At 42.6% G+C, this 115,343-nt stretch carries 99 protein-coding genes and 4 tRNA genes (2 of these 103 only partly in view); 49 read left to right on the top strand and 54 right to left on the bottom strand.

Annotated features, from left to right (window positions below; translation table 11 throughout):
- From FQ082_RS06285 to thiS, 4 genes are all read left to right on the top strand, one after another.
- Positions 1-103 carry the 3' portion of a sulfurtransferase TusA family protein gene (locus tag FQ082_RS06285; protein ID WP_133103863.1) on the top strand. Its footprint begins 365 nt before the window's first position, so the window shows 103 of its 468 coding nt (coding positions 366-468); its start codon lies off the left edge, out of view; it ends in the stop codon at positions 101-103.
- 241 nt (positions 104-344) lie between these two features.
- The gene (gene rpoH, locus FQ082_RS06280) at positions 345-1,208 is read left to right on the top strand and encodes an RNA polymerase sigma factor RpoH (protein ID WP_011512600.1); all 864 of its coding nucleotides are present in this window, start codon (positions 345-347) and stop codon (positions 1,206-1,208) included.
- Between the two features lie 65 nt (positions 1,209-1,273).
- Positions 1,274-1,642, top strand: coding sequence for a DUF423 domain-containing protein (locus FQ082_RS06275; RefSeq protein WP_149492454.1), 369 nt, complete (start codon positions 1,274-1,276; stop codon positions 1,640-1,642).
- 111 nt (positions 1,643-1,753) lie between these two features.
- Entirely contained in the window at positions 1,754-1,954 is a 201-nt protein-coding gene (gene thiS, locus FQ082_RS06270; RefSeq protein ID WP_011512598.1) for a sulfur carrier protein ThiS, read from the top strand.
- 297 nt (positions 1,955-2,251) lie between these two features.
- On the opposite strand, the gene hpf is transcribed toward thiS, so the two are convergent.
- Both hpf and rpoN read right to left on the bottom strand, forming a co-directional pair.
- Positions 2,252-2,620, bottom strand: a complete 369-nt coding sequence (hpf, locus tag FQ082_RS06265; RefSeq protein WP_149408943.1) for a ribosome hibernation-promoting factor, HPF/YfiA family — start codon at positions 2,618-2,620, stop codon at positions 2,252-2,254.
- A 402-nt stretch (positions 2,621-3,022) separates the two neighbouring features.
- On the bottom strand, positions 3,023-4,720 hold the full coding sequence (rpoN, locus tag FQ082_RS06260; protein WP_149492453.1) for an RNA polymerase factor sigma-54: 1,698 nt from the start codon (positions 4,718-4,720) through the stop codon (positions 3,023-3,025).
- 331 nt (positions 4,721-5,051) lie between these two features.
- Here rpoN and FQ082_RS06255 point away from each other — a divergent pair, with 331 nt between their 5' ends.
- Positions 5,052-5,948 carry a carbon-nitrogen hydrolase family protein gene (locus FQ082_RS06255; RefSeq protein ID WP_149492452.1) on the top strand — a complete coding sequence of 299 codons (897 nt, stop codon included), beginning with the start codon at positions 5,052-5,054 and terminating at the stop codon, positions 5,946-5,948.
- A gap of 75 nt (positions 5,949-6,023) precedes the next feature.
- On the opposite strand, the gene FQ082_RS06250 is transcribed toward FQ082_RS06255, so the two are convergent.
- From FQ082_RS06250 to lptM, 4 genes are all read right to left on the bottom strand, one after another.
- On the bottom strand, positions 6,024-7,073 hold the full coding sequence (locus tag FQ082_RS06250; protein ID WP_149492451.1) for a tyrosine recombinase XerC: 1,050 nt from the start codon (positions 7,071-7,073) through the stop codon (positions 6,024-6,026).
- A 57-nt stretch (positions 7,074-7,130) separates the two neighbouring features.
- Positions 7,131-8,018, bottom strand: a complete 888-nt coding sequence (gene dapF / locus FQ082_RS06245; protein ID WP_149492450.1) for a diaminopimelate epimerase — start codon at positions 8,016-8,018, stop codon at positions 7,131-7,133.
- A gap of 200 nt (positions 8,019-8,218) precedes the next feature.
- Positions 8,219-9,550, bottom strand: a complete 1,332-nt coding sequence (gene lysA / locus FQ082_RS06240; protein WP_149492449.1) for a diaminopimelate decarboxylase — start codon at positions 9,548-9,550, stop codon at positions 8,219-8,221.
- 95 nt (positions 9,551-9,645) lie between these two features.
- The gene (gene lptM, locus FQ082_RS06235; protein WP_149492448.1) at positions 9,646-9,957 is read right to left on the bottom strand and encodes an LPS translocon maturation chaperone LptM; all 312 of its coding nucleotides are present in this window, start codon (positions 9,955-9,957) and stop codon (positions 9,646-9,648) included.
- A gap of 601 nt (positions 9,958-10,558) precedes the next feature.
- Between lptM and FQ082_RS06230 the strand changes: the two genes are divergently transcribed.
- The 7 genes from FQ082_RS06230 (at position 10,559) to FQ082_RS06200 (ending at position 17,860) form a co-directional block, all read left to right on the top strand.
- Positions 10,559-11,791, top strand: a complete 1,233-nt coding sequence (locus FQ082_RS06230; RefSeq protein ID WP_011512590.1) for an acetate/propionate family kinase — start codon at positions 10,559-10,561, stop codon at positions 11,789-11,791.
- Positions 11,792-11,901: 110 nt separating this feature from the next.
- On the top strand, positions 11,902-14,058 hold the full coding sequence (pta, locus tag FQ082_RS06225) for a phosphate acetyltransferase (RefSeq protein WP_149492447.1): 2,157 nt from the start codon (positions 11,902-11,904) through the stop codon (positions 14,056-14,058).
- 196 nt (positions 14,059-14,254) lie between these two features.
- The gene (locus tag FQ082_RS06220) at positions 14,255-15,163 is read left to right on the top strand and encodes a nicotinate-nicotinamide nucleotide adenylyltransferase (RefSeq protein ID WP_149492446.1); all 909 of its coding nucleotides are present in this window, start codon (positions 14,255-14,257) and stop codon (positions 15,161-15,163) included.
- Positions 15,164-15,303: 140 nt separating this feature from the next.
- Positions 15,304-15,717 carry a ribosome silencing factor gene (gene rsfS, locus FQ082_RS06215; RefSeq protein ID WP_011512587.1) on the top strand — a complete coding sequence of 138 codons (414 nt, stop codon included), beginning with the start codon at positions 15,304-15,306 and terminating at the stop codon, positions 15,715-15,717.
- Between the two features lie 221 nt (positions 15,718-15,938).
- Complete coding sequence (locus FQ082_RS06210) at positions 15,939-16,739, top strand: MOSC domain-containing protein (protein ID WP_149492445.1); 801 nt, start codon at positions 15,939-15,941, stop codon at positions 16,737-16,739.
- A gap of 6 nt (positions 16,740-16,745) precedes the next feature.
- Positions 16,746-17,630 (top strand): N-acetylmuramoyl-L-alanine amidase, encoded by an 885-nt coding sequence (locus FQ082_RS06205; protein ID WP_149492444.1) that lies wholly within the window; start codon positions 16,746-16,748, stop codon positions 17,628-17,630.
- Positions 17,631-17,659: 29 nt separating this feature from the next.
- On the top strand, positions 17,660-17,860 hold the full coding sequence (locus FQ082_RS06200; protein WP_149492443.1) for a hypothetical protein: 201 nt from the start codon (positions 17,660-17,662) through the stop codon (positions 17,858-17,860).
- A 376-nt stretch (positions 17,861-18,236) separates the two neighbouring features.
- Here the strand turns inward: FQ082_RS06200 and FQ082_RS06195 are convergent, their stop codons facing one another.
- The 3 genes from FQ082_RS06195 to purL all read right to left on the bottom strand — a co-directional run bounded on the left by FQ082_RS06195 (position 18,237) and on the right by purL (position 25,563).
- Positions 18,237-19,997, bottom strand: a complete 1,761-nt coding sequence (locus FQ082_RS06195) for a hypothetical protein (RefSeq protein WP_149492442.1) — start codon at positions 19,995-19,997, stop codon at positions 18,237-18,239.
- On the bottom strand, positions 19,994-21,112 hold the full coding sequence (locus tag FQ082_RS06190; protein WP_149492441.1) for a dsDNA nuclease domain-containing protein: 1,119 nt from the start codon (positions 21,110-21,112) through the stop codon (positions 19,994-19,996). The genes FQ082_RS06195 and FQ082_RS06190 overlap by 4 nt, the downstream gene beginning before the upstream one ends.
- Before the next feature lie 428 nt (positions 21,113-21,540).
- On the bottom strand, positions 21,541-25,563 hold the full coding sequence (purL, locus tag FQ082_RS06185) for a phosphoribosylformylglycinamidine synthase (RefSeq protein ID WP_149492440.1): 4,023 nt from the start codon (positions 25,561-25,563) through the stop codon (positions 21,541-21,543).
- Positions 25,564-25,999: 436 nt separating this feature from the next.
- Here purL and FQ082_RS06180 point away from each other — a divergent pair, with 436 nt between their 5' ends.
- Positions 26,000-26,494: a pyridoxamine 5'-phosphate oxidase family protein gene (locus FQ082_RS06180; protein WP_011512580.1), complete on the top strand. Its 495-nt coding sequence runs from the start codon at positions 26,000-26,002 to the stop codon at positions 26,492-26,494.
- Positions 26,495-26,636: 142 nt separating this feature from the next.
- Here the strand turns inward: FQ082_RS06180 and pgsA are convergent, their stop codons facing one another.
- The 5 genes from pgsA to FQ082_RS13010 form a co-directional block, all read right to left on the bottom strand.
- The gene (pgsA, locus tag FQ082_RS06175; RefSeq protein ID WP_011512579.1) at positions 26,637-27,317 is read right to left on the bottom strand and encodes a CDP-diacylglycerol--glycerol-3-phosphate 3-phosphatidyltransferase; all 681 of its coding nucleotides are present in this window, start codon (positions 27,315-27,317) and stop codon (positions 26,637-26,639) included.
- A gap of 592 nt (positions 27,318-27,909) precedes the next feature.
- A complete protein-coding gene (locus FQ082_RS06170) occupies positions 27,910-28,341 on the bottom strand; it encodes an MgtC/SapB family protein (RefSeq protein ID WP_149492439.1) in 432 nt (143 codons plus the stop codon).
- Between the two features lie 107 nt (positions 28,342-28,448).
- Positions 28,449-29,609 (bottom strand): NAD(P)/FAD-dependent oxidoreductase, encoded by a 1,161-nt coding sequence (locus FQ082_RS06165; RefSeq protein ID WP_149492438.1) that lies wholly within the window; start codon positions 29,607-29,609, stop codon positions 28,449-28,451.
- Positions 29,610-29,965: 356 nt separating this feature from the next.
- Positions 29,966-31,933 (bottom strand): acetate--CoA ligase, encoded by a 1,968-nt coding sequence (gene acs / locus FQ082_RS06160; RefSeq protein WP_149492437.1) that lies wholly within the window; start codon positions 31,931-31,933, stop codon positions 29,966-29,968.
- 15 nt (positions 31,934-31,948) lie between these two features.
- The gene (locus FQ082_RS13010) at positions 31,949-32,098 is read right to left on the bottom strand and encodes a hypothetical protein (protein ID WP_181209436.1); all 150 of its coding nucleotides are present in this window, start codon (positions 32,096-32,098) and stop codon (positions 31,949-31,951) included.
- Between the two features lie 221 nt (positions 32,099-32,319).
- Between FQ082_RS13010 and FQ082_RS06155 the strand changes: the two genes are divergently transcribed.
- Positions 32,320-33,621 (top strand): NAD(P)/FAD-dependent oxidoreductase, encoded by a 1,302-nt coding sequence (locus FQ082_RS06155; RefSeq protein ID WP_149492436.1) that lies wholly within the window; start codon positions 32,320-32,322, stop codon positions 33,619-33,621.
- Positions 33,622-33,695: 74 nt separating this feature from the next.
- On the opposite strand, the gene FQ082_RS06150 is transcribed toward FQ082_RS06155, so the two are convergent.
- Entirely contained in the window at positions 33,696-34,799 is a 1,104-nt protein-coding gene (locus FQ082_RS06150; protein ID WP_149492435.1) for an alkene reductase, read from the bottom strand.
- Positions 34,800-35,117: 318 nt separating this feature from the next.
- Between FQ082_RS06150 and FQ082_RS06145 the strand changes: the two genes are divergently transcribed.
- Positions 35,118-35,285 (top strand): hypothetical protein, encoded by a 168-nt coding sequence (locus FQ082_RS06145; protein WP_223145347.1) that lies wholly within the window; start codon positions 35,118-35,120, stop codon positions 35,283-35,285.
- Positions 35,286-35,370: 85 nt separating this feature from the next.
- Here the strand turns inward: FQ082_RS06145 and FQ082_RS06140 are convergent, their stop codons facing one another.
- Together FQ082_RS06140 and trpB are read right to left on the bottom strand one after the other, a co-directional pair.
- On the bottom strand, positions 35,371-36,267 hold the full coding sequence (locus tag FQ082_RS06140; protein WP_149492433.1) for a DMT family transporter: 897 nt from the start codon (positions 36,265-36,267) through the stop codon (positions 35,371-35,373).
- Between the two features lie 97 nt (positions 36,268-36,364).
- Positions 36,365-37,591 carry a tryptophan synthase subunit beta gene (trpB, locus tag FQ082_RS06135; RefSeq protein WP_149492432.1) on the bottom strand — a complete coding sequence of 409 codons (1,227 nt, stop codon included), beginning with the start codon at positions 37,589-37,591 and terminating at the stop codon, positions 36,365-36,367.
- Positions 37,592-37,879: 288 nt separating this feature from the next.
- On the opposite strand from trpB, the gene FQ082_RS06130 reads away from it, so the two are divergent.
- Positions 37,880-38,899 (top strand): lipoate--protein ligase, encoded by a 1,020-nt coding sequence (locus FQ082_RS06130; protein WP_149492431.1) that lies wholly within the window; start codon positions 37,880-37,882, stop codon positions 38,897-38,899.
- A 129-nt stretch (positions 38,900-39,028) separates the two neighbouring features.
- On the opposite strand, the gene FQ082_RS06125 is transcribed toward FQ082_RS06130, so the two are convergent.
- Positions 39,029-41,164, bottom strand: a complete 2,136-nt coding sequence (locus FQ082_RS06125; protein WP_149492430.1) for an NADPH-dependent 2,4-dienoyl-CoA reductase — start codon at positions 41,162-41,164, stop codon at positions 39,029-39,031.
- A gap of 156 nt (positions 41,165-41,320) precedes the next feature.
- The gene (locus FQ082_RS13070; RefSeq protein WP_223145346.1) at positions 41,321-41,527 is read right to left on the bottom strand and encodes a hypothetical protein; all 207 of its coding nucleotides are present in this window, start codon (positions 41,525-41,527) and stop codon (positions 41,321-41,323) included.
- Here FQ082_RS13070 and FQ082_RS06120 point away from each other — a divergent pair.
- Positions 41,513-43,177: an AMP-binding protein gene (locus FQ082_RS06120; protein ID WP_149492429.1), complete on the top strand. Its 1,665-nt coding sequence runs from the start codon at positions 41,513-41,515 to the stop codon at positions 43,175-43,177. The two genes, FQ082_RS13070 and FQ082_RS06120, sit on opposite strands and share 15 nt — an antisense overlap.
- 119 nt (positions 43,178-43,296) lie before the next feature.
- Here FQ082_RS06120 and FQ082_RS06115 read toward each other — a convergent pair whose 3' ends face one another.
- From FQ082_RS06115 to hemA, 4 genes are all read right to left on the bottom strand, one after another.
- Entirely contained in the window at positions 43,297-43,719 is a 423-nt protein-coding gene (locus FQ082_RS06115; RefSeq protein WP_149492428.1) for a DUF6691 family protein, read from the bottom strand.
- 72 nt (positions 43,720-43,791) lie between these two features.
- Positions 43,792-44,229: a YeeE/YedE family protein gene (locus FQ082_RS06110; protein WP_011512564.1), complete on the bottom strand. Its 438-nt coding sequence runs from the start codon at positions 44,227-44,229 to the stop codon at positions 43,792-43,794.
- 265 nt (positions 44,230-44,494) lie between these two features.
- Entirely contained in the window at positions 44,495-45,631 is a 1,137-nt protein-coding gene (locus FQ082_RS06105) for an aminotransferase class V-fold PLP-dependent enzyme (RefSeq protein ID WP_149492427.1), read from the bottom strand.
- A gap of 571 nt (positions 45,632-46,202) precedes the next feature.
- Positions 46,203-47,597: a glutamyl-tRNA reductase gene (gene hemA / locus FQ082_RS06100; protein WP_149492426.1), complete on the bottom strand. Its 1,395-nt coding sequence runs from the start codon at positions 47,595-47,597 to the stop codon at positions 46,203-46,205.
- Positions 47,598-48,319: 722 nt separating this feature from the next.
- Between hemA and FQ082_RS06095 the strand changes: the two genes are divergently transcribed.
- The 10 genes from FQ082_RS06095 (at position 48,320) to FQ082_RS06050 (ending at position 57,252) form a co-directional block, all read left to right on the top strand.
- Positions 48,320-50,269: a tetratricopeptide repeat protein gene (locus FQ082_RS06095; protein WP_262498163.1), complete on the top strand. Its 1,950-nt coding sequence runs from the start codon at positions 48,320-48,322 to the stop codon at positions 50,267-50,269.
- 141 nt (positions 50,270-50,410) lie between these two features.
- On the top strand, positions 50,411-51,049 hold the full coding sequence (gene lolB / locus FQ082_RS06090) for a lipoprotein insertase outer membrane protein LolB (RefSeq protein WP_149492424.1): 639 nt from the start codon (positions 50,411-50,413) through the stop codon (positions 51,047-51,049).
- A 96-nt stretch (positions 51,050-51,145) separates the two neighbouring features.
- Positions 51,146-52,114 carry a 4-(cytidine 5'-diphospho)-2-C-methyl-D-erythritol kinase gene (gene ispE, locus FQ082_RS06085; RefSeq protein ID WP_149492423.1) on the top strand — a complete coding sequence of 323 codons (969 nt, stop codon included), beginning with the start codon at positions 51,146-51,148 and terminating at the stop codon, positions 52,112-52,114.
- Positions 52,115-52,280: 166 nt separating this feature from the next.
- Positions 52,281-52,356: transfer RNA gene (locus tag FQ082_RS06080), tRNA-Gln, on the top strand.
- A gap of 244 nt (positions 52,357-52,600) precedes the next feature.
- Positions 52,601-52,676: transfer RNA gene (locus FQ082_RS06075), tRNA-Gln, on the top strand.
- 110 nt (positions 52,677-52,786) lie between these two features.
- Complete coding sequence (locus FQ082_RS06070; RefSeq protein ID WP_011512558.1) at positions 52,787-53,734, top strand: ribose-phosphate pyrophosphokinase; 948 nt, start codon at positions 52,787-52,789, stop codon at positions 53,732-53,734.
- A gap of 432 nt (positions 53,735-54,166) precedes the next feature.
- On the top strand, positions 54,167-54,841 hold the full coding sequence (locus tag FQ082_RS06065) for a 50S ribosomal protein L25/general stress protein Ctc (RefSeq protein ID WP_011512557.1): 675 nt from the start codon (positions 54,167-54,169) through the stop codon (positions 54,839-54,841).
- A 158-nt stretch (positions 54,842-54,999) separates the two neighbouring features.
- Entirely contained in the window at positions 55,000-55,581 is a 582-nt protein-coding gene (gene pth / locus FQ082_RS06060) for an aminoacyl-tRNA hydrolase (protein WP_011512556.1), read from the top strand.
- A gap of 99 nt (positions 55,582-55,680) precedes the next feature.
- Positions 55,681-56,061, top strand: a complete 381-nt coding sequence (gene panD, locus FQ082_RS06055; protein ID WP_011279481.1) for an aspartate 1-decarboxylase — start codon at positions 55,681-55,683, stop codon at positions 56,059-56,061.
- Positions 56,062-56,271: 210 nt separating this feature from the next.
- Positions 56,272-57,252 (top strand): calcium/sodium antiporter, encoded by a 981-nt coding sequence (locus tag FQ082_RS06050; RefSeq protein WP_149492422.1) that lies wholly within the window; start codon positions 56,272-56,274, stop codon positions 57,250-57,252.
- A 42-nt stretch (positions 57,253-57,294) separates the two neighbouring features.
- Here the strand turns inward: FQ082_RS06050 and FQ082_RS06045 are convergent, their stop codons facing one another.
- The 3 genes from FQ082_RS06045 to FQ082_RS06035 all read right to left on the bottom strand — a co-directional run bounded on the left by FQ082_RS06045 (position 57,295) and on the right by FQ082_RS06035 (position 58,472).
- Positions 57,295-57,948, bottom strand: a complete 654-nt coding sequence (locus tag FQ082_RS06045; protein WP_011512554.1) for an RDD family protein — start codon at positions 57,946-57,948, stop codon at positions 57,295-57,297.
- A gap of 174 nt (positions 57,949-58,122) precedes the next feature.
- A tRNA-Arg gene (locus FQ082_RS06040) sits at positions 58,123-58,199 on the bottom strand.
- Positions 58,200-58,382: 183 nt separating this feature from the next.
- Positions 58,383-58,472: transfer RNA gene (locus tag FQ082_RS06035), tRNA-Ser, on the bottom strand.
- A gap of 247 nt (positions 58,473-58,719) precedes the next feature.
- On the opposite strand from FQ082_RS06035, the gene FQ082_RS06030 reads away from it, so the two are divergent.
- Positions 58,720-59,514 (top strand): hydroxymethylpyrimidine/phosphomethylpyrimidine kinase, encoded by a 795-nt coding sequence (locus tag FQ082_RS06030; protein WP_149492421.1) that lies wholly within the window; start codon positions 58,720-58,722, stop codon positions 59,512-59,514.
- 125 nt (positions 59,515-59,639) lie between these two features.
- Here FQ082_RS06030 and FQ082_RS06025 read toward each other — a convergent pair whose 3' ends face one another.
- On the bottom strand, positions 59,640-60,209 hold the full coding sequence (locus FQ082_RS06025) for a YggT family protein (RefSeq protein WP_011512552.1): 570 nt from the start codon (positions 60,207-60,209) through the stop codon (positions 59,640-59,642).
- 121 nt (positions 60,210-60,330) lie between these two features.
- Positions 60,331-61,164, bottom strand: a complete 834-nt coding sequence (proC, locus tag FQ082_RS06020; protein ID WP_149492420.1) for a pyrroline-5-carboxylate reductase — start codon at positions 61,162-61,164, stop codon at positions 60,331-60,333.
- Between the two features lie 227 nt (positions 61,165-61,391).
- On the opposite strand from proC, the gene FQ082_RS06015 reads away from it, so the two are divergent.
- The gene (locus FQ082_RS06015; protein ID WP_149492419.1) at positions 61,392-61,916 is read left to right on the top strand and encodes a GNAT family N-acetyltransferase; all 525 of its coding nucleotides are present in this window, start codon (positions 61,392-61,394) and stop codon (positions 61,914-61,916) included.
- Between the two features lie 6 nt (positions 61,917-61,922).
- On the opposite strand, the gene tilS is transcribed toward FQ082_RS06015, so the two are convergent.
- The 3 genes from tilS to ppx form a co-directional block, all read right to left on the bottom strand.
- Positions 61,923-63,524, bottom strand: a complete 1,602-nt coding sequence (gene tilS, locus FQ082_RS06010) for a tRNA lysidine(34) synthetase TilS (protein WP_149492418.1) — start codon at positions 63,522-63,524, stop codon at positions 61,923-61,925.
- 140 nt (positions 63,525-63,664) lie between these two features.
- Complete coding sequence (locus tag FQ082_RS06005; protein WP_149492417.1) at positions 63,665-64,468, bottom strand: acetyl-CoA carboxylase carboxyltransferase subunit alpha; 804 nt, start codon at positions 64,466-64,468, stop codon at positions 63,665-63,667.
- A gap of 228 nt (positions 64,469-64,696) precedes the next feature.
- Positions 64,697-66,223: an exopolyphosphatase gene (gene ppx, locus FQ082_RS06000; RefSeq protein ID WP_149492416.1), complete on the bottom strand. Its 1,527-nt coding sequence runs from the start codon at positions 66,221-66,223 to the stop codon at positions 64,697-64,699.
- Positions 66,224-66,628: 405 nt separating this feature from the next.
- Between ppx and FQ082_RS05995 the strand changes: the two genes are divergently transcribed.
- Positions 66,629-67,033, top strand: coding sequence for a DUF962 domain-containing protein (locus FQ082_RS05995; RefSeq protein WP_149492415.1), 405 nt, complete (start codon positions 66,629-66,631; stop codon positions 67,031-67,033).
- A gap of 86 nt (positions 67,034-67,119) precedes the next feature.
- Here FQ082_RS05995 and hemL read toward each other — a convergent pair whose 3' ends face one another.
- Both hemL and FQ082_RS05985 read right to left on the bottom strand, forming a co-directional pair.
- Complete coding sequence (hemL, locus tag FQ082_RS05990; RefSeq protein ID WP_133103902.1) at positions 67,120-68,421, bottom strand: glutamate-1-semialdehyde 2,1-aminomutase; 1,302 nt, start codon at positions 68,419-68,421, stop codon at positions 67,120-67,122.
- A gap of 98 nt (positions 68,422-68,519) precedes the next feature.
- Positions 68,520-68,873, bottom strand: coding sequence for a zinc ribbon domain-containing protein YjdM (locus FQ082_RS05985; RefSeq protein WP_149492414.1), 354 nt, complete (start codon positions 68,871-68,873; stop codon positions 68,520-68,522).
- A gap of 295 nt (positions 68,874-69,168) precedes the next feature.
- Here FQ082_RS05985 and FQ082_RS05980 point away from each other — a divergent pair, with 295 nt between their 5' ends.
- The gene (locus FQ082_RS05980) at positions 69,169-69,936 is read left to right on the top strand and encodes a YgfZ/GcvT domain-containing protein (RefSeq protein ID WP_149492413.1); all 768 of its coding nucleotides are present in this window, start codon (positions 69,169-69,171) and stop codon (positions 69,934-69,936) included.
- Positions 69,937-69,988: 52 nt separating this feature from the next.
- Entirely contained in the window at positions 69,989-71,308 is a 1,320-nt protein-coding gene (locus FQ082_RS05975; RefSeq protein ID WP_149492412.1) for a D-amino acid dehydrogenase, read from the top strand.
- Positions 71,309-71,404: 96 nt separating this feature from the next.
- Here the strand turns inward: FQ082_RS05975 and FQ082_RS05970 are convergent, their stop codons facing one another.
- Positions 71,405-73,615, bottom strand: coding sequence for a molybdopterin oxidoreductase family protein (locus FQ082_RS05970; RefSeq protein WP_149492411.1), 2,211 nt, complete (start codon positions 73,613-73,615; stop codon positions 71,405-71,407).
- Positions 73,616-74,111: 496 nt separating this feature from the next.
- On the opposite strand from FQ082_RS05970, the gene FQ082_RS05965 reads away from it, so the two are divergent.
- The 3 genes from FQ082_RS05965 to FQ082_RS05955 all read left to right on the top strand — a co-directional run bounded on the left by FQ082_RS05965 (position 74,112) and on the right by FQ082_RS05955 (position 76,424).
- Positions 74,112-74,315: a CsbD family protein gene (locus FQ082_RS05965; protein ID WP_011512540.1), complete on the top strand. Its 204-nt coding sequence runs from the start codon at positions 74,112-74,114 to the stop codon at positions 74,313-74,315.
- 910 nt (positions 74,316-75,225) lie between these two features.
- Entirely contained in the window at positions 75,226-75,849 is a 624-nt protein-coding gene (locus FQ082_RS05960; protein WP_149492410.1) for a hypothetical protein, read from the top strand.
- A 203-nt stretch (positions 75,850-76,052) separates the two neighbouring features.
- Positions 76,053-76,424: a hypothetical protein gene (locus tag FQ082_RS05955; RefSeq protein ID WP_011512538.1), complete on the top strand. Its 372-nt coding sequence runs from the start codon at positions 76,053-76,055 to the stop codon at positions 76,422-76,424.
- A gap of 32 nt (positions 76,425-76,456) precedes the next feature.
- Here FQ082_RS05955 and FQ082_RS05950 read toward each other — a convergent pair whose 3' ends face one another.
- Both FQ082_RS05950 and FQ082_RS05945 read right to left on the bottom strand, forming a co-directional pair.
- Positions 76,457-76,768 carry an NGG1p interacting factor NIF3 gene (locus FQ082_RS05950; protein ID WP_149492409.1) on the bottom strand — a complete coding sequence of 104 codons (312 nt, stop codon included), beginning with the start codon at positions 76,766-76,768 and terminating at the stop codon, positions 76,457-76,459.
- A gap of 85 nt (positions 76,769-76,853) precedes the next feature.
- Positions 76,854-77,492 (bottom strand): DNA-3-methyladenine glycosylase, encoded by a 639-nt coding sequence (locus FQ082_RS05945; RefSeq protein ID WP_149492408.1) that lies wholly within the window; start codon positions 77,490-77,492, stop codon positions 76,854-76,856.
- A gap of 209 nt (positions 77,493-77,701) precedes the next feature.
- Here FQ082_RS05945 and FQ082_RS13005 point away from each other — a divergent pair, with 209 nt between their 5' ends.
- Entirely contained in the window at positions 77,702-78,169 is a 468-nt protein-coding gene (locus FQ082_RS13005) for a hypothetical protein (RefSeq protein ID WP_188018916.1), read from the top strand.
- Positions 78,170-78,242: 73 nt separating this feature from the next.
- Here the strand turns inward: FQ082_RS13005 and purC are convergent, their stop codons facing one another.
- From purC to FQ082_RS05920, 4 genes are all read right to left on the bottom strand, one after another.
- On the bottom strand, positions 78,243-78,956 hold the full coding sequence (gene purC / locus FQ082_RS05935; protein WP_011512534.1) for a phosphoribosylaminoimidazolesuccinocarboxamide synthase: 714 nt from the start codon (positions 78,954-78,956) through the stop codon (positions 78,243-78,245).
- Positions 78,957-79,085: 129 nt separating this feature from the next.
- Entirely contained in the window at positions 79,086-79,421 is a 336-nt protein-coding gene (locus FQ082_RS05930; RefSeq protein ID WP_020442535.1) for a hypothetical protein, read from the bottom strand.
- Positions 79,422-79,435: 14 nt separating this feature from the next.
- On the bottom strand, positions 79,436-80,341 hold the full coding sequence (dapA, locus tag FQ082_RS05925; RefSeq protein ID WP_149492407.1) for a 4-hydroxy-tetrahydrodipicolinate synthase: 906 nt from the start codon (positions 80,339-80,341) through the stop codon (positions 79,436-79,438).
- Positions 80,342-80,877: 536 nt separating this feature from the next.
- Positions 80,878-82,335 carry a Do family serine endopeptidase gene (locus FQ082_RS05920; RefSeq protein WP_149492406.1) on the bottom strand — a complete coding sequence of 486 codons (1,458 nt, stop codon included), beginning with the start codon at positions 82,333-82,335 and terminating at the stop codon, positions 80,878-80,880.
- A gap of 814 nt (positions 82,336-83,149) precedes the next feature.
- Between FQ082_RS05920 and FQ082_RS05915 the strand changes: the two genes are divergently transcribed.
- Complete coding sequence (locus tag FQ082_RS05915) at positions 83,150-85,444, top strand: cation:proton antiporter (RefSeq protein ID WP_149492405.1); 2,295 nt, start codon at positions 83,150-83,152, stop codon at positions 85,442-85,444.
- 137 nt (positions 85,445-85,581) lie between these two features.
- Here FQ082_RS05915 and tmk read toward each other — a convergent pair whose 3' ends face one another.
- Both tmk and mltG read right to left on the bottom strand, forming a co-directional pair.
- A complete protein-coding gene (tmk, locus tag FQ082_RS05910) occupies positions 85,582-86,259 on the bottom strand; it encodes a dTMP kinase (protein WP_149408993.1) in 678 nt (225 codons plus the stop codon).
- A 111-nt stretch (positions 86,260-86,370) separates the two neighbouring features.
- A complete protein-coding gene (gene mltG / locus FQ082_RS05905; protein ID WP_149492404.1) occupies positions 86,371-87,654 on the bottom strand; it encodes an endolytic transglycosylase MltG in 1,284 nt (427 codons plus the stop codon).
- Positions 87,655-87,823: 169 nt separating this feature from the next.
- Between mltG and FQ082_RS05900 the strand changes: the two genes are divergently transcribed.
- Complete coding sequence (locus tag FQ082_RS05900; protein WP_149492403.1) at positions 87,824-88,588, top strand: DpnI domain-containing protein; 765 nt, start codon at positions 87,824-87,826, stop codon at positions 88,586-88,588.
- Positions 88,589-88,627: 39 nt separating this feature from the next.
- Here the strand turns inward: FQ082_RS05900 and FQ082_RS05895 are convergent, their stop codons facing one another.
- On the bottom strand, positions 88,628-89,641 hold the full coding sequence (locus FQ082_RS05895) for an aminotransferase class IV (protein WP_149492402.1): 1,014 nt from the start codon (positions 89,639-89,641) through the stop codon (positions 88,628-88,630).
- Between the two features lie 3 nt (positions 89,642-89,644).
- Positions 89,645-90,310: a hypothetical protein gene (locus FQ082_RS05890; RefSeq protein ID WP_149492401.1), complete on the bottom strand. Its 666-nt coding sequence runs from the start codon at positions 90,308-90,310 to the stop codon at positions 89,645-89,647.
- A gap of 429 nt (positions 90,311-90,739) precedes the next feature.
- Here FQ082_RS05890 and aroE point away from each other — a divergent pair, with 429 nt between their 5' ends.
- Positions 90,740-91,606, top strand: a complete 867-nt coding sequence (gene aroE / locus FQ082_RS05885) for a shikimate dehydrogenase (RefSeq protein WP_149492400.1) — start codon at positions 90,740-90,742, stop codon at positions 91,604-91,606.
- Positions 91,607-91,662: 56 nt separating this feature from the next.
- On the opposite strand, the gene FQ082_RS05880 is transcribed toward aroE, so the two are convergent.
- Positions 91,663-92,790: an FUSC family protein gene (locus tag FQ082_RS05880; protein WP_149492399.1), complete on the bottom strand. Its 1,128-nt coding sequence runs from the start codon at positions 92,788-92,790 to the stop codon at positions 91,663-91,665.
- 406 nt (positions 92,791-93,196) lie between these two features.
- Between FQ082_RS05880 and FQ082_RS05875 the strand changes: the two genes are divergently transcribed.
- On the top strand, positions 93,197-95,017 hold the full coding sequence (locus FQ082_RS05875; RefSeq protein ID WP_149492398.1) for an acyl-CoA dehydrogenase C-terminal domain-containing protein: 1,821 nt from the start codon (positions 93,197-93,199) through the stop codon (positions 95,015-95,017).
- 104 nt (positions 95,018-95,121) lie between these two features.
- Here the strand turns inward: FQ082_RS05875 and FQ082_RS05870 are convergent, their stop codons facing one another.
- The gene (locus tag FQ082_RS05870; RefSeq protein WP_149492397.1) at positions 95,122-95,496 is read right to left on the bottom strand and encodes a 5-carboxymethyl-2-hydroxymuconate Delta-isomerase; all 375 of its coding nucleotides are present in this window, start codon (positions 95,494-95,496) and stop codon (positions 95,122-95,124) included.
- Positions 95,497-95,577: 81 nt separating this feature from the next.
- Positions 95,578-96,066, bottom strand: a complete 489-nt coding sequence (ybaK, locus tag FQ082_RS05865; protein ID WP_149492396.1) for a Cys-tRNA(Pro) deacylase — start codon at positions 96,064-96,066, stop codon at positions 95,578-95,580.
- A 247-nt stretch (positions 96,067-96,313) separates the two neighbouring features.
- Here ybaK and plsB point away from each other — a divergent pair, with 247 nt between their 5' ends.
- Positions 96,314-99,106 carry a glycerol-3-phosphate 1-O-acyltransferase PlsB gene (plsB, locus tag FQ082_RS05860; RefSeq protein WP_149492395.1) on the top strand — a complete coding sequence of 931 codons (2,793 nt, stop codon included), beginning with the start codon at positions 96,314-96,316 and terminating at the stop codon, positions 99,104-99,106.
- A 117-nt stretch (positions 99,107-99,223) separates the two neighbouring features.
- Here the strand turns inward: plsB and ettA are convergent, their stop codons facing one another.
- Positions 99,224-100,885, bottom strand: a complete 1,662-nt coding sequence (ettA, locus tag FQ082_RS05855) for an energy-dependent translational throttle protein EttA (protein ID WP_149492394.1) — start codon at positions 100,883-100,885, stop codon at positions 99,224-99,226.
- 370 nt (positions 100,886-101,255) lie between these two features.
- Here ettA and FQ082_RS05850 point away from each other — a divergent pair, with 370 nt between their 5' ends.
- From FQ082_RS05850 to FQ082_RS05835, 4 genes are all read left to right on the top strand, one after another.
- Entirely contained in the window at positions 101,256-102,536 is a 1,281-nt protein-coding gene (locus FQ082_RS05850; protein WP_149492393.1) for a ferredoxin reductase, read from the top strand.
- 129 nt (positions 102,537-102,665) lie between these two features.
- Positions 102,666-104,012, top strand: coding sequence for a fatty acid desaturase family protein (locus FQ082_RS05845; RefSeq protein ID WP_149492392.1), 1,347 nt, complete (start codon positions 102,666-102,668; stop codon positions 104,010-104,012).
- A 182-nt stretch (positions 104,013-104,194) separates the two neighbouring features.
- Positions 104,195-104,488 (top strand): GNAT family N-acetyltransferase, encoded by a 294-nt coding sequence (locus FQ082_RS05840; RefSeq protein WP_020442517.1) that lies wholly within the window; start codon positions 104,195-104,197, stop codon positions 104,486-104,488.
- Between the two features lie 304 nt (positions 104,489-104,792).
- Complete coding sequence (locus FQ082_RS05835; RefSeq protein WP_133103928.1) at positions 104,793-105,086, top strand: 4a-hydroxytetrahydrobiopterin dehydratase; 294 nt, start codon at positions 104,793-104,795, stop codon at positions 105,084-105,086.
- A gap of 148 nt (positions 105,087-105,234) precedes the next feature.
- Here FQ082_RS05835 and FQ082_RS05830 read toward each other — a convergent pair whose 3' ends face one another.
- On the bottom strand, positions 105,235-105,390 hold the full coding sequence (locus FQ082_RS05830) for a DUF1328 domain-containing protein (RefSeq protein WP_011512513.1): 156 nt from the start codon (positions 105,388-105,390) through the stop codon (positions 105,235-105,237).
- Positions 105,391-105,818: 428 nt separating this feature from the next.
- Here FQ082_RS05830 and FQ082_RS05825 point away from each other — a divergent pair, with 428 nt between their 5' ends.
- Together FQ082_RS05825 and FQ082_RS05820 are read left to right on the top strand one after the other, a co-directional pair.
- The gene (locus tag FQ082_RS05825; protein WP_149492391.1) at positions 105,819-107,117 is read left to right on the top strand and encodes a saccharopine dehydrogenase family protein; all 1,299 of its coding nucleotides are present in this window, start codon (positions 105,819-105,821) and stop codon (positions 107,115-107,117) included.
- 447 nt (positions 107,118-107,564) lie between these two features.
- Positions 107,565-107,996, top strand: coding sequence for a hypothetical protein (locus FQ082_RS05820; protein WP_149492390.1), 432 nt, complete (start codon positions 107,565-107,567; stop codon positions 107,994-107,996).
- A 136-nt stretch (positions 107,997-108,132) separates the two neighbouring features.
- On the opposite strand, the gene FQ082_RS05815 is transcribed toward FQ082_RS05820, so the two are convergent.
- Positions 108,133-110,655, bottom strand: coding sequence for a Tex family protein (locus FQ082_RS05815; RefSeq protein ID WP_149492389.1), 2,523 nt, complete (start codon positions 110,653-110,655; stop codon positions 108,133-108,135).
- 419 nt (positions 110,656-111,074) lie between these two features.
- On the opposite strand from FQ082_RS05815, the gene ompR reads away from it, so the two are divergent.
- Positions 111,075-111,839, top strand: a complete 765-nt coding sequence (gene ompR / locus FQ082_RS05810) for a two-component system response regulator OmpR (RefSeq protein ID WP_011279439.1) — start codon at positions 111,075-111,077, stop codon at positions 111,837-111,839.
- A 43-nt stretch (positions 111,840-111,882) separates the two neighbouring features.
- Positions 111,883-113,076, top strand: a complete 1,194-nt coding sequence (locus FQ082_RS05805) for a CobW family GTP-binding protein (protein ID WP_149492388.1) — start codon at positions 111,883-111,885, stop codon at positions 113,074-113,076.
- A 67-nt stretch (positions 113,077-113,143) separates the two neighbouring features.
- Here the strand turns inward: FQ082_RS05805 and FQ082_RS05800 are convergent, their stop codons facing one another.
- From FQ082_RS05800 to ubiG, 4 genes are all read right to left on the bottom strand, one after another.
- Positions 113,144-113,410: a DksA/TraR family C4-type zinc finger protein gene (locus FQ082_RS05800; RefSeq protein ID WP_011512508.1), complete on the bottom strand. Its 267-nt coding sequence runs from the start codon at positions 113,408-113,410 to the stop codon at positions 113,144-113,146.
- Between the two features lie 123 nt (positions 113,411-113,533).
- Positions 113,534-114,418 (bottom strand): YciK family oxidoreductase, encoded by an 885-nt coding sequence (locus FQ082_RS05795; protein ID WP_149492387.1) that lies wholly within the window; start codon positions 114,416-114,418, stop codon positions 113,534-113,536.
- A 105-nt stretch (positions 114,419-114,523) separates the two neighbouring features.
- Positions 114,524-115,234: an HAD family hydrolase gene (locus FQ082_RS05790; RefSeq protein WP_149492386.1), complete on the bottom strand. Its 711-nt coding sequence runs from the start codon at positions 115,232-115,234 to the stop codon at positions 114,524-114,526.
- 34 nt (positions 115,235-115,268) lie between these two features.
- A protein-coding gene (gene ubiG, locus FQ082_RS05785; RefSeq protein WP_011512505.1) for a bifunctional 2-polyprenyl-6-hydroxyphenol methylase/3-demethylubiquinol 3-O-methyltransferase UbiG crosses the window boundary here: on the bottom strand, positions 115,269-115,343 show its 3' portion. 756 nt of this gene lie beyond the right edge of the window; 75 of the gene's 831 nt are visible here — the last part of the coding sequence; the start codon falls outside the window, past its right edge — the gene reads right to left on this strand; its stop codon occupies positions 115,269-115,271.

The raw sequence follows: 115,343 nt of genomic DNA, 5'->3' as shown, positions 1-115,343 counted from the left end.
TCAAGCCACCGTATCAGACAGTGAAGAGTTGAGCGCCAGCCAATCTAAATATTCTGTTGATACAATATATCACTTTATCATTACCAAAACTGATAGCAACTAAGCGTCGCTATCCTTTACAATTACAACTATAAAGATTTTTATCTGACTGTTTGCTTATCTATTTAACCAAGGTCAAGAATATGGCTAATACCACTACTAACGCTGCAAATAACCGTCAAAAAGACAGCGCTGTTCCTGAAATAAACGAAGCGCGCGATGCAGCACTGAAAGCGGCAGCTGAGCGTCCGCCTTATGATGCCAGCGCGCTTGGCGATACCAGTACCCGTGATTTGGTACCTGCCATGCCGACGCATTTGTCCGCACCTGGGGTAAATTTGGGTGCTTATATTAATACCGTGCACCAAATCCCTATCTTGACTCCGACGCAAGAGCAAGAGCTTGCCCATCGCTATTATGATGAAGGCGATGTGGAAGCGGCGCGTTTACTGGTCATGTCGCATTTGCGTTTTGTCATTCATATTGCCCGCAGCTATTCAGGCTATGGGTTACCGCAAGCAGATTTGATCCAAGAAGGTAATTTGGGACTTATGAAGGCGGTAAAACGTTTTGATCCTAACAAAGGCGTACGTCTAGTATCATTTGCAGTGCATTGGATTAAAGCAGAGATTCATGAATTTGTCATCCGTAACTGGCGTATTGTAAAAGTTGCTACAACCAAGGCGCATCGTAAACTGTTCTTTAACTTACGCAGTTTAAAAAAGACCAACAATCAGTTGACCCTTGAAGAAGCCGATGCGATTGCCAATGACTTAAACGTTACTCGTAAGCAAGTGCTTGAGATGGAGTCGCGCCTGACCTCTTATGATGCGTCATTTGAGGCGCAATCAAGTGACGATGACGATGGACGTTATGCACCGCAGTTATTTTTGGAAGATGGCATTGACCCTGCCGAAATCGTCGAAGAATCTGACTGGGAAGAAAATAATTCATCAGCTCTGATTGCTGCAATGGAAACCTTGGATGATCGCTCGCGTGATATTGTCGAGCAGCGCTGGTTATCTGAGCAAAAATCAACCTTGCATGAGTTGGCAGCGGTCTACTCTATCTCTGCTGAGCGCGTACGCCAAATTGAGAAAAATGCCATGGATAAAATCCGTGAAGCGATGACCATCGACAGTGTGATTTTACCTGATGATATTCAATAAGTTGCCTATAGATAAGACCACTATCTTTGCCTAGTAAGCATTTATTCAACAATACGAGTACAACCATGTTCAATTGGATAAGTATCGCGGCGATCAATATGGCCATCGCCGTTGCTTTAGGCGCGTTTGGCGCGCATGGTCTCAAAGCTATGGTCAGCACTCAACAGCTAGAATGGTGGCAGACGGCAACCCTATATTGGTTCGTCCATTCACTTGGATTATTACTTGTTGGTATCCTTATTCGCTTAAACTATGCAACCCAAACCGTCGCATGGTTATTACAAATTGGTGTCATTATTTTTGCGGGTAGTTTATACGCCATGACACTTGGTGCGCCACGTTGGTTCGGTGCCATTACGCCTATTGGCGGTGTGCTGATGATTGCAGGTTGGTTATGGCTTGCGCTATCTTCAGCACGCTTAACAAATAGCTGATTGATTGATTTTAGTAAGAAATAATCTTATTTTATTCAGCTACGTTAGTGTTGGTAGTAGTGAAAATAGTAAGGCTAAATAGGAATTTTGGATTATTAGGGAGTACGATTTATGAGCAATATTAGTGTCAATGGTAAGAAGTTACAGACGACTCATCAAACGGTACAATTGGTTGTCAATGAGCTTGGGCTTAGTAACGGTCGTTATGCGGTAGAAGTCGATGGTGAACTGATTCCTAAAAGTGAGCTTGATAAGCTACATATTGTTGAAGGCATGACTATTGAAGTAGTACAGGCTGTAGGCGGTGGCTAAGGTTTTTAACCATTGAAAAAGATAGTCGTTTTTGATACATAGAATTTTAGAAAATCACAGTGTAAAACCTAACGTTTACAACCCTTTCCTTTTAAAATTTATTATAAAAAAGACCTCAACGGTTATTCGTTTGAGGTCTTTTTTTACTTAGCGTCTTAGGCTTGCTGAATTGCTCATTTTTGAGCATGTCACGTATTCAAATTACTCAGGAATACTGGTCAATTTAATAATATTGCTATTTGTGCATTTATTTATTGGCTAATAATTATTAAAATTTTATGACACAGCAAGCTATCACTAAACTGCAGGCTCAGCTTCAGCCGTCATCAAATCTTCATAGCGAGCATCACGCCCTGCACCCTGTGTTTTTTTACTCTCCATTTTTGTTTTATACTTGCGTACTTGTCTATCAAGTTTGTCTGCCATCTCATTTATGGCTTTATACATATCATCATCAAGAGCTTGGACAAACATCTCTTTACCCGAGACTCGCATGATAGCTTCAGCCTTATGGCTCTTTTTAGCACCGCTGTTATCTAGCGATAGAATCACTTGAATACTTTGAATCTGATCAAAGTGACGCTCGACTTTTTCAAGTTTTTCGCGAACTGCGGTGTCCATGGCATCGGTAATACTGATATGGTGACCACTGATAGAAACATTCATATTATTGTCCTCTTATTAGTACTTACAATCAACAGATGAGGTCGCATCGCTGCTCTTATCATCCTGCCTTACCACAAAATAACCTTGTATCTTTATCCTCAACGCCTTTAATAGCAGTGCTTTTAATAAAATATCGACGTATCCTTTTATCGTCTTTTTTATCTCATCCCTAATGACTGACTACATAAATTTGCTAAATCGACACTTTGATTTTGTTGTTGGTATGGCTCTAATTTGTCATGAAAACCTGCTAGTAGCAAGGCTTTATATTGTAAGTAAATGTAATAAAATCGGTTGTTTCTTTAATGTTTCTATATAATCAAAAAATTTTATTTTTTATATTATCTACAAAATATTTTGATTGTTGATCGACTCTTTAGATAACTTATTGAATTCAGACCATTAATATTTTTGTTTGCGCTGTGTAGATGAGCCAATATTCATTGCTTCACGATATTTGGCGACTGTTCTTCTGGCAATATCGATACCTTCTGCTAACAAATAATCTTTTATTTTACTGTCAGACAATGGCTTTTTGGGCTCTTCATCAGCGATAAGCTGCTTAATCATCGCGCTGATAGCAGTTGATGAGATATCACCATCGCTGCTGCTAACATGTGATGAAAAGAAATGCTTGAGCGAAAACAGTCCTTGCGGTGTCAAAATGGTCTTGCTAGTGGTCAGGCGCGAGACCGTTGATTCATGTAAATCGACTTCGTCTGCAATCACCTTTAAAATAAGCGGTTGCATAGCAGTGGCGCCATACTGCAAAAAAGATTGCTGGTAGCGCACGATGCTAGTGGCTACCTTTAAAAGGTTCTGATTACGCTCTTCGATACTGCGAATAAACAAGCGCGCATCGATGAGATTTTCACGCAGATATTGATTATCAGGGCTATTATCGCCGCGCTTAACAAGGTTGGCATATTCTTGGTTGACTCGTAGTTTTGGCAAGGTTTCAGGGTTTAGACGTACCTGCCAGCCATCTTCTTGAGTAGATATGGTGGTGTTTTGATGAGCATCATGGCGACGGATAGGCGTCACCAATACATCAGGGATATCATAGCTGTCGGGCGACTGAGTATAATCCGGTTGGCGGCTTTGAAATAGCAATCCTGGTGAAGGATTTAAAGTACGCAACAGCGTAAGCGCAGGGGTAATCTCATGAGCCGCAAGTCTTGTACGCTCAGTTAAAGCTTTAATATTATTACTGACCAGATGCTCACTGGCAGATAAGAGCGCTTGGGCTTGTTTTAGATAAGGCGTATCAGTGTCGAGCTTAGATAGCTGAATCGCTAAGCATTCACTTAGATTTCGTGCGCCGACCCCCAGTGGATCACAGGATTGAATCATGCGCAGTACTGCCATTACTTCATCCTGCTCAACGCGCTCATCCCACTGATAAAAGCTCGCAATGGTATCAAAGCTCTGTAGCAACTCCTCGATATCGAGCCTTACAAAACCCATGTCGTCCATAGAATCCATCAAATACTCAGCGATAAGAGTATCTGTCTCTGAGAGACGTTTAAAATTCAGCTGCCAACGCACATGGTCTTGAATCGTCGCATTGGTACTGCCCTCATAGCGATCAAAGTCCTCAGAATCTGGACGCGCTGATATGCCGCCTGAACCAGTACTGGCGGTGCTAAAACCGTCATAATTTGCATTAGGGCTATCATAGTTTGAGCCTTCAAAGTCTTCAAGCGTATAACTGTCGATGGCATCCGTATCAAAACCGTCTTGCTGCAATTTATCTAGACTATCATTACTAAAGCTATCGCTAGTACTGTCATCATAGTCAAATCCATCTTCATTATTTGATGAAGGAGATATAGAAAACGTATCAGAAGCAGTACTCTGATTCCAACTGTCTAACGTTAGTGGCTCGCCAAACTCATCTAATGCGTCTTTATCCATACTTTCGTACTCATCTTCATCGTTTTCGATGCGTTCTAGTAATGGATTACTGTCCAGCTTCGCTTGAACCTCTTGCGCCAGCTCAAGACTAGAGAGCTGCAGCAATTTAATAGCTTGCTGCATTTGCGGGGTCAGTTTTTGTGAGGTGCTTAGCGTGGTCGCCAATCCGAACGACATACTCATGGGCAGTTTATTACACTCCAGTCTTGGTAATATTGTCTTTGTAATGCTGATTAGTGAGCGGTTTACCCTTAACAGGACATGACGATAGCATTTTTTGCGACAATTTTGCTATGATAATTTATGCCCTTACCAGATAAGTGAATGACAAACCTCTGTCCGTAGCTTTCTGGTAGCTTCTAAAGAATACTTTAATAAAAATTTATACCTGTGCATAGTTGCATAGTTGCATAGAATGATTTGCGGAGTAAGGTTCAAATAAACCATTAATAATGACAAACCTGAAAACGTTTTATAAGAGATATATAATATTAACAATATTGAGAAGCCTGCTATGAATGAACATATAAATAACATACAGCTGACCGTTGCTGCCATCCAAATGAATAGTCAGCAAAGCATTGAAGACAATCTGTCAGATATAAAATCCGCTATTATGGATGCTCGTGCACAAGGCGCGCAGCTTGTCGTACTACCAGAAAACTGCTGTAGCATGGGTAGACAGTTTGCGACAGCAGAGCGCTTTGATGCGCTGTCAGCGACGATAGCAGAGTATGCACGTACATATGGTATATATGTGCTAGCGGGCTCTCTGCCCTGCCCGTATCGCCCTGACGGTATGATTGTGCCTGATGGTAGATTACGCCAAGTAAGCCTATTGTTTGCGCCGGATGGTACACAAGTGGCGCGCTATGACAAGATTCACTTATTCACTGCGACCGTCGCCGATAAGCAAGGCAGTTATAACGAAGCGGCGACGTTTGAGCCAGGTACGCAGACGGTCGTGGCAGCGCTTGAAGTAAATGATGATGTTTATCAGCTCGGTATGATGGTTTGCTTTGATCTACGCTTTCCTGCATTGGCGCAGCGTCTGCGGCAAGCAGGCGCAGAACTATTAAGTGCGCCATCTGCTTTTACGTATCTAACAGGACAAGCCCATTGGTCGCTCTTACTGCAAGCGCGAGCTTTAGACAGTCAATGTATGGTCATTGGAGCAGCACAAGGCGGTGAGCATGCGTATAAAGAAGGTCATACACGTCAGACGTGGGGACATACGACGATTAGCGCTTATGATGGAACTGTAATGAGCAGCTATAATGATAGCGAATTGAACCCATCTTTGAATAAAGACCATAAAAATTATGCTTTGGTCTTAGCGACGTTAGATAGACAAGCGCAAAATCAGGGACGACAAAAGATGCCTATCTTTGATTGTCATCGTTTGGCATAAAATAATTTTTATAAAAGCGTCTTGATAAAAGGTTTTTTTAATCAAAACAATTTGTGATGAAAGACACTTTTAGAATTAAAGGGTTGAATCGCTGTCTTTAGATGCGTGAGTAGCTCGGGGATGGGCGCGGTCATAGACTTGGGTCAATTTAGCAAAATCGACATGGGTATAAATTTGCGTGGTACTGATATCGCTATGCCCAAGCATCTCTTGGACAGCGCGCAAGTCGCCACTTCCTGACAACATATGTGATGCAAAGCAATGGCGCAATAGATGCGGATACATGTTTTGAGCAATACCAGCACGAGTAGCAGCAACTTTGAGACGCTGCTGCACAGCCCGTGTTGATAAACGCGTACCCAGTTTTTCACTAATAAATAATGCACTGTCCATCTGCTCTACCCACAGATTACGGTGCGGTAAATAACGACGAATGGCGTCAGCCGCTTTTATTCCTAAAGGTACTAGGCGTGTCTTATTACCTTTGCCGGTCACGCGTACCCGCAAATCAGCCAGGTCTACATCTGCTATATCTAGCGCGACTAGCTCACCGACACGTAGACCACTGCTATAAAGCAATTCAAACATCGCCTTATCACGTAGCCACAAGCGTGCTTGTTCAGGTGTATCAGGGATTTCTTGGTCGAGCAATTGCGTCAATAAATCCACATCAGCGATAGAGGGTAATGGTCTAGGGCTGCGCTTGAGCTGATACCCTGTGGTTGGATTGATACGTGCCAAATCCTCTTCTATCAGCCAGCCATAAAAATGACGAATAGCTGATAACTCTTGCTGAACGCTGGCAAGGGCTAGCTTGTCTTCATCAAGGCGTTGGCTGATATGCTGGGCTAATTGGCGCTTATCACAACGTGTCCATGTCAGGCGTTTACCTCGCAGGAATAACGCCAACTGGTTTAAGCCAGCAAAATAAGCCATCAATGTATGCGGCGAGTGATTACGCACAGATAAGACATTTAGCCAACGATGCACAGGGGCTAATAATTCACTTAACGCGGCATCCGCTTCTATGGTAATTGCCAATTCTGCTGATAGCCATGACGGTGAAACGGATTGTTTATCAGATCGTGCGTCTGTCATTTGAGATTTTTTATAAGACATCACCATATTGAAAACAACCTCATTACTTATCCAGTAAAAACACCTGTTATTTATATTTTACTATTAACTTTCTGAATTGGGCTTGATACCGGCTTGTGCCATCAAGCCATCTGGACTAAAGACACCTTCATACACAAATGCGGTTGGTCCGGTCATCATGACCGAATAGCCCGGCTGCCATTTAATTACCATGCTGCCGCCATAGAGCTGAGCACGCACATCTTCGCCTTCGTCAAGCCAGCCTTCGCGTATACCGATGGCAACGGCTGCACAAGCGCCCGTACCACAGGCTTGCGTCTCACCGACACCGCGCTCATACACTCGCAGACGAATATGACGCTGATTCATTATTTGCATAAAACCGACATTGACACGTTCTGGAAACGCTGGATGCGATTCGATGGCTTTACCCAAGGTTTCAACGTCAGCATCAAGCACATCGTCAACTTTTATCACCGCATGCGGATTGCCCATATTGGCAACATAAAGCTGCACCGGCGTACCATTCACGTCCAGATGATAAGCATTTTGGATTTTGGTGATGGCTCTTGGAGTAAATGGAATCTCACTTGGCTCAAACTTGGGCTTGCCCATATCAACCTCTACCCAGCCATAACGATCGGTCGTCAGCGAAATAATGCCGCTTGCCGTCTCAACACGGAGACGCTGTTTAAAGGATAACTTGCGCGCTTGCACAAAACGGGCAAAACAGCGGGCGCCATTACCGCATTGCTCAACCTCTGACCCATCAGTATTAAAAATACGGTAACTAAAATCGACGTCGGGGCGCATTGGCGGCTCAACGACGAGCAACTGATCAAAACCAATACCTAAATGACGATCACCCAGTAACTGCACCAAATCCTTGGTCAAGTCCAAACGCTGAGTCACCAAATCGATGACCATAAAGTCATTGCCCAACCCATGCATCTTAGTAAATTCTATTAGCATATCCCTGATATCCTATCCTATTTTTATGTATGTCTTATATTAGCACGCTGTCAGTTACAATCATAACTATCACCGTTATCAAATGCCAAGTTATATTCCACACTTATTATTCAGGTGTTCGATCAAAATTTGCCATAAAAAAACCCACTATCATCATGATAATGGGTTAGATTTTTGAGATACTTTATGCTGCTTAGCAATTAACCTTGCCACAATACTTCGTCTGCATATAGCGCTTCAACGGTTTCGCGTTTGCGAATCAGCTGGTGGCGATCATCAGCTACCATGACTTCACTGGCTCGCGGGCGTGAATTATAGTTGCTACTCATAGTAAAGCCATAAGCACCAGCACCCGTGATTGCGAGAATATCGCCTGTCGAAAGCGACAACAAACGATCTTTTGCTAAGAAATCACCCGTTTCACAGATAGCACCAACGATATCCCACGGCTGTGTACCTTCCGTGTCAATACCATTATTAGGCAAGACACTGGGAATTACTGCCATTTCAGCTTGATATAAAGCAGGACGAATCAAATCGTTCATCGCCGCATCGACAATGGCAAAGTTCTTATGCTCGGTCGGTTTTAGTACGTCAACTTGCGTCAATAAAATACCTGCATTTGCCACGATACTACGACCCGGCTCAAAGAATACCGTCAAGCCAAGCTCACTAAGTTTTGCTAATAAAGCATTGGCAAATTCATCAATAGACACTGGTGTCTCATCAATATAACGCACACCCAGACCACCACCCAAATCGATATGACGCAGCTCAATACCTGCTTTACGTAAGCTATGCACCAGCTCAATCACTTTGTCCAATGCCGCAACGAATGGCTCAACTTCAGTCAACTGCGAGCCGATATGACAGTCAATACCAACGATATCGATATGAGACAATTTGGCGGCTTGTTGATAAACGACCAGCGCATCCTCGTGAGCAATACCGAATTTATTGTCTTTGAGACCTGTTGAAATATACGGATGGGTTTTGGCATCTACATCAGGATTGACACGTAGTGATATCGGCGCTGATTTATCAAGCTGCGCGGCAACTTCATTAATTAGAGTCAGCTCGCTAATCGACTCAACATTAAAGCAACCAATACCTTGGTTAAGCGCATATTCAATATCGCTATAGGTTTTGCCGACGCCTGAGAATACCACACGTGCAGCTTCGCCCCCTGCCGCCAATACCCGCATCAGCTCGCCACGTGAAACGATATCAAACCCTGCGCCTGCTTGCGCCAATACGCCAAGTACCGCAAGGTTTGAGTTTGCTTTTACCGCATAGCAAATCTGGTGAGTTAAGCTGGCAAAGCTATCGGTATAAGCTTGATAGACATCCAAAATGGCTTGCTTTGAGTACACATAACAAGGCGTACCATAGTGTTTAACCACTTCGGTAATGCTGACTTGCTCCATATGCAGCGTATTATTTTGATAATGTAGTTCAGGCAAATGGGCGGTTAAGGCTTCAGGATTGATGTACAGGCCTTGCTCAGTTTGGGTCGTGACTGACTGACTCATATAAATATCTCTAATATAATCAAGGTAACAATAAAGTATTGGGCTTGCTCAAAAATCGTTTGAACATTTACATTTTAATAATTCATGATTACTTATTAGTAATCGTTAGGATCGTTACTCGGTTCAGGCAGCTGAAAATTCTCTGTATTTTGTTGGTCGCTGTCAATCTTAGCAAAGGCGGTATCTTGTGGATTACTGCCACTATCTAATATTGCCGTGCTATCTCGCACTGCTTTACTACCAGCGTCTACAAGGTATAAATCGCCTTTTTGTCCGCAGCCAACCAACAATGCCGCTGAAGCTATCGTGATCGACGTACCAAGCATGATGTTATACGTACTATGGCGAATAGCGCTGCCCACTGTCTGAGAGTGCTTGGGTTTTGAGGTATATCGTGTTGTAAACATAGGATAGATAACCTGTAATCTTGCAACGGTGTACGCGATAAAAATCACTATCAGCGAAAAAAACCAAGGCTGCAATAAGGAAAATAGGAAGATTTTTTAATCATAGCATTATTCTATAAAGCTGTGCGCCTATAGAATATGTTTGCGTAGTAAATTTGCTGAAATATAGTGATAGTGAATCCAATATAAATATAAAACAATGTTATTGATCTAAAGCTAGACAAACTTACTTACAATTTTTATAAAGGTAAATTTTTACTTATTTTATCTAATAAGCCCTCACTGCCTTCGGTGCACACCTGTAACCATCAATCAAGGACTGGCTGATCAAAGCCTTAGAGTTATCGTGGTGTCACTGCCAAAATATGATACATTATAGTCAACCCTTGTAGCTATAAGGCAACGCTAGCAGGCGTTTGCTTTACATTGAACCTCTGTTAGACATAGTGATGGCTCAAGTATAACGAAGATCAGCGCGATGATGGTTTATGTTTCCAAACCGTGCAACCTATACCAGCACCAATATCGCTGGTTTTCGTTTATTCAACAGGTGATCGTCAAGATGCGGCACCTTTTATAAAAGACAATCTAAGGATAGAGTATGAGCGCTGGCGTAAGCACCACTTTTGATGACAAACATTCTGAAGCATCGACCCTGACCAATCCTACTTTAGTATTGAACTGCGGCTCCTCTTCAATCAAATACGCCTTAATTAGTGAGGATGAAGGTACTCGTATCACAGGTCTTGCCGAAAACTTAGGTCTCGATACTGCCCGTATTAAACACACCACATTAAATGGTGAAAAGTTAGAAATTGCAATCGCTGGTGGTCGTCATGAACTTGCCTTACAGAAAATCCTTGAGCTACTTGAGCAGTATCACTTTATTGCTGTTGGGCATCGAGTGGTACATGGCGGTCGTGAGTACTCAGAAGCGGTGCGTGTCGATGCGCATGTGTTAGCAGAAGTCAAACGTCTAAAAGTCCTCGCCCCATTACACAATCCGGCAAACGCACTAGGTATCGAAGCTGTACAAGCAATCTATCCTGATATTCCGCAAGTGGTGGTATTTGATACTGCCTTCCACCAGACCATGCCACCCGTTGCTTTCCGCTATCCGCTACCAAAGGCACTCTATTCAGAACACAAAATTCGTCGTTATGGCTTCCATGGTACCTCGCATGCTTATGTATCAGAACGCGCCAGCCACATTACCAGCGCAACAGGACCACATGGTTGGTTAACTGCGCATTTGGGCAACGGCTGTTCAGCAACTGCTGTCTACGACGGCAAAAGCCTTGATACCAGTATGGGTCTGACCCCGCTTGAAGGTCTTATGATGGGTACGCGTAGTGGTGATGTTGACCCAAGCTTACATATTCATCTCAAGCGCCAACTTGGTATGAGCTTAGAAGAAATCGATAAAATGCTCAATAGCGAAAGTGGTTTACTTGGTATTTCAGGCTTATCGAATGACTTGCGTACTATTGAGCAAGCGGCTAATGAAGGTCATGAAGACGCGAAGCTGGCTATCGAGATGTTCTGCTATCGTGTTGGTAAATACCTTGCCAGCTTAAGCTGCGCGCTCCCTGACTTTACTGGTATTGTCTTTACTGGTGGTATCGGCGAAAACTCTGTGACCACGCGGACGCGTATTTTAGAAGTCATGCGTCATTTTGGCATCAAAGTAGATGCTGATAAGAACGCTGGCTTGGTCGGTGGCAATGAAGGCAGTTTCCATGCTGACGATAGCAGTATTGAGCTGTGGGTTGTCCCAACTGATGAAGAATGCCGTATCGCTCAAGAAACTCGTGCAGCCTTAGGTCTAAAATAAAACTAGGTCTACGATAAGACTCATATGCCTGCGATAAGAATCACAAGTTGATTCTTATACGCTCAAGGATGACAATCTCTCTAAAAATATAATAAACAGTAGGATACATTATGCAAACTATTTTACTTGTACCTATCAGCCGCGGTATCGGTGTGACGTCAGCGGCGTTGGGCTTGATTCGTGCTTTCGATTATAACGGTATCAAAGCGGGTTTTATGAAGCCGTTTTTACAAGACGATACGCTGGATAAGCAAAACAGTTTAGACAGCTCAAGCGCATTAGCCATGCATGCCTTTGGCCTAAAGCCACCTAAATCGATCAGCCGTCAACATGTTGAGCGTATGATTGGTGATGACAATCTTGATGACTTAATGGAAGAAGTGGTTGTTAACTACCATACTCTTGGTGATGATTACGATGTGGTGATTTGCGAAGGCTTAGTACCGACGACTGAAACTTCTTATGCCTCACAGATCAACCGTGCGATTGCTCATGCACTCGATGCCCGAATCATCTTTGTTAGCACCGCTGATACCAGTAAACCTGCCTATTTGGCCGATAAGCTTGATGTCCATGCGCGTGAATTTGGTGGTATGGCAAGTGATCGTACGCTTGGCTGTATCTTGATGCGGATGCATGACTTGCCGAATACGCAAAGCACCTTAGAAAATCAAATCGTTGCCCCTGGTGAAGCGATTGTGAGCTTGGATAGCGGCTTTATACAAGAAGTACAACGCTTATCGCCGCACTTTAATACCGAACAATTCCGCTTAATTGGTGTCGTACCATTTAGTGACTCATTATCCGTGCCGCGTACGTGGGATATCGCTGCTGAACTTGATGGTACTTGGCTCAACGTTGGTGAGGCAAAATCGCGCCGTATCAATCGCATTAGCTTGACTGCACGCTCAGTTGCACGTGTTGATGAAGTGTTCAAACGTGGTACGCTTATCGTGGTGCCGGGCGACCGTGACGATTTATTATTGGCGGCGGGTCTTGCCTGTATCAATGGTATTCCGCTAGCAGGATTGGTATTGACTGGCGGCGTTGTCCCTAGTCCAACCGTTGCTGAGCTTTGGCAATCTGCACTCAAAACTGGTATTCCTGTGATGAGTGTCGAAGATGACAGCTTTGAGACGGTACAAAGCCTATTACACATGAGTGCTGAGATTCCAAGTGATGACACCGAACGTGCTGAAGAAGTGGCTCGTTATGTCGCGGCGCATCTAGATCTTAGCTGGATTAAAGCATATTTTAGCCAAAATCATGAGCCACGCTTGTCACCTTCTGCTTTCCGTCATCAAGTGGTCAAAAAAGCGCAAATCGCCAAAAAACGTATCGTGCTGCCAGAAGGCTCTGAACCGCGTACGGTCGAAGCCGCCTGTATTTGTCAAAGCCGCGGTATTGCCAACTGTGTGCTACTCGCTAAGCGTGCTGATGTTGAACAAGTCGCCAAAAACCGCGATTTGGTATTACCTGAAGGGCTTGAAATCATCGACCCTGACAGCTTAGATATGAGCAAATATATCGCCGCTGTAGTCGAGCGTCGCAAAGGTAAAACTAGCGCAGAAGTGGCTGCTGAATATCTGCAAGATACCGTTTATCTAGGTACGACCATGCTACAGATGGACGAAGTTGATGGTCTGGTCTCTGGGGCGATTCATACCACGGCGAATACTGTCCGCCCAGCGTTTCAGTTGATTAAAACGGCTCCTGAGTATTCACTTGTATCGTCAGTCTTCTTTATGCTGTTGCCTGAGCAAGTGGTTGTCTACGGTGACTGCGCCATTAATCCTGATCCAAATGCAGAAGAATTGGCTGAGATTGCCATTCAGTCTGCGCAGTCTGCTGCTGCCTTTGGCATCGATCCAAAAGTGGCAATGATTAGCTACTCTACGGGCTCGTCAGGCACTGGCGCTGATGTCGAAAAAGTTACCCGTGCGACCCAAATCGTCCGTGAACGTGCGCCGAATCTAAAAGTCGACGGACCGCTACAGTATGACGCGGCTTCTGTCATGAGCGTCGGTAAGCAAAAAGCGCCGGATTCGCCTGTTGCTGGGCAAGCAAACGTCTTTATTTTCCCAGACCTGAACACCGGTAACACCACTTATAAAGCAGTACAACGTAGCGCCAATGTGGTCAGTGTTGGACCGATGTTGCAAGGCTTAAATAAACCAGTCAATGACTTGTCACGTGGTGCCTTGGTCGATGATATTATCTATACCATCGCCCTCACTGCCATCCAAGCACATAGCGACGTTATTTAAGCATCTAAATCTTCATTCAAAACACGTATTATTGAGCCGATTATCATAATGATGGTCGGCTTTTTTATGGCTTTTAAACGGTATAATTAAACATAATAAAATCGATAATCGGGATAAGTAAATAATCACATGCTATAGTCGATTTAAAATAAATCAACTACAACGCTCATCTGCATGAGTTTTTACTCACTCATTTATGTCAAATACTTCTAATAGTTATCAAAGCCAAAATACTAAGTCTGCCATCCGTGCTTATTTGGGCGGCTCATTTGATCCTGTGCATCAGGGTCATTTACAAATGGCGATGACCGTTTATCAAAGTTTGCTACCAATAGGACAGCAGCAACAGCGCGAACTGTATGTATCGTTGCTGCCCAATGCGCGCTCGCCTTTTAAAGAAGATAGCACCGATCCTAAGCATCGTCTGGCGATGCTAAAGCTGGCAACGCAAGAGTCGCCCTTATACATTAACGAGCTTGAGCTGTGGCAAGCACCGCCTGTCTACACTATCGATAGTGTGCAGACACTGCGCGCACGCTACCCGCATGACAGTCTGATATTTGTCATGGGGATGGACAGCGCGCGTAGTTTAGAACACTGGAAAAATGGGCTGCAACTAACTGATTATGTCAGTCTATGGGTATTTGACCGTGAAGAAAATTTTGATAGCGATATAGATATTAATATCAAAATTGATAAAAACGTCTCTAAGACTGAGTTGCACCACTCTCTAACATCCCAACTTCCAAAACTGCTACAACCTTTAACCATCGATTCTATAACTGAATTATTAGCCGCTAACCCTCAATCTTTAACAAACAGCTTTTGCGTAAAAAATAGCCATCAAGGTCATATTTATATCGACCCGCGCCCTGTGACAGCAATATCAAGCACACACATACGTCAGCAACTTAATCAGCAGCTGCCGCAAGCACCTAAATCATTAAATATAACGCACAGCACTGACATGCAAATTGCATCTTTACAACCAATAAATGATATCATAGGCAATACTGCACCCAATTCATTAGCTAAATGGCTAAATCCTGCTGTTTATCAATATATTATCGCCCATCAGCTATATTCTGCTGCTCAATTCCGTTAAAATCGCCTTATACTTTTAATTTTGCCCACTTTGATCATTTTTTCTCAAAAAACGTCTGCCCCTATCTGGCTCGTTAGAGAATGCATTGTGACGATTTACCATTTTATTTTTAATATTTACGATTCAAGAGATTAAAATTTATGACCAACACCATGACTGACGAACGTTTACAAGAATGTTTGACCCTTGTTCAAACCGCGCTAGACGATATGAAAGCTAAGAACATCACCGTAATGGATGTAGCAGCATTGACAGACGTAATGGAGCGTATCATCATCGCTGACGGTACCTCAAAGCGCCATGTACGTGCAATGGCTGATAGTGTCGGCGCTGAAGCCAAACTGGGTGGCTTTATGCCACTGGGTCGTGAAGGCGGTATCGATTCTGACTGGACATTGATTGATTTGGGCGCTGTTGTCGTGCATATGATGACGCCACAAGCCCGCGAGTTCTATGACCTAGAAGGTCTATGGTCATCACCTGAACAATTGGCTGAGCTGGTTGCTGTGCCGCGTGAGAAGAAAACAGCCGGTCGTCGTAATAAAAATAAATAATCTTATTTATTGCCAAAGCTGTTTAAGAAAAAGACCAGATATCTATTCTGGTCTTTTTTTGTCTAAAATTTATTGTGCTAATAAAATTCAAAATACGGTTAAATTTTAAACGGCTGAATTCTTACTATTAGATGAATGATTAAGCTAAGATAATACGCATTATTAATACCAATATCGATATAACCTCTTCCCTAATAAATCCCTACAGATTAGGAAAACCTATGAGCTTAGAACCTATAAACATACAACCTATAAACTCAAAAACGATAGCATCTTCTAGCCAAAAAAATACTGCTGACTTTAACCAAACCTTGCCGCTCCATATCGCCACTCTAACCTGCGTCCGTGCTGGCAGAGCCATGCCATTTACCCGTGAAGAAATGAGCGCCATCGATAAAGCACCAATTAACGCGCCCGTCGCTGTCAACTTTATGGGTCTCACAACTGATGAGCAAGCCGATAGACGTCATCATGGTGGTCCACTAAAAGCGGTACATCAACTAGCGACGGCAACTTATGACAAGATTAATGCAGAGTTTGGCTTAAAAGTACATGTCGGTACATTGGGTGAAAACCTCACTACGGAAGCAGTAAATAGTTTGCTAGAAATGACGGAAGCGACGGTTTGTATTGGTAACGTTTTTCAGTATGGTCAAGATGAAATCATTGATGGGAATGGGGGCGACAGCGTGCAATTACGCATTGTCCAGCCGCGCCGACCGTGCTACAAAATCAATGACCAAATCGGACAATTTACCAAAGTGCCAAATATCGCGTCTTGGGTCAGCAAACAAGGCATCGCTGGTTGGTATTTTCAAGTCGTTCGTGATGGCATGATCAGCGCTGATTTACCGGTATATTTAATCGAACGCCCCTATCCTTTTGCGACACTTGAGAAACTGTGGCAGTTATCAAACTCAAAAGAGACATTTGCAGCAGAAGTTATTGAACCTTGGCTTGCGATTGAGTGTTTGGAAGAGAGCTGGAAGAAGGTTTTGGATAAGAAGATTAAAAAGGGTTAGCATTTCATGGCAAAAAATATCTTTTTAGCATTAGCATGTGCCTTAACGCTGCCTTTAATTGGCTGCATGACCACTAATAACATTCAAATAGCGAATACTGAACCCTTCGTTATTGATAGCCAGACTCACCAAGCCACTGGTAAAAGTCAGCGTATTAAAACCATTGTCCTGCATTATACCGTCTCAGATAATGCCAGATCTATAAAAACATTGACCACTGGAAATGTGAGCGCCCACTATCTAATTTTAGATCGTGACGATAATAAAATTTATAACTTAGTGCCTGAAAGCGAACGTGCTTGGCATGCTGGCGCGGGCGGCTTTGCAGGTAGAACGATACTCAACGATACCTCTATCGGCATCGAGATTGTCAATAGCGGGATTAAACCTGAATATCGAGATGCCCTAAAAAACGGCGCGCTCGACTATCATCCTTATGAGCACTATGTCGAATTTAATGAATTACAGATTGAGAAAGTGGCGCAGCTGGTGCAAGACTTGGCAAAAAGATATAATATCTCAGCAAAGAATATAATCGGTCATGCGGATATGGCACCCTCGCGTAAAATCGATCCCGGTGCAAAATTTCCTTGGCAGCGACTCTATAAAGAGTACGGCATCGGCGCTTGGTATGATGACTTTGATAAGCAATTCTTTATGAATAAAGACGCATTTGCAGCGGCAACGATACCTGAGATTAAGCAAGCGTTTCGCAATTACGGTTATCAAATCAATAACAGCGATGAATGGGATAAAGCCAGTCGCAATGTCGTCTATGCGTTTCAATTGCATTTCAGACCGCAGCAGCCAACGGGTGAGCTGGATTTAGAAACTTATGCTATTTTAAAGGCACTCAATAAGAAGTATGCTGGTCGTGATGACTTTTATTAATGGATAAAAAATATTAGGAGACATAAGCCATGAGTAACTCACAATACAACGAGCAAAATGAGCAAGACGAGCTTCAGAAATATCTAGAAGAAAAAGCTAAGCAAGAGCAAGCAAAAGATCAAGAATCCGAGCCGCTTTCTGCTTATGAGGCTTGTGTGTTAAAAGAAAGCGCTAGAATTCATGAGTTGATTGCTGAAGCTCGAAGTAAAGCTCAAGATAACAAAGAGTAGTTAAAATCTTATAGCCCGAAACCTTTACTCAATGCTTTAGTTATTGGTAATAGAATTAAACATCCTTGGAGGAAACTAAACATAATTAAAAGCAGCTGAAATAAATAAGCCTTATTATCGGTGAGTTTTAAAAGAAACTGAAAGCCATTAACTCAAAGCAATACTTCGTTAGCTTCACAAAAAAACCCCTTAAAGAATATTTTCTAAAGTGTAAAAAGTCTATCGTGTAGAGTGATCTAATTTGCTTCAATAAGCGAAATGAGTGATATAAGCCAACTGATATTATATAATACTGCTTTTAAAACCCGGGGTTAAGTTCTAAGTACGGCTTAGTACTTAACTATCTACATTCATAGACAACCCTTTTCTATTTTTTCTAAACACTAATTATATTTAAGGTATCTAAGTATATTTCTGAATTTTTATTCAAAGGCTGAGACAGAAAAGCTCTCTTCTCTTCATTTTCAGATACGTAAATAACATCCGCATCCTCACCAAAATAGTCCTTCTTAATATCTTCTACTGAAAACCTTTTAACCAAGTTCCCCTCTTCTTCATCCAGTTCATATTTACCTACTCTATAGTCCGAGATTGTAATAAATGATTGTGTATCTTGCGGTAAGTTCGCACTTAGGAATTTAAAAATTTTAACTAGACTTTTAGGGTCAATATCTTCTTTCAAAATCCCATCTAGTAACAATGGTAACCTATGAATATTTGGGTTCTTTGAAATGATTTGATTGAAGCTTAGATGATAAGCTAACATAGTAGAGTGAAGCTCGACGCCTTGATAAGGAAAGGAGTTAATACTATAAATATCCAAGTGTCTTGCTTCCTGCAGTGGCTTAACATCTAACTCTGATAACTTTATCTTAAATATTTTCCGGAAAGTATTTTCTTTATTTTTTCTCAAAATAGATATTGTTTCATCATCAAAAATTTTAAGTTGCCCTTCTAAGTCTTTAAGCTCTAAATTATTTTGAGTCAGCTTTTCTTGTAGATAACTATAGAGACGTGTTTCCGCCTTGAAGTCTATCCAAGTACTATAATCTATGTCCATACGTTCGATAGTTTTCAAAATTTCATAGCGACTATTTATTTTTGCTTCTATTTCTTCGATATTAGTCCTATGACTATTAATACTTGACTGCATTTTTTTTAGTATTTCTTTCAAATAACTTTCAACATGTAAATTATCGTTTTTTTTCTGATGATATTCGTATATTCTTTCTAATGAATAATTTAATGTCTGTAGACAGGCTGGGCAAGAATCAACACCATCAAAATTTTGACTTTTAATATTACTTTTAGTTCTTCTGACTATTTTTAGATGGTTTTCATATATAGCTAGTTGATTGCAATCTTTAATTAACTCACGTTTATATTTCTGCAAGTTGCCATATAACTCAATATAACCATTAACATAACTTTGTGCTTCCGCTCCAAAAGCTTCATCTACATTTTTTGCTAACTCCAGACTAGGAGTTGATTTTTGTTTTTCTAAAAACTTACTTTCAACGAGTATTTCTGCCCTTTTTTTCTGTAACTCTATCAGCTCTCTTCTATCCCATTTTGTTGATATACCTAGGTAATAATCCAAATAATCCTGTCTGAAGTTTTTATAGAAGTTAAAATTTGAGAAAGATGATTGTAAGTATACCCAACCAACTGATTGAGAGACATAGTAAGGTAAGTAAAGTGCTTCAAGAGGAGCGTCACTATAGGAGCCTTTTTGCTCAACATACATATTAAAATCAAATATATTGCCTATGTATTCTTTAAATTTCGCCCGCTCTCGCCCAGTATTAGAGCTAACACCGTAAAATACCTCAGTTTTATTGGTATTTTTCTTTAAGTAAACTGCACTATCGTCTCGTACTATAATATAATTATCAGATTCACCTTTATTAGTTAATGTGAAATCTAATCTAAAGACTGATTGCAGGTCTAAAATTTCCTGAAGTTTACTCTTAACATCATTGATTCCTAAAGTATACAGAAAACTTTGTATAATAGTACTTTTACCTGAGGTGTTACGACCACTAATAATATTAATCCTTTTTGTAAAGTGCTTATAAAAACTTAAGTTATATTCCTCAGAATAAACAAACAAGCTATTAAATTTGATAGTTATCACAAATTACCCTTATCATAAAATTCTACATAAACACATAAACAGGTGAAAAATATATCTATATCATTCAGATTAATACGTTCGCTTTCTCTAATTTCTGAAACATAACCTTTAAATATTTCAACTAAGCTATAATATTTTGCTCTATAATCATTGTCATAGATGAATTTTTGAATTTTTTTGTGGTCAAGGTTATTTAAATCTTTAAGGTATTCAAACGTTTCTCTGATCTTATCTTTAGCACTTTCCTGAACCAATAGTGGAATTTTAAAGGTAGGAGCAAAAGTCTCAGCATGATTACGCCATTTTTCGTAAGTTCTCTGCTCCTTTTCAATAATATCTAACGTTGCCTTCAAGTCTTCTGCATATAGTCTTTTACTTTCATCTAATAAGCTAGCTATATCTCCTTGATTATAAGTCTGCTCTACGTTCCTAAATAGCTCAATAAAAAGCTCGATTGATGCCTTAGGGTCAACCACATGAGGGAACTTAGAATGCATTAAACCTATTAACGCCTCCCTCTGCTTGTTGGCTGTTTTAGGAAAGTCAACCCATTGTAAAGTTAGATTGTTAAACTCATCTTCATCAAATTTTTTAGTATTTTTTTTGCAATAATCTTTAACGCTACTATTTATTTTATTTCTAATATCTGAATGTAAACTTTTAAAGCTTTGTATTTCATTCATCTCATTGACTTTAATTGATACTGGCTCTTTACCTTCTCCTTTCTCTTCGTCATTAGGGTTATATTTGAGACTCATATCTGTATTAGAAACAAAAGTTAACTTGTGCTTGTAATCATTAGTTTTGGACATATTATCTTGTATAAGATTAGTACCAGTACCTAAAATTTTTGTGATTATTTCTCCAAAATCCGCATTTATCGTCCATATCGAACCAGATTTATTTTTTGACTGATAGGTATAAACCTCTTGAAGAGTCTTATGGTCATTTGTAGTGAAAGCAAATAAAAAGTCATCTTGATGCTCTATGCAAACAAAAAAACTTTTATCTTTATAGGATGTATAATCATCTAAGATGAGTAAGAGAGCACAATTTCTTTGTAACTCAAAACCTGTTTGAGCTGTAACACCTGCATTTACAGCTTTATCTTTCATCTAATTATCCTACATAAATCGATATAATTTCATATAATGTAATGTTTTAAAACATTGATAGCAAGCAAGATAGTTAGTTTTAATAGCTAAGTTTACCCTAAAAATATATATTGCATTTTTACGTCAATATATACTTATTTATAAAATAGTCGCCTTGAAGCGCGGTTTAGCCCCGACTGTAGCGGTATCCTGCTGGTTTGGGCAAGTTGCGGTGGCTAGAGTTTGAGGTGGTGTCGAGGCAACAGCAACATCTCAACTTGTGTCACCGCCTCGCTCAGACTGGCAGATGCAAGCGTAAGGCGGGATTAGCTCCCCTACTTCTAAGAACACTCAAACTCCAAACACAAAAAAGGTGAGCTTTGCGCCCACCTTCTCATTTTAAAAAACAGCTGTCTAAAATAATACCCTAAAACAGCTTAACCTATATCTTAACGCAACCAAGCACGGGCGTTACGGAACATACGCATCCACGCGCCGTCTTCATCCCACTCTTCTGGTTTCCAGCTGTGATTGTAGGCACGTAGCGTACGTTCAGGGTGCGGCATCATGATAGTGACGCGACCATCAGTGCTACACAGACCCGTGACACCACCGAGCGAACCGTTTGGATTGAGCGGATAAGTCTCGGTTGGATGACCTTGGCTATCGACGAAGCGCATGGCGAGCTGACCATGTTTTGCCATACCGTCGATCTCTGTATCGTTAAGGGTGGCATAGCCTTCACCGTGCGCGATAGCGATTGGTAAGATACTGTCTTGCATACCTTTGAACAGGATAGACTTGGTACGCTCGACTTTTACGTTGACCGTACGCGCTTCAAAGCGAGCTGATTTATTGGCGATAAAGCGTGGGAAGTTTTCCGCACCTGGGATAAGGTCTTTTAACTGTGCCATCATCTGACAACCGTTACAGACACCAAGTGAGAAGGTATCTGGACGGGCAAAGAAGCGCACAAACTGCATGCGCAACTCGTCATGGAACAAGATAGAGTTTGCCCAGCCAGAGCCTGCGCCGAGTACGTCACCGTAGCTAAAGCCACCACAAGCGACCAGACCGTCGAAGTCACGTAGATTGATGCGACCTTCAAGTAAATCGCTCATGTGGACGTCGACTGCTTCAAACCCGGCTTGGGTAAAGCCTGCTGCCATTTCTGTCTGACCATTGACGCCTTGCTCACGCAGGATAGCGACTCTTGGTTTAGTTTCACGGCTGTTTAAGTATGGCTCTTCAACCTTTTGATTGAGGTCAAAGTTTGGTGCAGCGATAAGACCTTTATGGTTAGTATCAGCAATCAAGTCATACTCTTGCTGGACGCAAGCTGGGTTGTCACGGCGACGGGCGATCTGATAGCTGACCTGACTCCACTCGCACTGCAGCTCAGAACGCCTAAAGCGTAGGGTATCATCACCCATGTGCAAAGGCGTTTGAATGATTAAGCTGTCTTCTTCTGAGCTTTGACCGACGAGGCTCATCATTTCGCTGACGTTAAATTCTTCTGCCATTTGCATTAACGCAGCGACATTTTCTGGTAATACTTGGATGACTGCACCCAACTCTTCACTGAACAATTGACCCAATAAGTTATCATCAGTCAATGACAGCTTGATGCCTTGACGGCTAGTGAACTGCATCTCAGCGATAGTTGCTAGCAGACCGCCATCACCGATATCGTGATAAGCGCTGATGACGCCTTGCGCGTTACCCGCTTGGATAAAGTTAAAGAAGTCGACCAAGTCACTTGGCTGCGCTAAATCTGGGCAGTCGTTACCTAATTGGCTAAGCGTTTGCGCCAGGATTGAACCGCCTAGACGCAATTTACCTTTTGATAAATCAATACGATAAAAGGCGCTATCACCATTGATTAGCTCTGGCGTTAGGGTTTTTGCCACGTCAATAACAGGTGCAAAAGCAGTAATCACCAAGCTCATTGGCGACACGACTGATTTATCCGTGCTGCCGTCTTCGTTGCTATCCGTCCAATTAGCACGCATCGATAGCGAGTCTTTACCAACTGGAATAGCTATACCCAATGCTGGGCATAGCTCTTCACCGACTGTATATACAGCGTCAAACAATGCTGCATCTTCTGCATCATCGCCGCACGCTGCCATCCAGTTTGCCGACATCGTGATATCAGATAACTGAGCGATACGCGCGCCAGCGATGTTAGTAATCGCTTCACCAACGGCAAGGCGTGCTGAGGCTTTTGGATTAATCAGAGCTACTGGCGTACGTTCACCAACGCTCATCGCTTCACCGCTCATTGGCTGACCATCGAGAGCAATCAAGCCTGAAGCGGTAACGGCGCAATCTGAAACTGGCACTTGATAACGACCAACATACTGATCACGGACGACCATACCCGTGATAGAGCGGTCACCAATGCTAATGAGGAATGATTTGCTAGCGACGGTCGGATGACGTAGCACATCTTTGATTGATTCAGCTAAATTGACTTCGCCTAACTCTAAAGCTGGTAAGGCCGTCTCTTGACGCTCAAAACTACGCTTCATCTGTGGTGTACCGCCAAGCAATACTTGCATCGGCATATCGACTGGTTGCTCAGGCAATAATTCGTCGTTAACAACTAGCTGACGTACTTCAGTGGCTTCGCCTAAGATGGCATACGGGCAGCGCTCACGGGCGCAAATCGCATCGAACTGCGCTTCGCTTTCTGGACGAATCGCAAGGACATAACGCTCTTGCGCTTCATTAGACCAGATTGCCATTGGCGACATACCCGCTTCTAGCGACGGAATTTTACGTAGATTTAGTACCGCGCCCATTTCATGGTCATTGACCAGCTCAGGCATCGCATTCGATAAACCACCGGCACCAACGTCATGTAGCGACACGATTGGATTCCCGTCTTTGCCATTGTTGCTTGCATCAACGTCATTACCCGCCAGCGCCCAGCAACGATCCATCACTTCTTGACAGCGACGCTCCATCTCAGCGTTATCACGCTGCACTGAAGCAAAGTCTAAGCCTTCATCTAGTGAACCGCTATCGACCGAAGATGCCGCACCGCCACCAAGACCAATTTGCATGGCAGGACCACCAAGGGCGATTAATAAATCGCCTTGCTGAATGGCATTTTTTTCAATCAAGTTACGTTTGATATTACCGTAACCACCTGCCAACATGATTGGCTTATGATAGCCGCGCATTTCACTACCATCTTTTGCCGCTGAAGTATCTAATTGGAAACTACGGAAATAACCGCATAGGTTTGGACGACCAAATTCGTTAGAGAAGTTGGCACTGCCTAATGGTGCTTCAGTCATAATTTCAAGACTGGTTGCCATACGATCCGGCGTACCATAATCCTGCGTATTTAACTGACCTGACTGCTCCCATTTTTCAGCAAGCTCTGGGATATGCAAATGTGAAACGTGAAAGCCTGTCAAACCCGCTTTTGGCTTACCGCCACGACCAGTTGCACCTTCATCACGAATTTCACCACCCGCACCCGTCGCTGCACCGGCATAAGGGGCAATCGCTGTTGGATGGTTATGAGTTTCGACTTTCATTAAGATATCGATTTCTTCTTGATGGAAATCGTACGGATGGATTGAGTTGGCGTCAGCGGCATCATCAGTATTAGAAACAGGAATCGGGTAAAAACGCATCCCTTTAGAGCCTGCCATCACTGCGGCATTGTCTTTATAAGCCGACAAGATGCCTTGAGGATTGGCTTTATAAGTATTCTTAATCATTTGGAACAGTGACTTTGGCTGTACCGCGCCGTCAACCGTCCATTCAGCATTAAAGATTTTATGACGGCAATGCTCAGAATTTGCTTGGGCAAACATCATCAGCTCAACGTCCGTTGGATTACGCTTGAGTTCATTGACGTAAGCATTCATCAGATAGTCGATATCTTCGCTCGATAACGCAAAACCAAATTCTTTATTTGCCGACTCAAGCGCCGACTGACCTTGTCCAATCACATCAATATGATTGAGTGATGCTGGCTTTTCATCGTCAAACAGTTTATTTACGTCATTTAAATCATAGACCAAGCTTTGCGTCATACGGTCAAATAATAGTTGCTCAGCGGCTTTAGGTAGCGTTGCATTCACTTCGCCGTCTGCTTTTCCATCGACGGTTAGCGTATAAACAATGACACGCTCAACACGATTAATGGCAATTTCACAGTTATTAAAAATATCGGTCGCTTTACTTGCCCATGGCGATATCGTACCAAAACGTGGACCAACGATAACTTGTAGTTGATTGCTATTTGGGGCTTCAAGGACAGTGCCACTGTCGACAGCAAGTAAGTCTAGCGCTTTTTTATGCTCATCACCTTCGAGTTCTCGTGATAACACATACACTTGCTGAGTATGAATTTGGCTGACATTTAGCTCGGTTTTTTGCTGAAACTGACTGATGAGTTGCTGCGTCTGAAAATCGGTAAGAAACGGTTGTCCGGCGATGGTCATCATAAAGGCATATTCCATAGGATATAGGCAATAACAGGCATCTCTGCCATGCTAAGTAAATGGTTCGCGTATTATAACAAGAAGCCCTGTAATAAGCAGAACAAAACCAAGATAAATTGCCGATTGCTTCGGTAATATTATACTAAAGCATTGAGCAAATATTGACGATTTGCTATCAAAACAGCAAGGCTGAGGGCACAGCGTCACAATTTTTACCTAAAGCTTATAATCCTTACAAACCCTCACATCGCCTTACGGGCAACCTATATAAATAGCCCAGCAGAAATCGCTATTCTAGATAGCAGTTCTTGACGAGCTAGTTTTTATAAAGCCAGTTTTTATAAAATAAACGCTTTGTCTACACTAGCCTCTTAATAATTATTTCTCTAACAACTATAAATTCATAATTTATTTACAATAATGAAAAAGGATATCCACCATGAGTAACCAAGAGCATCTCGATAAAATCCAAGCCGTCATCAAAGACGTGAAATTTGCCATGATGAGTACCAGCAATAAAAAAGGCGATATTCATGCGTGGCCAATGACCACAAGTGAAGTCAACCTTGATAATAAAGAGATCTGGTTTATCGGCGATAAAAAATCAGATGTCGTCAAAGATATTCAGGATGATGCAAGAATCGGGCTGACTTATGCCACTCAAGATGAAAAGAACTTTGTTTCTATCAGTGCTAACGCTGAATTACCGACAGACAAAGCCAAATTGGACGAGCTATGGTCGCCAGTTTATAATGCCTTTTTTGAGCATGGTAAAGAAGATGAAAACGTACAATTGATCAAAGTAGTTCCTCATGGTGCAGAATGCTGGCTTAGTGGTAGTACAGTGGTGAACATGTTTAAGATGGCAGCGGCAGCCGTACAAGACGGCAAAACTGCTGAAGATATGGGCGAGACCTTTTCCGTTTCTTTATAATTTATCATTAAACTATTAAATAGATAAAAAAAATTTATCATAAAAAACGCCAGTAGCTGATGCAACTGGCATTTTTTATTGACTGGGCTTTATAGTTTTAGAATAAAGTATAAGATTTAACCGCTATCTACTTAGCCACCTTTTACCCACTTTGCTTTAAATACGGCCACGCAGCTTTAAGATAAATCATCATCGACCATAACGTTAGAATCACTGCCGCTACCATCAATACATAGCCGATGGTTTCAAGCGATTCCCAATTTAACAAAAGCACCGTAATCGCTATCATCTGAAAGGTGGTTTTGAGCTTACCTACATAAGACACCGCTACACTGGTACTTTTACCCAGTTCTGCCATCCATTCACGCAATGCCGATACGGCGATTTCACGCGAGATAATCACAATTGCTGCTATCGCCATGATGATATTGGGATGCCATTGCACTAAGATAATCAGCGCGGCTGCTACCATTAGCTTATCAGCGACGGGGTCTAAAAATCGACCAAAGGCTGATACCACATTGAGCTTACGGGCAAAATAGCCATCAAGCCAATCGGTAATGGCTGCTAGTATAAAAACGCCTGTTAATAACAAGTGACGCAATAGACTGTCGCTAAAGTCACTCATACCAACCTTTGCAATCACGTTGTCAGAGATTGCTGGCATGCCGATCCCCATGGCAGGTGGCCAATAGGCAATTGCAACAAATAGCGGAATCATCAAGATACGCGCAATCGTCAGGTTATTGGGCAAATTAAAAATACTTTTGTTATTCTGCGTACTTGACGGCTCCTGCGGATGCAAATGCGTGCTCTCAGTCATGGCAAACCCAGTTTAATATTGACCTAATAATGACGGATAGCTTAGCATTTTTCAGCCAAGTCGTCATGCCCTCTATGTAGGTATCGTTTATGCCAAGCGTATATTTTTCTAATTGAGCAATTTTTATCCTAGATGTGGCGTATTTAGCCACTTTAATGAGTAATAGCTGATTTTTATCACTGTTCTTTATCGCTAGTTCCAGGCAAAAATATCGCTATTCTATTAAATGCCTAGATACATCCATACATACACCGTCTAAAACGTAATAACATGTAAGCAAGCTTAGGAAAATAACTGAATGTCGGTTATTATGAGCCGATGATATCGATACACTTGTACACTAAAAATTGTAAGCAGATGTAAGGGTTTATTGAACTGTCTCTTTTCAACCAAATATAAATAATAAGAATAACCCCTAGTAATAACAAATTTGTATCAATTTATTTGTGGCTTATGATTTTTCATTTGATCGCATGATAAGTTTTCCTCAGTCCACGGTATCTCCTCCGTGGGCTCTTTTTTTGTCTGCTATTTAGTCGTTTTATTCGCTGGGTGCCCTTTATACATCGCCTCGCAGTATTTTTATTGGTTTCTACAGCTTTTCTTTTGACTTAAACGGCTCAGAGAATTGCAAGATCAAAAAACCAACCACAGACAAGATAATCGCAATTTCATAACGCCCATAAGCGACTGAAATACCAATAGCGCCGGTATTCCAAAGGCTTGCTGCCGTTGCTGTACCTTTTGATCCTTGTTCATTTTTAAATATCGCGCCGCCACCGATAAAACCCATGCCGGTGATGATCGCATACATGATTCTCGCCTCACCAGTCGTATCATAAATATCCATACCAACGAGCATAAAAGCACAGGAAGCAATGGTCACTAAAGGAAAGGTTCTAAGCCCTGCGCCGTTGTCTTTCATCTCGCGGTTCAGTGCAATCGGTAAGGAAAGAATAAAGGCAATTCCTAATTGAAAGAAATGAAATTGCATCAGCTCCATATCGATATCAAATCCAGACATAGCGTTCTACCTCCTCTTATAACGATAAACGTTTTAATTTTTAGTGTTGGTTATGAGCTTGTTTACCGTTCTAAAAAATACGCTTTCAGTCATCGTTTTTAACTGATTTAGTCAGCGCAGATTTTTGCTACGGTTTGTTTTGCCATCTGATAGCAGCTTTCGATGTTACCTTGTCCACACCAGTCGCCACTGACAATCCATTGACGTGGCTCATCAACTAAAATACCAAACTCTGTATTATTAAGCTGTTTAAGGGTTGCGGCATAACGCCAGCGATGACAATCGATTTGGCTTGGCGTACTATTTTCACCCCAACTCAACGCTTGCTTTGCTGCTTGTAGCAAGGTTGCTTTTACAGCTTCTATATCGTCATCGACATGCTGCTCCGACCAATCGTTGCGAGCATGAATAGTGATACTTGGTAATAGACTGCCATGGTCAGGTTTTTGATGTTCAATAAAGATACGATCGAGCACCGAATCCTGCACATAAGCCACATCCCATAAAGGGGGTGACGTGTTTAATGCAGCAGGTAAAAACTGCTCTTTATCCCACCCAAGCATCAAGGTATAACAGGCCTGCATCTGTGCTTCGCTAATTTTTGCAAGCTCTTTAAAATTGCTATCCGCCATCAGCTCTACAGCTTGACCATTGGGCGCTGTACAAATTACCCAATCATAGCTGCCAAGGCTGTTGCCATTCTCATCAAACAGCTCAGTTTTGTTATTAGCCTCATTTTGTTCTACAAAATCTTCTTTGCGTAATGGCGCCACACGAGTTTTAAAGTTTATAGTTGTATGCTTTAGTTCATCAGCCAAGGCACGACCCCAACTGGTCATTTTGGGCGTGCTGATATAACGCGCTTGGGTACTGCTCCATTGCTCCTTGGCTTGTATGTCAGCATTCTGAGCGGCATCGTCAGAAGGTATTAAATCCACCACATTGGCACACCACGGCTGTAATAATTTGCTCTGTATCCAAGGCTTGATAAACTGCTGAAAGTCAGCACTTTTGGCAGTAAAAAACTGCGCGCCAAATGCCCATTGCCAGTTTTTATGCGTTGCGCTGTCCATGCGATAGCGTGTCGCTAAACGACCAACGCTACGGGATTTCTCAAAAATAGTAATTTTAGGTGATACTGATTTACCGTTTGCTTCAATAAAAATGCGCTCCAATAACGTAGCCGTAAATAAGCCAGTCAAACCCCCGCCAATAATCGCAATTTTTGGTATGGATTGTTCAGTCGTATGCAAAGTAGAATCAGTCATAATGACAATAAACCTTATAAAATATTTAGCAAAATAGTAAGTAGTCAGGTGAAAGTAAGGGGGTTATTCTAAAAAATATTGAACCTCTAAAGCCTGCTAATATAGTTAATCCATTTTTAAAAGGGTACAGAACTACTAGGGTTAATTATTTGCAGCCTCTGTCTGCGCAGGCACAGCAAGCAAAAAAAATTAACCCCAGTAGTACTTTATAATGTTTGTATTTCTTCTATTTAGGACCGACTATATCCATGATATTTCGGTAAAAAGCCATGCTATAAAAGTAGCATGGCTTTTTACCTCAGCTTCCAGTCATTTTTAAGCATTGACCCTATTCAAATTTTATTGATATTGAACAATCAATGTGATTTTGCCCGTTCTGTCTTGACCACTTCGACTAGCTCGTTAATAACTGAGCTGTCAGCTAGGGTAGATAAATCACCCAATCCAACATATTGCCCTGCCGCTAGACTACGCAAAATACGGCGCATGATTTTACCAGAGCGGGTTTTAGGTAGTACATTAACCATATAGATGGCATCTAAATTGGCAATCGGACCAATCTCAGAGCGCACATGGCGGTTTAACTCCAATTTTAGTGATTCAGTTGCCGTCTCACTCGACTTTAAGATAACAAAGGCGCAAATTCCCATGCCACGTATATCGTGTGGCATTCCTACAACAGCCGCCTCTGCCGTCGCTGGGTGTGCAACGATCGAGCTTTCAATTTCTGCTGTGCCCAGTCTATGTCCTGACACATTGAGCACATCGTCGACACGACCGGTAATCCAATAGTGACCATCTTCATCACGCTGTACCCCATCACCGGTAAAATAATAGCCGGGATATTCGGTAAAATACGTCGCTAAAAAGCGTGCGTGGTCTTGATAAATAGTACGCATCTGACCGGGCCAGCTACTATTAATCGCCAAATTGCCTTCTGCAGCACCTTCAAGCGCAACGCCATCGGTATCAATGACTTCAGGAACGATGCCATATAGAGGATTCATCGCCGCGCCCGGCTTCATTGCAACCGTTCCCGGTATTGGCGCGAGCATGATACCGCCCGTTTCTGTCTGCCACCAAGTATCGACGACCGGACACTTGCTGCCGCCGACAACATGATAGTACCAATCCCACGCTTCAGGATTAATTGGTTCACCAACTGTGCCAAGTAAACGCAGACTTGAGCGATCCGATTCACGTACAAAGGTATCGCCCTCTTTCATCATGGCTCTGATAGCAGTCGGTGCAGTATATAAAACAGTGATTTGATGCTTATCGATGATATGCCCAATGCGTGCCCATGTAGGATACTCTGGCACGCCCTCAAACATGACTGTCGTAGTACCATTGGCAAGCGGTGCATAAGTGGCGTAGGTATGACCCGTCACCCAACCAACGTCTGCGGTACACCAGAACACGTCATCCTCTTTAATATCAAAAACATCACGAAACGTGGACAGCGCATAAGTGATATAACCGCCTGTGGTGTGCAACACGCCTTTGGGCTTGCCTGTTGAACCAGAGGTATATAATAAAAACAGCGGGTCTTCTGCATTCATAACTTCAGGTTCGCAGTGCTGCGACTCACCATCAACCAAGCTGTGATACCAGATATCACGGCGACCACTCATCGGCACTGAGTTGCCCGTACGATGGACGACGATGACATTACTGACACTGTCAGTGCCATCCATATCTAGCGCGCGATCGACATTAGCCTTGAGTGGCGTACGCTTGTTACCACGAATACCTTCATCAGCGGTAATGACCAGCTTAGACTGACTATCAATGATACGATTACCCAAGCTCTCAGCGGAAAAACCGCCAAATACCACTGAATGTACCGCACCAATACGCGTACACGCCAGCATAGCAACCACCGCTTCTGGTATCATCGGCATATATAAGGTAACGCGGTCGCCCTTTTTGACCCCAAGCTTGCGCATGGCATTACCTAAGCGACAAACGGCTTCATGTAGCTCTTTAAATGAGATGATTTTGTGCAGGGAAGGATGATCCCCTTCCCAAATGATGGCAGGCTTATAGGGGTTGTTTTTGACGTGGCGATCCAGACAGTTGACTGAAATATTCAGCTCGCCATCCTCAAACCATTTAATGCGAAAGTCTTCTAAGTCGTAGCTGACGTCGCTGATTTTGGTGGGCTTTTTTATCCAATCAATCAGCTCAGCACGCTCCGCCCAAAAGGCATCTGTCGCCTCAGCTGATGCAATCGATTGCTTATATTGTTCAGCATACTGCTCGGCGGTGATATTGGCTGCGGCGAGGAATTCAGGCGCAATGGGAAATGATTTTTGAGTCATGAGCTTCATCCTTTTTTAATTATTATGACCTGTGGCAAACATCGCTGATAGCGAGGATTGGCACAGGCAATAAGGGTCATCTTCCATAATGGTGACACTCAAAGACAGTTTGACAAATATGCTGAATGGTTGCAAGGCATCAACCACTAATCGCAACAATTGCATAGCACATCGGTATGTTTAACAGTGCAGATTCTATGGCTGGTATTTTTTACCGCTATTTTTTTAAATGCAGTTGCAACAATGCTATTTAATCCTTGTAACCTGTTATAAAACATGGACAATAGCAACCTGATATCAAGCGCTATAATTGATATCGCCATTCTTTATATGACAATAGGCTCTATGAGCCTTATTTGCTCTTTTAAAATCAGGAACTACCGACCATGGACAAGCACCGTACTGCCTCACAATACTCGCATTATGATGTCATCATCATTGGTGCTGGTGCGTCAGGGTTATATTGCGCATTAACCGCCGGTCGCCGTGGTCGCCGTGTATTAGTACTGGACCATGCCAATAAAGCTGGCAAAAAAATCCTTATGTCTGGTGGCGGGCGGTGTAACTTTACCAATTATTTTGTGGAGCCTGAGCATTTTATCGGTAGCAACCCGCATTTTTGTAAATCAGCGCTTAGTCGATATCCGAGTTGGGAGTTTATCGGTATGGTTGAGCAGCATAAAATACCCTACCATGAGCGCGAGCATGGTCAGCTATTCTGCGATGATTCGGCGCAAGACATCTTGACGATGCTGCTCGATGAATGTGCCGCTGTCGGTGTACAAGTCAAGCTCAATACCCAAGTCGATAGCGTGCAAGCACTCGAAAACGATCAAAAGTCGCACTTTCAATTACTAACCAGTAAAGCGCTGAGCAAAAAAGAAAAGCAAGAGAAAAAAGAGGCTCTAGAAAACACTAAGCATGTGCAAATAGGTTTTCGCTGTGAGTCACTGGTCGTGGCAACGGGCGGACTGTCCATTCCAACCATGGGGGCGAGTGGTTTAGGCTATGAGTTGGCGCAGCAATTTGGTCATAGTCTAATAACGACTGATGCCAGCTTAGTGCCTTTTACCTTTACCGATAAAACTGGCGAGTTGATTCGTACGCTTGCTGGTATTAGTATCCCTGTGATTGCCAGCAATGATCGCATCTCATTTAAATTGCCACTACTATTTACCCATCGCGGACTCTCTGGTCCTGCTATGCTGCAATTGTCCAACTACTGGCAGACAGGCGAAACCATCAGTATCAATCTGCTCCCTAATATCGATATGACCGCGCTATTGCTTGCCCATAAAAAATCACACCCAAGACAGCTTATCCGTACGGTATTGGCGGATTATACAGACAATGCCTTACCCAAAAAATTGCTTGCGGCGCTACAAACGACTCTGTGGGATGACATTAAAGACAAAGAGCTTGCCAATATTAAAGATGAGCGTTTAGTTGAACTTGGTGAAACGCTTAATGGTTGGCAGCTAAAACCTTCTGGCACCGAAGGCTATCGCACTGCTGAGGTCACGCGTGGCGGCATCAAGACTGATGAAGTCTCATCAAAGACTATGCAAAGTAATTATCAAGATGGTCTGTATTTTATTGGTGAAGTGCTGGATGTCACAGGCTGGCTCGGTGGTTATAACTTTCAATGGGCGTGGGCAAGTGGCTTTGTCTGCGGTGAGATAGTTTGAGTCATATTGACCAAACCATAAAAAGCCACCTTACGAATTATCGCAAGGTGGCTTTTTTATTGACCGTCAAACCATTATGCTTGGTTTAAAAACGGATAATCGGTATAGCCTTCTGTGCCGCCACCATAAAAGCTCTCTGGGTGCTGCTCATTGAGTGCCGCGCCTTCGCGAATACGCTCAGCCAAATCAGGATTGGCGATATAATCACGGCCAAACGCCACGGCATCGATGTAGCCTGACTTGATGTTTCTTTCAGCCTTTTCCGCTGTATACCCACCTGCAGCAATAATTGTCTGATCAAAGGCATCGCGAACACGCTGACGGAACGCATCGCTATAAGGCGTTCCACCTGCCCAATCAGGCTCAGATAAATGCAAATACATAATAGCGCGTTGATTGATTTGTTCAATCAGCCAAATGTTTTCATCTTCGTTATATCCAGCTTCCACATTATTAAACGTACCAAGCGGTGAAATACGAATACCGACATGGTCCGCATCCCATGCGTCGACACAAGCATCAATCACAGCCAGCATCAAGCGCGCACGGTTCTCACGGCTACCGCCATATTCATCAGTGCGCTGATTGGTATGCTCAGCCCAAAATTGATGTAATAGATAGCCATGTGCACCATGAATTTCCACTCCATCAAAGCCCGCCTCTTTAGCGTTTTTGGTCGCAAGACCGAAATCAGCAATAACTTGCTCTATCTCTTCCAGTGTCGCAGGACGCGGTGTGGTCGCTTCAACTCGAATAGCTTGGTTGTTGCTATCGCGCAGTGAAGTACGTACTCCCACATGAACATCGGAGGCAGAGATCGGCGCCTTACCATCAGGCTGAACACTTTCGTGCGCTACAAGACCAGTGTGCCAGAGCTGTACTACTATCTTGCCGCCTTTTGCATGGACATTATCGACAATGGTTTTCCACGCTGTCGTCTGATCTTCGGTATGGATACCAGGCGCGCCTGCATAGCCTTTTGCCTGAAAAGAAACCTGTGTCGCTTCAGCAATGACAAGCCCAGAACCGCTACGCTGTGAGTAGTACTCGCCAGCAAGCGCTGTAGGGACATCACCGGGCTCGACAGAGCGCAAGCGCGTCAAAGGTGCCATAATAATGCGATTTTTTAGGGTTTGGGTGCCCATTTTGACGGGTTCGAATAAATTATCATGTGCCATAAAAAGCCTTATTTGCTGTTATAAAAATACGGTTATAGAATTTGTTAATGATGAATAATTCACACTTAATATTACGTCCAAAACGCATTAAGCACGCTATTCATAAGCCGTGTTCTTTATAGGGCGTAGATACGGTAATTCCAAGGAAAAATTACAAACAAAAATATCAATATGGCATGATATCGGTATTGATAATACTCATTATTCAAAGCCTCTTATTAGCATATTAAGCGAAAGACTTTAATCAGATTGGCTGATTATTTCATTAAGCCTTTATCCAGCGGATGGCAACAGACAATCAAGAGATTTTTTGGAGCGATGCTGCCTATTACCACTACTTTTGAAGAGCTGGTCGAACGGGCGGTATTTTGGGAAGATTATGGGCAACGTTATCCCAATGGCTACGCGGTAAAAGACGCCAAATTTTTATTGGATGTATATCGCAATGCGATTTTCTTCGATTTGACGTGCCGATGGCGACGATAGAGAGTGCTTAGAAGGGCTATTTCGCCAAAAAAAAACCTGATTTTACACAGGTTTTTTTTGGCGAAATTTAAAAATAGTAAATATTTTATGATTTGAGCATCTTTTTAAAAGACAAATTCAAAGACAAATAAGTACCAAATAATATCACCATAGAGCCGATAATCGCGGGCGTATCCAATGCCTCTCCAAGCAGCAGATAGCCTAAAATAATGGCAAAAATCGGAATCACCAAAGTAATACTGGTTGCTCGTACCGGACCGATACTTTTAATCAACTGATTCATAAAAATCAGCGCGATGGCAGTCGAAAACACACCGATACAAATGACAGAAATCCAAGCCGTTACGCTGATGCTCTTGCCATAAGGAAACTCATAAACTGCCACAGGCAACATAATCACACTGGCAATGATAAGCGAGCCTGCGGTAATCGCTACTGGTGAGACATTTTGCAAGTAATTTCGAGTGATATTTGCCCCAAGCGCGTAGCCAACACAGGCCAGTAATGCGTAGCCCATCGGCAATAACCCAGAACTTGACCCAGCGCCTTGCCCGCCAAATAAGTTCTCGCTCATTAGAATCATCACACCGATCACACCGATGACTAAACCGAGAATTTGCTTTTTTGACAGTCTGTCTTTAAAAAATACACTGGCAATAAAGCCGCTTATCATTGGCACAGATGCATTAAGCACTGCCAGTACGCCAGCGTTTACCGATCGCGCTGAAAATGCAAACAGGATAAAGGGCACTGCTGCGGAGAAAAGCCCAACCAACGTTAATACTTTCCAATTTTCACGAATGCCTACTCTGTTTTTCTTTTTTAGTATTACAAACACCAACATCGTCAGTCCAGCCAAGACCACACGTAGGCTGGCAAAAGCTAACGAGCCAAACTCAGGCACGCCAATACGATAAAAAATGAAAGACAGCGACCACATAAAAGATAAGATGATAAAAATAATGAGGTCGCGGTTAGACATGAGATGATCCTATCGAGCATTAGACAGTAAAAAAACCTCGATGATAACTGGTTCAGCGCTCAATAAGTATTATTTTTTCTACATTTGTTACCAATTCTTATAATTTTACCTTGTCTAAAATAAAATCGATGTCTTTGTCACCGCGCCCTGACAAATTGACCAAAATCGTTTCATTCGCTGACATATCTTTGGCTATTTTCATGGCATAAGCGATGGCATGTGCCGACTCTAAGGCAGGAATAATACCCTCAAGGCGCGATAATGCCATAAACGCTTCTAAACATTCAGCATCAGTCGCTGATTCATAGGTCGCGAGCTCTAAATCTCGCAGGTGCGAATGCTGTGGTCCAACCCCTGGATAATCAAGACCGGAGGCAATCGAATGTACAGGAGCTGGCTCACCTTTTTCATCGAGCAGTACATAGCATTTAAAACCATGAATCTCCCCTTTCACGCCCAGTGACATGGTCGCCGCATGATTAGGGGTATCCAGACCTTCGCCTGCTGGTTCCACGCCTATTTTTTCTACATCTGCATCATCAAAAAAGCCGCTAAACATACCAATGGCATTAGAGCCGCCGCCAACACAAGCGACCACTTTATTAGGCAGCTTACCCGTTGTCATTAGGAACTGCGCCCGTGCTTCATGTCCGACCACCGATTGAAAATAGCTGACCATTTCAGGGTATGGCGCAGGACCCAATGCCGAGCCAATCGCAAACATACTGGTATCGAGCTCATTAAGATAGGTCTCAAAAGCACTATCGACTGCTTCTTTTAGCGTCCCTGCGCCGCGTGAGACTGGTACGATATTGGCACCCAAAATCTTCATACGACTGACGTTTGGATGCTCCTTTTTAATATCGACCACACCCATGTGAATTTCACATTCCAAGCCCATCAATGCCGCTGCTGTTGCCAACGCCACGCCATGTTGCCCCGCGCCCGTTTCGGCAATCACTTTGGTTTTGCCTAATTTTTTGGCTAATAATACTTCACCCAAACAGTGATTAATCTTATGCGCGCCCGTATGATTTAAATCTTCACGCTTAAAATAAATCTGCGCGCCGCCGCAATGCTCGGTCAAACGCTGTGCATGATAAATAGGACTTGGACGACCGACATAGGTCTCACGCAAGCGCTTCATCTCAGTGATAAAATCATCATTTTTAATGATTTCACGAAAGCCTACTTCGATTTCTGTCATGGCTTTGGCCAGCTCGGGATGAGCAATTTTGCCACCGAACTCTCCGTATAAACCATCGTCATTGGGCAAAATTGATTGATGTAAACCGTAGCCAGTGGCGGTATTTTGCGTTGTCATAGTTAAGCCTTATTATTTTAAAATGAGTATTAGCATTAATATTTTTGCCAAATTATTTAGCATTGTTAATGATAAAAATAATAGAATGTATTTACGTTCTAGTACATTGAAACAAGATAGTAAGGGAAATTCCCTATTTGGTCAAGTCTGTACATTGATGGTTGTCAGCTTCAATCGTCAATCCTCCCTACCACACTCCCATTGAATTCCAACCTCGCATCAGCAACAATGTCAGTATCTATTTATAATATTCACTCTAGAAAAACCATTCGAGAAAAAGGATAAATAATGAAACTGCGCATCTTAAAATCTGCCGTTACCAACCCTTGGTTTAACCTCGCGACCGAGGATTGGATATTTAATACGCTCAATCCCGACTCGCACACGCTATTTTTATGGCGCAATAGCGAGACTGTGGTCATTGGGCGCTCGCAAAACCCATGGGTAGAATGCAAAATCGATAAGATGGAAGCTGACGATGTGTTTTTGGCGCGGCGTCAGAGTGGCGGCGGTGCGGTATTTCATGACTTGGGCAATACCAACTTTACCTTTTTATCGCCCAAAGCCGACTACGACCAAGACGCGAACTTTACCATTATCATCAACGCACTAAAAAAATTGGGCATAGACGCAGATTTATCCGGTCGTAACGATATGCAAGTTGGTGATAAGAAAATATCAGGCAGCGCTTTTAAACATGCGGCTGATCGCAGCTTTCATCATGGGACATTATTGGTCAATGCTGACATGCAAAAGCTGGGCAATTATCTTAATCCGCATCCGCTAAAGTTGAAAGCCAAAGGCATCAAATCCGTCCGTGCGCGCGTTGCAAACTTGGTTGAGTTTAATGAAGACATCAATCACGAGAGCTTATCTGATGCGATTATCGAGGCATTTTGCGAATACTATCGTGACACTGATTATGGCGACACTACGCCAGTAGAAGAATTGGATGAAGCCAGCCTCGCTAAGCAGCCAGCACTAAATAAATACTATCAGCAGATGGCAGATTGGGATTGGCGCTTTGGTAAGACGCCTGAATTTACCCATCATATTGAGACACGCTTTGATTGGGGCATTATTGATTTGCACCTCGATGTGAAGCAAGCAGTGATTTCAGAGGTAGTGATATTCTCTGACGCACTAAACGTGGAATTAATTGATCTGTTAAAAGACACGCTGACTGACTTTAAATATGATACGCATGATATTACAGTTAAGTTTGATGAATTAAGTGAAGCTCATCCTGAATTGGCAGCGCAGATTGATGACGTGTCTGAGTGGTTACGTAGTGAGATGGAAGGATAGATTTTCTACAAGAAAGATAATAGGCAATTAATTACATTTTAGTGGTTAATTGCTTGGTTAAGCAGATATAAAAAAACGGTAAGATAATTAATCTCACCGTTTCTATATTTAACCTAAACCATTCAAACTTTAAATTGCAGCCGCAACCTCAGCACCATCTCTTATAGCACGCTTAGCATCCAGCTCAGCCGCCAGCTTAGCACCACCGATAAGATGATACTGTGCATCTGGCGCATCGCCAACGTTTGGCATCAGCTCAACGACTGACTCTTGACCAGCACAGACGACGACGCTATCGACACGTAGTAACTGGCTTTGACCTTGGTTATTGGTGATCCAAATACCTTCATTGGTGATTTTATCGTACTTCGCACCTGATACTTGGATGACGCCGTGTGATTTGACATGAGCACGATGTACCCAGCCAGAGGTTTTATTGAGACCACTACCCAAGCGACCTTTGGTACGCTGCATCAAGTACACTTGGCGGATAGGCTTAATGGCTTCAGGCTTGATTAGTCCGCCCTCGGTTTGATAGTCGGTCGCAGAGGTGACGCCCCATTCTTCACGCCACTCTTCGATAGACTGCGCTTTTGGACGATAGCTTGGGTCTTTGAGCAATTCAGGACCTAGCTCATCAAGCGGCTGACCATGTTTGGCGGTCAGATATTCACTAACGTCAAAACCGATACCACCAGCACCGATGACCGCAACGGTTTCGCCAACTGATTTTTCACCAGAGAGCAATTCAGCATAGCTCATTACTTGTGGCAAATCCGCGCCTTCCAGCTTACCTGCGAGGCTTCTAGGCACCACACCAGTAGCGACGATGACATGATGGAATTTAGCTTTCTCTAGCATGGCTTTATCGACTTTGGTATTGAGTTTAATCTCAACGCCTAAGTGCTCAAGCTCATTGATATAGTAGCGAATGGTCTCAAAGAATTCTTCTTTACCCGGGATGACCTTGGCATAGTTAAACTGCCCGCCCAAGATATCTTTTGCTTCAAATAGCGTGACCTTATGACCACGTAGCGCGGCGACGTGAGCGGCTGACATGCCAGCGACACCGCCACCAATGACTGCGACCTTTTTGGGTTTTTTGGTTTTCTTATAAACCAATTCAGTCTCGTAACACGCTTGTGGATTGACCAGACAAGTCGAGCGTTTATTTTCGAAGGTATGGTCAAGACAGGCTTGGTTACAGGCAATACAGGTATTGATGCGGTCGGCTTGACCGTTTTTAGCTTTATTCACCCAATGCGCATCAGCTAGGAACGGACGCGCCATCTGAATCATATCAGCCTGACCACTAGCGACGATTTCTTCTGCGGTTTCTGGCATATTGATACGGTTAGCCGCCATCATTGGAATACTGATATGCTTTTTAATTTCAGCAGTGAAATCAACAAAGGCCGCACGCGGTACGCTGGTGACAATCGTTGGTACGCGCGCTTCATGCCAGCCGATACCGGTATTCATGATGGTTACGCCAGCTTCTTCTAGCGCTTTGGCGACAGTAATGACTTCATCCATGACGTTACCGTCTTTGACCAAATCGATCACTGACAAGCGGAATAAGATAATAAAATCTTCACCAGCAGCTTCACGTACCGCTTTGACCACGTCGACCGCAAACTTCATACGATTTTGAATATCACCGCCGTATTCGTCCGTACGTTTATTGACATGACGCGATAAAAACTGATTCAGCAAATAGCCTTCTGAGCCCATAATCTCCACACCGTCATAACCAGCTTGCTTAGCAAGTTTAGCCGAACGGGCATAATCTTTTACCGTTTGTTCGATGTTTTTAATACTCATCTTACGCGGTTTAAATGGTGAGATTGGCGATTTAATCGGACTTGATGAGACGGCAAATGGATGATAACCATAGCGACCACTGTGCAAGATTTGCATGATTATTTTGCTGTCATACTTATGCGCAGCACGGGTCACGCGTTGATGGTTAATAACGTCAGCACGCGTATTCATGGTGCCACCAGCAGGCAGTAACCACCCTTCACGATTGGGCGAAATACCGCCCGTAATCATCATCGCTACGCCACCTTTGGCACGCTCTGCAAAATACGCCGCTAGTTTGCCGTAATTATAAAAACGGTCTTCAAGCCCAGTATGCATCGAACCCATCACCATGCGGTTTTTAAGCGTGGTAAAGCCCAAATCTAATGGTTCAAATAAATGCGGGTAGTGTGCATTAGTGCTGGTGGTCTCAATAGAATTGGCAGTACGGCTGGCGGACATATCATTTTCCTTATGAATGGTTTATGAGAATATTTTTTAGGAATGCTTTGTAAGAGTGCTTATATTGCTCGTGCTATAGGATTTAGCGTTACGGTATCGTACCACACCGCCATTATCATCAGCTATGCAGACAAGCGACTGATGAGTGAACACTAATTAATAGCGGCGCTGAACGATGCTGTCTAATAGTGAGGTTTTTTGCAGATAGGTAAATAAACTCCACAAAACCTGTCCAAATTTTGCCTGCGACTGTCTATAATAATCAGATCCTGATACAGTTGCTTGGCGACAGCAAAGCCCCATTACTGCGTCATCGACTATAAAAACATACGATAAAGGACTATCTGCATGACAGACTTTCATACCGGTCTCGGCAAAAATGCTGCCAACCATCAACCGCTTACTCCTATCGATTTTATCATCCGTAGTGCTCAGGTCTATCCTGATAAAACTGCCATTATCTATGACGACTTAGAACATAATAACCTCACCCAAACGTGGCAACAGACTTATGATCGTTGCAGACAACTGGCGGATGGTCTGCGTAAATTAGGCATTGATAAAAATGATACCGTTGCAGTTATGATGCCAAACACCCCAGCGATGGTCGAATGCGCTTTTGGCGTACCCATGTCAGGTGGCGTGCTTTGTACGCTGAACACCCGCCTCGATATCAATGCGCTGACCTTTTGTCTACAGCATTCAGAAGCAAAGGTCTTAATTTTAGACAGCGAGTTTGCTGAACATGCTGAAATGATCGATGAAACCTTTCCAAATCTAATCGTGATTCATGCGACAGATGCGGCGCTCGATATTGAAGGTTTTGGACAAATGAGCTACGAAGCATTAATCGACAGCTCAGACAGTTTGGATAATTGGGGAAAACCATTAGATGAATGGGATGCTATCGCGCTCAACTATACCTCTGGCACGACGGGTAAGCCCAAAGGCGTGGTCTATCATCATCGCGGTGCAACGCTCAATGCCGTCTCCAACATTTTAGATTGGGATATGCCCAAGCACCCTATGTATCTATGGACGTTGCCATTATTTCATTGTAATGGTTGGTGCTTTCCGTGGACGATTGCTGAGCGCGCGGGCGTCAACGTCTGCTTGCGTAAGATTGACGCTGATTTGATTTTGCAGCTGATTGCTAAGTATAAAGTCAGTCATTATTGCTCAGCACCCGTGGTGCACAATATGATTGCAGGCGGCAAGTCGGAATATAAAGACGCCATCAATCATGAAGTCAAAGGCTGGGTCGCTGGTGCGCCACCGTCTGAAACCATGCTCGCCGCCATGGAAGCAATGGGCTTTCATATCTCGCATGTTTATGGTCTGACCGAAGTCTATGGACCGGTTACTGTATGCGCTGAGCAGCAAGAATGGGATGAGCTGGATGTCGCTGCTCGTGCGCAAAAGAAGTCGCGTCAGGGCGTGACCTCGCATTTGATGACTGGCTTTGAGCTGTTTAAACAAGGGACTACTGAGCCAGTTGCTGCTGATGGCGAAGAGATGGGCGAGCTGGCACTGCGCGGTAATATGGTAATGAAAGGTTATCTAAAAAGTTGTAAAGCCACCGAAGAAGCCTTTACTGATGGCTGGTTCCGCACCGGTGATTTAGGGGTCAAATATCCTGACGGCTATATCAAAATCATGGACAGGCTTAAAGATATTATCATATCAGGCGGTGAAAACATCTCTAGTATCGAAGTCGAAAACATCCTATATAAAATGCCTGAAATCCAAAGCTGTGCGGTCGTCGCCGCGCCGCATGATAAATGGGGCGAAGTACCTGTCGCCTTTATCGAGATTCATGAAGGCAGCACCTTGCAGCGCGATCATGTGATGGAACATTGCAAGCAGCATTTAGCCGGGTTTAAAGTGCCCAAGTATATCGTGTTTGCCGAAATTCCAAAGACCAGTACGGGTAAAATACAGAAATTTGAGCTGCGCCAAGCGGCTAAATCATTGGCACACGAAACGCCAAAAGTAACGGCTAGCGCTAAGTAAGCTTTTATCAACGATGATTCATAATACTGAATCATTATTGATAAAAAAGGTCAGCCTAATGAATGTAGGCTGACCCTTTTATTGAGCTAAAAAAACCAAGCTTATTATTAATCAAACAACTAATTAAGCTTTGGCTCCAGCCATTGATACACCAGCATCCCAACTATCATCGCTGGGATAAATACATAAGCCTGCCACTGTCCTGTACCAAGCAGCACAATACCCGGTCCTGGGCAAATACCTACCAACCCCCAGCCAATACCGAATAGCATCGCGCCGATTAACAGTTTTTTATTGATCACTGTTTTGCTTGGCATATCTATTGAAGTGCCAATCCAGCTGGTCTGTTGACGCTTAGCCAGTTGCACGCCGACTATCGCTACTGCAAGACCGCCGCCCATCACCAGTGCTAGAGAAATATCCCACGCACCAAAGACGTCCAAAAAACCCTGTACTTTAACAGGATCAGTCATACCTGAGATTAATAACCCAATACCAAATAGCAGACCTGCTAGTAACCCAATTATATTTTTTAGCATCATTATGTCTCGCACTTCATTTGTTGATATAAGCTTTTATGAATCATATTCAGCGTTGTCTTAGCAATGTGTTGTTTAAATTAAGCCCAAGAGATGTCGACCAATATAAACCGTCACAATACCAAATAACATAAAGGTCACTGTCGCCGCCATCGACCGTGGCGACAGTCGCGCATTACCACAGATACCATGTCCACTGGTACAACCTGAACCTAAACGCGTCCCAAAACCAACCAATAGCCCTGCACCGATTAATAACGGTATCGAGGTACTGATTTCAATATCAGGTAACGGTCTAAATAAGCTATATAATAATGGCGAGAGGATCAGACCTGCAATAAATAATACCTGCCACATCTCGACGCGCTTGGGTTTAAGAAGACTTGAGAAAATACCACTAATACCCGCAATACGACCAATGCCCAATAGCAAGATAACCGTTGCAACGCCTAGCATCAGCCCGCCTACTAAGGAAATTGGCGTAAAAGCTTGCCAGTCTATTTGTATACCCATAATGATTACCTAAGCTGATTTTTTATTAAAAATGGTTTTATATCTTCAATTGAGTTTAACAACGATATCGTACTACTGCTATAAACGATTTTTTATTATTTATATCTTACTACATATTACTTTATATAAATACATTATATTATAAAACATAATGAAAAAGTAAAAAAATACTGAACATTGCGTCACGCATTGCTCAGTATCTCTTCATTTGATGGCTGACTGGCTTAATAAATATAGTCGTTAATAAACGAGTCAGCCTCTCAAATCATTTTGCTAAGACTTCATCAAGCGCTTTTTTAAAACGCTCTACTGCGCCGTCGATATCGGTCAATTTATCCAAACCAAATAGACCTAAACGGAACGTTTTAAAGTTCTCAGGCTCACCCACTTTTAACGGTACGCCAGCAGCGATTTGCAATCCAGCTTCAGCAAAAGCACTGCCTTTATGGATGTCATCACGGTCGGTATAAGATACGACAACACCTGGAGCTTCAAAACCTTTTGCAGCAACGCTTTCAATACCTTTATCTGCCAGTACCTTACGGACGCGGTTGCCAAGCTCCCATTGTGCATCACACAATTTATCAAAGCCAATCTCTTTTGCTTCCAAGATAGTATCGCGGAATTGACGCAAGCTATCGGTTGGCATAGTCGCATGATAAGCGTGACCGCCGTTTTCGTACGCACGCATGATGGTTAACCATTGCTTTAAATCAAGGCTAAAGCAGTTAGACTCCGTGGTTTCTACTTTTTTGATAGCAGCGTCACTGAGCATAACCAGACCTGCACATGGTGTGCTACTCCAGCCTTTTTGCGGCGCACTGATGAGCACATCAATGCCCAATTTTTTCATATCTAACCATACACAACCTGAAGCGATACAGTCAATAACCAATAAACCGCCAACACTATGTACGGCCGCGCTTAATGCTTTGATGTAGTCTTCTGACAAGATAATGCCCGACGACGTTTCAACGTGCGGCGCATAAACGATAGCAGATTTGTCTGCTTTAATTTTGGCAACGGCCGTTTCGATATCCACTGGCGCAAATGGTTTTGGCGCTTCCGTATCTTCTGTACGCTCAGCCGTTAGTACCGTAGATGATTTGGCAAATTTACCTTTTTCTAATATTTGCGTCCAGCGATAGCTAAACCAACCGTTACGGATGATGAGACAATCTTCATCAATGGTCAGTTGACGGGCGACTGCTTCCATGCCGTAGGTACCAGAACCTGGAATAATAACCGCGGCTTCAGCGTTATAGACTGTTTTTAGGTTGCTGAGCAAATCATTCATCACCTCTTGGAAGGCTTTTGACATATGATTAAGGGCGCGATCGGTATAAACCACTGAATATTCTAATAAGCCGTTTGGATCAATATCTTGACGTAATGCAGTCATGTGACGCTCCTGTCTGTTGTAATATTTTTTAAGTATGAGTGATAAAAAAGTCTGGATACTGTCTTAGTCAATTTAGGTCAGCTATTATTTTAATCAAACATTTTTTGACCAACGTAATATGATAGCGAGATACGTTTATAAATAGCATTCACTAAGTACGAATATCGAGTAATAATTGAGAATATGACGCAGGGTGGACGATGTAGCACTTTATCCTAGCGCTATTGCCGTTGACGGTGGTATCTTTTACGTCGTTGATGTCATCAGATATTGAGTGAAAGCGCATAAGATACGCAAACCATTATCGTTGCTACGCGGTAGTAGACTGATAACAGTAGTGATTGAAAATGATTGATTGGATAGATAAAAGTTAAATAGTATAAAGACGCTGGTATTGTAACGAATACCGCTCGAGTATCCTAAAAACAGTCCCTATTCATCAATCAAGCATCATCACTTAATATCGTCATAACAGCTCGATATTAGCACTGATAATGCAGGTTGACAATGCTATGTTTGCGTTAAAACCATACTGATACAATTTCTTATTTTTGATGATAAAAGGCAACTATCAGTGATTCCGATGGGCGTCTTGTAGACCTGATACCACAAAATCGAGTAATTCATTGTCACCTTCGCGTGCCGCCTTACGCATGAGCTTGGAGGGCGCATGGGTCAAATTTTGCGTTAAGCGCCGCGTTAGCTCAATCATAATATCTTCAGGGTTAGCACTATCGCCTTGCAGCTCTGCGATAGAGGCTTGCAATAGTTTGTTTACCTGCTCATGAGTACGCGCGCGATATTGCTGAATATCCTTGCCTACTTGGCGTACTTGAAAGCGGCGATCCATCTCAACCACCAATTGACTGACCAACAGCTCAGCGTCTACTGCTGCTTGACGGCGTTGTTCGATATTACCAGCTATCACATGTTGTAAGTCATCGACAGAATATAGATAAACGTCATCTATCCGGCTGACAGTCGAATCAATATCACGCGGCACCGCCAAGTCAATCATCAGCATCGGCTGATAGCGACGGCTCTTTAGTGCCCGCAGCGTCATGGTTTTATCAATCAATATGTCCATGCTACCGCTACAGCTGCTCACAATATCGGCTTCTGCCAATACTTGTGGCAGCTCTTGCAGCGTTCTGACTTCGATCCGGCGATTGGGATTGCGCAGCTCAGCCGCTAACGCTTCTGCGCGTTCAGGATTACGGTTGCAAATAATAACGCGACCGACTCCAAGACCTGCGATATGCGTCGCTACCAAGCGGTTCATCTCGCCAGCGGCTACCACCAGCAAAGTACGACTTGGCAAATCATCAAAGATTTGCGTCACCAGTTTGGCAGCAGCATAGCTAAGTGATACAGCTTGTGCGCCAACTTGAGTCTCATTACGTACTCGTTTTGCCGCTGCAAATACCTGATCAATAATCCAACCTAGCTGATTGCTAAGCGCTTTTTGATCTTGCGCCATATGCACAGCGCGCTTGATTTGCCCAAGTATCTGCGGCTCACCCAATATCATAGAGTCAAGACCTGCAGCCACTCGTAGCCAATGGGTTAAGGCATGCGTATCACGATGGACATACAAATAAGGGTCAATCTCATCCAGTGATAATTGCTTTAAACCTGCAAGCCAAGTTTTAATTTTTAGGATGTGAGCGCTGATGATAGTCGATGAGAGGTTGGCGCTATTGTTAGCCGTCATACTAGACTCTATAACTGAAGTCTCTACAACTGCTGAGGCTGAATTTGGCAATAATGTGTTTGGTGATAATATGCTTTCTGGGACCAATGCATAAATCTCTGTCCGGTTGCAGGTGGAGACTATCACGCTACCGTCGCTAAAGCCTTGTAGCTGCGCAAGTGCGATATTGACCTCGTCACCGACAAGCGCCAAGCGCTCTCGTAGAGCGACTGGTGCAGTTTTGTGATTGACCCCAATGACCACTAATCTCATTATTGACAGACCATAAATATGATATTCACTCGCCAACCAAACACCTTTAGCGGTTTTTAAAAAATTAAAATCCTATTTTTCAAAGACAGCTTTTGACAAGAAATCTTTGAAAAATAGCTTTTATTAGGCAACTTTGAAAGTAAAATAATAAAAAGCGTTTATTATATCATTATTGATAGCTTTATTTAACACTCACCTCTATAAGCCAGCATTTTGTCTGTATCTGGGCGCATGGCTTACAAATCAACTGCGATTACTGGCTTAACATTCAAACACTTGCATATAGGTTTACTTAAAGCTAACAATGTTACCCTTAAATTCGAGTGCTACTATAGTTGATCCACTTTTAAAAGAATACAGAACTACTGGGGTTGATTGTTCGCAGCCTCTGTCTGCGCAAGCACAGCATAATCACAGCAAGCAAGAAAAATTAACCCCAGTAGTGATTGATAACATTTGTATTTCTTTTATTTAGGACTGTCAATAGAATAAATTTACACTATTACTGACACCTAAGTAACACGGCTGCTATTGTGTATCCCTTCATGCTACTCTTATAATGTTTGACATCATTATTCGTCACAGATATCTGTTTTTAAAACGATTCTAATAAACCCAGCCTTCTATGCTGCAAATCCTTTTACTAGGCATAGAAACAAGGTCAGAATAGGTGAATACTGCACGCTATGGTCTTTTTTGGGTCTTCATTTAGACGACAATCTATGCATAACGCTCAATCTAGCCTTAGTGCTTTGTTGCATGCTCTCATTGAGCGGCTATGCCGACGTTATAAGCTAGCGTTTTCGTTGGCGGTTTGTTTGTGCCTAGGATTCCCTGCCTATGCTGACCATGCCATTGTCTCACCAAACATAGCTTTGTCCAAAGTCTTTCCTACTAACACTAGTAGTGCCACCGTTACCAGAACCATTAATGCCTCTAGTCAAGTCATTAACAGTCACACAACAGTGATTAAAAGCATCGATAATAAAAATTTGATAACTGATGCTTCGATAGCCGAAAGTACTCCGTCATCTGACCTCAATAAAAAAAGTACTCCGTCATCTGACCTCAATAAAATAAGCAATGAACCAAGCTTGTATGCCTTATTAGATGCAGAATTTTCTGTAAATCGTGATGATGCCGAGCGTGCGCTGATTATCTATAAGCAGCAATCATTTAAACAAGACGCCACAGCCGTATTTGAAAGAGCGTTGAGCTTATCATTACGTAATGACAGGGTCGAAGAATCTTTACAATTTGCCAAAGCATGGCAAGATGAAAACCCAGACCATGTGCCTGCTTGGTTTTATGTCGCTCATTTGGCACTGCGGGCGCACGATTATGAGTTGGCAGGCGAAACTCTAAATCGCATCTTGAGCTATGATCCTCGCGCCGACCTTAGCGAAATTCTGATTGGCATTTATCCAAACAGCGATGATGATAAGCGAGAGTTACTCGCCGCTCTGCAACCTATCGCCAGTGAACAAAACGCCTCGCTGTCAGTCTTAAAAGCTGGCTTGCTTTATCAGTTTAATGAACCTGAGATTGCTATCGTTCATATCAATCGAGCAGTTGAGCGCCAGCCGGATTATGTGCCTTTTATTACCTTAAAAGCAGATATCTTGCGCAAAATCGAAACGCCAAAGGCAGTCATTGAGTATCTCAGCCAAGCACGCTTGCGTAATGCTGACAGTAAGAATCTATACTTGTATGAGATTCGCTATTTGCTTGATTTAAAACAGAATGAGCAAGCGTGGCAGCTATTGTTAGACGCTCATCAGCGCTTTGCCGATGATGCTGAGATTACCTTGTTAGCGGCGCTGGTTAGCTTAGATATTGAAAAATATACTAGTGCCGATCAATTGCTTAATACGCTTGCCAAAAATCCCGCTTATTTAGATCAATCTTATTATTATCTGGGCATCAGTGCCGAGCGTCAGCAAAACTTTGAGCAAGCCAAATACTACCTCAATGCTGTCATGCAAGAGGACTTGGTATTGGAAGCTCGACGAAAAGTGGTCGCATTAGACTTACTCAATAATAATGTTGATGCCGCTATCGCAACGTTAGAAAAGCTGCGTAAAGACTTTAGCGTCTTCGCTCCTGATAGCTTTGTGCTACAAGCCGATATCTTATGGCAACAGAATGAACCTGCAGAAGCCTTACGCCTATTAACTAAGGCTGCTCGTAAATACCCTGATAATGAGATGCTGCTTTTTGCACGCGCCCAGCTCCTTGATGATAAAGAGGACTATATCGTCAAGCGTACCTTGCTCAATCATTTGCAAGCGCTTGACCCCAGCAATCCTGCTTATCAGCTGAGTTACGCCCAGTTATTGCTGGCCAATGAGCGTGGTTCTGAACAAGGATTGGCGTTGGCGACGGCGATCATACAAATACGCTACGATGACCCACGTTACGACAATGAGCTGCACCTGCAAGCCCTCAATGTGCTAGCCAGCAATGCATTAGCCAACGAAAAGTATCAACAAGTCATCGACTATCTGCAAACCCCTTACGATGTGCTGCCGACCCTACGCTCAGGTACGCTGCTGTTACGCGCTTATCAAGGCTTGGGTAATAATGAAAAAGTTGACGCTTTACTCGCCGACTTGCAACAGCGCTTCTCATTTGGGCAACACAATATCAATGACCGTATACAATTGTATTAACGTGCCCATCATTGAACCCTATCGTTACAAGCTACTTATAAGAAGCTAACAGCCACGCATAACCGAGTAACAAATAAGACTTAAGCTAACTTACTTTCGAGACAACCATTTTGTACATTTGTCCATTTTTGAGGAAACATCATGTCGACCCTACTCTCTTTTTATAAACCTAATAAATTGGCCCTATTTGCCGCTATGACAGCAGCGATGGTAATTACGTCGGGCTGTCAATCTATGAAGAGCGCCAACGCGACCAGCCAGCCTAGCACGACTATTCAAGGTCAAAATGCTGAGCAACCAAAGAAACTTGAGAGCTTTGACATCACAGGTAAAATTGGTGTTACAACGGCTGCTAGCGATACAACTGGCGCTCAAGGCGGTAGTGCGTTTTATGCATGGGGACAACAGAATGATCGCTTTGCCATTGAGCTCATCGGCGCGCTAGGTATTGGCAAAACCAATATAGAATACAATGGTCAATCAGCGACTTTAGTGAGCGAAAAAACCGGCACATTAACCGCTACTGACCCTGAAACGCTACTGAAAAAAGCCACCGGCTGGCAAGCCCCTATCTCACAAATGCCCTACTGGATATCCGGTCGCTCAGCACCATCAGACAGCGCACCGCAGCTTGATGCCCAAAACCGTCTAATTAGCTCGGTAAATGGCGAATGGCGTGCCAGCTTTAGCTACAAAGGCAATGATAAATTACCGAATAAGATCAGTGCCGTTCAATCGCAAGGTAATAAAGTTGTTATGACAATCGATCATCAAAAGTAATAGCGCCAATTAGATTTGATCGCTATTGCAAATAGCCATTTTTATAAATGGCTATTTGCGTTTTAAAATTGCACCTGAGAATTGTGACCAGCATTTATGACTAAAAACACGACTTCTGCATCGGTTATTACTCGCCTATCACCAGCAAAGATTAATTTATTTTTGCATATTACCGGTCAGCGCGCTGATGGTTATCATAATTTGCAAACGGTATTTCGTTTGCTCGATTGGGGCGATTATTTGCATTTTTCAGTAGCAGATGAATTAATAATTCCTATTGATAGCGTAGCAGACAATAACGCTGTAGATAATAGTAGCCTGTGTGGTCAGCTGCTTACGCTAAGTGGTGCCGACACCATAACCAGCAGCATAGAGGACAATTTGATCTTTAAAGCGGCTAATGCCCTACTGACAGCTGCCATAGACTCAAATTCGCTACCTAAGAATCTACCGCAAGTGTCAGTGAGGTTAGATAAGCACTTACCAATGGGCGCAGGCTTAGGTGGTGGCTCATCCAATGCCGCGACGACATTATTAGTCTTAAATAAAATATGGCAGATTAATTTTGATCAAGATAGGCTTATAAAAATTGGCGCAAGCATTGGCGCTGATGTGCCAATATTTATCTTTGGACAAGATGCTATTGCGATGGGCATTGGCGAAGAGCTGACAGCGATTGATTTACCTGAGCAACAGTATTTAGTATTGACCCCTAATGCTCATGTTAATACTGCCGAGCTTTTTGCGCACCCCAAGCTACAGCGAGATATCGCCCCGCTATCAATTAAGACCATTCAAAACCAGTCCAATGACTATGTGCAACATTTAAACACGCCTTATCAAAATGTTTTTACCCCAGTGGTCACTAGCCTTGCTCCTGCCGTCGATGAAGCACTACGCTATTTACAAATGTTAGAAAAAGAAGCGTCAGGGACAGCTCGTATGACCGGTTCCGGTAGCGCCATATTTTTGCCTTTGGATGCAGGTGTGATATCTGATAAAGCGCGTTTGGTAAAGTGGATTGAAGAGGCGCCCTGTCCTGCCTATTTAGTTCGTAATTTATGAGTTAGATTTGAGCTATAGTGTGAAAATAAGAGGACTATAAATACAGCGTAAAAAGTTTTATGGATCCAATATCCGTTTTATTTTTGACCTATTTTTAATAAAAGCTATAAAAAGGCGCAAATGACTTGCAAAATCTGAAAATTTAATTATAATAGGTCGCCTCAATAGGGGTATAGCCAAGTTGGTAAGGCATCAGGTTTTGATCCTGACATCCGTTGGTTCGAGTCCAGCTACCCCTGCCATTTTTAAGCTCAAAGCATTTGATGTGTACTTATTATAAGCAGTTTATAGACAGCCGCTTATCTTATTGACATTGACAATGTTATCCCAGTTTCGGTATAGTTCGCAATGAACACCGTTAGGGAAAAGTTATGTTTTAGACGGTTTTTCCGTTTATCAGATAACGAACAGGTCGTGACGCTATTCTAATAATGACTTTTATTAAAAGTTGCTTTTAGATATCGACGTACACAGCCTAGACATTACAGGGGTATAGCCAAGTTGGTAAGGCATCAGGTTTTGATCCTGACATCCGTTGGTTCGAGTCCAGCTACCCCTGCCATTTTTTACTGTAATAGTAGTCATCAATCTTTTTCACCACTCTTTTCTGAATTTGAGCAGTTTGACACTGCTTAGCGGTCGCTGCTTGAGTCAATCAATAGGACTTCTGTCATGCCTTATTTGGCGATTTTTACGGGCAATGCCCACCCAGAATTAGCAAAAACCGTAGCCGATCATCTCCATATACCTCTTGGTAAAGCTGACATCACGCGTTTTTCTGATGGCGAAATTGCCGTAGAAATCAAAGAACACGTGCGCGGTAAAGACGTGTTTATCATGCAGCCTACTTGTGCACCGACCAACGACAATTTGATGGAAATCATGATGATGGCAGACGCTTTGCGTCGCTCTAGTGCTGGTCGTATTACAGCAGTCATGCCGTATTTTGGTTATGCCCGTCAAGACCGTCGCCCTCGTTCAGCTCGTGTGCCTATCTCTGCTAAAGTCGTTGCTGACATGTTGAACATCGTTAGTATCGATCGTGTGATGACCGTTGATTTGCACTCAGATCAGATTCAGGGTTTCTTTGACATCCCTGTCGATAATATCTACGGCACGCCTGTATTGCTTAACGATCTACAAAAACAAGATTATGACAACATCATGGTTGTCTCTCCTGACGTTGGCGGCGTGGTTCGTGCACGTGCGATGGCTAAGCAGTTGGGCGATACTGACATGGCGATTATTGATAAACGTCGTGCCCGTGCCAATGAGTCGCAAGTGATGCACATTATTGGTGACGTCCGTGACCGTGATTGTGTCATCGTTGATGATATGGTCGATACGGCTGGCACGCTATGTAAAGCTGCCGAAGCACTCAAGGCAAACGGTGCACGCCGCGTAGTGGCTTATATCACCCACCCTGTCCTATCTGGTAATGCGCTTAAGAACATCAGTGAATCAGAATTGGATGAGATTGTCGTTACTGATACCATTCCATTGTCTGATGCAGCCAAAGCTTGCAGCAAGATTCGTCAAGTGAGCATCGCGCCAATGTTGGCTGAAAGCTTACGCCGTATTAATAACGAAGAATCTATCAGCGCCATGTTTGACGCTTAAGAGTTATCGTAGATTGAAAAAAGCGCCAAGTTTCATTACTTGGCGCTTTTTTTATTTAATGATGTCAATTAACAGTTTTGCGCTGTTGTTCGTATAGGTGTTTTTCATAACGATCTTGCATAAAGGTTTTGCCCAGCTATTTTACGTAGGTCTTTCTTATTATTAGCTAATCACGTATAATGCGCGCCTGTGCTGACCGTTTTTTATGATTTAAAACAGTCGGTATTATTAAAAGTGCTGATCACGTTTAAAATAATGATTTTCTTGATAATTTTTATCATGGCAATCATTAGGTTAAGCACATGGCTAGATTTGATTATCGGCGTTTATCACGCACGACAAATACTAGCTATCATCACGTATTAGTGGATTGGTCGCAAATCCACTTTTTTATGACCAGACACTTCATCATTTTTTTATAGGATTACATCCATGACTATTAATCATTTTGCATTAAACGCAGTTGATCGTTCTGCTGAGCTTCAAGGTAAAGGTGCGAGCCGCCGCCTACGTAAGCAGAACCTAGTTCCTGCTATCATCTATGGTGGTGGTGAGCAGCCAACAGCTATCTCTATCAAAATCAATGAGCTAGTAAAATCACTAGAATTTGAAGCGTTTTTCTCACACATCTTGACTTTGAATGTAGATGGCGAAGAGCATCAAGTAGTTATTAAAGACTTGCAACGCCATCCTGCTAAAGGTTTCCCAATGCATGCTGATTTCCAGCGCGTTGTGAAAGGTCAGAAAATCAACATGAATGTTCCTGTTCATTTTTCTGGTCGTGAAGAAGCGCCTGGTACTAAGGCTGGTGGTGTTCTATCAACACTAGTAACTGACATCGAAATCGTTTGCATACCATCACAGTTACCTGAATATCTAGAAATAGATGTATCTGGTATGGAAATTGGCGATTTGTTCCGTTTATCAGACATCACTCTTCCTGAAGGCGTGGTTATTGCTGAGCTTGAATTAGAAGATGGTCATGACCGTACGATCGTGAACATGCAGCCACCAACGGTTGAAGAAGTTGACGAAGCTGCTGAAGTGGATGCCGCTGACGTACCTGCAACTGAGCAAGGTACTGACGAAAGCAAAGACGGCGAGTAATAAACCGGCTTTATATAGCGACTTATTGTTGTCTATATAATGTAAGGTTCGTTCAGTCAAAAAATAGCAGGTGATGAATATCTCCTGCTGTTTTTGTAAGTAAGGTTTGAGAAATCAGACCTGACCACTCATTTATTATAGTCAAGCAGGGTGTTTTTATGGCCATAAAGCTTATAGTCGGTCTTGGTAATCCGGGTCAGGAATATATGTTTACGCGCCATAATGCAGGATTTTGGTTCGTCCTTCATTTGGCTCAGCAGTTTAATATCACTCTCGCCCCCGACAAAAAATTCCATGGAGTGACAGGACGCGGGCAGATTCATGGGCATGACGTGCGTCTATTGATGCCGCTGACTTTTATGAATAAATCAGGTCAGTCGGTCGTGCCCATGGTTAAATTTTATGGCATTGATAATGACGAGCTGTTAATCGCCCATGATGAGCTTGATATTCCTGCTGGTAGCATCAAACTCAAAACTGACGGTGGTCATGGCGGTCATAATGGTCTGCGTGACATAACCCCCCATATTGGTAACGACTTCCATCGTCTGCGTGTGGGTATTGGTCATCCGGGTCACAAGTCTAAAGTCAGTGGTCATGTGCTTTCAAAAGCTGCGCCAGATGAGCAGATTGCTATTGATAGTGCATTATCTGCTGCTTTTGACGCCCTGCCTTTGCTATTAGGCGGTGATGTCGAAAAAGCACGTTCGCAAATTAATGGTTTTAAATTACCTGAATGAATGGTGTTTCAATTATAATAGCCTTTTATTTTAGCAAGTTAATCCCCATTAACGTTTTGATTTGACTCATTTATATCCGTTACACTAAGGAAGCAATCTATGCTACTTAATATGCTCAAGTGCAAATTACATCGTGCCCGTGTTACTCATGCCGAACTTCACTATGAAGGCTCATGCGGTATCGACGGTGATTTGTTAGACCTTGCCGGTCTGCGTGAAAACGAATCTATCGACATCTATAACGTCACCAATGGCAAACGCTTTCGCACCTATGCTATTCGCGCTGAAGCGGGCTCTGGTATTATCTCCTTAAACGGTGCAGCGGCTCATATGGCAGACCTAGGCGATATCGTTATCATCTGTGCCTATGCACATTTTGATGAAGTTGAAGCGTCAACGTATCAGCCAAGACTGGTGTATTGCAATGAAGACAATACAGTTAAAGACACCGCAAATATTATTCCAGTACAAGTGGCCTAAGAAAATCATTTAAGAACTTGTTACATAAACCATGAGTAAATACATGGTCACACGGTTGCCATTTCTGTCAAAATCCCATTAAAATACTTGTACTTATATCGAAGCTGAATCCAGATTGTGATTCAGCTTTTTTTTATGCCATTTTTATATGACATAAGCTTGCTCAAAATCCAATATCTGTTTTTTATCTCTAACGAAGGAGTTATCTAAATGTGGTTGGCAGTTATTGCAATATTGATTGGTCTTGCGATTCTTGTTTGGAGTGCCGATGTCTTCATTGATGCCGCAACAGCATTGGCAAAAAAGTTTAATGCGCCCAGCTTCTTAATCGGGGTTATCATATTAGGAGTAGGCACATCTGCCCCTGAGATGGTCGTGTCTGCATTGGCAGCATTGGAAGGCAGCCCTGAGCTAGCACTGGGTAATGCGTATGGCTCTAATATCATCAATATTGCTTTGGTCTTGGGTGCAACGGTACTCATTAGCCCTATTATCATTCATAAAGGTGTCATCAAGCGCGATCTGCCAATACTGGTAGTCATCACTGCATTGGCAGCGTGGCAGCTTCGTGATGGGCTATTAAGCCTAACTGATGGTCTAGTACTATTGGCATCATTGGTTATTGTGTTGGGAATTCAGATCATTCTTAGTTTACGTGAAAGCAAATCAAATGATGAAGAAGCTACCACAGAAAATTTGAGCGGTACAGAGGACAACCATCCTAGCTTGATGCGCGGCTTAGGCAGTTTAGTCATTGGCTTATCAATGCTGGTAGCAAGCTCGCAAGCCATCGTCTGGGGCGCCGTTGAGCTGGCAACGTTTTGGGGATTGAGCGAGCTGATTATCGGTCTGACTATTGTTGCTATTGGAACCTCGCTGCCTGAATTGGTCGCAAGCTTATCAGCCGCACGTAAAGGTGAGCACGACATGGCACTGGGTAATATTATCGGCTCTAATATATTTAACACCTTGGGCGTCGTTGGTCTCGCAGCGCTTATAGCGCCAATCACAGTCAGCCCAATTATCTTATCACGTGATATATTGGCGATGGGTCTGGTCACGCTCTTACTGGTAGCTATGGCGGTTTTTGCCTTTATGAGTAAGCGTCCATTCGGTCGCGCTTCTGGCTCGACTTTGGTCTTATTCTTTGTCGGCTATACTTTATGGTTGATGCAAACAGCCAACATGTAAGGTTTAAAATATGTTGACAGACTATGGCAATGATAATGCGGTTTATTTTCCTCGCTTGCGGTTTCTAATCACTCGCCATAGTCCTTCATTCTCTGTTTTTGGCATTTTTAAGGTAATGGTATTAGATAGCATATCTTGCACTGCGAGACCACGTGAGTTGAATAGGCAAAAAGCATAATTAAAAACAAAGCCCAGAAAGACACTGGTCAATAAAATAGCGCGCGAGCCACCGATGACACTACCAATGAGGCCAAATATAAGTGGCATGATACTAGCTGCTAGAACACGCTTAAAGGATTGCCCCCACGTGAGCAGATGACCGTTGTTATTAACGGTTTTAAGCCGCCAAGTCTGCATACCTAATGTCTGCCCACCACGACGCCAGAACAACCCATAAAACCCTACCAACGTCAGGATAAAAGAGGGTGTCATAATAACGTTTTGATACCATGTTGGCAGTGATTGAGCTTGTGACGACTCGCTACCCGTCTCCATCGTCAACAAGGTGCCAATCACCGTCAGCACCGTCCCTACCAAAAATAATAATGCTAAAATCAGCATACCATCATAAAGAATCGCTGCCATGCGGGTGCTGGGTTTAGCAATCGCTAGCTCTTCAACCTCAGAGGTATGAGGTGCAGATTTTTTGGCTTTAGCAGCGGATTTAGACGGGCGTTTAGATAAACTCTTTGACATGGTACCAGCTCATAGCAAGCAATGAATAATAGCGCTATTGTACCGTAATTCAGGCACTTATCGTACACTATACTCAGGATAGTCGATTGGATATAAAGAAATCGCAGACGTAAAAAAACCGCCAAATTGTCATAAGACAGGCGATTGATTTAGTAAATAAGCGATGATGTAAAATGGTGCGCTTGGAGAGATTCGAACTCCCGACCCCTTAGTTCGTAGCCAAGTGCTCTATCCAACTGAGCTACAAGCGCGTACTTTACACATCATTTACTGCTTTGTTAATAACAATTACAGTAAATTAGGTTGGTCATTATATAGATAATTTCGCTTGTGTCAATATCTTTTTTCGTTAAAATCAAATTAATTTTTGTTTTAACAAAACAGAAGATAATTAACGCTGTTTTCGCGTGATTACTCTAATAACAACGAATAAATGGCGGTGAAGGAGGGATTCGAACCCTCGATACGCTTACACGTATGGTTCCTTAGCAGGGAACTGGTTTCAGCCACTCACCCACTTCACCTAACGATTTAAGACACTTATCAAAGTATTTTTTATAAAAACACCTCTTTAAACATAGTATTGATGCTAACAATACGTCTTATGCCGTGGGCGAGTATTATAGCAAAGCCAAAACGAATTGCAAGCATTGTCTGTCCTTTTAATCATGCTTTTTGCATAATTATCGATTTATCGGTCTTTATGGCTTTTTTGACAGTAGATGGCTATAGTATTTACCACTTATTATAAAAGATATCAAAGGATGTGTTATGCGACCAGTCGTATTGTGCTTTTCAGGCTTAGACCCCTCAGGCGGTGCTGGATTACAAGCGGATATAGAAGCCATCGGTCAAGCAGGCGCTCATGCTGCTATCGCTTGTACGGCTATTACCATACAAAACTCGCAACAGGTATTTGGCTTTGAAGCATGTACGGCAAGTTTGGTCAACTCTCAAGCGGTAGCAGTGCTCGATGATTTGCCTGTTGCCGTCATCAAGTCAGGCATGCTTGGTACGACTGACAATATTGCTATGCTAAGCCAATTATTTGCTGACGAGATTATTGTTAAGGGTACTCCTTTTGTATTGGACCCAGTATTGGTCGCCAACAGTGGTGGTAGCTTAGGCGATGAGCAGACGCTAGTCAGCGCCTTTAAACAGCTGCTACCCTATGCCACCTTGATTACCCCTAACACTCATGAGCTGCGCGCCTTGAGTGGTGAACAAGACTTACATATAGGTGCTCAGAAGTTATGTGCACAAGGCACTCATGCAGTACTGGTCAAAACCTCACACGACTTCGATAGCGGTGATATTGAGCAGTATTTATACATAAAAGGCGATATGGTACATAAAAGTGTCTTACCACGTCTAAAAGGCGAATTTCACGGCTCTGGCTGTTCACTAGCGAGCTTTATCGCTGGGCGCTTAGCGATGGGTGATGCGCTTATTGATGCGGTAAAAGCGGCGGATAACTGGATTACCAAGACGCTGCGTGCCGCTGATGCACCGCACCCTGAGGATGCTAAAGCGCAATTGATACCCAACCGCTTTATGCGCTTTTAGCACTTAGTATTTATCGTATAATTTTATCTAAATAACGAACATAAAAAAGGCGCTCTATCTTGTATAGAGCGCCTTTTTTATGTTCGTTATTTTATTATTCCGAAAATCTTTTTAACTTAACTGGCTTAACCCAACATTGGCATAAAGCTTGATGCCAAACCACCTATAAAGATTTCGAGTAGGTAAAAGGCGAAAAAGGCAATCATCGGTGATAGGTCAATCATCCCTAAGTTTGGCGTAATACGGCGAAACGGTGCCAAAATAGGTTCTGCTAAATTAACAATAATACCAATAAGCGGATGCTGAGACTGTGTAAAAACCACAATCCAGCTAACGATGATAGAACCAATCACCAAGTAGCGGCACATGCGTAAAAAGTCTAAAACCAAGCTGATAGTACCGGTAAAAAACAATGGGACTGGCGCAATACCCTTATGTGTTAATGCTGCTTTTCCTGCGATATCAATCAGGCGAATCAAAAACATCAGGACGATGGCAGCGATACTAATACGACCTTGTGCAACGGTTGGAAAAATACGTCCAAAGACATCGACGATATGGGTCGCTTTATAGGCAGGCGCAATCATAGGATTGCTGGCATCCATCCCTGCAAACTGCAGCATAAAACGAATAAACACCAACATCATGGCGAAGGTGGTGACCAAATCAAAAATTTGCAATAACATGTTGTTCATGAAGCGCTACTCAATGTGACATTATTAACAGGTTTGAGGATGACGAATGTCATTATCAGGCATTTATTATAACCAGTCAGAGGTCGCATTTTATAAAATACTACCTCTATTATAAAGATGATTATTTGCTCATCTCTTCACTCAAGGCTTGGCTGCGATCATAGCACGCTTGCATGGCTTCACCAATTTGACGACCAATGTCATTGGCTTGCATTGATTCAATGGCGGCTTGGGTTGTGCCGTTTGGTGAGGTCACTTTACGACGTAGCTCGCTTGGCGCATCTTCGCTACCCATTGCCATTTTTGCCGCGCCCAACATGGTTTGCATAGCGAGCGCTGAAGCCTGCTCTTTATCCAAACCTAAAGCCACTGCACCGTCAATCATGGATTCAATGAAGTAAAACATATACGCTGGCGCTGACCCTGATACAGCAGTTACCGCATGCATGTGTTCTTCATTATCGACCCACATGACCAATCCTGATGCTTCCATGACCGCCGTTGCCAATTGCTTCTGTTCAGCAGAAATATTATCAGTACCGTACAGACCCGTTGCGCCCATTTGAATCATCGCAGGTGTATTTGGCATCGCGCGGACGATATTGTCATAGCCACCCAACATGTCAGATAGAAGCTCAGTTGACAAACCTGCTGCCACTGAAATCACCAGCTGTTTGTCTAAGATATCCGAAAAGCTACTGACTACCGCTTTCATCACTTGCGGTTTGACTGCCAGTACCACAATGTCAGCATCGATAACGGCAGCTTTTGCATCGGCAGCCGGATCAACCGTATTCAATCCTTTAGCAGCCAATTGCTCGCGCGCCTCGCTACTCGGATCAGAAACGGTAATCAGACTCGGTTTGACACCGCAGCTAACAAGCCCGCTAATCAAAGCCTGCGCCATATTTCCGCCACCGATAAAGCTGATTTTCTTATTATCTAATACTGACATACATGTCTCCTATTCAAAAATCCAAAGGTATTCAAACTAACCTAATGATAGGTAAAATGACACTCAGTTTACCATACTGCTACTGGCGCTGTTCGGGAAATTCAAACGCTAACTAATAGTACTACTAGTACTACCGTTTAATTGAGATACTAAATTAACATCGAATATCACACAGCTTACCTGTTAGATTAAAAAGTCGTTTAGGTAGAGTGGTACAGGGGAAAAACATGTTTTGCATTCGTAAAGCTCATTCAAAAGATTTTGCGGATATTGCTCATATCCATTGCAAAAGTTGGCATGACGCCTACTTGAATCTGCTACCTGATCTTTATATCAATAATCAAAACAACCTTAGTGAAAAAACAAAAATGTGGCAGGAATTGATTAATCATCCTGATGTCATTATTTGGATAGCCTATGATGCTAATCATAAGAGTTTAGGATTTATTGGGTATTTTACTAAAAATAATAGCTATGAAATTACAACTCTCTATGTTTTATCAGAATATCATGGGCGAGGTATAGGCACCGAATTGATGAAAAGGTCATTACAAGCCATATTGAGTTTTAATATCAATGTAAATTTTTATTTATGGGTATTAGAGAATAACGCGCCTGCCATTCATTTCTATAAAAAATTCGGCTTTGTCTGTAATGGTGAAAAAAGTGAAGAAGATTATAAAGATACACAAATAGTAGATATCAAAATGATCAAAAAAATGAAGATCTACCCTACTCAAGGCTTTGAGTAACAAACATCAAAACGAGCTAGGTACGGTTAAACAGCTGCTAATAGCACTTTCTATACTATAAGAATTATTTACAGTATTAGTTAACCGCTTAGCACCATCCAACACCCAGTTTTCAAGATGTGATAATAATAAAATAGGTTGTTCTATCGGGCAATCGTTCTCTAAAAGCTCGTTTTCACTACTTTCTTTATTTATCAAAGTCACGCTAACGACTACCAAACTCTCACGCATCCATGATGGAATACCTAAGGTTTGATAGAGCTTTTTGCCCGATTGTGGACGCGACGCCAATGCGGTTTGGATACGAGTGCTGCGATGTAATGGCGCAAAAGTGATCGCAACCTTATCTTTATCGCTTTCTAATAGTCGCATTACTTCATTTGGCAGAATCTGTAATTGCCAAGTGAATTTATCATCATTGCGTAAATTAATTGGAACGGGTTGTCTTCCAGTTGCATGAACATCTGCCCCAATAAGATTAGACTCAGTATTAATCAACAAGCTCTGCGTCTGTTCGGCAAGCGGCAACTCTAACCATTTGAGCCAGTCGCTACTTAGACGATAAAGCTGCTGACGATAACGGCGAATAGTATATGACTGTTCGCGTCCTTGCCAAAACAATTCCGTTTGATGGTCATGGTCATCACGTTGGCTTAGGCTCAATACGTTATCGACAAGCTGCTTAGCAGGCGGCAATGGCTCATCTTGACCCAGCCAATAATGCAATAGTTGTCGTTGGCGATAAAGTGGTAGTTTTTGTAGTTCATCTATATTTAGCACACGCTGGGCAGATGATAGCTGTAATGATGCTACCTCTGTCCACTGTAAATCTTTTGCCACTTGTGCATTAACCGTTAATTGTGCATCGCTTAGTAGCTGCGCGCTACGCGCTATGTTATCAATAACGTTAGGATTGTATTTCGCTAATACTGGCATGATGTCACGGCGCAGTCCACTACGGACGTTATCACCGCCGTCATTGGTGGGATCATCAATATAAGGCAGCTTTAGGCGCTGAGCATAGGCGCTAATACTGGCGCGCTGTATAGTGAGCCAAGGTCGCCATAATATGATGCGATGGGCGTCCTGCGTTTGTACACGCCACGGATGCATACCCGACAGACCATTTACTCCTGCGCCTTGAATAAACCGCATCAACACAGTTTCAGCTTGGTCATCAGCATGATGGGCTAATAGTAATACATCATCTTGATTGAGTTGCGCACGCATCACATCATAACGTGCTTGGCGTGCGGCTTGCTCATCATGTCCATTTACGTGTGCTTGCAAAATAGTGCATGGTATCTTTTGAGCCTTTGCCCAGTTAGCAACATGCGCAGCCCAAATAGCGCTATCCGCTTGCAAGCCATGGTTGACATGCAATAATTGCGGTAAAAATGGCAATTTGCCTTGTCCATAGAGCTGCACACATAATGCCGCCAGTGCTAGTGAATCACGCCCACCACTACATGCAAGCCAAATTCGCCGACCCTGTAGCTGCTCGCCATACTCAGACATACTGATCACTAATGCCTCTGCCAAATTATCGTCAATCGGCAGTTCAGCTATTGACTCAATAGGATATGGTAGGATTGCGCTGCTGCTCATCATTGACCTTGCTAATTAGTTAGTATATGAATTAATTGACACAAAAAAACGCGCCATAACATGACACGTTTGTATTTTAACATTAAGCGTAAGCCCCTAGTGCTAAAAGCTGATTGTCAACTATTTAGCGATGGAACATACTAGCAAGGCAACATGACTTCTGAGTTAAACGATTTGAATTTCTCATAACGTAGCTCACAACGCTCATGCGCATCCAAATCTTTAAGCTCATTCACTTGCGCAACAAGTAATGCCTTTAACGCATTCATCACTGGCTGTGGCTGCAGATGTGCACCCTCGCCTTCGTCGATAACAGCATCAATCAAGCCCATTTGATACAAATTGATAGCATTTAACTTTAAGGCTTCACTGGCATCTTGCGCTTTTTCGGCCGTTTTCCATAGAATAGAAGCGCAGCCTTCAGGAGAGATAACGGAGTAAATACTATTTTGTAGCATATTAACTTTATCACCAACGCCAATCGCCAATGCGCCACCTGAGCCGCCTTCACCAATAATGGTGACGATGATAGGCACTTTTAAACTAGAAAACACAGCGATGCTTTCAGCAATGGCTTGTGCTTGTCCACGCTCTTCCGCGCCAATACCCGGATAAGCTCCTTGGGTATCGACAAAGGTCATAACCGGAATATTAAAGCGCTCAGCCATTTTGACCAAACGAATGATTTTTCGATAGCCCTCAGGGTTTGCCATACCAAAGTTATGCTCAATACGCTCGCGTGTGCTGCGACCACGGTGTTGACCAACAACCATCACTGGCATACCGTTTAGGCGTGCAAGCCCACCAAGGATTGCCTTGTCATCAGCAAAAGCGCGGTCGCCGTGCAACTCATCAAATTCGGTAAACAGCTGATTTACATAGTCCATAAACAATGGACGTTTGGCATGCCGTGCAAGCTGAACGCTATCCCAGACGGTACTCATAGACGCTTCCCTTTCTTAGTTATACTTAATAGAGCTATGTTCAATATGGTTATATTTAATAATAACATCGTTATCGGTTTTAGGATAATGAAAGTACAGTTGTAAACTCAATAAAAACTATAATAGCACATCTTATATGCCATAACATTACCGACAACACCGCTTTTGTTATGTTATTTCTAACCGCATTAATCAAGTAATCTATTAACAGTTTTAGCTGATAAAAAATTAAACCTCAATGACGCTTAGTTTGACGCCCCATTTGGCAAATTGTTCTATTTCAGTCTGCAAATCAGACAATAAGAAAGCATAGTGCTCGCTGCTATCACCAACCATGATTTGCCAATGATTGTCATCATCTACTTTTAATTCTAATGTTGGTAATTCATAATCACTGCGACTGTGATGTGCCAGTACTGCCAAACGTAGCAGCAGGCACAGATAAATCAGCTGATCGCCGCCGATAGTACACGTCTGCTCTAACATATCTGCTTTGAGCTTACGGCGATGATTCAACATCAGCTGTGCCATACGTTTTTGGTCGACTTGTGAGAACCCTGGAATATCAGAATGTTCCATCAAATACGCACTGTGTTTATGATAGCTACTATGAGCAATCGCCAATCCTATCTCATGTAAAAATGCAGCTCGCCTGAGTAGATCGCCATCTTCCGTACTGAGTCCAAGTTTAGTTTGCACTTGCCCAAAAAGGTGGCGACTGGTTTTGACTACTTGCTTAGCCTGCTTTTTATCGCCTGAATAGCGCTTAATCAGTGCCAATACACTGCGGTCACGTACGTCTTCACTGGCAAATCGTCCAAGCATATCGTACATGACACCTTCGCGTAGCGCGCCATCTGAGTAAGTAATAGCATCTACGCCCAACACCTTCATGACTGCTCGTAATACCGCAACGCCTGCTGGAAATACGGCTTTACGGTGCTCTTTGACGCCTTCTAAATCAATGTCATCAACGTTGCCAATTTTAAGTAATAATCTTTCTAACTTTTTAACACCTTTATAAGTGATGCGCTCTTGCTCGTCTGCCCAGCCTTTTGAAACAAGGACGTTACGTACCGCTTTAATCGTACCACTCGATCCAATGGCGCTGCTCCAGCCTACTTTTTGGTAGCGCCCATTGATCGCCAGTACTTCTTTGCGCGCAGCCGATATGGCGTTGTTAAAGGCCTCTTTGGTAATTTGCCCATCAGCAAAATACTTCTGCGTAAAGGCAACACAGCCCATCTGTAAGCTCTCGGTCAATAATGGATCAAACTCTTGACCAATAATAAACTCTGTTGAGCCGCCACCAATATCGATAACCAGACGCTTGTCACTACTGGCATTGGTATGCGAGACTCCCAAATAAATCAAACGCGCTTCTTCTCGTCCCGCGATAATCTCAATAGGCTTGGGTAAGATTTTATTGGCACGGCTGATAAAATCATTGGCATTTTTGGCTTGGCGTAAGGCGTTGGTCGCAACAATACGAATACGCTCCGGAGGCACCGAATCTAGACGCGCCACAAAGCGGCTGAGACAGTCTAAACCGCGCTGCTCCGCTGCTGCACCCAAAATATTATGCTCATCCAGTCCTGCAGCTAACTGAACTTTTTCAGACATAGACACCACTTTTCGCACTTCACCATGATCGAGGCGAGCAATGGCTAAATGAAAACTATTGGAGCCAATATCAATGGCTGCCATCAGCTCATCTTCTGCGAGTGGTGGATTTTTTAGGTTGTCTTTGGGCATAAGTGAGGTCGTTACCGTGTCAGATCAAAAGATAATTAAAAGGGTTTAGGCTTTTAAAATAGAAAGTACGTTGGATTAAAGTCAGGAATACTATATATAAAAAAGATAATAATCACATAAATGATGGCAAGTTTTGCCATTAAAACATTTATGCCAAACGCTGGCAAGTAAGCGAAGACAACCGCTAAACAGCGGCTAAAAACAGGATAGATACTTTGTGAAGCAAAAAATATCTTCTGCCATTAGCCATTATTTGTTCAATATTGGCTTGCTACCACCACTATTGTCTATATTATAATAGAGAACAAGTACTTACCTATGAGCTTTATGGTATCAAGCTATTTCATTCTACTGAAAAACCTCATTACGGATAGATGAGACATAACCTACAAGGAAGCCAAATCCATGAATAACACCCCTACGCAAACGTCACAAACTAAAGAAATTACTGCTGAAAAAGACAGCCAGAACAATCTGATAAAAATGGATAGCTCAGACAAATCGTCATTTTATGACTTTTATCTTGATGAGCATCAAAATATGGCTTGCCGTCGATTGCATTTTGCAGGCAGTAGCTTTGGATTAATGGGACTGGCAAAATCTGTTAAGAATCGCTCAGCAAAACCTTTACTTAAAGGTATTGCCGCAGGATACGCTTGCGCTTGGGTCGGACATTTTTTCTTTGAAAAAAATAAACCCGCCTCTTTTAAATTTCCTTTAAAAAGCTTTGCTAGTGATTTTCGTATGTATGTAGACGTAATGCGAGGTAATTTAAGTCTGAGAGACCGTAAGTTTGATAAAGTGCAATAAATACAACTGCCTTTATTATTCATAAAAAAACCAGCACAGTAATCTTGTCACTATGCTGGTTTTTTTAGACGCCTAAAACTGCTGTGTTACGCTTTTGCCATTTCTGCAAATATTTCATCAGCGGCTTTAATAGTCGCCTCGATATCTTCGTTACTATGCTTGATAGACATAAAGCCTGCTTCATAAGCAGACGGTGCCAGATAAATACCACGATCAAGCATACCGTGGAAGAAGGTATTAAATAACTCCATATCACACTCAGTCACGTCATCAAAGTTTTGAGGTACAGTCGTCGCACTGTCTTTGACAAAGAACATACCAAACATACCGCCCAATTTATTGGTGCGCATATTGATGCCATGCTTGTCAGCAGCCGCTTGGAAGCCATCAACCAAATGGTCTACTTTCGCTGATAGCTCGTCATAGAAACCGTCTGCCGTTAAGTCTTCAAACATCGCAATACCAGCACGCATCGCTAGTGGGTTGCCTGATAACGTGCCCGCTTGATAGACACCGCCAAGTGGCGCGATGCAAGACATGACTTCTTTTTTGCCACCAAAAGCACCAACTGGCAATCCTGCACCGATGATTTTACCAAAGCAAGTCAAATCAGGGTCGATACCGAAGTGCGCTTGCGCACCGCCAAGTCCAACACGAAAGCCCGTCATCACTTCATCAAAAATCAATACTGCGCCATTGGCAGTACACTGCTCGCGCAACGTATCATGGAACTCTTGGCTTGGAATCACCATGTTCATGTTACCAGCGATAGGCTCTAAGATAACGCAGGCAATTTCCTCACCCCATTTCTCAAAGCAGTCTTTAATCGCTTGCGGATTGTTATATGGAATCGTAATAGTATGCTTGGCAAAATCTGCTGGTACACCTTTTGAGGTTGGCTCACCAATATCAAGCATGCCTGAGCCTGCTTTTACTAATAGGCTGTCTGAATGACCATGGTAGCAGCCTTCAAACTTGACGATTTTGTCACGCTGAGTATAACCACGTGCCAAACGAATCGCACTCATAGTCGCTTCCGTGCCTGAGCTGGTCATACGAATCATCTCAACACTCGGGACGATTTCGCAAATTTTATCGGCAACGGTGGTCTCAAATGGCGTTGGCGTACCAAAGCTCAAACCATCATCAGCCGCTTTTTTGACCGCATCAATAACTTTTGGATGGGCATGACCCAAAATCATTGGACCCCAAGAGCCAACATAATCAATATAAGCATTGTCTTCGGTATCATAGATTTTGCTACCATTAGCACGGTGCATAAATATTGGTGTGCCACCGACACCAGCAAAAGCTCGGACAGGTGAATTTACACCGCCAGGGATATGCTTACGTGCTTGCGCGAATAGTTGTTCATTTTTAGTGCTCATAGTTATTCTCTATTTAATCGTTTTCTATTTAGTGATTTTATACTTAGGGATTATCTATTCAGTAATTTGTATTATTTTTTTCACAATAAATGTGTAGCTTAAGCTTTTTTAACTACCGATGATTTAAGTTTCATCGGACCATAGCCATCAAGCTTACAATCAATATCATGACCATCGGTCGCATCTGGCAATAGACGAATACTTTTTGCTTTCGTTCCTACTTTGATGATGGTTGAAGAGCCTTTGACTTTCAAATCTTTAATGACTGTCACGGTATCGCCATCTTGTAGCTCATTACCAACGGCATCGCGAATGACCGCGTCTTGATCTTCAGATTGTGCTACATCGGTTTCTGCCACTGTCCATTCATGAGCACACATCGGGCATATCAGCAGCGCGCCATCTTCATACGTATATTCAGCATCACATTTCGGACAATTTGGTAAGCTCATAATTCCCTCGGCAGCCATCATATATTAGGTTTATTCCAGAGCTCACATTGTACCGTAACTTGCACTCTTTAACCAATTTGTACGCTTGAAAACCGCTGGCTGTGCCCAATTTAACGCTTGATAACTATCTTAACGATGACGTTTTTTATGAGGGTGTTTTTTGTGGTACTCTTCTTAGCCTCAGCTGATTTTATAATTGTTTATCTTGGCATAAAAATCTGGGCTATCATTTTTTGATACTTATTCTTAACATTTAGTGCTTTATAAAAAACCTCTTTTTAGAAGGATAATAACAATGACTCAATCTATCAATGCGGCGACATTGCCACAGTTTTCCCAATTATCTATCCAAGGCGAGGATGCCGAAAAATTTTTGCAAGGACAATTAACTTGTGATGTCACTAAGCTCGGACTCAGTTATCAAGCCGCTGCCATTGGGAATTTAAAAGGTCGCATAGAATTTGGCATCTGGATTAAAAAACAAGCGGAAAAGCATTTTGATGTGGTCATCAGTGCAGATTGCGCTGAGGCTTTCCAAGGACATTTAAAAAAATTCGGTGCCTTTTCAAAGTTTGATACTAGTGCCCCGATCCCTATTTATCCTTGTGTTATTGATGAAGTGCCGACTTTTAGCCATCAGGACGACCACAATACGTCTGAGAATATCCAAGCTTGGATGCAGTCTAGTATCGCAACTGGTAACTATTGGATAGTAGCGGCAACGCAAGGCGAATTCCAACCACAAGAGTTGCGTCTGCATCAGCGCGGCGGCATGGATTACGATAAAGGCTGTTATTTGGGTCAAGAAGTCATCGCCCGTATTTACTTTAAATCAGCGCCGAAAGCGTTTTTGCACTATGTAAAAGGAACAAATGTAAAAGGCTCAGGTACAACTCCTGCCGCTGGTGAAAAACTAGATAAAGTACAAGTCGTCAGTGCGATCACTACTAGTGAAGGCTTTGAGGCATTGGTCGTGGCTCGTCCAGAACAGTTGGCTGAAAGTAGTCTGACCATATTGGATTTACCATTGGCGTTACAAGCGGATGTTGCTCGCCCCAAGTAATACCAGATAACAACGCTCTCATCTAATTTCATCAATCGCAGCAGAGTAATCTATGACCCATATTGCGGTACTCGGAGCAGGCGTGGTGGGCGTTACCACCGCATGGTATCTACGCCAAGCAGGCTATGATGTGACCGTGATTGAGCGTGAGTCAGCGGCAGGTATGCAAACCTCATTTGCCAATGGCGGACAGATATCAGTCTCGCATGCGACCCCTTGGGCAAATCCTACTGCACCGATAAAAGCACTCAAATGGTTGTTTCGCGAGGATGCACCGCTGCTTTATCGATTGCGTGCGGATAAGGCGCAAATTAAATGGGCGATGCAGTTTTTACAAGAGTGCCGCGCAGATCGTGCTGATGCAAATTTGGTGCAAATGGTACGTTTGGGATTGTACTCACGAGATACTTTGCAGCAGCTGCGTACTGATATCGGTATCGATTATGAACAACAAACGCGCGGTATCATGCACTTTTATACCGATCAAGCTGAGTTTGATGCTGCGATAGCGCCTACAGAGCGTATGCAGGCGCTCGGCTGCGAGCGTTATGTGATTGACATCAATAATGCCGTTAGTCTCGAGCCAGCACTTTATCCCATTGCCCATAAGCTCAAAGGCGCGACGTATACCAGCCATGATGAGTCAGGAAATGCCCATCTATTTACCCAGCGTTTAGCTGAACGCTGTGCCGAAGCTGGCGTTAAGTTTTTATACGACACTAAGATCTTAGCGATTAATACGGATGCTGACTCTGCGCGTCCGCACGTATATAGCATTACCATTCGACCCAAAGGCGAAAATGCGCAAACCTTTAGTGGAGATAGCTATGTATTGGCGCTTGGTAGTTATAGCGTCGCTTTAATGAAACCTCTTAGTATGCATTTGCCTATTTTCCCTGCCAAAGGCTACTCAGCCACTTATCAAATCAACCCACGAGCACCCCATTTAGCACCCTTTGTTAGCTTAATTGATGATGAATTTAAGCTGGTCACATCGCGTCTCGGTGATAAATTGAGAGTGGCGGGGACAGCAGAATTTAATGGCTACAACTTAGATTTGAATACCATACGCTGTGAGGCCATCACTCGCCGCGTGCAGCAATTGTTTCCCAAAGGCATCATTGCCAACTCTGTACAATATTGGACAGGGTTACGACCAATGACGCCCTCAAATGTCCCGTTAATAGGGCGCGCGCATATGGGTAAAGTCCGACATGGTAGTCGAAATATTGACGCCACTTTTGATAATTTATGGCTCAATACTGGTCATGGCACGCTTGGCTGGACGCATGCATGTGGTTCGGCTAAAGCGATTAGCTTACTAATACAAGGCGAGATACCTGAGGTTAATTTTGATTTTATCGGTATCTAGATTTAGTCTAAGACAAATTAATAAGGTAAATAAAAAGCGCTTATCATTATAAATAAGCGCTTTCGAGTCCAACTTTAACTATAGTACTGATTGCATTTATGCAGCGCTACCCGACTCGGCTTTTGAATGTGACAAAGAGTTCGAACTGTCTGACTCAGCAGCTTCTGCATGTATAGCCTCCAATTGCACAGGGACGCCATTTACAGCAGCATTACCGCTTAACTCATCAATCAAAGTATCATCTGTCAGATCATTCACACTGACGCCTGCATGCGCTTGAGCGATTTTTTGCTTAACGCCTTTGCGACCATGTCCAAAACCATGTGGAATACTCACGACATTTGGCATCAACTCATCAGTAACTTCTGCTGGAATAATTACGCTACCGACGCGCGATGTGACTTTGACATCTTGACCATCTTGAATACCGTACTGCTCAGCCGTCTCAGGGTGTAGCATCAGGGTGCAGCGCGGCTTACCTTTGACCAAGCGATGACTGTTGTGCAGCCATGAATTATTACTACGGACATGACGACGACCAATCAATAAAATCTCGCTATCATCATAATCTTGCATCATCGCTTGCACGCGGGCAAGATCTGCTTGGTAAAAATCGACGTTGAGATGAATCTGCTTATCTTTATGTTGTAAAGCTTGCGGCAACATGGTTTTAAGCGGTCCCAATTCAAGTCCATGAGTATTTCTCTTCAGCTTACTTAGCGTCAAGCCAGCATAAGGTCCACGCCGTAGTCCTTGATCAAGCACAAACTTTGGTTCTAACCGCTTTATCAATAGCCGTTCGGCTTTGGTTACTAAAGACGCTTTTTTATCCAAGCGCTTTGCCAGCTCTAGATAGATTTGCCAATCATGCTTGGCCTCCTTATTTTTACGAAACAAAGCTTTTGAATATTTAGCGACGTTATGTATGGCAAAATTATTAAAGGTAACATCATAATGGTCGCGCTCTAGCGGTGAGACTGGCGGCAAAATAATATTGGCATGGCGACTGGTTTCATTAACAAAATAATCAATGGCGACCATAAAATCCAACTTTTCAAAGGCTTGATCTAATTTTTCGCCATTGGGTGTACTCAAGACAGGATTACCTGCCACAGTCATAAAGCCTTTTAATTGTCCCTCACCTTCGATCAATATCTCATCACTCATGGCAACCACGGGATATTCACCATTAAAGTCAGGTAGCTTGCTGACACGACTATGACGCTTACCCAAATACCCCGGACCAGAATTATTCACCACATCGACTGCAGCATTCGGGAACATCAAACCACCCACTTCATCTAAGCGCCCCGTCACGATATTAATAACCATAGACAAATACTGGCTTAATAAACCAAATTCCTGCACTGATATACCCATCCGACCATAGCAAACCGAGCTTTTTGCTTCACAAAATTCTGTGACCAGTCGCTTGATGTCAACCGCAGCTATGCCCGTAATAGCAGCAACTGACTCTGCACTATAGTCTTTGGCAAAATCTGCCAGTCGCTCTATTTCTGGCGCGAGTGCTGCTGCTCTATTATTGGTGCTAGCTTTATCGGCATAGCCTTGCAAATAAACCTCATTGAGCATCGCTAATAATAGCAACACGTCAGTCGCTGGACGAATAAAGTGATGCTCGCTTGCGATAACAGCGGTTTCGGTACGTCTTGGATCGATGACGACGACTTTGCCACCACGTGCTTTAATGTCTTTTAGTTTTTGGCGCATGTTTGGTGCCGTCATAATACTGCCGTTAGACGCTAGCGGATTGCCACCGATGATGAGCATATAATTAGTACGGTTGACATCAGGTACTGGAATACGCAGCATATGCCCAAATAAATGCATGCTAACGATATGGTGCGGTAATTGATCGACTGAAGTGGCAGAGAAGCGACTGCGCGTTTTGAGGCTGTTTAGCAGATACTTAATCGTTAGCATGCCACCCAGATTGTGTACATTGGGATTGCCCAAATAAACACCAAAAGCATTTTTGCCATATTGTTTTTGCACTGCCCCAATACCAGCTGCGACTTTATCTAACGCTTTAGTCCAGCTAATTTCTTTCCAGCCTTTAGCCGTTCTTTCAACAGGATGACGCAGGCGGTCAGGATCCTCATGCAAATCTTGCAAGGCAGTCGCTTTTGGGCAAATATACCCTTTAGAAAATGGATCGCTCTTATCCCCTTTAATCGATAAAACCTTTTTGCCATCATGCTTTATCTCGATACCACACATTGCCTCACACAGAGTACAGGTTCTAAAATGCGTCTGCTCTTTGGATTTGGTTTGTTCAGTCACCACGGTCACGCTCCCTGTTTTATATTGTCATTCTTAATAAACCGATACTGAATTCCTTTTTAAGACTGTGATCACTGACAGTCTATTACCTACTATATCTCGCTGATGCTGTAACTCATAGTCAAATGTGTGCACTGTAGTTATGCACCTTAGTTACGTACCTCACTGACAAAACATCCTAATGATTACATAACTAGACTGCTCATAACACAGTCACGATTTTTTTTATAATTGAGCAACAGTATCAACATTGTCCATACAGACAAAGCATTTCGAAATTCATATATTAGTAGCACAAGTTAGCCATTGGCTATTTGTAACGCAGTTAAGTGATTTAAAATACGCTATATAAGAAATAAGCTATTTAACAGCAATACTGTACTAGCAATAAGAATCATAAATAATAATTTGGATACTAAAGCGTGATGCAACCTGTTGATTTAACTTTTCAATAACAGCTACTGTAAAAGACGCAATAACTAAAACAAGGAAAATAGCAATGAATGAACATACTCTAAAAGGCGAGTGGAACCAAGTAAAAGGCTCAGCAAAGCAGAAATGGGCTGACCTTACTGATGACGATTTATTACATGTTGAAGGTAGCCGTGATAAGCTCGTTGGTAAAGTACAAGAGCGTTATGGTCATAGTAAAGATGATGCTGAGCGTGAAGTAGATGCATGGCGTACTGAAAATAAATACTAGTAAATAGTGATGCTTGTAACAAGAGTTAAGATAAAATTTTTGTAGGCAGATTATTTAAACGAAAACCGCATTAGAAACTAATGCGGTTTTTTTATGCTCAGTGTATCAGCAGATACTTATCAGGAACAAACCTCAAACCTCAAACCTCAGACACGATAAAACCGCATAGCAATTAATTGTTATGCGGTTTTATTGTTAACTATCCTTGTTACCCACCACGGCTCTAATCGCTGCATCCTTGCAAGATATTGAGCATATTGTGACAGTTGGGCATCCTGCCCTTTTTACTACTAGTGGCATTATCTGCCTGCAACACGGGTTATGTGTCCTTAATCCAATTGCTATTATCATCCTGATGCTAGCCGTTGAAATATTATCCTTAATACGGTCAACTCAATCCTTGAGTCACATTCCCTTATGCCGTGTGTGTATAGTGTCAAATTATTGAGCTAATGTTAAGTCGCGTAAACGTCATTGCGTGTAAGCATATGCTTACATCAGTTTAAATCCAGAAGGTTAATAGGCTTAACCATATGATATTAATAGCTTTTAATATAAATATCTATTTTTAAGCTAGAAAAAATTAATACAGACCACTTAAGTGTTAGCGATATTCGCTGTTCTAAGCAACATCTTAGTCACTCAAAGTATCGAACGCTTACGCAATTATTTGCAAAATTTACAACTTCTTAACACCAATGACACGTATTAATGAGCTTTAAGTCTTACTATGTGTATGTAAGAAAATATTTCAAGAATAACGGTAATTAAGAACAAACGTCCATAGATTATAAGCATATCTTGCGTATTATTCATGATTGTTAGCGTTATTCTGCATTATATATTGACAAAATTTTGCAACTGTATATAAGCACTTTTTAAGTCAACTTATATCTTAGGAGATTCCATCATGAAAACGTTAAAACCTTTCTCGTTTAAAACTGTCCTTTCTGCCTCACTTGCATTTTCACTCATTGGCGTTACTGCTGGCTGCGCTGTCGCCGGTCCAGGTTATGACAATTATCCGATATACAATGACAATAGCGGTTATAACCACGCTGAAAACAACCGTGCCATTCAGCAGCTGCGTCAGGATTTACGCCGTAAAGGTTATAACGTGATGGACATCAGAACAGAGAGCTATCGCGGTAACCGTGTGCTGACGGTTCTTGCTAAGAAAAATAATCAAGCGTATGAACTAAAATACAGCTCACCAGATCTCAGGCTGATCAGCTCGACCAAAAAACCTTGGTCTAATGTCTGGGATGATAAAAACGACTATAAAGATAATGGCAAATACAAAGATAAACATTATAAAAATGAAGATAGCATCAAGAACGAATCACGTTATCCAGCGATTAAACGCCGTGCTATCAATAAAGTTGAGGGTATGGGTTATCGAGTCAAAGATATCGAGTTTGAACAAAAGAACAATCGTGGCGTGTTTGAGATTGAAGCCAAACGTGGCTCACAAGAGTATGAGATTACACTTGGCTATCCAAACTTGAATGTAATCAAGATTAAAAAAGATTAATGTTAAAGACATAGCCTCCGAATAACATTTATTCGTTCTATTATTTATCAAATTTTGGCATCATTTAGTATTTGATGTCCGCGGTCAAATAAGCCAGCCCTTGGTTTATTTGACCATTTTTTTATCGCTTTTCTTGTTTATCGTATACTATCTATTTATCGTCGTTTCATACGCAATTTTCATATCATTACTGAGATCATCTTATGAACATTAATTCTTTACTAAAAACCACAGCAGCGGGCAGTATGGCAGCAGTGCTATTAACGATAACCACAGGTTGTGTTACAACACCTGGATATAACCCTTATGGCGATCTTTATGAAGATATTTATAAAGACAGTAGCGTCTATAAGAAACATAAGGAAACCATCAATAACGTTGATAAAGATATTTACCGTCCTGCTATCGAGCAAAGAGCAGCAAATAAAGTCCGTAGTATGGGTTACCGTGTTGAAGACGTTAAATACAAAAAAGGCGACAACAAAATAAAAGTAAAAGCATACCGCGGTGGTGAAGATTATAAAATCGAGCTTGGCTATCCCGGCTATAATGTCTTAAAAATAAAAGAAGACTAATAGTCTGTTTTAAGAAGCATTGAAAACTGCGATCAAAAATCTAAGACTTCAATCACATCATAAGCAGGTGTTTCATAAGGATGCGCCTGCTTTAATGCGATAATGACATCACCAATATTAACCTTCGCAACCACCATCTCTACCCGCCATTCATTGACTTTCTCTAAACTGTCCTGTGTACCAATATGTGGCGTGCTACCTACGAGTGGCATGAATTGCCCTATCCCCTGCACTTGCCAACAACATTGCTCATAATCGCCAATTTTGCCAGCACCTGCTGCAAATAGCGCCGACTTTACCTGTTCTAATACTGAGTCTGGTACAAAAACGGTGAGTTTATACATGTCCTAGCCTCATTAAATAGTAACCTTATTAAATTAATCGCCTTATCAAATACTTGAAAATTAAGTTAAAACTATAAAAAATTTTCTACTTTTTTGACAAAGAAAGGTGATCAGTCCATATATAACGCAGTAACCACTCTTTTGCGTCGCCAGCATAATCAATACCGATACGGGGCCGTAATGATACTAGCGGCTGACAACCATCATCCTCCACCCAAACTTTTGAAGCAGGCGTGATTGGCTTACCGTATAACGTTCTATCTATCTGTAAGCCCTTGGTCAGCTTGCCAGGACCTGCCAGCTGTTTGATATGATTAAGTTGTTTATTAACGTCTAATAATTGCTCATTCATTAAGCGAGCGCTATCCTCTATTAAAAATCCAGCACGTATTAAAACAGCTTCTGGCGACTCTGTTGGTCCACTGACCAAATTGAGCATATGATGAATACCATAAGTCAGGTATACATAAAAAACACCGCCTATATGGTACATAATCTCTGTACGCGGCGTACGTGTGCCTGCATGCGCATGACACGCAGCATCCCCTTCGCCAATATAAGCTTCTGTCTCTGAGATACGCATACGCAAGATTTTTTGTTGACCATCGCTGTCTGTCAGCTCTCGACACAACACCTTGCCAATTAAGTCGGCAGCCACCACGCAAGTGGGACGGGCAAACCAAGATGGCTCCACAACACTCGATACAACTTGAGACGCTAACATCAGTCATAACCTTTTTATAAGGGTTTATATTTACACTCTATTATCACAGCAGCATAAATTTAACATAAAAAGCCATCAAAGGCTGTCTGATAACGACTACCATTACTTATTGCAACTGATGTTATACAGACAGTTAACTCAATATAATAGTAATCTTGATCCCAGATATACCACACTAAAAAACATAATTAAATTAAAAGGATATAACAATGAGTAACTCTAATAGCCAAGGCAATAAGCAGCAAAATGGTAGTGATAAAGCAGAAGACAAAAAAAATGATGTAAAAGACAACAACACTGCGAATGACACTAAAGATCAGAATACTGATAAAGGTTCTGACAGTAAGAATTCAAATAATAGCTCAGACAACAAAGACAACAAAGACAACAAAGACAACAAAGACAACAAAGACAACAAAGACAACAAAGACAACAAAGACAACAAAGACAACAAAGACAACAAAGACAACAAAGACAACAAAGCATCAGATAAAGACGATAGTAAAGATAGTAAGTCTTCAGATAAAAATGCTAAAAGTAAGGGCGATAAAGACTCTTCTTTAGCTGATACTGCTACTACAAAGGCAAAAGAAGTGGTCGGTACATTAGCAGATAAAGCGGCAGATGCCATGGAGTTTGCTGCTAAGAAAATCAAAGACGCTCGTAAAGACAGCTAATAAATTTAAGTGCAAAAAAAACTGAGCCATGGCTCAGTTTTTTTATGTCTTAACGGTTTTAATTTTTCTACATTTAGCTCAGTGGTACACCGATACGGCTTGCCACTTCTTCATAAGCTTCGATGACATCACCTAATGACTGACGGAAGCGGTCTTTATCGAGCTTCTTCTTGGTGGCTTTATCCCAAATGCGGCAGCCATCTGGTGAGAACTCATCACCTAAGACGATACGGTCATGAAATACACCAAACTCTAGTTTGAAATCTACTAGTATCAAATCACCAGCATCAAACAGCGCTGTCAAAACTTCATTTACTTGATGACTCAGCTCTTTCATTTTAACAAGCTGTGCGTCATTTGCCCAGCCAAGAGAAATTGAGATTGACTCATTAACCATCGGATCGCCAAGCGCATCATCTTTATAGAATAGCTCGTAAGTCGGTGGCGTCAAAGCCTGACCTTCTTCCAACCCTAAACGACGTACCAAACTGCCCGCAGCAAAGTTACGCACAACGCATTCAACCGGAATCATATCCAAACGCTTGACCAACACTTCATCATCAGACAATTGCTTTTCAAAATGCGTCTCGATACCAGCGTCAGCAAGCTTTTGCATAATAAACGCGTTAAAGCGATTATTAACCACGCCTTTGCGTGCAAGCTGTTCAATACGCTTACCATCAAGCGCTGAGGTGTCATCACGGAAATGTAAAATCAGCAGGTCGTTGTCTTCTGTTTCATAAACAGATTTGGCTTTGCCTTTATAGAGCAGTTCTTGCTTTTGCATTAGGAGGTTTCCTGTTCGTTCAAGCTTATGTGGTAAAAACGCGCAGCGACCGCTGATAACTTATAAACCCAATGAGATACATTGGTATTGATAAAAGCATCAGCGGCATAGATAAGGTTAAAAAAGACTTTATTCAGTACGACTCGCAACAGCGCGTTGCGGTTTTGGTAGCTGGTACTGTTTACCAGACTCGTTCTGTAATGTGAGCGTATTGGCGCCTGCATTAGGGGTTGGGTAAAGCGGTACAAAGGGTGCAGTCTCTTGAGCAGCTGGCAGCTGTAGCGGCGCCAACTTTTTACTTTGCTGATACTCTAGGCTACCATTGTCACGCTTACCAATAAATTCTTTTGTCGCTTGGCAGCCGCTTAATACTAACGTACTACCCAACACGACCGTCATTACAGCAGGGAATATTTTTGCAGTCATTGATGATACTTTCATCATATTATCTCTCTGAGTTAGCATTTACACGCATCATTTTATAATAAGTTTGCACGAACCAAAGCACTATCAATCGTCGCGTGATGTTGCTCGGCTAGCCATACCAGCGGCAGGCGAATACCTTGATCTATCATACCCATTTTGTGCAAAGCGTACTTGGCTGGAATAGGGCTTGATTCGATAAACAAGTCACGATGTAAATGTTTAACGATATCATGTACTTGATTGGCGGTATCGAAATCACCGCGCAAGGCTGCTGTAAAGGTTTCACTCATGGCCTTTGGTGCGACGTTGGCAGTCACAGAGATATTCCCTTTACCACCAAATTTCATCAGCTCAAGGGCACTACCATCATCACCAGACAAGACAACAAGACGATCGCCAACTGCTTTTATTAATTGCTCACCACGAGCAACAGAACCTGTCGCGTCTTTGATAGCAACAATATTATCGATATCCGCTAAACGCTCGACTGTCTCTTGCGCGATATCAACGACGGTGCGTCCAGGGACGTTATACAGCATTTGCGGGATATTAACAGCTTCAGCAATGGCTTTGTAATGTTGATATAAGCCTTCTTGTGGCGGCTTATTATAATAAGGGGCGACCAATAATGCACAATCTGCACCGGCATCTGCGGCATCTTGGGTCAGCTTAATAGCTTCCACCGTATTGTTCGCACCAGTACCTGCAATCACCGGCACACGACCTTTAACATGCTGTACAAAATAGCGAATGACATCACTGTGCTCTTGCATTGACAAGGTTGCAGATTCGCCAGTCGTACCAACAGCGACAAGGCAATGTGTGCCTTGTTCAATCTGCCAATCTATGAGGTCTGCCAGACGTTTATAATCGACCGTGCCGTCACGAAGCATGGGCGTTATCAAAGCTACCATTGAGCCTTGTAGTCGGGTTTTAATATCGTCGTATGCTGTGCTCATAACTGTGCCTTACTCTCGTATCCTAGCTTTGATTAAAGCTATCACATGATAGGTCGTTTGCAAGTACCAATGCATATTTTGAAGTATTCATTATCAAATAGCTGCATGGATACTATAAATAATATGCATGCTCATAAACATCATTGGTAAGATCTTGCTCGAGGTTAATACTGAATGTTTGTATGTCTTATACCGTCCTTGACGCCATTTTATCTGACATTAATAGGATGATTATCTCGCTATAAAAACGCCTGCTAGTGTAGCATATTTTGGATTGACCGCTATCAATCAATTAATGCCAAAGCAAGCCATTCTGAAAATAATTGCCCAGCTGCTTCAATCTCATTTGCCATTAATATACAGTAAAATGGATAACATCTAACTTTTAAACCAAACCGTCAGTTTAGCGTAATTGCCAAGGGTCGATAAAATCTTTTTAAGCCTTTTAACCAATCGTCAACACATCGTTGGCTAGCCGATACAAGCAAACAAACGCTTATGTCCTTTTGTGCCACAAGTAATAGCAATATCTTTAACTACTCTATTCGTAATCCGATAATACCGGGGATACCTTGACGCATAACTTCGATCGTCACCACTCCCTTTTTAGGCAATACCGACACCGCACTCGAAACATCATTAACGGTTTTAATCGATTTTTGATGTAGGTTGGTAATGATATCGCCTGCTAATATACCTGAGCGTGCTGCCAATCCAGTTGGTTCAATCGCTGTGACCAAGACACCAGTTTTATTATCAGAGGCCAACTCTGCTTGTTCCTCTGGGGTCAAATTACGTAAGGCTAAGCCGAGACTTATCTCGTTATTTTGTTGACCACGGCTTTGTGATTGCATGTCATTTGAGGCATCACTCAGCTTGCCAGTGACAAGCGATTGCTTACCATTACGCTGGATTTGCATGCGAAAGCCATCATTGGGACGCGCGCGATTGATCAGGTTCAATAAATCAGAGGCTTCCATAATTTGGACATCATTGTAGCGTAAAATAATATCCCCTGATTTTAGTCCTGCTTTTTGGGCAGGTGAATCAGGCGACACGCGTGTCAGTAACGCCCCTTGCGGACGCGCTAGGTTATAGGCTTCGGCGAGATTGCGATCGATATCTTGCGGATAAATACCTAAATAAGCACGCTCAACCTTGCCATTGGTTTTGAGCTGCTCATAAACATCCATTGCCGCATCAATCGGGATGGAGAACGACAATCCCATATAACCACCGGTGCCACTAAAAATACGTGAGTTAATGCCAATCACTTCACCGCGCTGGTTAAATAAAGGTCCGCCTGAGTTACCAGGATTCAATGCTACATCGGTTTGAATAAATGGCACACTGGTTTCACGCGAAAAGTTACGTGATTTGGCGCTGACAATACCTGCTGATGCTGAATAATCGAAACCAAATGGCGAGCCAATGGCCAGTACTGGTTCACCGACTTTTAGGCTATTAGAATCACCAATCGGTAGCGCTGGGAATTTTTTGCCAGTGACCTTTAATACTGCCACATCCGAGCGCTCATCGCTGCCAACTAAGGTCGCATCCAGCTCAGTTCTGTCATTGAGAGTCACTGTAATTTTGTCTGCGCCCGCCACTACATGGTGATTGGTCAGCATATAACCATCATCAGTCACAAAAAACCCCGTGCCATATGCATGCTCAATCGCTGGCGTCGCGGCTTGATCAGGGATACGTAGGCGATCACCAAAGAATTTCCGTAACAGCTCAGCTGTTTGGGCTTTTGCAAGCTCAGCCTCACTCACAGTTTTGGTCACATTGACGCGTGCCACCGCTGGCGTGACCTGCTGTACCAATCCTGAAAAATCCGCTGTGGTGACAGCAGCTTGCGCACTTGGCATAGTGTTGAGATTAATACCAACAACCATGGTAGTAGCGACAGCGATTGCCAAGGTGCTGCGTTGAAGCAAGCGCTGCATGGTAGCTATGGTGATTTTCGATTTAGATATGTCGATTGGCATCTTATCCCTCATCCAAGTGATTTTTATAATTTTTGTGAGTGGCTATGCTATTAACTTATAGCACGGCTTGGCATTTTAATTCATGATTAATAAATAGTACTTTTATCTTAGTTTATAGAGTATTTTTGCTGACTGCAGCTTAGTTTGTCATCTATTGAGCATCTATCTCAATACGGCAAGTTAACTTGAACATGCTAATTGCACTATACGCTAAACCACACACTGCAAACTCAGAATCATCTGAATACGATTATTACTTGCGACGTCACTTAAGGACTTCATCGAGCTATCATGCTAGCTATTAGAATCACTGATCAACCATAGCTAGTGAACAACATCGTTGCAGCATTCAGTCGCTAGTTCATAATCAAAATGACTTATGCTGTCTGTCTTTTTAAGAGTCTTGTAACGCTTTGGGTGACAGTGAGCACTCAGTTATATAAAATAAAATCATGTTATGATAACCAGTAAAACACATTTAAAACAAACAAAAGTTAGCGCTGAAACTTATTAATGCTTCATTGTTTAAATTGGCTATTATTTTACCGTATCTTCTCTCTTTTGCACTTCTGGTTATTAGATCTTATATTCTAAAGCTCCGCGACTTTATCTAGAAGCGTATTCATCTTTGCTATTATTCTGTGTTTGCTACTATATAGTATACATGACTCTTGCTGTGACTCTTACGGTAACCGTCGATAGCGATTTTTGATGATGATGTGAATGAATCATGAACTAAAAAACCGTCTATGCTAAATGCTATAGCCTCGAATCGCTCTACAGCATGACTATATTATTATAAAAGGATTAATTTATGGATACCGCCCTATTGTTATCCGGCGTGGTTGGGATTGGCATTGCCGCCCAATGGTTGGCTTGGTATTTAAAGCAACCGTCCATTTTGTTTTTATTACTGATTGGTATTATAGTTGGTCCAGTATTAGGGGTTTTCGATCCTGACTTAGTACTCGGCGAACTGATGTTTCCCTTTATCTCACTAGGCGTAGCGATTATCTTATTTGAAGGATCGCTGACCTTAGAGTTTGAAGAGATTAAACAACACGGCTCTGTAGTACAGATGCTGGTTTCCGTCGGTGTGCTAATCACTATCGCTATCGTGTCGCTGTCGACGTACTTGCTCTTTGATATCGACCCGATTATTGCCTTATTGTTTGGGGCATTGGTCTGCGTGACTGGTCCAACGGTCATCATGCCGTTACTGCGCAGTGTACGACCCAATAAAACCATCTCCAATATCTTAAAATGGGAAGGTATCATTATCGACCCTATCGGCGCGATTGCGGTGGTATTGGTTTATGAATATATTATCTCAGGTGGTGAAGCCAGTAGTATTTTGCTGTTTGCTAAGATTGTGGTATTGGCAGTAGCAATGGGGCTAGCTGGCGCGTGGGCATTAGCGTTTTTGATGCGTCGCCATATGATTCCTGAATTTTTACGCAATGTTTTTACCCTTGCTTTTGTACTGGTGTTGTTTTCAATCTCCAACCATCTGGAACATGAATCCGGTTTATTGACGGTGACTGTACTTGGGGTTGCGCTGGCTAATTGGCCAAAATTCCCACGTGATACGATTTTAGAGTTCAATGAATCGCTCACCATCTTATTGGTGTCGGTCTTATTCATTATTCTTGCAGCGCGTGTTGAGCTGGAAAGCTTATTGAGTGTCGGCTTTGCAGGTCTCGTGCTACTAGCGATTGTAATGTTTGTCGCCCGCCCCCTATCGGTTTGGGTGTCGTCTATCGGCTCTAACCTAAAGACAAAGGAAAAGCTGATGATCAGCTGGATTGGTCCGCGTGGTATCGTTGCTGCTGCCATCTCATCACTCTTTGCCATTCGTTTACAAGAGTATGATATTCAAGGGGTTGAGCTACTGGTGCCTTTGGTATTTTTGGTCATTATTGGTACGGTGATGATTCAGGGTTTGGGCGCAAAAATGGTAGGGAACTTTTTGGGTGTCCGTGAGCCTGAAACCAACGGTATCTTGGTTGTTGGCTCAAACCCTGTCGCCTTGTTGGTCGCTACCTCGCTAAAGGATCAGGGCTTTGATGTCATCGTTGCTCATAATAACTATACCAACATCGCTAGCGCACGCATGAGTGGCTTGCGTACTTACTTTGGCAATCCCGTCTCTGACCACGCTGACCATCATTTGGATCTCATCGGTATCGGACGTTTATTTGCCATGAGTATGGATAAAGAGCTGAATACTTTATCCGAGATTCACTATCGTCATGAGTTCGGTGAGCGCAAACTGTACCGATTAAAGTTTAGCGATGAAAAAATCAAAAGTGAGCGCGATGATAAGCAAGGAAACTTCCATTCGCAGTGGCTATTTGGCAAAGATGTAACCTATACCAAGCTTGCCAGTATGCTGTCCAAGAAAGCCCGTATTAAAATCACCAATATCACCGACAGCTATAGCTTTGAGCAATATAAAGCCGATAATAAGCAATTTGTGCCGCTTTATACGGTCGATAAAGAAGGCAAGCTACATGTAATTACTGACAAATTCGATGGTACGGTGCCGCGTGATCGCAAGCTTGTTTCATTGGTCGTCGATGATGACGTACAGCCAAAACCGGTCGATGTGACGCCGCAACAAGAGCAAGCGCGCGCTGCAGCTGACGCAAGCTTTGAGTCCGACTCTAAAGCGCCTGAAAAACGCCAAGAAATAGAGCTGGCGGACGATGATAGTGAGGTAGAGGAAGCATCTTTGATAGATAACGACAAAGACGCTGAACAAAATCTACCTAATAATGTGTCAGCTGATGCTAGCTTAGCGTCTAATCCATCTTCAACCATGCCAACAGCATTAAATGATGAAGGAGCTAACGAAAAAATAGCAACCGCTGAATCTGCTGGTACTAGTCAGGTCAATCCCGAAGTATTGCCAGCGAATCCCAATACGCCAGTAATACCGAAAACAGCCAGCAATAATAAAAACAGTGGTAACGGTAATGGCAGTGCGCCTAAAAATAAAAACGGCTCTCTAGACCCCAACCGTTTACCGGACTCAGGCCAAGATAAAGCAGCCAAGAGTAATACTGCTGAAGCTGTATTAAGTAAAAATGTAGGTAAAAATGATTGAGATACTAGTCATATAGATAAGACCTGAATAAACAACGCTTAAATAGTGTTTATTAAATGCCTATCAATGAACAAAGCCCCAACTAGTTAGTTGGGGCTTTTTATTGGAGCAAGCTTATTTCTTTATGAAAATGTCTATTAAATATCCAACTTCTCTTCGATCGTCTGCCATATTCGTGCGCTGACCTCATTAGCGCTGCCTGAGGCATCAATACGCTGGATACGTTCAGGCTGCTCGCTAGCAAGGACGCTAAAACCTTGATGTACTCTGGTAAAAAATTCCGTCGCTTGCTGTTCAAAGCGGTCAGCGGCACTGCGTTTATTAGCACGTGCCATGCCTTCTAATACTGGTAGATCTAGCCACAGTGTAAGCTCGGGTAACTGCACCACAAACTGCTCGATAAGCATGTCAATTTTAGCACGGACAATCGCATCGCCATCTGCACGTCCAAAGCCTTGATAAGCAACCGTCGAGTCGGTAAAGCGGTCACATATTACCCATGTACCACGTTGCAGCGCTGGCAAAATGACTTGCTGCATATGATCACAGCGCGCAGCAAACATGAGTAGCAACTCTGTATCATCATTGATAGCGGTATTCGGGTCTAACAATATCTCGCGCAAACGTTCAGAAAACGGACTACCACCCGGCTCGCGGGTGCGCACATAATCAATGCCGCGCGCTTGCAGACGCGCACATAGTTGCTCAATCGCCGTGGTTTTACCAACGCCTTCTGTACCCTCAAAACTAATAAAACACCCTTGAGTGGGCGTAGTGGTGGTTTGAGAAAACGGCGCTTGTATGGATGCTGACATGATATGACCTTATGTCATTGTTGAGCGTTATCATTACTTTTATTTTTATAACGATAATACTCAATAAATGATGGTTTTTTAAAGCAATATAAATAACAACATAAAATAGTGTTACTGCGGCGATGTTTGAGCTTTCTTCTCACGCATGACACCGAGATACTCTTTAACTGCTTGATTGTGCTCAGCTAGGCTATTGGTAAATTTATGCCCGCCATTGCCTGTCGCCACAAAATATAGCGCTGCGCTATCGGCAGGATGTAAGGTTGCTTCGATAGAAGCCGCTGACGGCAGTGCAATGGGTGTCGGCGGCAAACCATCGATTTGATAGGTGTTATAGCCTGTTTTTTCATCGATGTCTTTACGGCGAATGTTGCCTTCATAGCGGCTGCCCATACCATAGATAATGGTAGGATCCGTCTGCATACGCATATTTTTGTTCAAGCGATTATTAAAGACGGCTGAGACCAAAGGACGCTCTGCTGCCACACTGGTTTCTTTTTCGATAATAGATGCCATTACCAGTGCCTCATAAGGAGTCTGATAAGGGAGATTTGGCGCACGGTTTTCCCATGCCTTGGTCAGCGCTTGCTGTTGGCGTTTGTACAAGTCGGTCAATACCTTCTTGTCGGTAGTGCCTTCCCCATAATAATAAGTATCAGGGGCAAACCAGCCCTCAAGATTGTGATTGACGATAGGATCATTACTATTGGCAACTGCATCCGGCAATATACCAACCAAATCTAACGCTTCTGCGATGCTAGCATTCGTACTGTCAGCGGTTAGCACTTCTTTTTTGATGCCTTTGTTATCACGTAGCGCCTGATACAAATCTTTTGAGGTTTTGCCCTCGATAATTTGCACTTTGACCATCGCCGCTTTTACCCCTTGCCCAAGCACGTGTAGCGCTTCAGCAATGGTAGGGTTTTCCGGTAATTGGTAAATACCTGCGTGCAATGGACCATCGACTTGCGTTTTCATATAAAGCTTGGCAATCGTGGCAGAAAATAGCGGAATTTCCTGTTGCCACTGCGGTAGCAACCCGTAATAGGTCTGACCTTTTTCAATCGTTATCATTTGCTGCGGCTGTTCAATCCGACCAAATAAAGTCTGATAAACCATGACTAAGAAAAATGCCGCAATTAACCCAAGTACCAACAACACTTGATAACCGCGCTGCATAAAGAATGAAGGATTGTCGGCTTTATAATGGCGTGGTTTATTATTACCGCTTATGAGCGAGACATCTGTAGGCGGAACTTCCTCTGCACCTGTCTCATCGACTGGTTTTGAATTCAAAGGTGCCCCGTCGACACGTTCATCAACAGTGCCTTTTTGGTCATTCGATAGCGTATCATTAGGACGTTCAGGAGGCGTTTCAGGGGTTGGCGTGCTCATGGTCACTCGCGAGGCAGAAGTTTGCTAGAATTTAGCATTGAAACGCCTATTTTTCAATGGCATTTGCTTGGCTTGTGAATTAACTTGATGTTTAGAGCGAATTATATGGCTTAATACTCGTATCGCTTATGTATCCCTTTAAATCTTTCCTTTAATAAGAAAACGGGCTATGAACCTAAATTTTAATCAAAGTCTTGCCAAAAAGTATAAATCTGAACCTCAAAAAATTCGTGTGCTTAGCGAAGATTGGGTCGCTAAGCAAAGTTATTGTCCTAATTGTAATGCTGAACCATTGACTGCATTTATGAACGGCAAACCTGTCGCTGATTTTTATTGTTCAAACTGTAATGAGCAATATGAGCTAAAAAGTAAGAAGGCAAAATTGAGTAACATTATTAATGATGGCGCTTATGACACCATGATTGAACGTATCAATAGCGAGGATAATCCCAGCTTTTTCTTTTTGACCTACTCTCAAGCATTGAGCGTCAACAACTTCTTAATCATTCCCAAGCATTTTTTTAAACCCGATATGATCATAAAACGTAAGCCATTATCAGTCACTGCCAAACGTGCGGGCTGGGTTGGCTGTAATATTGACTTGCGTAAAGTGCCCGAATCAGGAAAAGTATTTTTAGTCAAAGACCAGCAGCTCATACCACGAGATAATGTCACTGAGCAATTTCAAAAAACTTTATTTTTACGTACACAATCTATCGACTCACGCGGCTGGACACTAGATATACTGCAATGTATTGATAAGCTAGAGGCTAATTTCTCTCTCAATCAGGTTTATGCGTTTGCCGACTTATTAAAACTCAAATATCCTGAGAACAATCACATTAAAGATAAAATCCGTCAGCAATTACAAGTACTACGCGATAAAGGCATTGTTGAGTTTTTGGGTCGTGGTCATTATCGAAAGTTATATTAGACGCTTTTCGTTATAACGTTCAGCTCTAGGCTGCCCTTTTTAAATATGATTAAATTGCTTAAAATTCACTACTTCACTCGACAGTAACGTCAGACTGGTCATTGGCATAATACCACGCAGCGCATTGCAAAAGAACAGCTGGCTTAAATGTGGTAAATCCTCATCTTGTAATGATCTAATGATGACTGGCTGTTCTGTAGTGGATAACCGATCGATAAGCACTTGCCGCATCACGCCAGCGACGCCCGATTGCGCCATTGATGACGTATACCATTGACCTTGGGTTAAATAATTTGCGTTGCCTTTAGCAACCTTGTTTTTATCAGCACTATCTTTATCATTATTAGCCGTATTTATCATCTCTGAAGATAGCGACTCTACCAGTCGGCAATCAGATAATTGATAAAACATATTGCTCATCGTGCCTTCAACCCAGCACCCAGTCATATCACGTAGCAAGCCCTCACCGATATCTTGCGCGCCATTAGAGTTTAATGAACGAGCTTTGATATCCTGCAACTCCGCACTCGCCAACACATTATCAAGACGATTTAGACTTTTTAGTCCAGCAAGAGACGGCGGCAGACAAGCGATTTTCGAAGATAAACAAACAGCCGTACTCACAGGTTGTACAGGAATAAAGCCTTCATCATTCAATGACCATTGCGCAGTAGTGCTCACTATCATCACAGAGGATTTTAACCAAACCTCACACTTGTTGCTACCACGCTCACTTGGCACATAGCCATAACCACGGACATCTTGCGCGGCGCGTGTGATAATAAGCTTTAGCATACCTTGTTGTAGCTGCTGGGCATGCACTTGCAAGGCAGATAATAAAGAGCAGTGGTCTAAATCAAGCTGCAAGGCAATCGCATGAGAGATGAGACGCTGATGATGATACTCCGCCCACAGTATCTGCCCATTGATAACGCCCATGGTGGTAAAAAACCCATCACCGTATGCCAAGCCGCGATTATCTAAAGAAGCAGTCAATGCGGCGGTTGGCTTGTCTAATGCAGATAAACAGACCCAGCTATTTGATGGCTGCATGGCTTACTGATTTTTTTGGCTAGCAGACTTATTGATGATCAGCATACAGCTATAAAACTCACATTTTGCCAGCTCTACTTTTTGCCCACCGATGACTTTATTTTTGATAATTTGACCGTTTAGCATATCAGCCACCAGCTTACCGCCCTCATCACCCATTAATTGGCGAGCAAGTTGATAGGATTTTTTGGCATGACCTTGACTCAGCTCTTTTTCTTTATCTGAGTCGGTCGGATTGGCAAAATACCAGCCAAGCTCGAGATATTTTTCAGAGTCAATAAGATCTAGATAAGGCGCTTCGGTATTCATAAAACGGTATTTGGACGCAGGATTACTGGCATAATCCAAGCTATTTTCATCGGTGCTGACCACTTTACCAAGCGTTGATTTAATAGCGTTCAATTGATCAACGGTGAGCGACTCGACTTTTTTAGGACCCCATGATGCGACATCATATTTGACTGGGGTGCCTTCTTGCGCCGTTGCACCATCTAAATCAGCATTTGGCGCAGGGTCTTTTGGTTTTGGTGTATCGGAGACGGTCTGCTTATCAGCACTTACCTCCTCTGTTGATACTTTGCTGCTTTTATTGTTATCACAGGCGCTTAACGACACGCCAACTGCCATTATCGTACTGACCATAAGGGTCTGTAGGGTGTTATTCCACATGGGCAACTTACTCACACTTTTAGATAGTTCTGAAAATGGTATTAACAAGCAGCTAAGTATGCCGCTGATAATGAATAGTGTCTGTTATTGAAGTCTTGCTATCACTGAGTTTTTATACATACGCTTTTTCTATTTGAATATTCTAAAATTCACATTAAAAAAGCACAGGGAAAAATAATATGGTTACTTTTTCATGCTCTCTAGTTTACCCAACTGCTTAGCGCTTGACCACCCTTTACCTTACGGATAACACTCGCAGAGAGTACAGATTTGTTAAGATGCTAACGTCATAAAAATTCACCCCGAATCCGCTAGTTATATCCATAGCTTCAGGTTTGTCAAACGGCGCGTTATCCCTTATGATAAGTACGCTTTGATATCCTTACTCTATCACCCTTACTTATGCCCTGTACCGCCAGTGGAGCCTTTATGACCCAGCATTTTATTGTTATTGGTAATCCGATTGCCCACAGCAAGTCTCCTGAAATCCATACGCTATTTGGTACGCAAACAGGACTTGATATCTGTTATCAACGTCAATACTGCCCTGCTGATGCGGCAAGTTTTACGGCAGTGATTGAGGCGTTTTTTAATGGTGGCGGCATGGGTGCTAATGTAACTGTACCTTTTAAACAAGTTGCATATGAATGCTGTGCAGCACGAGGCGGCTTATCTGAACATGCCAAAGTGGCTGGCGCGGTCAATACGTTATTATTAGATAAAGCACTATTGGCAAAAGGTGTATCACCAGTAGAGGCGTTATTTGGTGACAATACTGATGGTCAAGGATTGGTCAATCATATGCAGCGTTTAGGCTGGCCATTGAATGGTGCACGCGTGGCAATCATTGGCGCAGGCGGTGCAGCGCGCGGCGTGGTATTGCCGCTGATAGAGGCTGGTATTAAAACGCTGACCATCACAAATCGTACAGTGAGTAAGGCAGAAATTTTAGTCGATGAACTTAGCACCGCAAGCGAAAAGATAAATCAATATACTATTCATACCTGTGCGACGGCGGACTTAAGTGGTGACTTTGATATCATTATTAATGCCACATCCATCGGACTATCAGGTGAGACATTGCCGTTAAATGATGCGCTAAACTGCCAATATGCTTACGATATGATGTATGGACGTGAGCTGGCATTTTTGCAGCATTTCGCCGCCCGTGGTGCCCATACCTCCAATGGTTACGGCATGCTGATCGGGCAAGCAGCGTTAAGTTTTGAGCGTTGGACAGGATGCGCTATTGATGTTGTGCAAGCGACTGCCGCATTAGAAAAATCATCAATGTAAGAAATATCGCTTAAATGCAGCCACTAGCCAATATAAAAACAATCTACGTTTTTATATTACCCGAAGCGTGTCAATAGCCATTTTTCTATACGGCGCAGCGGTACACGCAAATTCGTTGAATGCATAACAACCCCGCCGCCAAGACCAACCATACAGCCAAACAACGTATCCAACAAGCGTGTGTGCGTGACCTCTTGATAGACCGCTGACGTAAGCGGCAACCCACTGCCATATTCTGCAATGAATATCGTCAGCGGCGTGATAAATACAACCGCTAGTCCATAATGACGATCTACTAAGGATTCAATACAAAGCATCATAACCAATATCGAAATAGCGATACCCCATATCGATAACCCCCAAGATAGCATCCAACTCGCCAAACCCACGCCTATCAATGTTCCTAGCAAACGATGTAGTTGCTTAATCCACATCGTCCGTAAGTGGATACCCTGAATGATCAGAAAACAGCTAACCGCTGCCCAGTACGGATTAGACATATCTAGCATTAAAGGAATCAACAGCGCTAAACTGACAAAACCCGCGACAATAATGCTTTCACTAATGGTATCAGGCTCATAGCTATAAGTTGGCGTCGGCGTAGCAGGACGCGTCGCTAATAAAAATAGCGAATACAGCAGCCCCATGATTAAAGCAAAGCCACTACCCAGCATCACAAGCCCAGTGGCTGACATGATTTTCTCTAATGGCAGTGGTATAAATAATGCTAGCGCCCCAGCCATCATCACAAACAAGCCAGCTGGCGGCGGCTGGCGATAATAACGTCCAAAAATAACCACACCAAAGGCTATCAGCATAAACACTGGCAGCCTAAGAATAGCCACTTGCTGTGCTGCCAAACCGAATGCAAAGCATAACGACATGGCAAAGCCCCATGTCATCAACGTCACTAACCGATAGGGCAGTTTGCCTATTAAAGGTAAATTCAAGATGACCATTGCCCCCAAAGACGCCTTGATACCTGATGGCAAAGCGTCAAAGTAAGCGCCCACGAAGACGGGGAAACTAATGGTAATGGCAGCAATAATAGGCATATGCCACGGTCTCTTGCTTTGATTAACTGTCAGCAAATGAGCAAGCTCACCATCTATCAAAAACTTTAGGCGAGTCAATAATACTGTCAGCCAAGACACCCGCTTTGCCTTGGAATTCGTTGTGCTCATACAAGGTCTTCCTTATATCGTAAATGCATTTGGACAATGGGCGTATCGTTCGCTTTGATCATATCGTTATTTTCATAATAAATAGCTGCTTAGTAAAATATGGTGTTAGAAAGTTTATTGACACAATAATAACTTAATGTTGTAATTATACTAATGAACTATGAATATTAGTTATTAGTTATATATTTGTCGCTATATAAGATTTATACTGCACCAACGTACAACGACTTTTTTTTATCAAGGATAACTTAACAGTTTCCAAAACAGACAAGCCAGCCTTAACAGATCCACCCATTACTCAAGATATTCTCTATTTTTATTCCAAATAATTAAAATCGTTTCCGTAAACTCTGGCTTAAAAACTAAGTCAACCGTCTATGATAGCGAACAACTAAAGAGAACGACTATGTTAACTTACAAAGCACCTTTACGTGATATCAAGTTTTTGATTAATGATGTATTTGACTTCCAAACGCATTATAAAGATTTGGATAATGGCGAAAACGCAGATCCTGAAACCGTTGATATGATCCTTCAAGGGATGGCGGATTTTGCTGAAAACGTCTTGGCTCCTTTATATCAGCCAGCAGATGCTGAAGGTTGTCATTTTGAGAATGGTGTGGTCACGACCCCTAAAGGCTTTAAAGAAGCATATCAGCAGTTTGTTGATGGTGGCTGGCAAGGTATTTCTTACCCTGAAGAATATGGCGGTATGAACTTACCGACCTCATTGAACCTTATCAAAGCTGAAATGATCGGTACGGCTAACTGGCCTTGGGCAATGTATCCTGGTTTATCAACCGGCTGTATCAATACCATTATGCAGTATGGTACGGATGAGCAAAAAGAGACGTATCTACATAAGTTGGTGGAAGGCTCTTGGGCAGGCACTATGTGTCTAACTGAGCCACAATGTGGTACAGACTTGGGTCAAGTAAAGTCAAAAGCTATTCCACAAGACGACGGCAGCTATAAGCTTAGCGGTACTAAGATCTTCATCTCAAGTGGTGAGCATGACTTAACTGAAAACATCATCCATATCGTTTTAGCCCGTCTACCGGATGCACCAGAAGGCACTCGTGGTATTTCATTATTTATCGTACCGAAATTTTTGCCAAATGCTGAAGGCGAAATTGGCGAGCGCAATGGCGTCTCTTGTGGATCTATTGAACACAAAATGGGCATCAGCTCATCAGCGACTTGTGTCCTAAACTTTGATGATGCCGTTGGTTACTTAATTGGTGAGCCGAACAAAGGTCTAAAAGCCATGTTCACCTTTATGAACACTGCCCGTATTGGTACTGGTATCCAAGGACTGGCGCACACTGAATTGTCATTCCAAAACGCCCTACCATATGCCAAAGATCGTCGTTCAATGCGTACTTTATCGGGTACGAAAGATCCTGAAAAAGTAGCTGATGCGATTATCCATCATGCTGACGTACGCCGTATGCTATTGACCCAAAAAGCCTTTGCTGAAGGCGGTCGCTCAATGATTTATCATTCAGCACGCTATGCAGATAAAATGGCACAAGGCATCATCAATGGCGATGATGAAGAGTTTGAAAAATGGGATGATAAGCTTGGCTTCTATACGCCTATCCTAAAAGGCTTCTTAACTGAGCTTGGTATTGAAGCGGCTAAACACGGTCAGCAAGTCTATGGCGGTCATGGCTATATCAAAGAATGGGGTATGGAGCTTATCGCTCGTGATGCTCGTATCGCGACCATGTACGAAGGTACGACTGGTATACAAGCATTAGATCTATTAGGTCGTAAAGTGATCTTGCAGTCTAAAGGTAAAATCATTCGCGATTACACTTCAAGCATCATGAAATGGTGTGGCGAGTATGCCTTAGACAAAGACATGCGCAAGTTTGTTTGGGCATTGACCAAGCTTTGTGCTGAATGGAACACCCTGACAGTACGCTTGATGTTGATGGCACGTAAAGACCGTGAAATCATCTCAGCAGCATCTGATGATTTCTTAATGTACTCAGGCTATGTGATGATGGGCTACCACTGGGCACGTATGGCAGCGGTTGCGTATGACAAGCTTGAAAACGGCGGTACAGAATCACCAGAGTTCTACAAAGCCAAAATCCAAACGGCAGAATTCTATTTTGATAAGCTGTTACCACGTACTTCAGGTCACGCCGAAGGCATGGTTGCACCAAGCAGCAGCATGACAGCAATGGACATTGATAACTTTGCTTTCTTAGACTAGGGTTGATTAAAAGCTAGTCTAAGACTGTTATAAATAAAAAAGCGCTTAGTTAAATAACTAGGCGCTTTTTTTATACTGTATTAGCAAGTAACTAATAAATTCAGTTACGCATTTAACATTTTCTTATGATACACCGCGCTAATCTCTTCAACCTCTACGCATACTTGTAACGATGCGCGTCCTGATTGCTCAGCACCCAGCGTTTGCTCTATAGTAGTCACCAATTGCTCAGCAAGCTGATTACGGATACTTATATCACGACCGCTCATGATTTTTAGATGTGCATAAATAAAGCCATTGACTTGCTCATCATCTTCAACGCCCACTAAAAACGTTTCAACAGGAATAATGCGTGATTTAATATCTGTTGCTTTACCAAAGTGTCCACTGTCCCACAAGATTTTATTCAACGCTTTGAGGAATGATTCTTCGTGAGCAATACTGACATTGGGTGTCACTTGAATGGTTAAATGCGGCATGATTATATCCTTATACAATACGGGTAAAAAACGAAAAGTGAATAGCTTCGCAAAGCTAATGTATCTGACAATCAGCAGTTTTCAATCATCGGTAATAGAGGCAAAGCGAGCCGTAAGTGTCGTCGCTAATTGTGCTGGCGGCAGTTCAATCTCTAGACCACGGCGACCACCACTGATGTAGATAGTCGAATGCGCTTGCGCTGACTCATCTATAACAGTTGGCAAGCGTTTTTTTTGTCCCAATGGACTGACACCGCCTAGTACGTAGCCGGTACTACGCTCGACTTGTTTGGGATCTGCCATTTGGACTTTTTTGCAGGCCAGCATTTTATTAACAGATAGCGCCTTAGCCATTTTTTTAAAGTTTAAGGTTTTATCCACTGGCAAGATAGCAACAGCGAGCACATCTGTATCGGTCAATACGACCAAGGTTTTAAAAACTTGTGTCACGTCAACACCCAGCTTTTCGGCCGCTTCTAACCCAAAAGAGGCAGCGTTACTGTCATGAGTATATTCATGTAATCGATAATCAAGACCACGTTGTTTGGCGAGATTGATAGCTGGCGTCATAATATTCTCACTGAATTAAGTGACGTTAATGAGTAAGCAGAAATACAAGATAGTATATCTTGTTCAAAACTATTTTTACCCTAAATACTTTACTTTTCAAATCATTGAATAGCTTATGCAGCGCGTATCTTACTGCACAGTAACCAGAGCTTATTAATATTGGTAGTATCTACAGACACTATATATCGCTTTGATGGCTTTTATGGCATTATAAGGGCAATATATTTGACTAATTTTGATACCGATTATGATACCGAAGTTCTTAAAAAAACGGATTTTTAAAGCACCAGTGGTCAGCGGTAATACGCCAGCCACTGAACCGTCAGACACGCCACAAATTGATGGCAGCCCTATTGTACCCACGCCTTATACTAATGCCCCAATTAATCAATTGTACCGTAAAATCTCGGGACAGATGCTAGATGTGGCGGTAAAACCAAAGCTTTTAGGTGAGTTACCTGAGTTTGATCAGGATGATCAGACGTTAAGATTTTATGTGCTGCAAGATTATTCGCGCTCCAACAGTATTTTGATTGATCTGCAAACGCAAGAACATAAATTACCGCCAGCATTGGTTGGGGTAAATGACAGTGCTCATAATATCAAAGAAAATGCTGCCATTATATTTTTACATCACCCCCATGCTAAAGAAAACCAACTATCGCCGCGCCTATCACGTCTGGTCTCTGCTGTTTTGCAGTATCCAGAATTAAAAGTACGCTTGGTACCAGTATCTATCCTCTGGGGACGCGCGCCTGAAAAAGAGGATTCTTTATTTAAACTGCTAACGGCTGATAACTGGCAAGATCCTAGCATTACCAAGCAGTTATTTAATATCGGTGTGATGGGACGCGATACTTTTATACAGTTCCATCCTCCGCAAGATTTGCGTACCCTTATTAATGATAGCCTTAAAGACGATGATGATGAGCCTACTGACTTAAATTCCGCTATCTTTGAATCTGCTACTCTTGATACGAATGCCAGTGATGCTACAGATAGCGCCACTGAAAATACAATCAGTGTAGCGCCAAATTATACTGTGGTAGCTGCGGCTGATGGCAATCGTGAGCTTGTACGCTCATTGCAGCAGCAGCTTAATATTTATTTGGACAAACAACGCGCCAGTATGCTCGGTCCTGACTTATCAGACAGACGTAACTTAGTAGATAAGCTGGTTTACTCGCCTGCCATCAAACATGCAATAGAGGCAGAAGCGGCAGAGACCGGTACTAGCCCTCGTGAAGCGCGACTACTCGCAAAGAGCTACGCTAATGAGATGGTCAATGATTACTCACATGCCATCATCCGCGGTTTTTATAAATTTTTAACGTGGTTATGGACGCAACTGTATGATGGTGTAGAAGTCCATCACTTCGAGCGTGTACGTGAACTGGCAGCAGATTATGAGCTGGTATATGTACCTTGTCATCGTAGCCATGTTGATTATTTATTACTGTCTTATGTCATTTATAAACGTGGCTTGAGTATTCCTTATGTCGCTGCGGGTGATAACTTAGATGTGCCAGTTTTAGGTCCAATATTACGCGGTGCAGTGGCTTTTTATATACGTCGTAGTTTCCGTGGTAATGCGCTTTATACCGCAGTTTTACGTGAGTACATGCACACGCTTATTACTCGTAATACCCCAATTGAATACTTTATCGAAGGCGGGCGCTCACGCTCAGGACGTTTGCTACCACCGAAAATGGGTATGCTGGCAATGACAGTGCACAGCCAATTGCGTCAGAGTAACAAGCCAGTGGTCTTTATTCCGACTTATATCGGCTATGAGCGCATCATGGAAGGTGGCACCTATATCGGTGAGCTAAAAGGCAAGCCAAAAGAGTCTGAATCATTACTTGGACTCCTCAAAGTCGGTCGCAAGATTGAACGTATTTTTGGCAATGTGCACTTAAGTTTTGGTACACCGCTACATCTAACCGATTTTATGGCCAAATTTGATGTACCAGAAAACAGCTTACCTGCTGATCGCACCGATACGCCGCTCGATGATAAAGCCAGCGCCATGGTTGATAATATCGGTGTCAAAGTCATGCAGCATATCAATAAAGCAGCAGTGGTTACTCCGGTATCCTTGCTATCACTAGTATTACTATCTGCACCAAAATCGGCGCTCGATGAAGATATTTGCCGCGAGCAAATTGCCCTTTATCAAGGTTTGGCTCAACAGCTGCCGTATTCAAGTGATACGGTCGTTACCGACATGTCGCCGCAGCAAATTATTGATTATGGTATTAAGTTAAAACTTATTGAACGTATCCCTCATATCTTGGGCGATATCATTCAGATTGCAGGTAAGCAAGCAGCATTGCTGAGTTATTTCCGTAATAATATCTTGCATGTCTTTATTCTCCTGTCTTTCTTAGCGGCTTTAGTTGCCCGTAATGGTCGTATCGAACGTAGCCGTCTAGACAATATCGCCATGCAGCTCTATCCATTTCTGCAAAGCGAGCTATTCTTATATTATCCTGCGCATGGTTTGGCGGATACCCTGAACAAAAAAGTTGACAGTTTAATTGCTCATGGTCTAATTGTAGAATTGGGCGATGGTATGCTCAGCGTCCCTGAAGCCAATAGTAGATGCTACCAGCAGCTGCAAGTGCTTGCCACGCCGGTTGAACAAAGTCTTGAACGCTACTTTATGACCTTGGCTCTACTCGCTCAGCAAGGCTCAGGCAACTTAACCGAAAACGAAGTAGTTGATTTATGTCATCTGCTTGGTCAACGTTTATCAGTGTTATATGCTGATGATATTCCTGACTTCTTTGATCGCGCATTATTTACCAGTTTCCTTGGTGCATTGACTCGTTTGGATTATCTGCAAAAAGATGTAGAAACCGGCATCTTAACCTTTGATCAACGTATCAATGATATTGCTCATCATGCAAAATATGTGCTGAGACCCGAAATGATGCAAATCTTGCATCAAGTTGCCAGTCTCAATGAAGAAGAGATTGCCCATGCTATTACTGAGATTAGTAATAAAAAGCAGCGTAAGTTTGGGCGTAAGCGTTAATTAACAATTTTAGGTCATAGACGTAAACAGCCTACTGAAGTAATACTCATAAAAAAGACCTCTAATAATTAGAGGTCTTTTTTATTACTTTACATTTGAAATTTCTGAGCAGCTATCTTAAGTTGAAATCTTTTTATACTTCATACGTTTAGGATTGGCATCATCACCCATCGTCTTCTTACGATACGTTTCAAACTCAGAATAGTTACCATCGAACCAAACTGGACCTTCATCTTCAAACGCCAAGATATGAGTCGCGATACGGTCAAGGAACCATCGATCATGCGACACGACCATGACAGTACCTGGGAAGACTTGAATCGCATCTTCTAGCGCACGTAAGGTTTCGATGTCCAAATCGTTTGATGGTTCATCAAGGAGCAATACGTTTGCGCCTTGCTTCAAGGTCTTAGCTAACTGCAAGCGGTTACGCTCACCACCAGACAATTGACCGACGTGCTTTTGCTGGTCTGAACCTTTAAAGTTAAAGCGACCAATATAAGCGCGGCTTGGCGTCGTATAGTCACCAACGGTAATAATATCAAGCCCGTCAGAGATTTCTTCCCAAACCGTTTTGCTATCATCTAAATTGTCGCGTACCTGACCAACATAAGCAACTTTGACACTTTCGCCCAAATCGACTGAGCCTGTATCTGGCGTATCGCGTTCGGTAATCATGTTAAATAGTGTGGTTTTACCCGCACCATTTGGACCAATAATACCAACAATGGCACCAGCTGGGACGTTAAAGCTAAGGTTTTCATAGAGTAAACGGTCACCAAATGACTTGGAGATATCGTTGACTTCGATGACTTTATTACCCAAACGAGGACCCGGTGGAATATAAATCTCAGAGGTCTCATTACGCTTCTGGAACTCTTGTGAGTTCAATTCTTCAAAACGCTGGACACGAGATTTAGACTTGGCTTGTTGACCTTTTTGGTTCTTACGAATCCAATCCAGCTCTTTTTTCAGCGCTTTAGCAAACGATTCTTCTTGTTTATTCTGCTGCTCTAGACGAGTGTTCTTTTGCTCTAGCCACTCAGTATAGTTGCCTTCATACGGATAGCCATGACCGCGGTCAAGCTCCAAAATCCACTGGGCAACGTTATCCAAGAAATAACGGTCATGGGTAATAGCAACAATAGTACCACTATAGTTCTGCAAGAACTGCTCTAACCATGCCACGGACTCAGCGTCCAAATGGTTGGTTGGTTCGTCAAGTAATAACATATCAGGGCGTGATAATAGCAAACGACATAGTGCCACACGGCGTTTTTCACCACCAGACAGTTTACTGACATCCGCATCCCAAGGTGGCAGACGAAGTGCATCAGCCGCTTTTTCAAGCTGGGTATTTAAGTTATGCGCATCCCATGCTTGGATGATGTCTTCCATCTTACCTTGCTCTTCAGCAAGCTTGTCAAAGTCAGCATCAGGTTCAGCATATTCCGTATAAATGGCATCAAGACGAGCAAGCGCATCTAACGCCTCACGCATACCGTCTTCGACGTTACCACGGACATCTTTGCTGTCATCAAGCTGCGGTTCCTGCGGTAGATAACCAATTTTGGTACCCGTTTGTGCACGAGCTTCACCACTAAATTCAGTATCCACGCCCGCCATGATGCGTAGCAAGGTTGATTTACCTGAGCCATTGATACCCAAAACACCAATTTTGGCGCCAGGGAAAAAAGATAGATTGATGTTCTTTAAGATTTCACGCTTAGGTGGAACAAGTTTTGACACGTTGTTCATCGTGTAAATATATTGAGCCATTAACACTCCGATAGACTGCATAAAAGAGGCAAACAAACAGACTTAGCAATACTACCAAGTAAGCTACACCTCAAAATCAGGGGTATTCATTGACTGTCATTATCGCATTGTGGCGCAACCCCTGCAAGCTAACTGGCTGTTTTACCGCTTGTTTCATACCTTTTGACACAAAGCTGAGCGCATTTTATATAAAAGCTTCTATTAAAATTATCATTCAGCTTACTGGTGTATCTTTCTGATTCATGGCAGTTTTATAAAAACCACAAAAAACAGCATTAAACATTTCGCAAAATTAATCAATAGACGATATTATATTAGCTAATCTTAATAAAATAGCTTTGTAAAAACGGCTTAATAGAAAAGGTACTCCATGACGACTGGCTATCGCCCTGAACTGATCCAACGCCTGTTCATTGATTTCATCAGTACGCGGCTGCACCCCTTTTGGTCATTAACTGTGCCTAAATTGCGTCTTATAGCACGCCTTACACTCAGTGATGACTTGATAGCGCTACAGTTTGAGCCTAACCGCGCCTTTAAGCAGCAAGCTTTTAGTTCAGGTAATAGCTCACACAATGGTTGGCATGGCGGACAGCATATTGATTTAAGCATACTGATTGATGGTGTTTATCATCAACGCCACTATTCATTGGTTGGTCTAGCGCAGCAACCCTTATGGTGGTATGAGGACAGTACTAAAAGCTCTAACGAAAATAAAAATAGCTTTGATGAAAAGTCGCAACCGCAAACTATTGTCTCTACGATAACTATTGCTGTTAAGCCGCAAGGTCTAGTATCAGATTATCTAAGTAAACGTGCAGCACTGGGTACTATATTTAATAGCGGTTTACCCAGTGGCGAATTTACTCTAGCTCATACAGTGTTAGCACAGCAAGCAAGTCAAATAAGCGAACCCTTATCCCTTACCCCTATACCACTGCCACTATTGTTTATCGCTAGCGGCAGTGGTATTACGCCAATGCTAGGTTTGATTACGCAGGCGCTGCAAAATGGACATCCAGTAACGTTACTACATTACAATCGTACAACCTTCTATAAATCACCATTGCAAGATCAATGGCAGCAGTTAGCTACTAAATATCCAACATTCATTTATCACCTTATTAATACGGGAGACCCCAATACTTACCTTGCCGGCTCGCGACATTTGAGCGTAGAAACTTTAATAGCATTAAAATTACCGCTGATGGATACGCAAATATTTGCTTGTGGTTCGCCGGCGTTGTTAGCGGGTTTGTACCGCGCTTGCGATGAGATTAATTTGCCAGATAACAAGCAGCTGCGTGACAATATTACGATAGAAAGCTTTAGTGCTATAGAAAGCTTAGATCATATTTTTTCTACTATAGATAAAGCAGACGAAGAAGGGATTACTAGCGACGTAAAAACCATTTATTTACGTGGACGGCAACGACAATATAACAGTAGTACGACATTATTATTAGGTGCTGAGAGCGCTGGTATTCGAATGAGCCACGGCTGCAGACAAGGTATCTGTCAGCTGTGTCGCTGTAATAAGATCAGCGGAAGGGTCAAAAACATTCAAACCGGTAAGATAAGTAATGATGGCTATGAGTCTATTCAAACCTGCATTAATGTACCAATGACTGATGTCATATTGGATATTTAAAAAATATTATCAAGGATAAGACAGCCTTGCGTAAACATTTATTTGTAATGTTTATTAAAACTGACACCGATGATTAAACCGAACGTTGTGCTTGCGATTTATTGATGCACCTTCGGATAAGGACTATCTATGCGCTTATTACCCCCTATATTTAAAGCTAAATCTGCAGTCTCTACTATAACTCCGTTAATCGATGCACCATTCAAAACCACGCGATATCCGACGTTAACGAGTACGCCGTTACCAAAAGTGCAAACCGAAGCGCTCGCTAATGAATTGAATACACTGTATCAAGGCGTGATGGACTCACTAGGCAGCGATGATGCGCGCTATATTCAGCGTGTTTATGGGACGGTGGTATATAGCGAGGTAATTTCACGGGCATTACTGGCATTTTCTGGGCAATTATCATCAAAACGTAGCAAACTTGTCGTTTGGCTACTGGGCACATCCTTGCTGAGTTTTAGTAAAATTTTAAACAATATGGAGCTTGGTCATAACGTCATGCATGGTCAGTATGATTGGATGCAGCACCCTCACCTTAACAGCCAAAATTTCGATTGGGATATCGTTTGCCCTGCGCCTCTATGGCAGCATTCGCATAACTACTTGCATCATACTTTTACCAATATCGTCGGTCGCGACCATGACGTCGGCTATCACTTGATTCGTGTGACTGATGAGCAGCCTTGGACGCCAAGCGATCGTTATAACTTATTTAAGACGATGATATTGGCATTAGGCTTTGAATGGGCAGTCGCTTTCCATGATATCCAAATCAGTGTTGACGAATACGCAGATAGGCCACAGCTGGCAGAAATAATGCAGCCAAAAGCTCGTGCCCTATTCAGTAAAATCGCCCGACAAGCGGGTAAAGATTATATTGCTTTTCCCGCAGTGGCAGCTGTAGCGTTGGGTCGTAGTAGTGCAATGACAACCTTAAGCGGTAATATCACTGCCAATATCGTTCGCAATCTATGGACATGGGCAGTGATATTTTGTGGTCACTTTACTGAGCAGGCGCATATTTATACCCAGCTTGATGCCAATGAGAGCAAAGGTGATTGGTACGTACGCCAAATTCTCGGTTCTAGTAATATTCAGGGTAATAAATGGTTTCATATTCTGACTGGTAATTTATCGCATCAGATTGAGCACCATATCTTTCCCGATATGCCTGCTAGGCACTATGCGCAGATTGCACCAAACGTACAAGCCATCTGCGATAAATACGATTTAGCCTATAATACTGGACACTTTAGTCATCAATTTAAGCAAGTAATTGGACGTATTCGCCATTTTAGTAAACCTAGTGACGAAGAATGGCATACTTACACACAATCGATATCAAATAATGATAGAAGCATTACCAACAAAAGCAGTAATAACCATGCCTCTAACAACGCTACTGAGACATTACGTGGTTTTAGAAGGTTTCTCCCTCAGGTTGTGCGCCAAGCTATGTTTTATGCCTGATTTTTTATTAACGAGACTGGCATAGTCTTTAAGCTTGAAAAGAGCTTTTAGAATAGAAGCCTGTTAAAAATATTAACATTTGCCCTATCTACTCTTACGCTAACAGCCTAGAGATGTAAACTAGAAATCTGCACAATAACAAGAGTAGAAATAATTATAATATTTGAAAATAGGGAGTTTTTATGAGTAACGTCGGTACAAAATCAGATATGAATATCGTCCATAATGAGGCAGCGAGACGCTTTGAGACTTCGATCGATGGGCAGACAGGTTATATCAGTTACAAAGAGCGTGAGGATAAGCTGGTATATGATCATACTATCGTCCCACAGGAGTTAGGTGGTCGAGGGGTTGGCTCGGCATTGGTAAAACATGCATTGGACTATGCTCGTGAAAATAATAAGAAAGTAGTACCGCAGTGCTCGTTTGTTGCTTCGTATATTGATAAAAATCCTGACTACAAGGATCTACTATAGTTCAAAATATTGAATAAGTATGTTTGACGATAAATAGCTACGATAGTTTGCTCTATTAACCGTTATACTAGCGCTATATACTCTCACTAATAACGTCATTGCCCTCCTATCTTCTTGATACTTCTATTATATTTTTTTAGCCAAATATATAATAAAATGTCAGTGACAGGTGGGTTTTTTGTCCTATGACTTTTTATAAGCGTTTATTACATTCGTGAAGGCAAATAAAAATTACAGTAGTTGCCACACTATTTTATCGTTAATAATGATTTTTCTATCAACCATAATAATAAAGGATATCACCATGAGTAGTTTATCTAATCAACAAGTCGATTTGCAGTTAGAAGAATTACCAGGCTGGCAGCGCGAAGGTAATGCGATCGTAAAAACTTACCACTTTGGCGATTTTGTTGAAGCTATGAGCTTTATGAATCAAGCTGCTTTTCATGCTGAGGCCTTAGAACATCATCCTGAATGGAGTAATACCTATAATGTGGTAGAAGTTCGCCTGACTACTGGCGATACTGGCGGCATCACCAGTCATGATGTTCGTTTAGCAAAACGCATGGAACATATCGTCCAGCCCAAACGCTTATAACTATCAAGCTGTGCGCTTACTACGTATCATTGAGCAGATAGCTATAATTTTACTTATAAAAAAAGACCTCAGATAGTATCTGAGGTCTTTTTTACTAGCCAGTTTTCTAACTGGCTAATGTCTTTATAGGACGAGTATACTTTTCCTATTACATACGGCGGCTAACAAATGCCACGATGAATAGAATGACTGCTAATGCTAGCAAGATATAGGCGAAGTTTGCAGACAATCCAGCAACACCACCAAATCCTAAGAAACTTGCTAACAATGCGATTACGGCGAAAATAATAGCCCAACGAAACATAATAATTCTCCTAAAATAGTAATTGAAAAGTCAAATAATAAGGTTGCTATAGTAATTGCTAACCAACTAACTCTTACATTACCAACCTCAGTCATCCGATATTTTGCTTTTTATTTTTTTACAACTTTTAGTGCTCAGGAATATAGAGTAGCAATGATTTTCAATATAAAAGGTTCATTTTGGTAATAATGTCGATAGGTTATGTAAACTTTGTAGCAAATCTTACCATTTAAAGATATTTTCAGTACTTATGTGTGGAAACGGTAAACAAGCACTTAAGTACTACTAAGTATATGAGAAAATTATTCAAAGATCTTACGCTCGATTTTATAAATATTATTTATGATGCTTTTTTAAGCTCAATTGAACTTAACGATCATTTTCTTATAACAATCATTTGACAAAGCACACTAACAAGGAAGATAACGATGAATACGGATATATCAAAGAGTACTAACTCATCAGGTGATAACAAAAAAATTAATAGTGAAAAACGAGCTTATGCGGTGGTTTTATATGGGGCGACCAGCTTTGTTGGGCAAATCACTGCCCATTATCTGGCAGAGTTTTTGTCTGCTAACAAAGATAAGAGCGGCTCTGAAATTAATTGGGCGATAGCAGGTCGTGATCAAGAGAAGCTCAACGAGTTGCAATCTAAACTTACTAGCAAAGTAGATATTATCATTGCCAATAGCGATGATGCAGCAAGCCTTGATGCAATGACCGAGCAAACACAAGTCATTATCTCAACCGTTGGACCTTATCTTAAATACGGCGAACCGCTTATCAAATCGTGTGTTGATAATGGCACAGATTATGTTGATCTCACTGGTGAGGCAATATTTATCAAAGATATGATGGATAAGTATCAAGAGGCGGCAAAACAAAGCGGCGCCCGTATCGTCAACTCGTGTGGCTTTGATTCTATCCCATCAGATTTAGGCGTTTACTTTACGCAAAAGCAAGCAGAAGCGAAGTTTGACAGTGCTTGTGATGTCATTCATATGCGCGTGAAAGCCGCGAAAGGCGGACTATCAGGCGGCACGATTGCCTCAATGGCAACCATCTTTGAGGAAGTTGGACAAGATAAATCTCGTCGTAAGCAAGTGGCAAATCCTTATTTGCTGAACGATGATAAAGATGCGCCAAACGTACGTCAAAGCAATGTCAGTAAACCAGAATACGATAGCGAACATAAGCGCTGGCTTGCACCTTTTGTGATGGCAAGTATTAATACGCGCATTGTGCATCGCAGTAATCAGTTGCTTGGTTATGAATATGGACACGAATTTAAATATGATGAAGCAATGTGGATGAAAGATGGTATCAAAGGTAAGCTTACGAGTTATGCCTTGAGTGCAGGCTTGCTCGGCTTTGCCACTGCCATGATGATTACGCCAAGCCGCGAGTTATTATCCAAGCACGTGTTGCCTAAATCAGGTTCAGGACCTTCTAAAGAAGAGCAAGAAAACGGCTATTTTGATATTCGTCTCTTTGGACAAACAGCTAACAAAGACAGTATGACTACCAAAGTAACGGGTGATAAAGATCCAGGCTATGGCAGCACTTCACGTATGTTGTCGCAAGCGGCATTATGTCTAGCGCAAGATATCAGCAAAGAAGAAGTGAAGGGTGGTTTTTGGACACCTGCTTCAGCAATGGGCGACAAGCTACTTGCTCGTTTAGAGAAACACGCTGGTCTGAGCTTTGATGTGATTGATAGCTAAACCTATGTCTTAAAAAGCAGTTTCTATACTATCAATCAGTAGTATTAAAATAACCGTATTTTGGTCATAAGGTACGGTTTTTATCTCACAATAACACTACAATAATTGCACGATATCACTTATTAGTATCAGTCCGTTAGATTGTTCATGGATGTACCACTGAATGTTTAGTATTTAAATTGCTATTATTACGCCTAGTGTTTACGACGTCTTTTATATTTATAGATAACGTTATGCACTGACCAGAATTTTTGTACGAATCAATCATGATAGTCGCCTATTGATTATCATGATTTTATTTTTTCTATAGCTTATATATTAGTTATTTTAAATATATATATTCTGTATTCTACATAGATAAGTACCATATTAGACCGCATTTAATCAAAGTTATCTTTACGACCATTTTAGCTGACATTATAAAAATATAAATTGAGGATTAAATAAATGAAAAACCATACTCTAGCTTTATCATTACTGATTGGCGCGGCACTTACTGTTCCGGCAATGGCAGCTCCAGCTGATACTAAAGCCGCTAAAAAGACGACCGCCACTGCTGAGATTGCTGTTGAAGCCAAAGTTGAAAGCACAGGCAATGAGACTGATGCAAATACTTCTAAAACAAGCAAAATGACGCCGTTTGCGATTAGCGAAACTCAAACGATTTCGCGCGCACGCGTCAATAGTAATATTGGTCAACAGCCAATGACTACTGAGATAAAAGCGCCCAACGGTCAACAACCGATGACTACCGAAATAAAAGCGCCAGTAGAAGCTTTACAAAATTCGGAATTACAAACAACTGAGATTATCTCTGAAGATGTAGTGCTAGATGCAGAAGAAGACTTAGCAGAAGTTTCAGAAGAAGATGAGCTATAAGTAAATACCTAAGTAATTATACTAAGGCGATTCTTGAAATAAATATAGTGATTAAAAAGCACCATTGATATATTTGATTTAATAAAAAAGGCAGCCATTAGGCTGCCTTTTTTGTTTCTATTTAGAATAAGACGTCTTATTTCTTAACTTTAGTCACACCTGCTTCTTGCAATAGCGCGCCGAAAGTACCCATTTTGCTAGGCGATTCTGCTTTTTCTGCACGAGGCGCCTTACTGCGACTGTCGCTATTATTGCTGCTACTAGGTTGACGCTTAGGCTTAGACGGACGCTTATCGCCAGCTGGACGATTGCTGCGCGGACGACTGGTATTCTCATCATTATTAGTAACATTTGTCGTTGCAGGTTTCGCTGCTGGACGTGCAGGTTTTTCAGCTTCAGGTTTCATACTAAAACCAATACGACCGCGTTTTTCGTCAATAGAGATGACACGGACCGAGACGATATCACCGGGCTTGACGCGGTTCATCGGGTCTGCGACAAAGTCATTGGCCATTTGCGAGATATGAACCAGACCATCTTGATGCACGCCAACATCGATGAAGCAACCAAAGGCAGTCACGTTGGTAACAACCCCTTCTAGTGTCATGCCTTCGCTCAAATCTTTAATGCTGTTCACATCTTCACGGAAGTTAGCCGTCTTAAACTCAGGACGTGGGTCACGAGCGGGCTTAGCAAGCTCATCTAAAATCGCTTTTACGCTAACATTTTCATCATTAGCAGCTAGCGCTGTGGTATCGATACTGTTTAACACACCGTCGTTACCGATAACTTCTGGCAAGGCTTTACCTGTTTGTGCAAGTAAATTATCAACTAGCGCATAGCTTTCTGGATGTACACCAGTTGCATCAAGTGGATTGCTACCATCATGTATGCGTAAGAAGCCTGCGGCTTGCTCAAATGTCTTAGCACCTAAGCGCGGCACATTTTTCAATGACTCGCGGCTATCAAAAGCGCCATGCTCTTTGCGATAGGTAACGATTTGCTGCGCAACATTTTTATTTAAGCCAGCAATGTGCGCCAAGATAGCGGGGCTTGCCGTATTCACATCAACACCAACGGCGTTAACGCTGTCTTGTGTGACTTTATCAAGACTATCTGCCAACTGAGCTTGGTTAACATCATGTTGATATTGACCAACCCCAATGGCTTTTGGATCTACCTTGACAAGCTCAGACAATGGGTCTTGTAGACGACGAGCAATAGACACTGCCCCACGTACAGAGACATCTAAATTACCAAGCTCATCAGTAGCAAGCTCACTGGCAGAATAGACTGACGCGCCAGATTCATTCACGATGACTGCTTTGGCTTTTAGCGCATCATTTGCTGCCAAAATCTCTTTAATCATCGCATCGGTTTCGCGGCTTGCCGTACCATTACCGATAGCCACTAGATCCACATTATAAGTACTTAATAATTCATCGATAACCACTTTGGCTTCAGTCATTTTATTATCAGGCGCAAATGGATAAACCGTTGCGATAACAGGCTTGTCTTCGCCATCTAACATTACATGACCTTGAGCATCAACAATCGCCATCTTAACGCCATGACGGATACCGGGATCAACACCCAAAATAACTTTGCGGCCAGCAGGTGCTGACATCAATAAATGCTGTAAATTATTGGCAAAAACATCAATCGCAGCCGCTTCTGCAGTCAGACGCTTTTCAGTCAATAAACGATGCTCGATATGTGGACGCCATTTGTCTTTCCATAAGCTGCTCGCCGCTTCTGTCAAAAAAGCTTGACGCTCAGTTGGCGCTTTAGCATCAATCTCAAAATGCTTAATAATTTTTTCAATAAAAGGCGCATTTTCGCCTTCGATTTTTAGACCCAAGACGTTTTCTTGACGACCACGTAGCATCGCTAATAAGCGATGATTTGGCAAACGTGCAAGGCTTTCGCTATGCTCAAAGTAATCTTTGAATTTTTCACCGACTTCACGCTTTTCTTCACTGGCAACGCTCGATACGATGCTGGCTGTTTTGGAAAAACTGCTGCGTAAATGATCTAACAAGTCTAATGCTTGCGTCCATTCATCTACGATAATGGCTTGTACACCAGCAAGTTGCTTCTCGATATCACTAAAATCAACTTCAATCTCATTACCGCTTTCATCAGTAATGCTTGATTGTACTTGATAGTCTGCTAATGCATCGGTTGGCGTCACGTTTTGCGTTAACACTGCTTGTGCAGCAATATCAAGACCAGCAGCACGTGCTTTGGCAGCTGGTGAACGGCGGCGCGGACGATATGGCAAGTAGATGTCTTCAAGCTCAAGTTTTGAGGTTGCATTATCAATACGTGTCTGCAGCTCGTCAGTCAAATTGCCTTGTGTGCTCAGTAATTCAATAATTTTAAGGCGACGGGTTGCCATATCACGTTCATAATTGAGAGACTTCTCTAGCGCGCGCAATTGCGCATCGTCGAGATTCTGCGTCTTTTCTTTGCGGTAACGGGCAATAAACGGAACGGTCGCGCCTTCATCGTACAGTTTGACAAACGCATTGACTTGAGCAGTCTTAATGCCAAGCGCGCGAGCAAGCTTGTCGTGAATATTCGCGTGTGTGGTTGCATCCAAAACCTGTGCATTTGTCGAGGTTTGAGATGGCGTTAAGGTATCAGTGCTACTCATAGACGTATCAATCGTTGAGAAATGTAGTTTTGCATTATAGCAAAAGCTGCATGAATAGAAATCCTTTTTATCTTTTCGTTATTTATCGTGTTATTTATCGCAAAAATCGTTTAATGAGCACACTCTTGACGCTTTATTAAACAAACACCTACAGCATTTGCCTTTATCAGTGATGCAATTATGACTGCAATCTTATACACTAAAGTCTCATCAGCACAAATATTGCTGTGTACCAACGTACTGAACAATAGTTCTCATTTTTATATTTTTTTTGCCAATCGATGGAATGATGCTCAAATAGTTGCACTAATAAATAGTAAAAGTGGTATTCACACTGTTTTTATTGAGAGTAAATATACTGACTGGTGCGTTTTAACAATAATTTTTGCTAATAATAATTTTTATAAGAGGATGCCTGTATGTCTGAAAATAACAGCCCCGATACCTTAACTCAGCGTATTCTAGTCGTTGATGACGATGCACGATTGCGCTCTTTATTACAGCGCTTTCTAGAAGACGATGGTTTTGTTGTCCGTACTGCCCACGATGGCAGTCAAATGGATAAGCTGTTGCAGCGTGAGCTTTTTTCATTAGTGGTACTTGATTTGATGCTACCAGGCGAAGACGGTATCAGTATTTGTAAGCGCCTGCGCGAAGATAATGGCGACATCCCTATTATTATGCTCACGGCTAAAGGTGGCGACGCTGATCGTATCGCAGGTCTAGAAGCGGGTGCGGATGACTATCTACCAAAGCCATTTAATCCAAAAGAGCTATTAGCACGTATCAAAGCAGTACTTCGTCGTCAAAATCGTGAGCTACCAGGGGCACCAAGTCATCAGCTTGAAGTAGTAGAATTTGGTCCATGGACACTTGATTTATCGACACGTACGCTCAAACGCGACGGCAATGTTGTCACCTTAACGACGGGTGAATTCTCGGTACTGAAGGCATTGGTTCAGCATCCACGCGAGCCATTGACCCGTGATAAGCTGATGAACCTTGCTCGTGGTCGTGAATGGGGCGCGATGGAGCGTTCAATTGACGTTCAAGTATCACGTCTGCGCCGCTTAATTGAAGACAATCCTTCACAAGCACGTTATATCCAGACTGTATGGGGCGTAGGCTATGTATTCGTACCTGACGAAGCAGAAGTCGAAGCAGCTAAGAGCGAATCACTTTAAATTTCTAAGTATTGCTTGTGTCCGTTGATATATCATACTATTAATGGGTAATCCTATTAATACAACGGGCGCAACATTGAAATTCTCTATTATTCATCAAAATATACCCTGCACTTTGGTGACAGGGTTTTTGGGTTCTGGCAAAACCACACTTATTAATCAATTGATTGCCGATAAATCCACTGATGAGCGTTGGGCATTATTGATTAACGAGTTTGGTCGGATTGGTATCGATGCAGCCTTGGTTTCAAGCTCACAAGATAGCAATTCCGCTCAAAATAATATCGCCATTCGTGAAGTTAGCGGCGGCTGTATTTGCTGTACCAGCCAGTTACCTCTACAAATAGCTATTAGTCGCCTGCTGAGTGACCATCATCCGCAACGTCTGCTTATTGAGCCAACAGGGCTTGCTCATCCACGTGAGCTTATACGGCAGCTTAGCGCGCCGCATTGGCAGACGGCTCTAAAAATGCAAGCGGTCATAACTGTACTTAACGCTTTGCAGTGGCAACGAGAAAAATATCGTGCTCACGAAGGGTTCCAAGCGCATATTCGTGATGCCGATGTCTTGGTCATTAATCGCTATGCCCAATTAAGTACTGACGATAAGCAAGCATTACAAGATTGGGTAGCAGAGTTAAATGCGCAAATTACTATTATTTGGGCAGAATCTGATGATCAGACCACAATTAACGATATAAGCACATCGAATGACTATTCAGCAGTGTTAAGCACGCAGCTGAACAAGCCTAGCCAGACTATCTCACAACAGCGGACAGTTAATATTGCTCAGCCGAAAAAATCTGTGATTAGCTTGCAGCCGCTGAGTCATTCATTATCGAATAAGTCATTATTCGACCCTTCCACAAACGATAGTAATATTCAAGCAGACAAAGACATCGAGCTGCCCTATCGTTATCATGAAATACAGCAAGATATCGTAGTTGCAGGTTGGCGACTACCAGCGGATTATATATTAAATGCTGATAAGTTACAGGATTGGCTGCTAACGCTACCAAACTGGCAACGCATCAAAGGCGTATTACATACGTCTAATGGCTGGCTACAAATCAATTTTACGCCTGATAGCTTGTCCACAAAGACAGTGAGCGCACAGGTCGATAGCCGCCTAGAGATCATTTTGCAAGCAAGCAATAGTCAAGAAGGTGAGATAGACAAGGAAATAGATTGGGAAATATGTGACCGTGAACTGATGGCAATGGTAATGGTTGACTAGATAAGCCGCTCTTTACAATGGCGATAAAAAATGACCCTGCTATTTTACTATAGCAGGGTCATTTTTTTTAGCGTAACTGACTGTCTTTACTGCCACGGCGATTAAACAATTCCGCAGCTTTTGCTTCTTGCTCAAGCTCAGATTGACAGCCAACACAATGCTGCACACCCGGTACTGCGATACGGCGAGCTTCTGGAATCGCCTTACCACATTCATCACAAAACTCTGCACTTTTACCTGTCGGTAATGCACGGCGTGCGCGCTCTAGCGCATCGTTAACGGTCGCATCCATTTGCTCATGCTCAGCACCATCTCTTGACCAACCACCTGCCATATTATTATCCTATTTATTTTTATTAATTATGCGTATTTTTAATCGAGCATAAAGGTCTTTGATAACAAATAGATGGGGTTAGATATCGCCAGTTTCAATCTACCTGCGCAGACAAATTGTCGCTCAATCCTTAGGTTGTAACTCAACCACTTGTCCACGTACCCCGATACTTTCATCACTCATCAAGCACACATAACCTGCCATAATATCTTCAGGAGTTTTCAGACTCATCGGGTTTTCACCTGGATAAGCATGGGCGCGCATATTGGTGCGAGTACCACCCGGATTGATACAGTTAAAACGCAGATTGGTGGTATTTTGCGTCTCTTGGGTAAAGATATCGCTCATTCCTTCTACCGCTTGCTTAGACAGCGCGTAAGCACCCCAAAATGCGCGAGGATGCGTACCAACGCTGCTAGAGGTAAATACAATAGAACCATGCGGCGCATCTTTGAGTAACGGCAGTAGCGCTTGGGTAAGCATAAAGGTCGCTGTGAAGTTAATCTTCATGACTTGAGCAAACATATCAACATCGTACATCTCAAGTGGCGTCAATGGACCAAGCATCCCCGCATTATGCAATACCCCATCAAGCTGACCCACTTCTCTATGAATCAAGTTAGCTAGCTTTTGCATTTCTGCATAAGTAGCGCCTTCCAAATTCATCGGTAGCATGGCAGGTTGCTTTCCGCCAAAGCTTTCAATTTCATCATAGACATATTCAAGCTTGCTACTCGTGCGTCCTAATAATAACACCGTTGCCCCATAACGTGCATAAGTCAACGCGGCGATCCGACCAATACCATCGCCTGCCCCTGTCACTAAGATAGTCTTGCCATCTAAACAATTTTCAGTAGGCCCAAAGTCACGAATATCATCGTGAGTTAAGGCGACTAAGGCAGGGATAGCCGCTTGCAAATCATTCTGCTGGCTATCAAGATGGTTTTCTGCATTTCCAGTTGAATGGCTTTCGGACGGATTGGCTAATGGATTGATATTGTCACTCATGGCGTTACTCACTGCTTATCGTTTAATAAATAGGGTAGTTTTAAATATTGTGCTATATGCTTCAAATACTGACTAAAAATACGCTGGGTTTATGGCTTATTTAAACTATAAGTAATCAAACTTACCAGAAGAGAGCAATAATTTATGCAATTGCTCAGGGGTATCGATAATATAATCTGCACCCCATTGCTTCAAATTATGCTGATCTTCAGGCGGGATATAACCGTAAGCGGCTAAAATCGTCGACATGTCAGCCGCATTGCCAGCTTCGATATCACGGATATGATCACCGACGTACAGCACACTTTCGGCAGCACCGCGAGGAATACCGAGCTTCTCTAATGCCGCATACATAGGCTCTGGATCAGGCTTAGGACGTGATACATCATCAGGACAAACCAAAACTGCACAGCGCGTATCTAGCTGCATTTTTTCTAATAACAGCTCTGATAAATAGCGCGGTTTATTGGTCACAATACCCCAAGGTACACCTTTTTCTTCAAGGGCACTTAAAATATCTTCGAGTCCATTAAAAACGCAGCTATCCACACAAATATCCGCTTCATAATCGTCCAAAAACTGCTGACGAAACTCTAGCAACGTCTCCTCGCTAAAATCCGTTTGCTCATTATAACGTAGCATCAGCTGCACCATTGCTGAAGCACCTGCAGAAACTTGCTCACGAATCTCCGTCTCAGGCGGCACTTGCCAGCCGTTTTCTTGGCTCATTTTGCCAATAATACGTACAAAGTCGGCAGCAGTATCTATCAATGTCCCATCTAGGTCAAATAAGACCGCTTTTACAAATTGGCTCATTACGAAGGCTCTTAATTAAGGTGATAAAAGGGTATTAAGCGAGAGGTTTCTGTACTGCTATCATATAGTTGACATCGACGTTTTGAGCTAGCCAGTAACGCTTGGTCAA

Origin of the sequence: Psychrobacter sp. ANT_H56B (genome assembly GCF_008369245.1) — a bacterium.
GTDB classification, from domain to species: domain Bacteria; phylum Pseudomonadota; class Gammaproteobacteria; order Pseudomonadales; family Moraxellaceae; genus Psychrobacter; species Psychrobacter cryohalolentis.
This window is presented reverse-complemented; position numbering and strand designations above follow the sequence as displayed.

Excerpts from the sequence above, each read along its gene's own strand:
- FQ082_RS05895 (WP_149492402.1), bottom strand. The coding sequence starts at position 89,641 with ATGCAGCCATCAAATAGCTGGGTCTGTTTATCTGCATTAGACAAGCCA.
- FQ082_RS05975 (WP_149492412.1), top strand. The coding sequence starts at position 69,989 with ATGACCCATATTGCGGTACTCGGAGCAGGCGTGGTGGGCGTTACCACC.
- FQ082_RS06165 (WP_149492438.1), bottom strand. The coding sequence starts at position 29,609 with ATGACTGATTCTACTTTGCATACGACTGAACAATCCATACCAAAAATT.
- FQ082_RS06275 (WP_149492454.1), top strand. The coding sequence starts at position 1,274 with ATGTTCAATTGGATAAGTATCGCGGCGATCAATATGGCCATCGCCGTT.
- FQ082_RS06070 (WP_011512558.1), top strand. The coding sequence starts at position 52,787 with ATGCCTTATTTGGCGATTTTTACGGGCAATGCCCACCCAGAATTAGCA.
- hemA (WP_149492426.1), bottom strand. The coding sequence starts at position 47,597 with ATGAGATTAGTGGTCATTGGGGTCAATCACAAAACTGCACCAGTCGCT.
- FQ082_RS05790 (WP_149492386.1), bottom strand. The coding sequence starts at position 115,234 with ATGAGCCAATTTGTAAAAGCGGTCTTATTTGACCTAGATGGGACATTG.
- pth (WP_011512556.1), top strand. The coding sequence starts at position 55,000 with ATGGCCATAAAGCTTATAGTCGGTCTTGGTAATCCGGGTCAGGAATAT.
- plsB (WP_149492395.1), top strand. The coding sequence starts at position 96,314 with ATGATACCGAAGTTCTTAAAAAAACGGATTTTTAAAGCACCAGTGGTC.
- rsfS (WP_011512587.1), top strand. The coding sequence starts at position 15,304 with ATGACCAACACCATGACTGACGAACGTTTACAAGAATGTTTGACCCTT.
- FQ082_RS06120 (WP_149492429.1), top strand. The coding sequence starts at position 41,513 with ATGACAGACTTTCATACCGGTCTCGGCAAAAATGCTGCCAACCATCAA.
- FQ082_RS05995 (WP_149492415.1), top strand. The coding sequence starts at position 66,629 with ATGAATAACACCCCTACGCAAACGTCACAAACTAAAGAAATTACTGCT.
- FQ082_RS05900 (WP_149492403.1), top strand. The coding sequence starts at position 87,824 with ATGAACCTAAATTTTAATCAAAGTCTTGCCAAAAAGTATAAATCTGAA.
- FQ082_RS06155 (WP_149492436.1), top strand. The coding sequence starts at position 32,320 with ATGGACAAGCACCGTACTGCCTCACAATACTCGCATTATGATGTCATC.
- mltG (WP_149492404.1), bottom strand. The coding sequence starts at position 87,654 with ATGAGCACGCCAACCCCTGAAACGCCTCCTGAACGTCCTAATGATACG.
- hemL (WP_133103902.1), bottom strand. The coding sequence starts at position 68,421 with ATGAGCACTAAAAATGAACAACTATTCGCGCAAGCACGTAAGCATATC.
- FQ082_RS05820 (WP_149492390.1), top strand. The coding sequence starts at position 107,565 with ATGAAAAACCATACTCTAGCTTTATCATTACTGATTGGCGCGGCACTT.
- FQ082_RS06255 (WP_149492452.1), top strand. The coding sequence starts at position 5,052 with ATGAATGAACATATAAATAACATACAGCTGACCGTTGCTGCCATCCAA.
- hpf (WP_149408943.1), bottom strand. The coding sequence starts at position 2,620 with ATGAATGTTTCTATCAGTGGTCACCATATCAGTATTACCGATGCCATG.
- FQ082_RS05800 (WP_011512508.1), bottom strand. The coding sequence starts at position 113,410 with ATGGCAGGTGGTTGGTCAAGAGATGGTGCTGAGCATGAGCAAATGGAT.
- FQ082_RS05890 (WP_149492401.1), bottom strand. The coding sequence starts at position 90,310 with ATGTGGAATAACACCCTACAGACCCTTATGGTCAGTACGATAATGGCA.
- FQ082_RS06220 (WP_149492446.1), top strand. The coding sequence starts at position 14,255 with ATGTCAAATACTTCTAATAGTTATCAAAGCCAAAATACTAAGTCTGCC.
- FQ082_RS05815 (WP_149492389.1), bottom strand. The coding sequence starts at position 110,655 with ATGAGTAGCACTGATACCTTAACGCCATCTCAAACCTCGACAAATGCA.
- FQ082_RS06105 (WP_149492427.1), bottom strand. The coding sequence starts at position 45,631 with ATGACTGCATTACGTCAAGATATTGATCCAAACGGCTTATTAGAATAT.
- rpoH (WP_011512600.1), top strand. The coding sequence starts at position 345 with ATGCCGACGCATTTGTCCGCACCTGGGGTAAATTTGGGTGCTTATATT.
- FQ082_RS06170 (WP_149492439.1), bottom strand. The coding sequence starts at position 28,341 with ATGTCTGGATTTGATATCGATATGGAGCTGATGCAATTTCATTTCTTT.
- purC (WP_011512534.1), bottom strand. The coding sequence starts at position 78,956 with ATGCAAAAGCAAGAACTGCTCTATAAAGGCAAAGCCAAATCTGTTTAT.
- ybaK (WP_149492396.1), bottom strand. The coding sequence starts at position 96,066 with ATGACGCCAGCTATCAATCTCGCCAAACAACGTGGTCTTGATTATCGA.
- FQ082_RS06110 (WP_011512564.1), bottom strand. The coding sequence starts at position 44,229 with ATGGGTATACAAATAGACTGGCAAGCTTTTACGCCAATTTCCTTAGTA.
- FQ082_RS06095 (WP_262498163.1), top strand. The coding sequence starts at position 48,320 with ATGCATAACGCTCAATCTAGCCTTAGTGCTTTGTTGCATGCTCTCATT.
- lptM (WP_149492448.1), bottom strand. The coding sequence starts at position 9,957 with ATGTTTACAACACGATATACCTCAAAACCCAAGCACTCTCAGACAGTG.
- FQ082_RS06230 (WP_011512590.1), top strand. The coding sequence starts at position 10,559 with ATGAGCGCTGGCGTAAGCACCACTTTTGATGACAAACATTCTGAAGCA.
- FQ082_RS05835 (WP_133103928.1), top strand. The coding sequence starts at position 104,793 with ATGAGTAGTTTATCTAATCAACAAGTCGATTTGCAGTTAGAAGAATTA.
- FQ082_RS05965 (WP_011512540.1), top strand. The coding sequence starts at position 74,112 with ATGAATGAACATACTCTAAAAGGCGAGTGGAACCAAGTAAAAGGCTCA.
- panD (WP_011279481.1), top strand. The coding sequence starts at position 55,681 with ATGCTACTTAATATGCTCAAGTGCAAATTACATCGTGCCCGTGTTACT.
- FQ082_RS05945 (WP_149492408.1), bottom strand. The coding sequence starts at position 77,492 with ATGTTAGCGTCTCAAGTTGTATCGAGTGTTGTGGAGCCATCTTGGTTT.
- FQ082_RS06130 (WP_149492431.1), top strand. The coding sequence starts at position 37,880 with ATGAAACTGCGCATCTTAAAATCTGCCGTTACCAACCCTTGGTTTAAC.
- FQ082_RS05915 (WP_149492405.1), top strand. The coding sequence starts at position 83,150 with ATGGATACCGCCCTATTGTTATCCGGCGTGGTTGGGATTGGCATTGCC.
- FQ082_RS05805 (WP_149492388.1), top strand. The coding sequence starts at position 111,883 with ATGGGTAATCCTATTAATACAACGGGCGCAACATTGAAATTCTCTATT.
- lysA (WP_149492449.1), bottom strand. The coding sequence starts at position 9,550 with ATGAGTCAGTCAGTCACGACCCAAACTGAGCAAGGCCTGTACATCAAT.
- FQ082_RS13070 (WP_223145346.1), bottom strand. The coding sequence starts at position 41,527 with ATGAAAGTCTGTCATGCAGATAGTCCTTTATCGTATGTTTTTATAGTC.
- FQ082_RS06145 (WP_223145347.1), top strand. The coding sequence starts at position 35,118 with ATGCTGCCTATTACCACTACTTTTGAAGAGCTGGTCGAACGGGCGGTA.
- aroE (WP_149492400.1), top strand. The coding sequence starts at position 90,740 with ATGACCCAGCATTTTATTGTTATTGGTAATCCGATTGCCCACAGCAAG.
- FQ082_RS06005 (WP_149492417.1), bottom strand. The coding sequence starts at position 64,468 with ATGAGTACCGTCTGGGATAGCGTTCAGCTTGCACGGCATGCCAAACGT.
- FQ082_RS05880 (WP_149492399.1), bottom strand. The coding sequence starts at position 92,790 with ATGAGCACAACGAATTCCAAGGCAAAGCGGGTGTCTTGGCTGACAGTA.
- dapA (WP_149492407.1), bottom strand. The coding sequence starts at position 80,341 with ATGAGCACAGCATACGACGATATTAAAACCCGACTACAAGGCTCAATG.
- ppx (WP_149492416.1), bottom strand. The coding sequence starts at position 66,223 with ATGCCCAAAGACAACCTAAAAAATCCACCACTCGCAGAAGATGAGCTG.
- ompR (WP_011279439.1), top strand. The coding sequence starts at position 111,075 with ATGTCTGAAAATAACAGCCCCGATACCTTAACTCAGCGTATTCTAGTC.
- FQ082_RS06045 (WP_011512554.1), bottom strand. The coding sequence starts at position 57,948 with ATGTCAAAGAGTTTATCTAAACGCCCGTCTAAATCCGCTGCTAAAGCC.
- FQ082_RS13005 (WP_188018916.1), top strand. The coding sequence starts at position 77,702 with ATGAGTAACTCTAATAGCCAAGGCAATAAGCAGCAAAATGGTAGTGAT.
- FQ082_RS06065 (WP_011512557.1), top strand. The coding sequence starts at position 54,167 with ATGACTATTAATCATTTTGCATTAAACGCAGTTGATCGTTCTGCTGAG.
- FQ082_RS05870 (WP_149492397.1), bottom strand. The coding sequence starts at position 95,496 with ATGCCGCATTTAACCATTCAAGTGACACCCAATGTCAGTATTGCTCAC.
- FQ082_RS05795 (WP_149492387.1), bottom strand. The coding sequence starts at position 114,418 with ATGAGTGACAATATCAATCCATTAGCCAATCCGTCCGAAAGCCATTCA.
- FQ082_RS05875 (WP_149492398.1), top strand. The coding sequence starts at position 93,197 with ATGTTAACTTACAAAGCACCTTTACGTGATATCAAGTTTTTGATTAAT.
- ettA (WP_149492394.1), bottom strand. The coding sequence starts at position 100,885 with ATGGCTCAATATATTTACACGATGAACAACGTGTCAAAACTTGTTCCA.
- acs (WP_149492437.1), bottom strand. The coding sequence starts at position 31,933 with ATGACTCAAAAATCATTTCCCATTGCGCCTGAATTCCTCGCCGCAGCC.
- FQ082_RS06210 (WP_149492445.1), top strand. The coding sequence starts at position 15,939 with ATGAGCTTAGAACCTATAAACATACAACCTATAAACTCAAAAACGATA.
- FQ082_RS05955 (WP_011512538.1), top strand. The coding sequence starts at position 76,053 with ATGAACATTAATTCTTTACTAAAAACCACAGCAGCGGGCAGTATGGCA.
- FQ082_RS06030 (WP_149492421.1), top strand. The coding sequence starts at position 58,720 with ATGCGACCAGTCGTATTGTGCTTTTCAGGCTTAGACCCCTCAGGCGGT.
- lolB (WP_149492424.1), top strand. The coding sequence starts at position 50,411 with ATGTCGACCCTACTCTCTTTTTATAAACCTAATAAATTGGCCCTATTT.
- FQ082_RS06125 (WP_149492430.1), bottom strand. The coding sequence starts at position 41,164 with ATGTCCGCCAGCCGTACTGCCAATTCTATTGAGACCACCAGCACTAAT.
- FQ082_RS05840 (WP_020442517.1), top strand. The coding sequence starts at position 104,195 with ATGAGTAACGTCGGTACAAAATCAGATATGAATATCGTCCATAATGAG.
- FQ082_RS05930 (WP_020442535.1), bottom strand. The coding sequence starts at position 79,421 with ATGCTAACTCAGAGAGATAATATGATGAAAGTATCATCAATGACTGCA.
- thiS (WP_011512598.1), top strand. The coding sequence starts at position 1,754 with ATGAGCAATATTAGTGTCAATGGTAAGAAGTTACAGACGACTCATCAA.
- FQ082_RS06180 (WP_011512580.1), top strand. The coding sequence starts at position 26,000 with ATGAGTAACCAAGAGCATCTCGATAAAATCCAAGCCGTCATCAAAGAC.
- FQ082_RS05985 (WP_149492414.1), bottom strand. The coding sequence starts at position 68,873 with ATGAGCTTACCAAATTGTCCGAAATGTGATGCTGAATATACGTATGAA.
- FQ082_RS06150 (WP_149492435.1), bottom strand. The coding sequence starts at position 34,799 with ATGGCACATGATAATTTATTCGAACCCGTCAAAATGGGCACCCAAACC.
- FQ082_RS05950 (WP_149492409.1), bottom strand. The coding sequence starts at position 76,768 with ATGTATAAACTCACCGTTTTTGTACCAGACTCAGTATTAGAACAGGTA.
- rpoN (WP_149492453.1), bottom strand. The coding sequence starts at position 4,720 with ATGAGTATGTCGTTCGGATTGGCGACCACGCTAAGCACCTCACAAAAA.
- pgsA (WP_011512579.1), bottom strand. The coding sequence starts at position 27,317 with ATGACTGAGAGCACGCATTTGCATCCGCAGGAGCCGTCAAGTACGCAG.
- FQ082_RS06015 (WP_149492419.1), top strand. The coding sequence starts at position 61,392 with ATGTTTTGCATTCGTAAAGCTCATTCAAAAGATTTTGCGGATATTGCT.
- trpB (WP_149492432.1), bottom strand. The coding sequence starts at position 37,591 with ATGACAACGCAAAATACCGCCACTGGCTACGGTTTACATCAATCAATT.
- FQ082_RS06140 (WP_149492433.1), bottom strand. The coding sequence starts at position 36,267 with ATGTCTAACCGCGACCTCATTATTTTTATCATCTTATCTTTTATGTGG.
- FQ082_RS06050 (WP_149492422.1), top strand. The coding sequence starts at position 56,272 with ATGTGGTTGGCAGTTATTGCAATATTGATTGGTCTTGCGATTCTTGTT.
- dapF (WP_149492450.1), bottom strand. The coding sequence starts at position 8,018 with ATGCTAATAGAATTTACTAAGATGCATGGGTTGGGCAATGACTTTATG.
- FQ082_RS06025 (WP_011512552.1), bottom strand. The coding sequence starts at position 60,209 with ATGAACAACATGTTATTGCAAATTTTTGATTTGGTCACCACCTTCGCC.
- ispE (WP_149492423.1), top strand. The coding sequence starts at position 51,146 with ATGACTAAAAACACGACTTCTGCATCGGTTATTACTCGCCTATCACCA.
- FQ082_RS05920 (WP_149492406.1), bottom strand. The coding sequence starts at position 82,335 with ATGCCAATCGACATATCTAAATCGAAAATCACCATAGCTACCATGCAG.
- FQ082_RS13010 (WP_181209436.1), bottom strand. The coding sequence starts at position 32,098 with ATGCAATTGTTGCGATTAGTGGTTGATGCCTTGCAACCATTCAGCATA.
- proC (WP_149492420.1), bottom strand. The coding sequence starts at position 61,164 with ATGTCAGTATTAGATAATAAGAAAATCAGCTTTATCGGTGGCGGAAAT.
- pta (WP_149492447.1), top strand. The coding sequence starts at position 11,902 with ATGCAAACTATTTTACTTGTACCTATCAGCCGCGGTATCGGTGTGACG.
- FQ082_RS05960 (WP_149492410.1), top strand. The coding sequence starts at position 75,226 with ATGAAAACGTTAAAACCTTTCTCGTTTAAAACTGTCCTTTCTGCCTCA.
- FQ082_RS06250 (WP_149492451.1), bottom strand. The coding sequence starts at position 7,073 with ATGGTGATGTCTTATAAAAAATCTCAAATGACAGACGCACGATCTGAT.
- FQ082_RS05850 (WP_149492393.1), top strand. The coding sequence starts at position 101,256 with ATGACGACTGGCTATCGCCCTGAACTGATCCAACGCCTGTTCATTGAT.
- FQ082_RS05845 (WP_149492392.1), top strand. The coding sequence starts at position 102,666 with ATGCGCTTATTACCCCCTATATTTAAAGCTAAATCTGCAGTCTCTACT.
- tilS (WP_149492418.1), bottom strand. The coding sequence starts at position 63,524 with ATGAGCAGCAGCGCAATCCTACCATATCCTATTGAGTCAATAGCTGAA.
- FQ082_RS06200 (WP_149492443.1), top strand. The coding sequence starts at position 17,660 with ATGAGTAACTCACAATACAACGAGCAAAATGAGCAAGACGAGCTTCAG.
- FQ082_RS06115 (WP_149492428.1), bottom strand. The coding sequence starts at position 43,719 with ATGATGCTAAAAAATATAATTGGGTTACTAGCAGGTCTGCTATTTGGT.
- FQ082_RS06205 (WP_149492444.1), top strand. The coding sequence starts at position 16,746 with ATGGCAAAAAATATCTTTTTAGCATTAGCATGTGCCTTAACGCTGCCT.
- FQ082_RS06190 (WP_149492441.1), bottom strand. The coding sequence starts at position 21,112 with ATGAAAGATAAAGCTGTAAATGCAGGTGTTACAGCTCAAACAGGTTTT.
- FQ082_RS05825 (WP_149492391.1), top strand. The coding sequence starts at position 105,819 with ATGAATACGGATATATCAAAGAGTACTAACTCATCAGGTGATAACAAA.
- purL (WP_149492440.1), bottom strand. The coding sequence starts at position 25,563 with ATGATGACCATCGCCGGACAACCGTTTCTTACCGATTTTCAGACGCAG.
- tmk (WP_149408993.1), bottom strand. The coding sequence starts at position 86,259 with ATGTCAGCATCCATACAAGCGCCGTTTTCTCAAACCACCACTACGCCC.
- FQ082_RS05980 (WP_149492413.1), top strand. The coding sequence starts at position 69,169 with ATGACTCAATCTATCAATGCGGCGACATTGCCACAGTTTTCCCAATTA.
- FQ082_RS05830 (WP_011512513.1), bottom strand. The coding sequence starts at position 105,390 with ATGTTTCGTTGGGCTATTATTTTCGCCGTAATCGCATTGTTAGCAAGT.